Genomic DNA, 115,343 nt, shown 5'->3' on the forward strand with positions numbered 1-115,343 from the left:
ACCACGGTCGCATTGGGATTATTCGGCCCGTGGTCCGAAAATTCCTCCTGGGAATGGGTATGGTAAATGAGGATCTGTGGTTTGTCGTTTCCACCCTCCAGGGTAAAATCCTTAGAAAGGAACTCATCCGCCTTCATTAAATCCCTGCCGGCCGTTGTGGAGGTATGGATACTGTAAAAATGCTGGATGAGGAAGTCATAGTCAGCCAGTTGTTCCTTGCGGTATACGGCCCCTGCGATCGGCCATAAAGTGCTGGACGCACAGGTCATGGCAGGGTCCTTATCCGCAGTAAGTGTACTTTCTTTATCAGCTTTTGCCGCCTGATCAGTCTCTGCTGTTTGATTTTGTTCCGGTACCTGATTGGCTGTCGTATCCCCACCAGCCGGCGGCTGCTCTGCCGGCTGTGTCTTATGGGTTCCGGCATTGATGCTTCCGTCTTCTCCGCTTTCCTCTCCGCCGTCATATAAAAGGAAACTATGTTCCTCATAAAACTTTCCACTTTCTAAATATCCTTCATAGGCCGGGTCCATTTCTCCATGATTCGTTTCCGTTTTGCCACTGCCGCCATACCGGTAAAGCGGTGACTGACTGAAAAGAATATCACAGAGAACATTTATCATGGATTTTTCATGGGTTCCGGACAGAATACTGTTTTGATCACTCTCATCCCATGTTGCGGCCGGATACTGCAGCCTCCAGATATAGGAAATCCCAAAGCCGGCCCCTTCTTTCGCCCAATTTTCCACTTTATGTGGATCCGCCTTTTTTCTCACTTCTGAAACTTCTTTTATGCTGAGAAGAACGGCCAGAACCAGGCTTATGATGATCATCATTTTTCTTATATACCAGTTAATACCCTTGTTTCTTCGCCTCATAACCGCCTTCCTGCATAGATTATTCATAATATCCTATGCAGAATGCCTGCCATTTACTACGAATCTTCCTGTCCCAAAAATGCCAGATGAATTCCTTCCGAGATGGTAAAGCTAAGTTCCTTTACCGTTTCATCAATATCCGGAGGTGTTACATACATTGGTCCGAATTCCGGTTCCAGCAATTCCCGGATAAGATCATACTGCTCATCCGAGTTCAGTTTACCGATGAAATCTCCCATTCCCTTTGTTTCCATGCTTTCTGAAAGAGCGCCAATCATGGCGGAAACCGTATCATGGACAATAGCCGCCGCCCCTACAACGGTGGGCACTCCAATGGCCATGACCGGCACGCCAAGGCTTTCCAACGTAAGGCTGTGTCTGTGATTGCCCACTCCAGAACCTGGGTGGATTCCCGTATTCGTAAGCTGAATGGTAGTTCCAAGCCGCTTTACGCTTCTGGCTGCCAGCGCATCAATGGCAATGATGAGATCCGGCTCAGTTTCTTTAATAATTCCTTTTAAAATCTCGGCACTTTCCATTCCTGTCTGAGCCATGACTCCCGGAACGATACCGCTGATAATTGGCATGGTTCTTCCCTTCCAGAAATCATCTCCGTACTGGATCTTCAGATGCCTTGTTACCTGGAGATTATTTAAAACTCTGGGGCCAAGGGAGTCCGGCGTTACGGATGAATTGCCAAGCCCTGCCACCAAAACATGAAAATTGGGTTTCCGGTAATCCTTTCCTGCAAGGAGGCGTTCGATCTGGTTTGCCAGCTCCTCCGATACTTCTCTGTGATAATCTTCGTCTTTCATGGAAAGCTCATCGGCCTCCAGGGTAATATAGGTCCCAATGGGTTTTCCCATGGCCTTTGAGCCTTTTTCGTCAAGAATTTTTACCTCAGTCATCTTTATGTGACTGTCTGATCGATGCCACTCACGCAGAGACACACCTGATATCTCACCGCCATCACCCGGGAAACTCTCTCTTTCTTCTACTGCAAGGTCTGTACGCACTGTAAATGTGTTTTCCATTTTTACCACCTTTCCTCTTTATTACTCATGCTTTTTGGGCATAAAGGCATGCCTGTATGGCTTTCCAGCATTTCTAAGGTATTTTCTGCAAAAATACGGGAATTATGTATTGACATCTGCGTCGAAATTCGTTAGAATACAAAGGTATGTTTACATTGAACTGTCCGTGTCCAGGCTTTGATGCAAAACAAAGAATAATCATATATCATATTATTGGAGGTGTACCGATTGGCTAACATTAAATCTGCAAAAAAGAGAATTTTAGTAAACGAAACAAAGGCTGCAAGAAATAAAGCGATCAGATCCAAAGTGAAAACATCTATCAAGAAGGTAGAGGCTGCTATCGTTGCCGGTGACAAGGCTGCTGCACAGGCAATTTTAGTAAACGCTATCTCAGAGATCGATAAGGCTACTACTAAGGGCGTATATCATAAGAATACCGCTTCCAGAAAAGTATCCAGAATCTCAAAAGCTGTAAACACAATGGCTTAATTCATAGAACAGACTTTTATCCCATTCGGAATAACCCACTGAATGGGATTTTTTGTGCAGTTTTAAGGCTTTTGCAGAATAGTCTCACGCAGAACTATTTTGCAAAAGCCTTTTTATTTATAGTCAATTGGATATTCGCGATCTGCAACCCTACTTGATGAGGTTAAACTATTGATAAATCACAAACCCTTCATAAGGTTTCAGTTCTCCGCTTATTCTCTCCGTTGTATCATAATTGCTGATCAAAACGGTTCCTGATTCAAATTCCTCTGGAATGCTGTAATTTAGCGTCCGTCCGCTGAAGCTGCATACGACCAGCAGCTTCCTGTCTCCCAAGGTCCTCACGTAGGCATAGATATCCGGATCATCGGGAAGCAGCAGCTCGTAACTGCCATAAACGATGATCTCATATTCATGGCGCAGAGCGATCAATTGTTTATAATAATGAAATACAGAAGTCTTTCGTTCCACCTGTTCTTTGGCATTGATGCTTTCATAATTGGGATTTACCATGATCCACGGGGTGGCTTCTGAAAATCCGGCATTCACACTTGTATCCCACTGCATAGGGGTCCTCGCATTGTCCCGGCTCTTATACCTTAAAAACTTCATCATTTCCTCTTGGGTGAAAATTCCTTTTTCTGTCAGCTCATAGAAGGCATTTATGCTATCCAGATCCCGAAAATCATGGATGGTTTCAAAGGGGACATTGGTCATTCCCAGTTCCTCTCCCTGATACACATAAGGAGTTCCCTGCATCATATGGAGGCAGGTGGCAAGCATCTTCGCTGAGCGTTCCCGGTATTCCTCACAGTCGCTTCCAAAACGGGAAACAACTCTTGGCTGGTCATGATTATCCCAGAACAGGCTGTTCCAGGCAATTCCCTCAAGCCCTTTCTGCCATTTTGTCATAATGGCTTTAAGATCCGGAAGATGCAGCTTCTTATCCGTCCATTTGTTGTCAGGATCCCCATCCACATCCATATGCTCAAACTGGAATACCATGTTAAGTTCACTTCCATCAGAGGATGCGTACCCGGCCGCTTCCTCAAGAGTCACGCCGGAGCACTCTCCTACTGTCATGATATCGTAGCCGGATAAAACCTCCCGGTTCATTTCCTTTAAATATTCGTGAACATTTGGTCCGTTGGCAGAAACATTAAAGCTGGCATATCCATTGATCATGGCCGGACCGTCGGGAAGCCCCTCCCGCTTGGAAATCAGGCTGATCACATCCATGCGGAATCCGTCAATGCCCTTATCCAGCCACCATTTCATCATATCGTAAACCTCTGTCCGGACTTTCCCGTTATCCCAGTTTAAGTCAGGTTGTTTTTCGGAAAAAAGATGAAGGAAGTACTGGTCAGTTTCCTTATCATATTTCCATGCAGGTCCGGAAAAGCAGGATCCCCAGTTATTGGGTTCTTTTCCGTCTTTTCCATCTCTCCATATGTAATAATCCCGGTAAGGATTATCCTTTGATTTTCTGCTTTCTAAAAACCATGGATGCTCATCTGAGGTGTGGTTTACCACAAGATCCATAACCAGTTTGATTCCCCGTTTATGCATCTCTTCTAAAAGTCTGTCAAAGTCCTCCATGGTACCAAATTCCTTCATGATGTCACGGTAATCACGGATATCATAGCCATTGTCATCGTTTGGCGAATCGTACACGGGAGACAGCCAGACCACATCGATTCCCAGTTCCTTTAAATAGTCCAGCTTGCTTATGATCCCCCCTATATCGCCGATCCCATCCCCATTGCTGTCGCAAAAGCTTCTGGGGTAAATTTGATATACTACAGATTCCTTCCACCAAATTCTCATAGTCTTCTCCTTTCTAATCCAATACATAATCACGCAGCAGAATAAGAAACACACTGGCTGTCCAGGTAAAGCCATGATCCCTCAGGCCCCGCCCGTCCAGTGCACTGTAATTTTCATAAAATCCTTTATCAGCACAAAGTCTGCAGAAACGTTCTGCATAAAAACGTGCCTCTTTCTGTCTGCCGCACTGTTTTAAGGCATCCACCATAATCATGACAGCGGCTGGCCAGACCGCTCCCCGCCAGTATCCGTCTTCTTCAAACAGCATACTATCCAAAGGCTCTGATGCAAACCCCCAGGGACCGGCCAGATGGCCTTTCTCTAAAAGTCCTGAAATCAGATTATCCCGAAGCTTCTCCGGAAGGCGTTCCCCAAGAATCAGGGGAAGATATAAAAGCAGGGAATCGGAAGTGACCACTTCCATCTCAGGGATCTTTACCGCTTCAAACCGGCCCTCTCTCACAAAATAGGCCAACAGCTTAGAGAGAAGATTCCCCCCCTTTACCTTCCACGCTTCAGCCTCTTGCTGCCAACCAAGCTGCCTTGCCGTATGCTCCAGAAACTCCATCTGCAATACAAGCCAGGCCGATAAATCCGGCGACTGGACCGGCAAGCCCAGACGGAAAACGGTGGCATTGTCCCAGCCGGAATCATTGCCATGCTGGTAGGTGGGGATGCCGTTTTCCTCCACCCGGTAGGTCATCCACCAATCGGTAAAGGAGGCTACGGAATGGTACAGCCTCTCCTTTACTTCCCTGCCCGGATCATGGATCTGAAACATATTCTTTAGAATAAATCCCTGGACCGGCGGCTTTACAAAGGAGCGGATAATCGTCCTTGCCTGGTAAGCATCAGGGTATGTGCCATACTCATCCTGTTGGTCCGCCATGGCTAAAAACTGGCCGTATGCCAGCTCCGGCTGGGACGAGACCAGGGCAAGGCCGTTAAAGGCATAATCCCAGCTCCATACCAGATTCATCCAGTTTTTTGTCATGACCATTACCGGTCTTTTGATATAACCGGAAGGCTGGAGTACGGAATGCCACAAAACATAAGCTGCTTCCCTTCCGGCTTTTTCAAAAGCAGGATCTGTCCCCTTTAAACCGTTCATGATCCCTTTCTCAAACTCCAGATATTCCTCTTTTACCGTCTGACGGCACAGCGCATAACTCCCGTACTCTTTTTTCTGCGGACTTAATCCGGTAAGGGTGATCACGGCCAACAGCTCTCCCTCCTCCGGGCTTAGAAGAAGCTCCGTCCTGCTGCTTCCAAAGCCATTGTCCGGACATGCTAATTGATCCTTTGCCTTTCCTTTTCGCAGGGTCACGTGGAGGGCCATATCATCTCCTGCTATTTCAAAGCTTCCATCCATGTGTCCCATCACTCTGTCATAGGAACCCGCTTTAGTCTTTGTAATCAGGACCGAGCTGTTTGATTTCAAGAGAAACCCTTCCTCATCCCCAAAGCATATGGAGTATTCCCCTGTTTCAGACGTTACATCCAGTTCCCAGGGCGACATGGAAACTGCTATCGTCTCTTCCTGTTTCCCATCATCATTAACCGAAATGATGGGATAAGTCTCCTGTTGGGAAAACGCGCCGTAAAGTACCCGCACCGCAATGTGGCCGTCAAATTCCTTCGTGCCATCCTGGGGATAGGAAAATGCCAAATAAGAGCCGTATCTGCTAAAAGGTACGGAGCGGATATCCAGTTGTCTCCTGTGTTCCTCCATCTGAATTCCTCCTTATCCGACGATCTCCAGCAGCTGACTGAAGGCTGAAAGCTTATAATCTGCTAATAAAGATTTTACCGCATCTCCCACTGCTCCGCAATCCATTCCGCCAGATTTTGCTGCTATAAGTCCTGCCTCGGCATCTTCTACTACAAGGCAGTTTTCCACCTTGCAGTTTAGCATGGTTGCTGCCTTTTGAAATACTTCCGGATGGGGCTTTGAATGGGTGATTGAATTTCCGTCAGAGACGGCATCAAAAAAATGTTCCAATCCCAACTGCTTTAAGATCAGTCCTGCGTTCTTACTGGAGGAACCAATTGCCAGCTTAACCCCCCGTTTTCTAAGCTCCATCAATGTATCTTTTGTTTCCTCCGGCAAATCGGAAGGGGTCATGCCTTCCAACAGCTTTTTATAACCTTCATTTTTCTTTGCTAGATATCTTTCCTTATCTTCTTCCCTCATGACCTTATCATAACGTTCCAGTATGATATCAAAGCTCTCCTTCCGGCTGACACCCCGCAGCCGGTTATTGATGATCTCATCAAAATAAATTCCCAACTCATCTGCCACCTCTTTCCATGCAAGATAGTGATAATGATCGGTATGACAGATCACGCCGTCCAAATCAAAAATAACCGCCTCATAGGTTTTCTTTTCTACATAAACAGATGCTTCCGGTTCCACCCTGCTGTTTCTTCCGAATACCATAAGAGACACCGGGCTGTTTCCGTTGTTTGCAATTGTAGCGCCTTTCTTATCCACTGTAACCGTCAGCTTCTGGCCCTTCCATACCAGTGGAAATCGAAGCTCTTCCCAGGCCTTAGGAAGTTTTGGATTAAGTTCAAGACCGCCACGGCGGATCCTCAGCCCCCCAAAGCCCATGACACAGCTTAACCAGATCCCTCCGATGGAGGCACTGTGAATTCCCTCCTCCGATGATTTCATATTGGGTCCCAGATCGATGGAGCATGCTGCCTGATGCATTTGGTAGGCCATGTCCTCCATTCCGTAATCATTGGCTAAAACTGCATGAACGCAGCGGCTTAAGGATGAATCATGAAGGGTCTTATCTTCATAAAATACAAAGTTCTTTCTTTTCGTTTCCAAGGAAAATAGATCAGGCATCACAAAATCCAGCATGACGGTATCAGCCTGTTTGGAAACCATGAGTTTGCCCATCTGCTCCATATTATAATCCTGGTGGATACCAAGGACCTTTCCGGAGGCCTTATAAGGTGCCAGATCAATGGGCTCCAAGCTCATATACTGGTCGGTCTGAGGAACAATGCCGTTTTCCCCGGGCACCGGTAAGTAGAGCTTTGCCCTCTTTTCCTTTAGCCTCTGTTTTAACCGGTCAAAATGGAACTTCTCATCAAGCCAGTCTGAAACATCCTTATTTTCCTTTGGCAAAGTTTCCATAATACGTTCCGCCAGCCCCATATTATAATCCGCCATATAATTGGTATAGGCATTATTATCCACATGCTCCTTATACTCATCCGGCCCGATCACATCAAGGATTTCGTAACAGCCCTTTTTCTCATTCCATTCTAATCGGCTGGACCAGAAAAGAGCCGTATCCAATATGATTTCATATCCGTACCGGTCCATATAGTCCTGATCTCCGGAGGCCTGGTAATACTGCCATACCGCATAAGCCACATCCGCGCTGATATGATGCTCGATTAATCCTGTCAGGCACTTTTGCACCTTGCCCGTTACCACGTCGGTACCAAGATATAAGGGAGTTACCTCGCCGTCATCGATCCAGGCACACTCCCATGGATACATGGCCCCTTCCCAGCCATTTTCAGCAGCCTTTTTTCGGGCGCCATAGAGATTTCTGTAACGGTATTCCAGAAGGGTTCTGGCAATTTGGGGTTCCGTAAAAGTAAAATAAGGCAGGATAAACATTTCCGTATCCCAAAAGGAATGGCCCTTATAGCCTTCCCCAGTCAAAGCCTTTGCAGCGATCCCTACCCGGTTGTCATCCTTTTTCACCATAATATTCAGATGATACTGGGCAAACCGGAGGGCAAGCTGATCAAAATCATCATTTCCCCGTATGGTCACCTCATGGTCTTTCCAGAATTCTTTCCACACTGCCTCTGACTCCGCCAGCAGTCTGTCATATCCCTTTTCAAATTCGGTCTGTAAACACTCCATGCCGTCTGCTTTTAGCCGATTAAGAATATCGGGTTGCTCTTCCTTTTCGTAAGCCAGATCCCTGGAAGAATGAAAGCAGGATATCTTTTCCAGGCGGATGGTTTCACCGGCCTCTGCTTTTACGGACCAGCGCAGATCCATATTTCTTCTGCCCATAACCGGAAGAGGCTTTTCCTCCCGGCTTATCCTGCAGGCGCTGTGGACCGCCGCCAGCACCCGGGACTCGGTGGTTTCTGCCAGGAACTGCATGGTGATACCGTCATAGATCCTGCGCCTTAAATTCTCAAAATGCATGGCTCCATGGTTTGTCACATCCCCATGAATTCCCGTTTCAATCACCAGCTGCGCGCTGCCGTCACAGGACAGCTCCAGATATTCCGCCGCAGCATGTTCATTTTTTAAGGATACAAACCGTTTAAAAACAGCCGTTACCAGAGTCTTCGATGGACATTCCCACACAACCTTTCTGGTAGTTTCTCCGTTCTTTAAGTTCATGATCCTGGAATACTCCATGACCTTACCTGACTGCAGGTTCAGACGGTATCCGTCAACATAGATATCCATAGCCGTTACATCCGGAAGATTAGGAAGTTCCGTCACCTCTTCATCTCCCGCTTTATTAAAGGTTCCGGTGATGAACGTGTTCCTCACCTCTTCCACATACCGCTCTTCCAGAGCGTTCCGCATCCCTATGTATCCGTTTCCCTGGGCAAAAACCGCCTCGTATTTTCCCAGGTTCCGGGCATCAAATTCCGTTTCCTCCATCAGCCAGTTTTTTAAATCTCCCTGACCCTTCAAAAAATTCATTGTGTTAATCATTATGCTCTCCTATATTGTCAGCCTTTTACTCCTGATGCCGCAACGCTGGCCTGTACCTGCTCCTGAGCCAGCGCATATAAAATGATGCCCGGAAGCACGACAAGGGTCAAAGCGGCAAACAGCTTTGTGTAGTCATATGAAAATGATTCGGTAAAAAATTGCAGCGCCACCGGCAGAGTCCTGTTCTTATTGGAAGAGGTCAGCAGGGAAGCATAAAAAAATTCATTCCAGTTATTCAAAAACATAAGAATCCCGGCCGTAGCCAATCCGCCTTTTGCCAGAGGAAGGTTAATCTGGAAGAATACCCGGAGAAAACCAGCCCCTTCCAGCCTGGCCGCCTCATCCAAAGATGATGGAATGGACATAAAGGTGGATTTTAAGATAAACACGGACATTGCAAGCCCCATAGATAAGTAAACCACCGCCAGCCCCCAGATATTGTCATACAGATTTATCTTCATGATCAGGGAAAAGATAGGCTGTGCCTTGGAATGGGAAGGGACCAGCAGGGTAATGGTAAACAGGGCAAAGATCAGTGATTTTCCTGGAAAGCGGTACTTTCCGATCACATAAGCGCCCATGGCAAAGAACAGCAGCGACAGGAGCGTTGAAGTAATGCAGACCAGAAAGGAATTGACCGCATACCGCAGAAAATCATATTTCTCGAATAAGTATATATATGGTTCAAAACTTATGGAAGTCGGCAGTGTAAATGGATTTCCAAGAATCTGGGCATTTGTTTTAAAGGATGACATGATCACCCAGAGAATCGGAAAGACCGATATGATCACAGTAAAGATCATAAGAAAATACATACAAAATACAGTTATTTTTTTCTTCATTTGCCCCTCCTCCTAATAGATGCTGTCATTCATACGGAATGTAATATGGACAGCTGCCAGAATGATCAGGCCCAAAGCAAACATGACCATACCGTTGGCATTGGCGTATCCGTATTTCATATCAGATATAGAATTGACCAGGATTAGCGGTATATTCATGGTATCGTCCCCAGGGCCGCCTGCGGTCGTCAGCCTGATCTGTTCATACATGGCGATCCTGGAAGTAATGGAACAGATCACTCCGGTTCCAATGGCATTTCTGCAGAGGGGAAGCATGATATGACGGGTCAGCTGCCATGGGGATGCCCCGTCTACCCTGGCGGCTTCCACCACTTCCTCCGGGACTGCCATCAAATCATTTAATACCACAAGGGTTACAATCACCGCATAAAAGATCCAGGTGCATGTAACCGCCCAGAATGCATATGGGGACTGGAAGAACCATTGGACATGAAAGTCCGGTGAAAACTTTCGGATCAGGTTATTTAAAATACCCATATCGTCATTGAAGATGAATTTATATATCATGGCCCAGGCAGCCGCTGAGATCACGTTAGGCACCATAAAAATCACTCTGGTGAATTTCCATCCTTTTGGCTTTGCATACAGTACAAATGCCATCAGCACGCCGAATCCCACATGGAAAGTTGCGGCAATCACGGACCAGGCTAGAAGGTTTTTCAAAGATATGAGAAAGGTTTTGGAATGAAAAAGATCGATGTAATTTTTAAGCCCTATGAAAACCGGTTTATTGAAGCCATCCCACTTGGTAAAGGAGGTGGCGATTACTGTAAGGATTGGTGATAAGTAAAACAGCAAAAATATCAGGAGGGAGGGCAGCAAAAATAAGTAGCACCACTTATAATTCCTTCTCTCCAAAACAGTGGAATTTGATTTTCCTGCTTTCATTTTCTTCCCCTCTTTCTAAAAATACTGCTGCAATACACCTGTTTTCACAGGCTTTTGCAACAGTATTTAATTCCCATGTACGATGTTTAGTTTTTAGCTTCTTCTGCTTTCTGAGTCAATTGGCTGCAGAATTCCTCCGGCGTAAGAGTTCCGTCTGCAAGCTTAGGAAGCAGCTTACCAAATTCCGTATCAGCAACGGAAGCCGGCATCACATCGAAAATAGATGCTGTGTATCTGGTATTTTCATCCATGCTTTCGGCAAGCTGGGATAAGATGCGGTTTTCTGCCTGTTTCTTTAAGAATTCGGAGCTGTAATCAAGCTTCGGAGCCACTCCGCCTTCGGTCAGTACCAGCTGCTCGATTTCTTCCTTGGAATCGCGGAAAGCAAAGAAGGCTTTTGCCAGCTCTTTTTCCTCATCAGAAGCGGTATTTGCGATCCAGAATTCACCGAATACTCTCGGATTGGCAATAGCAAAATTTCCTGGATAAATATCTGAAGTCACTTCCTCACCAGTAAATCCATTTGACCACTTGTCTGCTGATTCTTCATCAAAATCAGAGGCCATCCAGGAACCGTTGCATATAATGGCAGCACTCTTGCTCATAAATGCATTGGCTGCATCTGCGTAAGCTGCACCAATGGTATTGGCTGATGCATTACTCTGAAGGAGTTTCTGCAAAATGGATATAGCGGAAACGATCTTTGCATCGGTGTAATCATAAAGTTTGTCATCCACATACTGAGCCAGATACGTCTCTCCCCCCTCCTGATTGGCAATAAGGGCAGTAAGGAGAAGTCCTGATGTCCAGGCATTTTCCGCGGTCTGGAATGCAAACTTGTTATCTCCGATGCTTTCCATGAACTCGTCAAGTTTCATATCCTTAACGGCTTTTTCCGGCTTATACATGGTATTGTTATAATACAGACCCACAGGCTTTAACACGGATAGGGGCTTGCAGATGAGTTTTCCGTCCACGGTGCAGTAATCCATGGAGTCATCAATCCAGTTATTTTTTACCTCCGGGTTAGCATTTGCAAATTCGCTTAAGTCATATGCCATGCCATTGGCAAGAACTACGCTCTTAAACCACTGAAGATCGATACCTCCGGAGCCAGGTGCATGGACAATGGCAGGAAGTTTATTCTGCTGGGCCAACTGCTTGATTTTTTCCGCATACTGGGCCTGAGGAACCTCCTCGATCACGATCTTATACTTGCCTGCGTACTTCTGATTAAACCGTTCAACTTCGGGCAGAAAGAAAACAGCTCCAACATTTTCACCTGCCAGATAGGTTGGAAAAGTCATCTGTATTTCCTTCCCCGATGCATTTTCAGAATTGCCTGCCCCTGGTGCCGTTGTTTTACTGTTCCCACCGGAACAGCCGCTGATCAACGTTGCCGCAGCCATAACAGCTGCCATAATCCCCGCCAATTTTCTTTTCATAAATATCCTCCTTAATATTTTTTTACAATTGCTTCACACTCTTGCCTTCCTCAAGAAAATATTTTGTCATATGAACCCTGGAATACTTTTCGTCATTCACCATTTTCATGAGAAGCTTTGCCGCATCGTAACCTTTTTGCCACATATTCTGGTTGACGCGGGTGATAAAAGGATCAATGTATTTCATAAAGTAGTTGCCGTCATAACCGGTAATGGAAAAATCTTTTGGGCTCTGATATCCCAGCTCCTGAACTGCTCTTAAAACGCCTATGGCCGTTAAGTCGCTCATGCAGACAAACGCGGTCCCAGCCTCCTCTTTATATTCCTTCAGCAGTTTCTTAGTTCCTTCATACGCTTTCTGTTCCATAAAGTCCGTATAGATCACTTTGCAGCTTTTGGGATCAATGCCGTTCTTTTCAAGGGCATCTAAGTAACCCTGTTGACGTCTGATGGAAACATCGGACTTCTTCCGCCCATAAACAAGAATCAGTTTCCGGTGCCCACGATCGATCACGTACTGAGTAACCTGCTCAAATGCCTTCCTGTCATCTGTCATGACTGCTGATGTGTATGCTCCGTCCAGCTGGATATCAATGGACACACAGGGCAGGGCGGAGTGAGGCAGGCTTTTTACCAGAGGATCCGTTATCCTGAGACCCATAATTACGGCCCCTGATAATGAATATTCTCTGCAAAATGTGTCAAAATCCTTTTTTTCCTGTTCTTCCTTCCCAATGGAATACATGGCCAGATTGATCTCATGCTTCATCATGTAAGTATAAGCCCCCTGGATAACATTCATCATGAACTCGTTAGACTGGGCCTCTTCCAAAAGTCCGCAGATGAGCAAAGCCACATTCTTTTTGTTCTTTGAAGACAGATTTTTGGCACTGGTATTAGGAACGTACCCAAGTCTTTCCGCCGCCTCCACCACGCGCGCCCTGGTTTTGGCCGATACATCGCTGTATCCGTTTAATGCTCTTGATACCGTACTTACTGATAATCCCGTTTCCTGTGCCACGTCATAAATTGATTTTGCCATTCTACACCTCGTTTTTTCCAAAAACGTTTTTGGTCTTTGGTTTTTTTAAACACCTCTTTTTAGAAGTGTTGCATGAAATACCTACTTACGAAAACGTTTTTGATGATTACAAAATAACATTTTCTTAGGCCTGTGTCAATATATTTTATATTGTTTGTTATAAATGCCGAATTATCGTCGTTATTTTTATGCACATTTTCATCCGGACGTTTGTTTAAGAAGATTGTTCTTATCTCTTCCACACGGATGGGAGCTATTTCTTTTACGAGAGATATAAAAGAAAAGTACTATGAGAAATGAAAGGGTTTGTGCAATGGTAATGCGGACAGTCAGCAGTTCATCCACACCGGAAGCCGAAACCACATGCAGCAGATTGGCCGTGGTGTTATTCACAAAATGAGCTGCCATTCCTGCCCACAGGGATCCTGTGAGCTTGTAAAGCATGCAGTACTGAATTCCAAGCAGAGTGCTGGTAACCACCAGAATCAGGCCAGCCATAAATGCACCTGCCATGGACTGATTGCCGTCTATTACATTTCTTAAGGGCTGCATGATATGCCAGACTCCAAAGAGAACAGAAGACAGGATACATGCGGCAGGAAACGAATGCTTTTCTTCAGCCAGCCGGACAAACAATCCCCGGAAAACTCCCTCTTCCATTATCACATTGATCATGTTTCCTGCTATACAGATCATGATAAACAGAATGCCGCTTTGCATCCCCCGGTTGCCTAAAACGGAATAGCTGGTTACGTAAAACTTAAGTCCTGAAAAATTGCCTGTTGATAATTGAATCAGTATTTCAATACCATAGCCTGCAGTAAAAACAACGGCGCCAAGCAATGCTCCTAATAACATAGTTCGGAGAGCCTTTTCAGGAGAAAAACCTACTTCTGTCCATGAGTACCGGAAAAATGGGCTGGAGAACACCAACAGTAGAATACCGGCCACTTTATGTATAAATGCTTCGCCGATCAACGACTGGTCGGTACGGAATATGAAATATTCTATTGTCCGGAATGCAAAGCAAATGGCATAGAGCATAAGAATGATTGGAATTGGTTTTCGTTTATAGTCCAGCATAGGGTTACCTCTCTGACTGTTGTTTATGAAGTTGGAAAAGTTCCGCAGCCTCTGATTCATTGGATCTTCTTCTGATAAACTCCATGGGATACACAATAATCTGCTATACAGGCAATTTTAGCATAGTGTATGAATATTTTCCAGCATCTTTCGATGGCTTCCATAATTTTAGACGGGGCCGGATTGCCGGGCTCCCGTCTTTTTTCAGACAATATGCAGGGCACCTTTTTCATCAGTGCTCAGATTCATTTTTCCTTCAAACATGCTTCCGTCTTCCGTAACCCGGTACAGCTCTTCTTTCCAGATGATCCACTGGTTTTTTGCCATTGAACCGTTGTTATTTAAATAATACCATTTGCCATCTGACCCGGTTTTCCATGTATCTTTTACCATAAATCCGGCACCATCGAACCAGTACCAGTTTTCTCCGTCCTTATACCAATCGTTCGTAACATAATTTCCGGTATTCCCTAAGTAGAATCTCCATCCACCCTCTTCTTCAATCCAACCTGATTTATGCTGCGCTTCTGCAAGTGCTGCTTTAAAGCTATCCCAGGTATGTTCAGTATGATTGTATACATAAGGGTTGGGACAGATTTTTCCCGTTACATCATAATGGCGGATTACATGATCCGCCGGGACATTGTACTGCTTCATCAGTTCTTTTGTTAATAGGGCGGCAGCCTCTACTGTTGCATCTTCAAAATACCAGTCTCTGCTTGTTTCTGATTGACTTCCATTGTTCCTGACACAGAGCTCTATTCCCAGGCTGTTGCTGTTGCGGCATTCCGGATGGGTATATGTTTTTGCTCCGCAATGCCATGCAATATCTTTGTCCTCAACGGATTGCCATATTTCTCCGCTGAATCCGACAAAATAATGGGCGCTGGCCCCAATGTATTGGGAAGCGTAATATTTACAGTTTGCTTCTGCTCCTCCAAGAGCTCCTACGTAGTGTATTACAATATATTTTATTCGGTCGATCTGACCGTTACTGTAGTTGTATGGTGTCAATAATTTTTGAACTTCCATATCAAATTCCTTCCCTTAGGCCCACAAAGCCCATCTCGTCTGCATCAAAGGATTCCCGGAAACGTTCAATCTCCGTGTAATCGGAATTCTTTAGATTTTCCTGTATTCCCAAAAGCTCTATGTTTGGCATTGTTTCTGTTGCTTCGCTTTTAACCATTAAATCACCTTGTCCTTTCTGTTATTATTATATGATTTATTGGGAGGGAATGTACCGGGATTAAAGATGGGCTTTTGATGGGCTTTTCGTAGTTATTGTGATGTTTGTGATTTTTTGTTTAAAATATCTATGGCTTTAAAAAGAGCCGCTGGGAGAGGCAGCCCCATAAGGCCTGCATTCTCTACTATAGATATGAGTTCGTTTGCCATAAAACCTATGATGACTGTATCGCGTATGTAAGGGGTTCCTAGGGAGAGGTCCAGGCGGTGGGCCACCAGTACAAATAGGAGCGTCATACACTTCCTGCATAAGCCTTTAAATCCTGCTTTCGATTCAAGTGTTCCGGATTCTGTCTTTATACTTTTATGGAATACTCCGGCTACTGCCAGGCCTGAAAGAAAATCAATGGCCATGAAAAGTATTAAAGTTCCGATACCGGTATCCCATCCCCCAAATAAAGATGCTATAAAGCTACCTACCACTCCCAAAACTGTACATAATGTGTTTTTCATTCATATTTTCTCACGTTTCTTTATATTCTTTTCCGGTAATCTCCCAGAATTCATCGGCTGTGATCCAGCGGTCTACGGCATTATATACCATTCCCTCAGACCATAATCCTGCATCAAAATATCCTTTTACCTTTTCAAACTTACTCATATTATACTCCTTCTACATCGATGTCGGACATCATGGCTAAGTAGGATCCCCGGGCATACAACGCTGGCACCTGCTGCTCTGCAGTAGGTACATAATTGATCACCCCTTTGCTCCCATCGTCGTTTACACGGTAAAAAGCTCCGTCATGATATCTATCACCTATCCCGCATGGATACTGTGAACAGTCAACCGCATATGCTTCATTTCCATAAGCTGCCCTTGTCAATCTATTTGCTGTTTCATAATTATCACATACAATAATATTCTTTATTTCTTTTTTACTTATCTGTGCAAATACTTGATGTACAATCATTTTATTTTCCCTTTCTAATTTTTATTATTACCATCTTATAATGCAAATACCAGAACCGCCAGCATATCCTCCACCTGGAGTGCTATAGGTATATCCACCACCACCACCACTTCCAGTTCCTGCTGCCCCATTAGATCCAGCAGCCCCCATTGCATTAGCACCATTTCCGCCGCCGCCAGCTCCGCCAAATGCTCTATCTGTATCGGCATATTGTAGACTTCCACCGCCACCACCGCCACCGGCATATAGTGTATTCCAAGATTCTCCGAATGCTCTTGTCGTTGTACCTTGACCAGAGGCGCTAGTACTGCCGCCATCGGAAGCTCCATTTTGTGCATTGGTTCCTCCTTTTTTTACTGCATAAGCTCCTTTTCCTCCTGCACTTCCACCAGAGCCACCATAACCGCCCATAGCTCCTCCTTCGCCTCCATCCGCGAAGACTAAAGTTGTGGATCCGTTCATTACTTTAGTTTCACCACCTTTACTACCACTAGAAAAGCCCTCTACAGCGGCACCTCCGGCTCCTATCACTACAGAAAACTGTTGTCCTGGTACAACACCTACGCTTTTGATTGTAGAGGTTTTTCCGCTACCTCCGCCTCCGCCTGAATTATCATTAAGTCTCCGGCCACCGCCGCCGCTACCACCGCCACCTACACAAAATAAATCAATGCTTCGAACTCCGTCAGGTACAGTAAATGTGCCAGAAGAAGTAAATACTTGCTGACCTCTTGATGTAGTGGAAGCAGCAGCATTTAATGTATTTCCCCACATATCCGAAGGGGAACCAGACATATAAGCTGTAGCACTAAAATAATAAGTAGTACCAATTGAGGGCATCGTAACAATAACTTGTGACCAGCCACCAGATGTTGCATTATTACCATATCCTGTATATATTCTGGTTCCACCAGTTCCCGGATATCCATCGGTAGAATAGTTAATAAATACTCCGCTAAAAGGTTTCCCTCCGGCCGCATACGGATTCTGCCATTGTAATAAAATTTGGTTTGTACTGTATGCGGCCGCACTAAAATTTAATATACTGTTTACTGAAAGAATCCCTGTAAGTTTACTTCCATTCACCCAAGCCGTTTGCCCATTTAAAATCTGTGCTGCAGTAGCTGTAGCAGAAGTCTGGCTTGCAAGGCTATTTGCAGTAACCTTACCTCCCCCATTGTGAAAACCGGCAGGCACTGTATAGGATGCACCAGCATTCAAACTCAGGGACACAGCACCATGGTTTACCATAGAACCCTTTCTCTTAATCTTGGGATTCGAGTTATAATATGATTTACCTTCCAGTACCTGACTATCTGATACGTCACCGGTAAGCTCTAATGTACCTTCTACCACCTCATCATAAGAGTCAGCTGTAATCACACTATATCCCTTTAAGACCTCCGCCTTTGTAGCCGTGCATTCATCTGAACCTACTCCTGATCCGCCGCCCCCGGCGATAATCACTTTACCCATTGTCACTCACCCCTCTCAAATAAACGCTGAAATCTCCGGTCGGTTTCTTTTCTCCGCAGTAAAACGTTACATATCCGTCTTCTGTTTCCCCATCAGTTATCATTCCAACCATTTTTCTTCTAAGTTTCACCTCTGCCGGAGATAATTCCTTTGGAGTACATGGGCTGATTACCGGGTTATCTGATGCTTTTATCCCAGTTACCGCAACTTTCTGGCTGTATGGAATCATATTGCTCCAGCCAGATGCAGAAATAATGACCTCTATGGGCCGCTCATGCTGCTCCTGAATCTTCTTATTATAGAAAGTATTATTGAAAAGCTGTTCTATTTCAAAAGCCATTTCCTGACCGTCTGCCAGAGTCTCTCTGTCCCATTTTCTGATTTCCGTGGTATATTCAGGCGGATTTTTTACATTGCAAAATATCATAATTAAACCTCCTTAAAAAATTTCATCCATATCATAAATCTGAGGAATGTCCGCATCTTTTCCTTTACGCATAAATGTCCGATAAGCAACTAGATCGCCGTCCGAATCGAACAACCCCATTTCCGATATTTCTCTTCCTGTTAGTTCGCCCTTATCCAGAGTAGCAGTAAAACGGCATGTCGATTCCGCATCATTTGTGTATGCATGCGCTTCTATTTCTTTCTTCATTAACTCATTGTAAAGCCCAATTTCATTGCCTGTTGTTGTCTTAGGCTGTCCGTTTTCATCCACGCCTCCGTCTCCCCATGCCATGTGCGTGATAGTCGGGAGTGTTATATCCCCGGCATGAGCCTTGCAGAACTTCTTCCTGCCTGTTGTTGTTATTACTCCATTTGATGTTTTTGTCATTTTTCTCTTCCTCTCTTATAAAATTGATAAGCCACCATTTAACTTACGCCTTCTATCTAATTTCCAAGTGTTATTCACTACATTTACGTTCATAACGCGGGTAGGACCTGCTGTTACCTGTTCCTCTGTTTCAGATGCAAAAGCCACTTTCTCTTTGCATTGTATATCTCCCCTTAAGTCAGTTCTAAATCTCAAAATATTATTACCTGTGGTAATTCGCTCCACAGTTACCGTAGGTACTTTTATTCGTTCTGTCGCTTGTACAAATTCAGGAACATTCACCCCAAATCTGGATCTTATTGGATAAAAATCGATAAATTCTCCACTGTTATACCCATTCAGCCTGCGGCTGCCATCTAATGACCATAGATTGTCCAAATATAAGTGAGGCAGATTATAGCGAGGATAAAAGCCTGTCCAGTAGCGGATTGAATTTTTACAAGAAGTCTGAATATTATAATTTTCCTGATATTTGCTTAAAAAAAACGTCTCCAAATTGGCTGGTATCATTTCCCGAATCATTCCTTGAATACTTTTCAAGACAGTTATCGGCCTCTCCTTCACCACAAGCTTTAATTTATAAATATGATGAAAAATATATAATTCATAGTCTTCACCTAGCAATGCTGTTAGCTGTTCTCCTAATTTACTCTTCGAGTAAGGGAGTTGGTAATTCCAATTTGCCAGAACTGCTGACCTTCTCTCATCAAGAGTGAATTGAGGCTCTGGTTTTAAACCCAAAAACAGCTCCCACTTCTTTATTCCCTGATAGTCTGCCGTCAAAATGAATCCAGCGTCCCAAAGATCCTGGCAACCATCACAAAGAACTTTGAGTTCTTTGGCTTCTAGTTTGGCGATACTGTCAAACTCAACAAATTCCTTAACGTAGTCCGGGAAATAAGATTTCAAATCATTTTCTCTCCGATCATACATGAATTTCACCCCTCACAGCTATCCTGTCCGATGGAATTACATAATTTCCTCTTTTTCCATTGATGTTTGTATCAAACACATCAAGTATTCCTTCCACATCGAGCAGTTTGCTTTCAATTCTGGAAATCCTCACTACGTTTTCACTAACCTCCTGCCAGGATTTGTTTAGTTCTGCCAGATAGTCATCTATTGCATTACTGATATCACCAAAGCACCGACTAGCATCATACCCTGTTTGATATGTAATATTAGTTACAACAGATATTTTCTCCTCCTCTGCTCCAACTACTGTTACTTCATGGCCAATAGGTGCTAGTCCATAACCTTTCCCTTGATTCGGCTCTGGGTCAATTTCATCCTGTACTGCTTGAATCAAATCAGCAGTAGGAATACTATAAGATGAATCAATAATAACCAGCTTCACAGTTCCACCACCGGCCCATGTAGGAAAGACCTTTACCCCTCCCACTCCGGAAATTGCAGATACCTTTTCTTTATAATCTGCTATATTTCCGCCATACGCCTGTGATTTTAAACTATTAAAATAGCGCTTACGAAACCGCTCTGTTTCTTCCTCATCTTCTCCAGGTATTAATAATTCCGTCAATTCTGCCTTTGTCAGCCCTTTTATATATTCAATAGGGATTAGCCTGCCGAAGTTGCTGTTTCCAGCTGCTCCTATTGTCTCGCATCGCATTCTATATTCACCAGTACCTAATCGCTCTACAACTGTGTAATTAAAAACATTTAATGAAAAACGGCTGCCTATAGGTATTTCTATATTGAATTCTCCTTTTAATTCTGCATATGTAGCGGCTTTTGGTATTACTCCACGCTCTGCTGCCCTTCGAATTAAAAACTCTCGGCTTGCTGAATCAGCAAACATTTCCTTTAAAACATGGTCCAATTCAATATACGTAATTGCAATTTCTGCTGCTGCCGGAGCCAAAGCCGTGTAAATGACGGATCCTTCTCTCCTATCCAGATCTTTTGGAACTCTATCCAACATCCGCCTCAAAATAACTTCATACGTCATATCCTCATGCATTAAATACTCACCTCCTTTTCCATCATAATTTCACCATAAGTGGTATGAACCATAAACCTTACATGAAGGATTTTCCCATTACCTTCAAAGGAAAATGTATCAACACTCTGAATCCTGTCATCCTGCTGCAACGCTTCTTTGATTCTTTTTTTGATCTTTGCTTTTATCAGCCCTGTTGACTTCCCGAATAAGCCGTTAAGCTCCACGCCATAATTCCAGCTATAAATGAGCCAGTCGAACCGTTCTGTATTAAGAATGCAGAAAACCGCTTGCTTTACCGCCTCCAAACCATCTACCGTTCCGATTACCCGCTTTCTTTCCGTATCCAGCCGAAAGGTCTTTGACGGCATCTGTACCATTTTAAAATCCTGTTCCAAAATATTACCTGTCACCGGAAGCATAGCAACACCTCCTTTCCTACCATGTGCCTATTGCCACGTACTGTTGTCCTCCCCTTTTCTGAAGCAAAAGAACCTTTTGACCTTCTTTTAATCCATTTTTCACGGTTACAGTCACCTCTCCGACCCCAGGAATATTCATCACTTCCCCATGCTCTGTAAACTGCTTCGGCAAAATAACCTGGGATTTGGATAGAATCGTTTTCTGGTCGATTTGTATTTCAACGGGATTTTCCTTTATTACAGTCCCCGGAATCACGTCACATGGATCTCCTGCTTCAACCGCCTGAATAACGATCCGCTTTATATTTTCAATCCATTCTAAATCAGCCACTGATTTTCGCCCCCCTCAATGTCAAATCCATAGTATGTATTCCTTCGTCAATTTTATGGGCTGCAGACTCGATTACCAGATAATTTTCTATTCCCTCATCCTTTATATCAAGGAATACCGGAATCAGGCAGCCTGCCCGTACCCGGATATCTCCAAAGGCATCCTTGATGGTCAGGGTCCTGGATGGACGGTTATACAAAGTCAGATATGTTTCCGCTATGGCCTGGCCGTCTGCCCCTTTATCAATAGACTCATCTTTCTGGAGAATCCCCCATTTATTGATATTTTCTGTGTGCTTTGTCATATAGATTTCTCTTTGCTTTGTATCACTGTTGTCACAATACAGTTTGATCTGGTTGTAAGTATCGTTGTCAATGCTGACCTTATAGTCATAATCCTGCGCTGTCTTGTTATCTATCATGATGTCAAGCTTCATGTTCTCCATATTTTTCAGGGTGAGTTTTCCTGCATCATCATAAAATGTAAACAGGTTTTTCGTATGTATCATTGCAAGATCCAGATTGTTCAAAATAATATCAAATAGCGTTTTATCCTTTTCCTTTCTGGAAATCCTGTCTTTCGTATCCTCTAATTCCCCCGTTTTCAAATGATAATCCCTGGCTATCATCTGGATAACCTCTCCGGCAGTTAAATCCGTGTAATTATAAGTCTCCTTATTTTTTAAATATCTAAGCTGATCGTAAGCGGTGACCTTCATTTCTCCATCGCTGCTCCAGCTTCGTTCAAAAATAAATCCAAAGAAAACAGGTTTCCCATCCACATCCAGACGGAGGGCATTGCCCTCCTCGATCTGGAGTCGTTTGTCCGGGATCAGGGTAAAAGAACACTTTCCTGGCTGCCCTCTGCGCTGTGTTTCCCAGGTAATAGCTCCTTTCACTACCGGTTCGTATACGGTCTGGCCGTTCTGGATATATAAATGTGCTTCCATTTTCTACCTCCTATGGCATAATGAGAACCTGTCCTGGATAAATAACGTTTGGATTTGTTATTTTGTCCCGGTTCAGATTATGGATTTCCTGCCACCGGCCCCCGTTGCCAAGCTGTTTTTTCGCTATGGACCATAGACAGTCTCCCTTTGCAACTGTATAGTTCTTTTCTGGCGGCGGCTCCCCCTGGCGTTCCTCTTCCTGCTGCCCAGACTCTATTTCCTGCTTCTCCTCAACAATGGTAAAATTCATTATTTTAGTCCCATAACTTTTATATTCCTTCATTGTAAGCGAGACAATAAGATCAAGTCCCTCACTTACATCATCTGTAACCTTATAATCTTCTAGAGTTACATCCATGCTGGTATCAAATAGACTGTTGCCTCCCATCCCTTGCCGGATAACGGTAAATTCAAAGGGGCTTTGACCCTCCTTTAAATCCTGAAGTCTTTCAAGAAAATCCTCCGCACTGTCAATACTTCCATCCCAGACCGCACTGGGGTAATCCATTTGTGGAATGATTACATCAATGCTTATTTCGGCGAGTCCAAAGGATTTGACCAAATTTATCTCTTCTCCGTTTATCAGATTTACCGTCTTGTTCTGCCCGCTATACTTGACAGGGATCTTTTCCGGAGGCAGAGGGAGAAATATATCGTCAATATAAACTTCATATGCCATTAAAAATTCACTCCTTCCGCAGCCGAAGCAAGAATTTCGCTGGTAGCATCACCAAGCCTTCGATTCAGTTCATCATAATCAGTCATATTCTTTATGGTGTTGTTGTTATTTACATCTACCTTCAGTTCCGCCAGTGTAAAGCGGTTAATGATTTCCTGCTCTGCGGCATCCCGCATATATTTCAGCTCCTCATCCAAAATATCCATTAAGTCTGCCATGGCTGCCGTATTTATGGCAGTATCACCGGTACTCTGGGCAATGCTGTCGGCCGCATCCGACGGATTAAAACCTGAATTTTGATTATGCCTGGCAAATGTTTCTTTAATGTCTTCAAATCTTTTCTTTGCAGTATCTTCTGCTCTGTCCCCACCTGCATACGCTTTTTGGGCAGAATCTTTTAACCCAAACCGATTCAGGTCAATCCCGAAATCAGCAAGCGTCTTATCCATATCCAATTTGTCAGCCTTGACTTCATACGTTCCATTTCCATACTTCTCAGCAAGCTCATCGGCAATGTCTGACAAACCATCCCGCCAACCTTTTATAGTGTCTTCCATATGAGAACCAGAAATAAAATCCAAGGCTTTTGCTATTTTTTGTATAATATTAAGTACTCCATCTGCCAGATCTGCAAATAAATATATGATTGATGATACCGGATCGTTAAACAGGTTCCCAAAAAAGTTTGCAAAAGCAACCCAGCCGTTGTAAAAATACTCAATGATCCCAAAACCAATTTCTAATACTCCCATTAAGTTATTAGCAATATATGCTCCTGCAACTGCAAACGCTGCGCATATCAACCCAGTAGCACTGTAAGATGTTCCGGCAAATTTATTAACAGCTGCTACACCTGCATAGAAGAGTGCTACTAAAATAATGATCAACATGATAATCCAGGTAAGAGGACATTCCGCAAATGCTGTATTCAGACCTTTTTGTGCTATTGTCATTGCCGTAGTTGCTACTGCACCAGCAAAATCACAAATTGTTTTCAATGTTGTAGTAGAATTATAAACAAGCAAAGCGGCTATAATCCCCCATAAAATAGGTTCAACAATAGACCAATTATCTGTGATGGTACTTCCTACAGCTCCGGCTACAACGCCGATAGAACCAAAAATCCCGTTGGCTTCTCCTATATTACCCTGTAATCCTGCAGTAAAATCATTTAATTTTTCTGTTATACTTTCTACGAGACCGGACATGGGACCAGCAAGCCCCATATTGACGGTCTTAGCCAAAGAACTCAGCGCGCTGGCTGCATCGTTGTATTTCACATTATTTAATTCTTCCAGGTGTTCCGTTGACAGCGTTACAGATCCTTCCAAGCTGGACAATGCCATAATTCCTTCACTGCCAAGCTCTCCCCAGGCGCTGCCAAACAGCTTCATTCCTGCTATATTTCTTCTGACAGGATCTTCCATACTGCTTAAAGCGGCAATGGTCTGCTGGAATGCCTGTTTGGCTGTGTCACCGCCGCTTCCAAATGCTTCTGTCATATTAACCGCGTCAAGTCCCAAAGCAGAAAAGCCTTCCTGAGCATCCTTTCCTCCGCCAACAGCCCTTGATGAAAATTCCTTTACAGCCTCACCTAAAGTGCTGACTGATACTTCTCCATTCTGCGCTCCATTAATCAGCATGTTAAACATTTCCGCCCCTTCAAAGCCTAAGTTTTTAAACTGTGAAGAATATTCATTGATCGTATCAAGCAGTTCCCCGTTTTTATCAAGTCCAGCCTGGGTTGCCTGTACGATTAAGTCTAATGACTGAGCACCGGTAGCTCCAAACCTCTCCTGCAGCACTCCTGCAGTGCGGATACTGTCTGCCAGGCCGTAACCAAAGGTGTCTTCAAGGAGCAATCCTGCTCTTGTAAGCTGCTCCAGGCTATCACCTGTCTGACCAGTCATCTGATGAACCGAAGATAAACTCTTTGCTGCATCTTCAGGACTGCCGCTTATGTTATCCACATATAGATTTTTAGCACTTTGCTTTGCCATATCCAGATCCTGCCCCTGCATTCCGGTCCTGGACTGTATGAGATTTCCGGCTGCTTTTATATCATTTGCCTGGTTGAATATATCCATAGGACTGGTGTTGATTCCCATCTTACCTAAACCAGATAATGCTTTATCCCAGAGTTTCTTCATTTCCTGGAGTTTGCCCTTGCCATCATCAATGGTTTTATTTAACTCTTCCTGCTTTTCCTTGGCCTGTACGATTACTTCAGTGACCTGTTCAAACTGAATTCCCATACTCTGAATATCTGTTATGGAAGCCGACATCCCTGGCAGACCCATAAAACCACCTGCCGCCATCTGGAATTTTCGAAAAGACTGGCTTGTAATATTGATTGACTGATTGATTTTCATTAACACGGAGGAGGCTCCATCCTGAAGCTGTATTGAATTTTGTATTGTTGCCAAACGCTTTCCCTCCTTTCTTTTTTTGGAAGAACACCCTAAAAGATGCTCTTCCATTCTTCTATCTTTTTCTGGCACTCTTCGTCTTTTGTGCCTCTTTCTTGTCATTTTCCAGCTTAAGCTGTACCGCTGCCATAACAAACGCCCGTTCATACCTGTCCAGGCTTAGAAACTCATGAGGCCATTTGTGGAGCTTGTGGAGGCAATAGTAAGCAATATTTGCTTCCATATCACCTCCTTCTATCAGTTTTTTGCCTCTTCAACCTGCTCTTCCAGTGTAATATCAAAACCATTCACCTGCTGAATTCGTTCCAGATAACCTGCGTATTCGCCTGCAGTCAGCATGGCCTTTAAAAGCCCGTCTGCCCCCATAACATGATAGGAATCCTGTAATTCCTTATCATTTAAGTTAGGATAAACCGTACATTCAGCTGCCAGCTTCCCAAGATAAAGGTTATAATCCGTCTCCTGGGTATACTGTCCCTTTTTTCCTGTTACCTGAACCCTTTTCGTGCTCTCTTTTCTTAAGGATTCATCTTCTTTAGAGGTAATGGCTTTAATCTCCCATTCCACCGGTTTTTTCCCCGGACCTAAAAAACGTTTGGAAACAACAAACTTTTCATGCTCCGCCTTAACTGCATTCTGGCTTAAAAAACAACTTAAATCTCCCATATACTTTTATTCCTTTCTTTTTTTACTGCATTCCCGCAAGATTGCTGAATCTTTCAGGCATCTCCCAGCTTTCAAATGTGAATTCAAACTCATCTTCTAAGTACTCTCCTGTTGCATCAAATTTGGTGATAATTCCTCCATTTAAGTTGCAATCCTTTAAAATCACAGTCTGACGGCCTACCCTGGAAGCAGGGTCCTCATTGGTCACCTGGATATCAAAATAGATATCATTTCCGGTCTGCTGGAACTTATATAAAATATCCCGGAAAATGCTTGTATTGTAATGGAAAGTAGCTGATCCGCTTCCTTTCATTCCCACGGTCTTATTCCCCTTCATGGCTCGTCCCAAAATCGGGATCTCTGATTTTACCTTTTCAATCTTAGCCTCCAGGTTCAATGCCTGCATAAAATTATATCGTTCATTTCCGATTGTGATATAGCACTCTGCTTTTGTGGCGCTGATAGCGTCCCATGCGTCCATTGTAATATTATTCATGTTAATTACCCCTTTCTTATGATACAATTACTGTCATGTATAAAATGCTCATGGAATTAATCGGTTTCACCGGGAAATTCACCACAACGGACCGCTTTCCCTGTCCCTTTTCCACAGTAACCTCTTCCGAATTTACAGCTTCAATCGCCCTTAACACCGCCAGCTGTTTTCCATATGTAACAATGTCATTCCAAAGACTTACCCGTCCTGCATCGTCATTAGAAATCTTACCCAGGTAACGTGTATGGAAAAGAGAAGCTACGTCATTTCCAATCTGGTCCAGAACGCGGACCGTCTGGTTGTTAGAGAAATCTTCCCCTTTTTCCTCTGTGTAAGTAACCAAAGTATTACTGTCAGTCAGAATCCTGATTTCACTTCCTACACTGTGAAGCATAAGTTTGCCTGCCCTTATAGCATCAGCAAGCTGAGCCTGGGTATAGGAAGCCTTAACGGTATACTCCCCGTCATAAACTTTATTTTCAATGGTCTTGTTGACAAGGCATGCGGCTTCTGCACCTGCAACCCAATAAACAAGGCCTGTAGCTGATTCTTCCGCTTCATTCTCAACGGAAATGACACCCTCATAATCAGCCTTGGAATACTGATGTAATACAGTCTGGAACTTCACACCAGCTTCATCCCTCATACGTTTTGTAAATGCTGTAAACAAAGCTTTTACCTTACCGTCAGCAGAAGGACAGCAAAGAATCTGGAAGGAAGCACTCTCCATCTTATCGAGGAATTCTGCATAATCTTCACCTGTCACATCAGCGCCATTGGCACCTCCTGTAAAAGGAAGTCCTGCCGTCTCTGCCAATTCGGCATCCTTTTTGAATATGACGTAGCAGTTATCTATCAGCTCTTTTGCCTCTGCGACTGTCTGGCAATCAACTTCTCTTCCTGCAAACAGGGTCTTCACATCAAATTTTGAATCATTATCAACATTTTTCGCAATAATGGTCATCAAATTATTTCCTCTGTTACCAGAGTATTTTGCCGTGCCATATTCGTTTGCCCCATGTGTACCTGTATTCAAGCGGTAAAAAATTCCCTTCGTCATATTTCGGAAAAGCTCTCTGACCGGAAGCATAGCCGCATCGTCCATTGCATAGCCAAAAATTTCTTTACACCCTTTCTGGAAATCCTCTGCTGTAACCTCAAATATCTCTTTCTCCGGTCCCCATTCAAGAACCATAGGGATTGCTGCCACCCCCCTGTTTCCCATGGATGCACCTGCCGAAGCAGTACTCACAAAATTGATATATGCACCAGGAAATACTTTGTTTTGAATTGTAAAATTTCCTCCACCTAACATACTTTCACCTTTCCTTTCATAAATTGATTCATGATTTCTTCTGCTTCTGTTACAGAATATACTTTCCTATCATCAAACAAAGCACTTATTAAGTCCCTCTGATTACGATACTTTTCTGAACTGATCAGCTGATCCTTTGTATAACGTATTACGCTGGTCCCGTCCGTTTCTTTTACGTTCTTTTTTGCCACGATAACACCTCTTTCATTTTAATTTAATATCTTCCATGAATTCTTCCGACTCCCCGTTTTTTAAAATGTAGACCTGATAATCCACCAGGAAGTTTAAGGCCTCCCCTTCGCTTTTTCCCTTTCTGCTGCTGCCTCTTATCAAAGAGCCGTTTTCCAGAGTAATGTATTCCAGTTTGTCCATAAGAACATCCAGAACAAGATTTCTGTCCCTTGAGGGCTGTACTGAATTCTGGCAGTTATACGTTACATACATGCTTATGCTGCGGAAATAACGCTGCCCGTTCACTGGCTTTTCAAACGTCTCTAAAAGTCCGACTTCAAAATAAGGTTCAGAAATCCCTTCCCCAAAAGGGCTTGTATCGATCCTGGCTTCCGGAAAAAACTCTTCCAACCGTTTGATAACTCCATCCATGATTTCGTTATACATGTAATCCCCCCTTTCCTATGCCTCCAGCCTTTCCTTCCGGCACCTGCCTTTCCCTATACCAGATTCGTTCCTTTTTTGTCGGACTTCTTACCTTCCCTTGTTCTTTCACTTCCATAGGATTCTCCTTTTTTCACCGTCCATTGTAGTCATTTAGTCTACGTGATTAGTAAAAAAAATACTATTTTTACGCAATTATGTAATCCTCAATAACCTGTACAGCTTTTTAATCGTTTGAAAGATTCATTTTGCTGCAATTGCCCCTTTTCCAGTTCGGACTATTTAATTTCATCAATAAGCCGAACTGTATCTTTCATACTTTCTTCCTTTTCTTTTGTAGTCATATTGTCTACATTTGTTATCATACTCCCATGTACTATATTTGTCAACAACATTTTGCAATTTTGTTGAATATCTTTCTACACCGTGATATAATACCGCTATGGAGGTGATCCTGTGGAAATAGGACAGATTATTAAAAGGAGACGGGAAGAGCTTGGAATCTCACAGGAAGAACTGGCGCTGAAAGCTGGCTATAAATCTCGTTCTTCCATTAATAAAATCGAGGTAGACGGAAGAGGGCTTCCCCAGTCTAAGATTATAGCAATTGCCAATGCTTTGAGGACAACCCCAGCCTATCTCATGGGTTGGGAAAGCGATACTGCTTCCGCTTTTGACTATATCAGCGGACGTTTCGGGGAATATGCCGGAGAAATGATTGAGAATTTTCACCGTTTAAATGAGAAAGGTCAGAAAGAAGCCCTAAAACGTGTCAGAGAAATGGTTCATATCCCCGAATACGTAAAAAGCCAAAGCCCAGTTAATATTTTTAATACTGACAGCAGAACCTACCTGAAACCGGTAGCAGCCCATGAACGGACCGACATTGAGGTGACAGAAGAAATGAAGAAGCACGATGATGCCTTTTTTGATGAATAAAAGATAACTCATTGAGGTGATTTATTTGAACTATGAATCTTTATTAGAAGAAGCGGATTCCCATGGAATCATCATAAAGGAACGGCCGCTGATAGCCAATGACGGTAGGATTAAAGGCACCCAGATATTGATCCGCCAGGATATGACAGATTGTCAGAAGGCCTGCGTTCTGGCGGAAGAGCTGGGACACTACCATACCACCACCGGCGATATTCTGGACCAATCCGATGTGTCCAACCAGAAGCAGGAACGTACCGCAAGGCTTTGGGCCTACAATAAAATGATAACCCTTGATAAGCTGGTGGCGGCAAAAGAAGCCGGATGCCGGAATGGGTACGAAATTGCGGAACATTTGGATGTAACGGAAGAGTTTTTGCTTGATGCCATTCACTGCTATCAGGCAATATACGGAAAAGGACTGCAAAAAGACAATTATCTGATACTGTTTGAACCTTTTAACATCTATAAGATAGTGTAAGAATTTTTCTGTCTTGCCGCCCCTCTGCCACATATACTATTCAGAGGTGATATATTTATGCAACCCTGCGAACTTGTAATTCTTATATCTACCATGGCCTGCCGTATCGCCGAGGGACGGTCTGCTGATGAAATCGCTTTGATAAGTTCCATATTTTCACAGCTTGGTGATACACTGAGTACCATTTCAGCCTATCAGGATCTCTGTTGTGATAACGATGAAGAAAAAGACACCAGCTGATGAAAATTGCTGAGATAAAAGGGGGATTCCGTAATACCCGGTCCATAAAGAAAGGAGTGCTGCTTCCATAGACGAACAATCATCTATGGAAGCAGCACTCCTTTCTTATGCCATAAACAGAAAAGCAGGTTCCAAAGAACCTGCTCGCTTAGGTAAATCTACTCCCTATGGCCGGAAGAGACATCATCCGGGAAAGGGTCTACATTGACTGGGACCGGCTCTGCATGAGCTTCCCGAACCTTTATCTCCCTTGCCGCAATGACATCCCCGGCAATAATCTTTAATATATGAACGACGGGTACTGCCAAAACCATTCCCCATATCCCGGCAATTGCACCACCCACAGTGATTCCTATAACAATCAAAGCCGGGCTTAAGGAAAATGAGTTTCCCATAAGCTTTGGCTGTATCACATTTCCATCAATCTGCTGAGTAACAAGTAAAACCAGGCCGGCAATCGCCCCTGTATTGATTCCGCTCGTACACGCAATGATAATCACAACGCCAATGGAGCCAAAAATTGAGCCAAAGTAAGGGATAATATTGCAGATACCCAGCATGACCCCAAGTGCCAACGAATACCTGGAACCAAGTATGGTAAATTCAATGGTGGTAATCGTACATAAAATCAGGGAATCTAAAAGCTGGCAGACAATAAACTTTTTAAAACTATCATTGATAATGGTTCCGTACCTTAAAGCTGCATTTCTGGTTTTTTCTTGAAGAAACAAATCCATGAGCCGCTTCATCTGAAATTTAACATTATGAGTTTCCAGAAGGAAATACACAGAAGATACAATTGTAATAAATCCGCTAAAAATATGGGAAGTAACTCCCAAGACAGCATTTAGTGAGCCCATTACTTCTTTCAGGCCAATTCTCTCCAACACATTTTTCCAGGCAGTCTGGGGCGGTAAAATCTCTCCCAGCTTATCGGATAAGCCAAACTTTTCCAGCGGCAGTTGTTCAATAGCCATTATGGCATTATTATAATAGGTATTAAAATTTGTTATAAAATCCAATATGCTTTTCTGAAGCAGGGGAATTCCCTTGTTAATAACCAGAACAACAACAGAGATAAATAAAGCATAAATAATAAAAACACTGATCCCCCTGGACCTCTTTTGAAACGGACTGTATTTAAGCCTGTTTAAGCGTCGTTCTAGCGCAGAACATGGGATATTCAGCAGATATGCTATGACAAATCCATAAAAGAAGGGAATAAGTACCTTTGTAGATGATTTAAGCCAAACCATCACATCTGAGACATTCATAACAATTTTATAAAATATAATAACCAGCATAGCAAGCAGCAGTCTTGATAAAAATACCCTTATCTGCTTTTTTTTCAACAATTCCTCCATCCTGACCTCCTTTCCAAATAAAATAACCAAGTTTTACCGGTTTAATCGTTAAACCCTAATATTTTTGTGTCAGCAGCAATTCCACCGCCATTCGGTCATTTAACCTCCCGGTCTTAACTGCTTCTTCTGTTTCCACGCACAAGTTTACATAAGATAGAATCTGGTCTTTAGAAAAAGTCCTTGCCTGAGGCATGATCTTACCTGCTGCAAAAGGAGGGATCTTAAGCTTTGAAGCAATGCCGCCTTTATCCATTCCCTTCCCCATCAGCTCCTTTGCCTGCAGAATCTGATTAAACTGTCTGGCAATCAGAAACAGGATCCTCATGGGAGGTTCTTTTAAAGTGAGCAGGTCCTCATAAAGGTCCATGGCCTTTTTTGTTTCCCTGTTCACAATCGCCGCCACCATTTCAAAAATTTTATTGGTTGTCCGGACTGTACAGATGATTTCCACATCCTCATCCGTTATAACCTCTCTTCCCAGAGTATAGCTTATGAGCTTCTCCAGTTCCATACGGATATTTTCCATATCATCTCCGGCCATGTGAAGAAACATTTCCATGGTACGTCCCGTGATCTTCTTTCCTTCCCTGGAAAGCAGAGTCCCCGCCCATCTGGCAAGCTGGGCCGTATCCTGACGTTCCATTTCAGCCGCATATCCCAGTTCCTTTACTTTTTTAAACAGTTTGCTTCGCTTATCTATCTCTGATTCCACAAAGATCAGGCAGGTGGTATCCGGCATCTGGGACAGATAAGATACGATTTCATCCGAAGCCGATTTAAAAAACCCGCTGTTCTCTACCAGGATCAGACGTTTTTCTGCGAAAAAAGGCATGGTATCCGCAAGGCTGATGACTTCCCGCACATCAATCCCTTTTCCCTCAAACTGATTAAAGTTCATGGTATCGCCTGCCGTAATGGCTGCCTTCATTTGATTTTTATAGCTGTTCCTCAAAAAGGCTTCTTCTCCATATAGAAGATAGACCGGCTTGAAGCTGTGATTTTTTATATCCTGAGTCAGCGTCTGCATGGTTTCCTCCCTCTTTGGCATGACTTTTTTATCCTCTCTAATTATAACGGGAGAACTACTCTCCGTCAACGAAACTTTCAAAACGGATCTTCTCCCCATCGGTCCACATCATTATGGCTCCTCCTTCTCCTGTTTTGAAAACCTCAGTTCCTCTCTCTTTTAAGCGGTCCAAAACCTCCTGATGAGGATGTCCATAAGAATTACCCACCCCATAAGACACCACAGCCCACCGAGGCTTTATCGCGTCAAGGAACGCCTCCCCGGAAGAATATTTCGAACCATGATGAGCCACCTTTAACACATTCACTTCTGCCAGCATCTGCCTTTCCCCAGGCCTTTCAAGAAGCTCTTCTTCTCCTCTTTCCTCCATGTCTCCTGTAAACAGCATGCGGCAGCTTCCATAGTCCATTTTTAATACTTCTGACTCCTCATTGGTGGTTTCCGGCCTGTCTTCTTTTCCGGGATACAGGCAGGTAATGCAAAGGTCCCCTATCTGAACCCCATCTCCTCCTGCCACATACATCACGTTGGTCCCCCGCCGCATTGCAAGTTCTTCCAGCTTCTTTATTGCCTCATCTTCTCTTCCATGATAGGGAAGCATGAGGTTTTCAATTCTTATATCTTCACTGTTTTCCAAAAGATAGGCGACACCGCTTAAATGATCCTGATCCCCATGGCTGTTAAATGCATAATGAATCACAGGTATTCCCATACTTTTTAAACAAGGCTCCAGGGAATATTTGCCCAGAGATTTTTTAGAAGAGCTTCCTCCATCCACTAAAACCGCAGACCTTCCTGCCCGCAGCAGGATGCCATCCCCTTGCCCCACATCAAGAAACACTGCTTGAAGACCATTTACAGGACCAGGCTTAAAAAACAGAATGCAAAAACAATACATCCCTGCAAGGAAAAGAACTTTTAATCCATAGAAACACCCTTTCAATTTCTCTTCCTTTTTCTTTTCCTTTTTCTCTTCTTTTTTCTCACCGGTTCTTTTAGCCTCATACTCCTCCCAGACTTTCAGGCAGTAAAGCCCTGCGACCAGAATAAGTCCGTAAGCCGCCAGCCGTCCAGCCTCCGGTCTGCCAAAGGTCAGGCTGTACCCAGGAAGTCCTTTCATGCTCCCGCAGATCCATTCATAAAAGGCAAGAATATAATGTCCTGTTCCCGCCGCACCGATCCCAAGAAGGGGACTGAAGTTTCCAAGAAAGATAATGCTGATTCCGGAACAAACCACCCAATCCATTAATGGAATAAGCAGAAGATTTAAAAACAGTCCATAGAAAGGAATCTGATAAAAATGATATAAGGTAATTGGCATGGTGACCATTTGTACCGCCACTCCTGTGGAAATTGCACTTGACAGGAACCTTTTCCTTCCAAGCCATTTTTCAATGATAGGGCTTGTCCCTCCGATGGCATAAACCGCTCCAAAGGACAGCTGAACACCTCCATTCGTAAGGAGGAGAGGTGACTTAAGACCCAGAAGCAACAGCGCAAGGGAAGCGGAGGATAAAAGGTCATAAGTCCTTCCAAGATAGGAGGCCAGAAATGCGACAGACATCATAATCACTGCCCTCATCACCGAAGGACCGCTGCCTGTTAAAATCCCGTACAAAACAACCAGGACAGCTCCTGCCAGACCTGCACTTCCAAGGCCCAGACCGGTTTTCCTTAAAATCCGGTAAAAAGAAAGACCAAGGAAAGACATGTGCATGCCGCTTATTGCAAGAAGATGGGAGATTCCGTTCTTCTGATATAGAGATTTAATATCTTCCGGAAGCCCGCCCGTATCCCCTAAAACGGCTGCTGTTAATACACCGGCATCTTCTTTGGAGGTATACTTATAAAGGAGAGCGCGTCCCCATTCCCTGATCCGGCGTATTCCATCTAAGAGAGGATCTTCTCCTGGATCCAGAATCTCCAGTTCCTTCCCAAGAAACCTTCCATCAATCCCCAGACCCTCATAATATTCCTTGCTGTCAAACTCCCCCGGATTCCTTGGTGACTGAAAAGGCTGTACCTCTCCCTTTACTTTGATAAGCTGTCCCAGCCGCAGACTTACATCTTTATTATCGCCAGTTCTTTGAGGAAATAACGGCGCATCTGTGCCCGGCTCTCCAAAAAGCTTCACAGACACCATCAGACTTGGAACAGAATAGCAGGTTTCCTGCTTCCATACCTTAATTTTCTTTAAAACAATCTGAAGAGATCCATTCTTTTCTTCAAAAGAATAAACCATTCCCTCTGCTTCCACATAACCACCGGTAAGCTCCTCAATGGTTCTTTCCCTTTCCTCCCACCTTATGCAATCGTATTCGGCCCAGGCCGCACCCAGGTATAAAAAAAGAAGAGGCAAAAGAACCCAAAGCCGGTTTCTGCCTCTCCAATAACCATAAAGAACAATTCCGGCAGCTAATAAAGCCGGAATAAAAAGCCAGGATGTCAAAACCAGCAAAGCGGCAGTCTCTCCAAGTACAAATCCCCCTGCGATCAGACATAATGGGCGTTTTATTTTTCTGTTCCTCCTATATCACTAGATATTTCTTCATTTTCCGCATTGTAATCCAGATTGCGTTCAAAAAGCTGGTTTAAGGAAATGGAATCCCGAAACATGACTTCCTGAGAACCGTTTACCGTAATCTGCACCTTATTGATGGAGGAGGCCGCAGCCAGGGAATTCACGATAGAATAAATCGGGATATATTCCTTTACCTCCAGGTTGCTATTCAGAAATGCGGAATCGAAATTAATATAACAGATGTTTTCATTGACCGATACATTAAGAAGCTTTGTATCCTTTGGAAGAGTCGGATTCATCCCCGGCCTTCCCGGACCGGCAATCAGCTGTTCAATGACCAGCTTTTCTAAGGAAGTGTTTACGTTATGCACCACTTCTCTTGTCTCTTTCACCAGCTTCTCACCGGTATCATCAGAGAAATACAAGGGCAGTTCTGTCTTCTCATAGGAGTTGACGTTGCTGATGTTGTCAATAAAATCAGTATTAGCCATAGGTCCTACCGGACTTCCGGAGCTGTCCATTAAGGGCTGTTCCGCAGTATACACGGCAACATAATCCACCCCTTTTACCTGAGTCAGTGTTCTTACCAGGGAAGCTCTGCATAGAATCTCCCTTGTTCCATTCATCATGGCATAATTGTTATCGAAATACAGATAAAGGACCGTGTCCTCCAGCTTGTAACGCTCAAAGCCTACCTTATCCGGAACCGCTGCCTGCCGGTCTAAATCTTTAGGTACAGTGCGAAGCTGTACCATCAGATTTCTGATCCTCCAGTCCGTCGCATCTTCTAAGTCCCCTTCCGGTTTCTGAGCCATTTGATAATCCTGAGGCTCCAACTTTGTCATGGCAGAGTTTAAATAATAGATCTTATATACATCTCCAATGGTTTCCGCTCCCTTTCCTTCTCTTTTTCCACAGCCGGTCAGACATAGAAAGCACACCAGGAAAAGGAGCCCCCTCCTTAGCAGTTTCAGTTTCATCTAATAGCCTCCTGTTTCTAAGAAATATACGTGAGGGGAATCCGTACGGTAAATGTGGCTCCGTCGCCCTCTTTGCTCTGAAGCTTCAAGGCTCCCTGGTGCATCAGCACGATTTTTTTTGTAATGGAAAGACCAAGGCCTGTCCCCCCTGTTTCTCTGGATCTGGCCTTATCCACCCGGTAGAACCGCTCGAACACATGCTCCTGGAACTCTTCCGAGATCCCGATTCCGGAATCAGCCACCTTTACGTAAAAAAACTTATGATCCGCGTCAAGGGTCACCCGTACCCAGCCGCCTTCCACGTTGTATTTGATGGCATTCTCCACCAGATTGCTTAAAGCCAGGGACAGCTTCATCTCATCCACATCGGCAGTGACTTCCCGGATGCTTTCAAAGGTAAGCTCCACATTGCGTTTCCCGGCAATGGGGCGAAGCCTTTTTAAGATCAGCTCCATGAGTCCGTTAATATTCACCTGGGCTATGTTTAAATTTCGTCCTGCAGTCTTGTCCATGCGTACCAAAGAAAGCAGGTCATCAATGATCTTGTTTTCCCGCTCGATTTCATCGGATATATCACTCAAAAATTCCCGGTAAAGATCTGTCGGAACATCTTCCATTCCCATCAGGGAATCGGCCAGCACCCGGATGGACGTGATCGGGGTCTTTAGTTCATGGGAAACATTCGACACGAATTCTTCCCTGGACTGGTCCACTGCCTTTAGCTTCTTTAACGTCAGGTTAATGGTTTCCGTGATCTGTATGGTTTCCTTATAAGCATAGGGGCTGATGTTCTCGTCCATATCCCCTTCTGCCGCTCTGTTTAACGTCCGCTGCAGCTCCCGGAAGGGCTTCATCAAAAGCTTTGCAAGAAAAACCACAACAATGGCAAGGACGGAAAAGATCATAAGCTGAAGAAACGCTCCCTTATCCGATACCATGGAGACCCGGTTCAGCAAATCCTCCGTGGATGCCGTCACAATCATAACCCCGGCAATTTCCTTTTCCTGGCTATTGGAATAAATAGGAATCGTTAACGCCGAATAATGTTTATCCGTATTATATTTGCTGCTGTTTTCTCCGTCAAAGCAACGGAGGACCTCCTCAGATATATTGAGCTTTCCCACAGAAAGGGAAAAAGTATCGCTGATGATCCTGAAATTCCGGTTTACCACCACGATACGCCCATTGAACATATCTGCCTTTACGGACATTTCATTATCCAAAAGAGGGTCCCTTGGCTCCATGGTCAAGTACCCGATCCTTGTCATTTTATTGCTTAAAATCCAACACTGGTTTTGGATGTCCTGCATTCTGGACTCAATGAGGTTCTGCCGGTAAGTACCCAGCATGACTGAATTCTGAATAAATACCGGTATGATTCCAACCACCAGAAGGGCAATGATTAAGGTGACCCGCAGGCTTATGGCATGTTTCTGATTAAAAAACTTTACCTGGAACATGTCCCTGCACCTCCAACCTTATTTCTGTCATACATCCAGCCTTTTCGTACATGCAATGGCCAGTGCTCCAGGCCCAATGTGGCAGGATACGCTTAAAGAAAGATTGTCCACGTAGATTTCTCCTGTCTTTGGAAAAATCTCCTCCAGCTCCTTCTTAAATTCCATGGCAGCCACTTCATTATTGGTATGGGCAATGGCAATAGCGGTACGGATTCCTTCCGGATCACCAAACCGCTCCTCCATATCCTTTTTCGCGGCTGTAATCATCATGGTTTTGGCCTGCTTCATGGTTCTTGCCTTGGCAAAGGCGTCCAACTTCTCTCCCTGAATGGTAAGAACCGGTTTAATCCTTAAAAATGTCCCCAAAAGAGCTGCTGCCGGAGTGATCCTTCCACCCTTTTTTAAATATTCCAGCGTATCCAGTGTGATATAAATGGTAGATTCCATTTTCGTCTCATCCAGCTTTTCCTTAATGGCAGCTGCAGTCATTCCATCATCTGCCATTCTCTTAGCTTCCATAACCGACTGCCTTTGAGTGACAGAGATCCTCTGGTTATTGATGACAAACACCTTTCCCTCGTAATCATCAGCAAGCATTAGAGCAGTCTGACAGGCACTGCTCAATCCGCTTGACATGGGAATGTGTACAACTTCCTCATATTCTTCTAACAGTCTGTTCCACAGATCCAGAAGATCGGCCGGAGATGGCTGAGAGGTGGAAATGTCCACCCCTTCCTCCAGCTTTTCATAGAAATCATTCTGTGTCAGGCTGATATCCTCATAGAACGTTTCCCCTGCCATCATAAACGGCATGGGTACTACGTAAACCCCAGCTTCCGCTCCCTGTCTTTGGGTAATTCCGCTGTTGCTGTCTGTTACTATAGCTACTTTCATTTCTGTTCTCCTTCATCTCCGTAAGCAATGAGCCAGGCGCAGGATTGCCTGCATTGATGCATCTGGCGAATGCTGTGAGGATCAAATCCCCCGTAGCCTGCTGCACGGTATATGACTACCTTGTCAGGGCAGCCTGTTCTTCTTCGCCCGCAGACGTATAAAGCTGATAATACATTCCCCGCTTTAAAAGCAGCTCCTCATGATTTCCCTCTTCCACAATATTGCTGTCGGAAAGCACCAGTATCCGGTCTGCATTCTGGATCGTGGTAAGGCGGTGGGCAATGGTCAGTGTAGTGCGGCCTACTGCCAGACGATCCAGAGACTGGGATACCAGGTGCTCGCTCTCGTTATCAAGAGCAGAGGTGGCTTCATCAAGAATCAGCACCTGAGGATTTTTAAGAAATACTCTGGCAATGCTGATACGCTGCTTTTGTCCTCCTGAAAGCTTTACACCCCGCTCTCCCACATAAGTACTGTAGCCGTCTTTTAATCCTGTTATGAATTCGTGAGCTCCGGCCAGCTTTGCAGCCTGGATCACGTCTTCCTTGGAAGCTCCGGGGTGTCCGTATTCAATATTTTCAAAAACCGTTCCCGAAAACAGATACACATCCTGCTGTACCACACCTACGGTGCTTCTTAAGCTCTCTAAGGTCACATTCCTGATATCCTGGCCGTCAATGAGGATCTCACCCTCCGTCGGATCATAGAAGCGGGGGATCAGATTGCACAACGTTGTCTTACCGCCTCCGGATGGGCCGACAAGAGCCACCTTTTCTCCCTTTTTGATATCAAGGTTTATGCTGCTCAGCACCGGATTATGGTCATCCGGATATTCAAAGGATACCTGATGAAAGGTAATATTTCCTTTTACATCATGAAGAGGCACTGCTCCTTCTTCATCAAAGATGTCTACATCGGCATCCATTAACTCCATAAAACGTTCGACTCCGGTTATTCCTCTCTGGAACTGTTCCGCAAATTCGATGATCCTGCGGATTGTGGCAAGGAGCGTGGTCACATACAGGGTATAAGCCACCAGATCTCCGGGCTCGATCAGTCCCTTAATCATGAATATGCCGCCTGCAACGATGACCACCACATACATCAGACCGTCAAACATCCGGATGGTATTCTGGAAAGCAGCCATGTACTTATAGGTTTTCCGTTTAATCTCCAGGAATTCCAGATTATCCCGGTTAAATTTTTCAATCTCGATTTTTTCGTTGGCAAATGCCCGGACTACCCGGTTTCCAAGAAGGCTGTCCTCAATCCTGGCATTCAGCTCCCCGATGTGGTTTCGTTGATGTTTAAACGCCTTTCTCACCTGTAAGTTAAAGTAGGTACAGGATACCGCCATAACCGGAATCAGGAGGAAAATGATAAGCGTCAGGGGGAGATTGATCCCCGCAAGAATAATAAAGGATACCACCGTCTTTAAGAAGGCAATGAAAAATTCCTCCGGACAGTGGTGGGCAAACTCCGTCACGTCAAATAAGTCGCTGGTGATCCGGGACATGATCTGTCCAACTTTTGTATTGTTAAAGTAATTATCCGACAGCTTCTGCAAATGTGCAAATGCATCCTGTCTCATGTCGGTCTCAATCGCTGCTCCCATGACATGGCCCGTGTAAGCCATATAGAAGCTGGCCATTCCGTCTATAATTCTAAGGCCAAAATAAAGGGCGCCGATCCAGATGATCGTACGAATCGTAAGGGAGGTCATATCTCTTAATCCCTGATTGGTAATATAACGTAAGATCAAAGGCAATACCATTTCACAGATGGTGGTAAGCGATGCACAGAATAAATCCATGATCATAACTTTGGTATATTTTTTATAGTAGGGCACAAAGCGTTTTAACAATGTGCCCGTTTTCATCTCATTTTGTTTCATATAATCCTCTACTCTGTAATCTTAATATTTTTAATAAGTCCCAAAGCCCAATCCCTTTCCCCCGGCTTTCGGCTTATAATATTAATGTTCATACGCTGCTCCTTATAAAGTACCTGTGCGGACATCCCATATAGGATTTCCCCTTCCTTCTCCTCCGGTTCATAAAAAGCAACCCTTGCTTTGGCCTTTTCTACGTCAAAATCCACGATTTCCGGCCCTTTCCCCTGCTCAAACCACTGCTTCTTAAACTCGGCCTTACGCCCTTCAAAAACTGCTGCGTAGATGTAATAATCATGGCCTCCATATCCGTTTCCGTCATAGTAATGGTCCATGCTGCCGCTATTTGACTCATCATAAAGAAAATTCCCCGGAATCCCAAAGCTCATATTGCCGATCTTTCGGTAAACCAGGTGCTTTCTGCATCCGATGGAAACCTCCTCCGGCAAAGCGGTCACGCCTTCTAAATCTACAGGAATATGGCCGTCAAGGCTGCATACCTCCAAATACTCCTTCTTGGGGAAAGGAAGCCTGCGGTCCATGGAAAGCGACGTTTCAAGGAACTCAATAATTTGCTGGTTTACCTGCTCATCCTGCCTGCTGCGGGCCGACGGCATGAAATAACAGAACTGGTGAAGAAGGACCATGGCGCTGTTTCTGTAATAATAAGCATCCATTTCCAATTCATTCCATACAAAAAAATCCCTGGCAAATGCAACGCCTATACCAGAATTCATCATTCCTTTTATCTCTTTAAAAGAAAATGACCGAATATGGGTGACCAGTTTCCCCTCCTGACGATCCGGTATATAATAGACCGCAGGCCAGCAAAACATGTATTCCCCATCCCCGCTCCATCCGGATACCAGCTTCATAAGATCAGAAAACCACTGGTAAAAGTATTTCTGTCTCATGGCAAGAAAGTCCCTCTTTATATAATATCCGGTCCTGTCCTCGAGCCTGAGCTTAAGCTTTTCTTTATCTGCCAGCCGCTCCAAAAAATCGATGGCTGCCGCATGAAAGCCAGGGCCGGCAATGTTCGTCTGACTCTCTCCCTGAAGCTTGCTTTTGCTCCATTTAAGCCAGACATAGCCTTCCTGGCATAGCTGTACAATCAAAAATCCTTCGATCCGAAAACAGCGGTACCCCATTTCCTTTGCCAGCTCTTTTGCCATACCTTCCGCTGACTGGCCATTCCAGACTATTCCTGAAAATATTTTTTTCTTTGGCTCCAAAGAAAATCTGATTCGAATACTCATCTGAAACCCTTCCTAAGATATCTTTCTCTATTCTATCTTATTTTCATTAGAAATGGAAGCATAAAAAAAATATGGACAAATTTAATTTACAGTTTACATAAAGTAAGCCTGCTGCCACCGGATAGGAAAGCTTAATTCGTATACAAAAATGAGGGCTGCCCAGCACAATCACTGGAAAGCCCTTATTTTTGGCATAATTAAACTCATTTCACGAGTAATGATTTTCCTGTCATCTCTTTTGGCTGTTTTAATCCCATCAGTTCAATCAGAGTAGGAGCGATATCTGCCAGGCAGCCGCCTTCTCTTAACTTATAAGCCAGGTCAGCATTTACCAGGACAAACGGAACCGGATTGGTGGTGTGGGCGGTAAATGGCTCTCCTGTCTCATAATCCAAAAGCTGTTCTGCATTTCCATGATCAGCGCAGATGAACAGAATTCCATCTGTTTCCTTGATCGCCTCTACAGTTCTTCCTACACAAGTGTCCACAATTTCAATCGCCTTAATGGCTGCGTCTTCAATTCCCGTATGTCCAACCATATCAGGGTTTGCAAAGTTTATGATGATCACATCATATTTTCCTGATTTGATCGCCTCTACCAGCTTATCGCATACAATGGGAGCGCTCATTTCAGGCTGCAGATCATAGGTGGCAACCTTTGGAGAAGGAACCAGGATCCTGTCCTCTCCCTTATTCGGCTCTTCCACTCCGCCGTTAAAGAAAAAGGTTACATGCGCATACTTTTCAGTTTCAGCAATTCTGGCCTGTGTCATGTTGTTCTGAGCCAAAAATTCGCCAAAGGTATTTGTAATGGATTCTTTCTTGAATGCAACCAACTTGTTTTTAATGGTTTCATCGTAATCCGTAAAGCATACATAGGTCAGGTTCAGGCGCTTTTCTCTTGGAAATCCCTTAAACTCATCATCACAGAATGCCCTCGTTATTTCTCTTGCCCGGTCAGGACGGAAGTTAAAGAAGATCACGGAATCGCCGTCTTTCACTGTAGCTAACGGTTTTCCATCCTCTGTCACAACAAATGGCTCCACAAACTCATCGTTAACCCCTTTGTCATAGGAAGCCTGGATTCCGGCAGCTGCCGATTCCGCATGGATTCCTTCTCCCTTTGCCAGGGCATTGTATGCCCGTTCCACACGGTCCCAGCGGTTATCTCTGTCCATTGCATAGTAGCGGCCCATGACCGATGCCACTTTACCTATACCGATCTCCTTCATCTTTGCTTCTAATGCTTCCACAAAGCTCTTTCCGGAAGCCGGAGGCGTGTCACGTCCATCTAAGAAGCAATGAACATAAACCTTATCAAGGCCGTTTCTCTTTGCCAGTTCTAATAGACCGTAAATATGGGTGTTGTGGCTGTGAACTCCGCCGTCGGATACCAGGCCCCACATATGAAGGGCTGAACCGGATTTCTTACAGTTTTCCACTGCCTGTAAAAATTCTGCCACCTCAAAAAAGTCACCGTCTTTTATGGACTTTGTAATCCTGGTAAGCTCCTGATATACTATACGGCCTGCGCCCATATTTAAATGCCCTACTTCTGAGTTTCCCATCTGTCCGTCAGGAAGGCCAACTGCCAGTCCGCTGGCATTTCCTTTAACAAATGGGTACTGGCTCATAAGCTGATCCATGATCGGGGTCTTGCCTTCACAAACAGCGTTATGGTCGCAGTTATCATTTAATCCATAACCATCAAGTATCATTAATACAATCGGTTTTCTGCTCATAACTAGTTCTCCTTTTTCTCTTCTTCGTTCTATTGTAATAGAAGCATCTTACATCTATATCGTTATGCCTCATAAGCGTGGGAAATCTTAAAGAAATCATTGTCTCACAGTATATATTTTACATGATTTGCCCATTTCTTGCAACCGGTGAATGATGAAATAATAACCAGACTCCGGTACCCACCTTTACTATGAGGAAAAAGCTGCCTTCCCCACCATTTAAGGAAGGGGCAGCAGCTTTTACCCACTTATTTGTTGTAATTTACGATCTTTCCAAACTCTGGTTTTAAGGAAGCACCGCCAACCAGGCCGCCGTCAATATCAGGCTGTGCAAATAATTCCGGTGCACTTGCTGCAGATACGGAACCGCCATACTGGATGCGGATCGCTTCTGCTGTTGCTTCGTCATAGATTTCAGCGATGCATTCACGAATCGCGCCGCAAACCTCCTGCGCCTGCTCGGTTGTTGCAACTTTTCCGGTACCGATTGCCCAGATCGGCTCATAAGCGATTACCGCATTGGCTGCATTCTCTGCCGGTACATTTAAGAAAGCGATCTTAATCTGCTGGCGGATCCAGTCAAGAGTGATTCCCTGTTCTCTCTGGGTCAGTGTTTCTCCGCAGCAAACAATAGGAGTGATGCCGTATTCAAAGGCTTTTAAAACCTTTTTGTTTACGGTTTCATCTGATTCCGCGAAGTATTCCCTTCTTTCGGAATGGCCGATTACCACGTATTTCACGCCTGCATCTTTTAACATAGCGGGAGAAATCTCTCCGGTGTAAGCTCCTTTATCCTCATAGTACATATTTTCAGCACCAATGTGGATATTGGATCCTTTTGCAGCTTCAATTGCCGGTATAATGTCAATAGCCGGAACGCAGAAAATAACGTCTACCTCATCATTTGCCACCAGAGGCTTTAATGTATTCACCAGTTCAACCGCTTCGGTTGGAGTCATATTCATCTTCCAGTTACCTGCAATAATTTTCTTTCTGGACATAGTATCAACCTTCCTTTATGTTTGTCATTCAGAAGACCGGGATCTCCTGTTTGCAAGGCCCGGACAGTCATTCTTTGTCCGGGCCGGTATCGTAAGTCGAATTTCTTATTTATTATCTGCTGCAGCAACGCCTGGCAGTTCCTTGCCTTCTAAGAATTCCAGAGAAGCACCACCGCCTGTAGAGATATGGGTCATCTTGTCAGCAAAACCAAGTCTCTTAACCGCATTTACGGAGTCACCGCCTCCGATAACTGTAGTTGCATCGGAAAGTTCTGCAACTGCACGGCATACCTCTAAAGTACCTTCTGCAAAATTAGAGAATTCAAATACGCCCATCGGTCCGTTCCAAACAACAGTCTTAGCGCCCTTTAAAGCATCCTTGAAAAGTTCAATGGATTTTGGTCCGATATCAAATCCTGACCAGCCTGGATCAATCTCGCTTACTACCTTTCTTTCTGTATCATTAGAAAACTCCTTGCCTTCTAAGTTATCTACAGGAAGAAGCAGTTTTACGCCCTTATCCTCTGCCTTTTTAATCATCTCTAAAGCATAGTCAAGCTTATCTTCTTCACATAAAGAATTTCCGATCTCCTTGCCCTGAGCCTTTGCAAAGGTATAAGCCATGCCGCCGCCGATGATCAGTGTATCAACCTTATCAAGCAGGTTATTGATTACGTTGATCTTATCGGAAACCTTTGCTCCACCCAGAATTGCCACGAAAGGACGTACTGGATTCTCAACTGCCTGGCCCAGGAATTTGATTTCCTTTTCCATCAGATAACCAACTACATTGGTTGTTGTGTATTTGGTAACGCCTACATTGGAGCAGTGAGCCCTGTGAGCGGTACCGAATGCGTCGTTTACGAAAATGCCGTCGCAAAGGGAAGCCAGCTCTTTTGCATACTCATCTGCGCTCTCATCCTTGCCGTACTTAGTCTCTTCCACTCTGTAACGGGTGTTCTGAAGCAGCAGAACTTCTCCATCCTTTAATTCTTCAGCAATCTTTCTGGTCTCAGGACCTGTTACCTTTGGATCGTTTACAAATTTAACATCTACCCCAAGTCTTTCACTTAAAGCAGGAGCAACCGGTTCCAGAGACAACTCAGGAAGAGGCTCGCCCTTCGGCTTTCCTAAATGGGAACAAAGAATCACTTTTGCGCCCTGGTCCAATAATTTCTTAATCGTAGGAACGGCTCCGTCAATACGGTTGAAGTTCTGAATCACTCCATCCTTTAACGGCACGTTAAAATCACATCTCACTAAAACTTTCTTTCCCTGTAATCCGGTCAAATCATCAACTGTTTTCTTATTAAGCATATTTCAATGCTCCTTTCCTATTTATTGCCCATTCTTTTTGGGCATAAAGGGATACCTGTAAGGTGTTTCCTTTATTCTTCAAGATTTATAAAAATAAAAGGCCCGGTCCATAACGACCGGACCCTTTGTGGATCATTAGCCTAATTCAGCAAAGTACTTAATTGTACGAACCATCTGGCTTGTATAGGAGTTCTCGTTGTCATACCATGAAACAACCTGAACCTGATATAAATCATCGCCAATCTTGGAAACCATGGTCTGAGTAGAATCGAATAAAGAACCAAATCTCATACCAACAACATCAGAGGAAACGATTTCATCTGTATTGTATCCGAAGGAATCGCTTGCTGCTGCCTTCATAGCTGCGTTAATGCCTTCCTTGGTTACGTCTGCGCCCTTAACAACTGCTGTTAAGATGGTAGTGGAGCCTGTTGGAACCGGAACACGCTGTGCGGAACCGATTAACTTGCCGTTTAATTCCGGAATAACCAGACCGATTGCCTTTGCAGCACCGGTGGAGTTTGGAACGATGTTGGCAGCGCCTGCTCTTGCTCTTCTTAAATCACCTTTTCTGTGGGGTCCGTCAAGGATCATCTGATCGCCTGTGTAAGCATGAATTGTGCTCATGATACCGGACTGGATCGGTGCTAAATCGTTAAGAGTCTTAGCCATAGGAGCCAGGCAGTTTGTTGTACAGGAAGCAGCGGAGATGATCTTGTCATCTGCTGTTAATACATTCTCATTTACGCTGTAAACAACGGTTGGAAGATCGTTTCCAGCCGGAGCGGAGATAACAACCTTCTTAGCACCTGCATCAATGTGAGCCTGAGCTTTGTCCTTAGAGCAGTAGAATCCTGTACACTCAAGAACTACATCAACGCCGATCTCTCCCCATGGAAGTTCAGCAGCTTTTGCCTGAGCATAAATTCTAATAGTCTTACCATCTACAGTAATAGAGTCCTCGGAAGCTTCTACCGTGTGAATACCCTCACCATAGTATCCAGCGTATCCGCCCTGAGCAGTGTCATATTTTAATAAATGTGCTAACATCTTTGGATCTGTTAAATCGTTAATAGCTACTACTTCATAGCCCTCTGCGCCAAACATCTGTCTGAATGCAAGACGGCCAATACGGCCGAAACCATTAATCGCCACTTTTACTGCCATAATTCAATTCCTCCTAAGAATAAAATTAAATTTGATTGTTAAATATTAATCAACTACCCTTTATTTTACCTAATATTCCACTAAATAGCAAGTCCTTTTTTTAATTTTGGTTTTGCTCTCCTTAAACCTCACTCTTTACATAGCTGGCCAGATTATAGGAATGGTCGGAAATACGTTCCAGATTGCTGATAAGCTCCAGGAACACAACACCTGCCGAGGGATTGCATCCGCCTGAGGAAAGACGTTCAATATGCTTTTCCCTAAGCTCCTCCTCAAGAAGATCCACTTCATCCTCCCACTTGCTCACCTTACGGATATCTTCCATGTCACCTTTTCTTCTGGCTTCGATGGAATGAAAAAAGGAGTTATAAGCCGCCTGACAGATGACCTCCAGATCAGAGGCACCGGTACCGGAGAAACTGATTTCATGCTGAATCATATATTCCGCCTGCTCCGCCAGGTTTTCTGCGTGGTCGCCTACTCGTTCTATATCATTGATGCTGTAAAATAAGTTGTTGACTACCAATTTTTGCTCCTCTGTCAGGGACAGATTGTCGATTTTGACCAGATATTCCATCAACATCTTTTCCATATTATTGATCGTCTTTTCTGTTTTATACACTTCTTTTACTTTATCCGCATTTTTCGTGAGGACCGCGTCCATGGCAAGCTTCACATTTTCCAAAGTGATCTGTCCCATATGTACCACCTCCATGGAGGCTGTTTCTACCGCAAAAGCGGGAGACTCAAAGATTCTCTCATCCAGGTGCTTCATGGTTACAGCTTCTTCTCCCGCCGTCTCTCCATCATCGGTTTCTCTCTCCGGAACAACAAATCCGGATAGGTCCACCAGCTGTTTCGCAAAGGGGAACAGGATGAGTGTATTTGTCAGGTTAAAGAACGTATGGAATATGGAAATCTGTACTGCAGTGATGTTATGGGCCGCCAAAGCCGGGGTGACCATAAAAAGGACAAAAGAACCGATGCCAAAAATAAGAGCTCCCAGCACATTAAAGGACAAATGGATCACTGCTGCACGCTTTGCAGTCCTGGATCCGCCAATACTGGAAATGAGGGCAGTCACGCAGGAACCGATGTTCTGGCCGAGAGTGATAAATATAGCTGCATTGGTAGTAACTACACCGTTCATGGCAAGGGTCTGAAGGATTCCTACCGATGCGGAAGAGCTTTGAAGGAGAGCCGTTACCAAGGCGCCGATCAGCATGCCCAGCAAAGGATTTCTTCCTAAAAGCCGGAATGCCTCTGAAAAAATAGGGGCATCGGTATAGGGAGAAATTGCTCCTGACATAAAATCCAGGCCAACAAACAGCATGCCAAGGCCCACCAGGATCTCTCCTATGGTTTTCATCCTCTGTTTATTGCCAAACAGCAGAAGAACCGCTCCGATTCCAATAAAAAGAGGGGCCCAAAAGGAGGGCTGTAATATGGAAAACGCATCCCCCAGCTGATTCATGGATACGATCCAGGCCGTAATGGTGGTACCAATGTTAGCCCCCATGATAACGCCGACCGCCTGGGTCAAATTAAGCACCCCGGCGCTTACAAAGCCGACCACCATGACCGTGGTCGCTCCGCTGCTCTGGATTATTGCCGTGATAAGTGCGCCCAGAAGCACCGCCAGGAAACGGTTGTTTGTAAGCATTCCCAAAAAACGGCTCATCCTGCTTCCTGCGCTCTTCTGCATGCCGTCTGCCATGGTATTCATGCCATACAGGAACATTCCCAGTCCCCCCATAAAGCCAAACAGACTCGATATGTCATTTACAGACATGTAGTACCTCCTTATAAACACTGATTATGTTTTTATTCCAGCACGCCTCCCTCTTTCCGGAAGACGCACAATTTAAAATATAACATAGGGGGAATTGCTTTTTCAATGTTTTTTAAAAATTATGTAAAATTATGGTGAAATTTAGGTAAAACGATATCCGTTCAAACCAAAAAACCGCCCTGCTGATCGAAAATCAGCGGGCGGCTCTTGCCATAGAGAAATTTACAATATTTTTTCATATAACTTAAACCAGTGCAATCCATAGTTTCCAAGCCCCAGATCCACGGTATCCACATACGTAAATCCACATTTTTCATACAGCTTAACAGCAGGTAAGTTCTTTTCATAAACATCAAGGCGGATCGCTTTTGCATGTTCATTCATCCCATGTTGAACTGCAAAATCCATCAGCGCCATGCCAACTCCATTTTTGAGGTATTCAGGATGAACAGCAAACGTATATATCACAAATATATCGGAATAGTCAGCATTTATCCCCCATTGCACCTTATGATATGCAGACTCCGGCTCATGACTTAGTATCAATGAACCTACGATCTTTCCTGCAGCCTTTGCAACATAAAGATTGCCATTTGCAACACCGTTAACTGCATCTTCACGGGCCGGATATATACCTTTCCTCCAACCGGGATAGTTAATGCCAGTCTCCAGAAAATCATTCAGATCGTCATAGAGCTGCTCAAGCTGATCAATGTCGTATTTTGTTCCCTTCTCAATAATAATGTTCATACGTACCTTTCACCTTTCAGAATATTACAACTGGCAGGAATGCAGGAGCTAATCTTCATTCATAGCTTCATAGCATCAGTCCCAATAAACCTCTTCCTCTTTTATCAAGCATAATTTTATCATCCTTTCACCGCACCTGCAACCAGGCTATCCTGAATCTGATTGCTCAGTATAAAATAAATAACAATGGTGGGCAGAGTGGCAATGACCATGCCCGCTCCGATCAACCCCCAATCAGTGGAATATTGACCTGCAAAGGACATGATGCCCACGGGCAAGGTCCGGTAACGGTCGCTGTCCACAAAGGTATTGGCTAACATTAACTCATTCCAGGTCCCTAAAAATGTAAAAATAGAGGCTGTGGCAATCGCCGGCTTGACGATGGGAAGTATGATGGTTGCAAAGCACCGGAAAATCCCGCAGCCATCAATGCAGGCTGCCTCTTCTATTTCTATGGGGATGCTTTTGTAAAATCCGATTAATATCATGATGCTCATGGGAAGAGCCCCCGCGATATAAGGAATCAGAAGTCCTAAGTATCCGCCCTTTAACCCAGTTTTATCAAGGACCTGAAACAGTGGAAGCAGGGCGGCCTGGGCCGGAATCATAATTCCCAATGCAAAAATTCCAAATACCAGGGATTTAAGCTTCCATTTCATTCTGGCTATGGCATAAGCAGCCATGGCAGATAAAATTCCAGCAACGGCCACGGTTGCCATGGAGTAGAATACGGAGTTTAAAAAGTACCGGATTAAGTTTGTCTGGGTAAATGCATTTCCGTAATTTTCCCATCTCCAGATCTGTGGAAGCCCGATGGGGTTTTCTCCAAATATCTCTCCATTGCTTTTTAAGGAAAAGGTAAAAAGCCAATATAAGGGAAAAAGCTGAGTCAGTGCAATGAGGCACAGCAGCAAAAACTTTATCTTTTTTTTCATCTTCATAGGACCGCCTCCTCATTTATATGGCTGATGCATTTTCTTCCGCTTTTTTAAACAGCCTGCTTACAATAAAGGTAAACAGCAGGCATTCCACTACGATGAAAAATGCCTGTGCGCTTCCATACCCATATAGGCCTCTGCGGAATAAATTGTTGTACATCAGGGTTGCAGGCACTTCACTGGCATGGTTTGGGCCGCCCCCGGTCATGACATAGATTAAGTCAAAGGCCCTTAGGGAACCTGTAATGGAGAATATGACGCAGGTCTTAATCACCGGCGCTAAGAGAGGCAGGGTAATCTTTGTATTCACCTGCCACTTACTGGCACCGTCGATTTGAGCCGCCTCATAATAATCCTGGGAAATGGATTTGATCCCTGCATAAAAAATCAGCATGTGGTAGCCGATGTACTGCCACACCGCAGGAATCAAAGTGGAGAGAAATGCAGTTTTGGGATTGGAAAGCCAGGAATAGCTGAAATCAGAGGCTCCCAGAGCACGGATTAAATGGTTTAAAAGCCCATATTCGCTGTTAAACATCTTCATCCAAAGCTGACCGATCACCATACTGGAAATGACCACCGGCAAAAAGTAGACGGTACGAAAGAACTTTTCTCCTTTTACTCCCCTTGCCAGAACCATAGCCAGAAAAAGAGAGATGGGCAGCTGAATGAGTAAGGATGCGCCCACTAAAAGAAAGGAATTTATAACGGCCTTCACAAAGTGGCGGTCCTCTGCAAACAGCCTTATGTAATTCCCAAGTCCGATAAACTTCATTTTCCCCATGCCATCGTACTGGAACAGACTGTAGGCTCCGGAAATAAAAAGGGGGATCATACTAAAGCTGATAAACAGGATGAGCGCAGGCAGCACAAAGCAGGCCACAAAGCTCTTTCTTCCCAACATGTTATTCATGGTCAATCTCCTTTGGACAAAAAATGGGTATCGCCTGTTTCTGTAAGCGATACCCCCTTTGCTCTTACTTACTTGTTAATAGCTGCTTCATGTTCCTTTATAAACTCACCCGTATCGGCACCTGGAGCGAACAGGGTCTGCACCTGTTCATTGTGAATGGTGGCAGGTTCCGCATCAAGAGAGGTATCCCATGCAAGGACTGAGGTCTTTCCTTGGGAAAGGAGATCCTTGATCTGTACAAAAAGAGGATTTAAGCCCTTTTCATCCACCTCTGTTTTCCAACCGCTGAAACCTGAGCCTGACTCATAAGCAGCTTCCCCCATCTTTTCGTTTATGTAGATTGTGAATTTAGCTGCCTCATCCGGATTCTTCGTGCTCTTATTTACCCAGAAGGATTCTACGAATCCGCCGCAATAATCGGTTTCATTGCCTTTGCCGGTAATCATGGGGATTTCCATTGCAACCACATCCTCCGGATTGATGGTAACGGCTTTATCTGTATAAATTCCATTTGCAAACCAGCTTCCCATAAGCCTCATGGCGGCTCTTCCGGTTCCAAAGGCTGCATTGGCATCATCATTGCCCTGCTCCAGAGGATTGGCTCCAAATGCTCCCATCTTGTATAATTCCTGGACCTTATCCGCCGCTTCCGCGTAGCCCTCTCCTTCAAAGGGAGCCTGGCCAGAAAGCATCTTGTTGATTTCCTCTGCCCCTACAGTTCGCAGTGCCAGTGCCTGATAGATGAATGCCGCATTCCAGCCATCCTTTGCGCCGGAAGCCAGAGGGGTCACCCCATCAAGAGCCTTCAGCTTTTCAACTGCGGTTACCAGTTTGTCGTATGTATCTGGAAGCTCTGCTCCTGCCTGATCAAATAAGGCCTTATTGCAGTATAAGGTCATGTACCAGGAAAAGGAAGGAAGAGAATAAGTTTTTCCATTGTATTCAAAAGCTGCCGTAGAGCCCTCCAGAAGTTTTCCCTTAATATCATCTGTGATATAGGAATCCAGAGGAAGGAGTTTATCCGCATTGATCATCTTTCTTGCGGTTCCTGCTCCCCAGTAATAGAACACATCAATTCCTTTTGCATCTCCTGCAAACTCTGCGGATATCTTCGTCTTATAAGCTTCCGTATCCAGGGTCTGGGTGTTGATTTCTACATTGGGATTTTCCGCCAAATAAGCGGCAACCGCCTCGTCATATTTTTTCTTTAGTTCATTGGTATCATTGGACCACTGGTGCCAGACATTTAAAACGGTTTTTTCCGTCTTTCCCTCCCCTGAACTGCCGGCGTTTGTCGGAGCCGCACTGCCTTTGCTTCCACAGCCTGTCATACCTGCTGCCAGAGCTACCGTAAGTGCAACGGCCGAAACTCTTTTTAATAAACTTTTTTTCATCTCAATCTCCTCCTGGGTTTCTTTGTTTCCTTCTGATATCAGTATATCGGAACTCTTTTTTTAACTCAATTAAATATTTTGACCCAAAAGGTTACAAATTTTACTACCTTTGCTTATACTCCTTAACGGTTACTCCCACATGCTTTTTAAAGCAGATGCCAAAGTAATGGGAATCCCGGAATCCCACCTTTTCTGCTATTTCGTATACTTTGTAATCCGTTGTATTAAGAAGGCGGATGCTCTCTTCAATCCTTTTTTTCAGGACATATTCAATCAGGCTCTGTCCGGCCTCTTTTTTAAATACTCTGCTTAAGTAGCTTTCATTGGAAAAAACAGCCGATGCTACGGATTTAAGAGTAAGAGCAGGATCGCAAAAGTTTTTATCGATATATTCCAGGGCCTCGTTTACCACCTTATTTCCCTGCTTTGATTTCTTGCTGTTATGATAGTTCAAAATCATATGGATGGATTCATCCAGAAACGGCCGGCACTCTTCCACCGTCTGTATGGATTGTATGGATTCAAACAGACGGTCTTCTCCTATGAGCTGTTCCAAACTGACCCCATACTTATTAAGGGTACTTCCAGCCTTGGACATTAAATCCATAACCGTAAGCCTTAAATATTCCACTTCCGTTACCCTTGAATTCCTGACTCCTTCCACATAATCCTCGATTGCAGCAGATACCCTGTCGGAAATTCCATTGGTAAGAGAAAAAAGGAAGTCCTCCCAGTCAAAGGACAGTTTATCCGGATTTTTTTCCATAATATGCATATATTCTTCGTACGTGATAATCCGGTTATTCCCTAAAAGCACCGATGCGCTGAGGGCATGTTCGGATTCGGCAAATGCTTCTGCAATTCCCTCATAGCCCTCATGGCTGCGGCTTATGCCAATGGTGGAATCAATGTTGTTTTCCCTCAGCCTTAGATGGATTTGCCGAGCGATTTCCCCGCTGTCCTTTAATCGCCTGACCGTACAAAACAAGATAATATTTTTCATATAGTGAAGAAAAGATATGGTCCCGTCAATGGGATCCCTGCCAAGGAGTTCTATGGCCCTTTTATGGAGGCTGCCGTCTGCTTCCCCTGACCGTTCCTCTTTTAAGTGGAGGTTTAAGCAGCAGCACCCTTTTAACAGCGCTTCACAGCCATAGGCAAGAAGCTTTTTCTCCGCTTCCTCCTCACTGGTCCGCTTTTCCACCAGCCGCTGAAAGAAGCTTTCCATTAAAATGTCCTGGTCGGCGGAAACACTCTGTTTTAACATCTCCACCTCCTTACGGTGGTCCTTTTCCTTTATGATTTTTCCCCTGATCTTAAGAGCGATTTCCTTCAGCTCATTCATATCAATGGGCTTTAACAGAAAATCCTCTACCCCCAGCTTTACCGCCCGCCTTGCGTATTCAAATTCCCGGTATCCTGTGATCATGATTACATGGATGTTCTCATCCAAAGCTGAAATATGTTCCGCAAGCTCCAGACCCTCCATATGGGGCATATTGATATCGGTTAAAACCAACTCCGGCTTTCTGTATTTTATGAATTCCAATGCTTCCGTACCGGAGGAAGCCTCTCCAATGACTGAAAATCCATGATCTTCCCAGGGAAATCCCCGTTTGATCAGCACCCGTTCCAGTTTTTCATCATCCACAATCAGTACCTTGATCTCCATGTTCCAACCCCTTTGCTTCCATTCGCTTTACTCTTACTGCTATTTCCGTTCCATTTCCGATCTCACTATGGATAAGAACCGGCTGCCTGATCCCATGATATAGGGTAATCCGCTGCATCAGGTTATAAAGGCCGAATCCTGACTTACCGGTCACTGTCCTGCCTTCCATGATTTCTTCGATCTTTTCCTCGCTCATGCCGACCCCGTCATCAGACACCAGAAAAATAATTTCATCCTCATCGGAAAAGGCCTTGATGGAAACGGTTCCTTTTCCTTCCCTTGGCTTGATTCCATGATGGACCGCGTTCTCCACCAAAGGCTGTAAAAGCAGCTTTAATATCCTGCAGTCCTTCACCTCTTCTTCTACATCCACTTCTACCTTTATTTCATTGTCATAGCGGATATTTAAGATGGTTAAGTAGCTTTGTATGCAACTTATTTCATCCTTTACCGTAATAAAATCCAATCCGCTGTTTAGGCTATTCCTGTAAAAGCTTCCCAGAGCCTGAGTCATTTTAAAGCAATTATCATAATCCCGCATGAGAGCAAGAGCGGATACCGCATCAAGGGTATTGTATAGAAAATGAGGGTTAATCTGGGCCTGAAGCAGATCCAGTTCCACCTTTGCAATGATCTGCTCTTCTTCCTTCACCTTTTGGATCAGGTTTTTAATGGATCTTGCCATATGATTAAATACCCGCTTCAGATTATTGATTTCATCTTTCTGCCGGTCCACCTCCATTTCATCAAACTGGCCTTTTTCCACAAGCATCATATGCTTTTCCACCTTTAACAGGGGATGGAAGATAAAACGGGTGAGCATGACCGAGCATACAAAGACAAAAGCAACGTTCATACACATGATCAGCAGGATAACGGTGGAATAATAGGGCGCCATGGCTGTCATATTATCCAGTTGAAAGGATCCGGCCAGCTTCCAGTTTTCTATGCCGATGTCCTGGGTGATCACCAGCCGGTTTTCGCCGGTCCGCTGTCCGGGATTCCCAGGGGCCACAATGTATTCATCCTCATCGCCCAGGATATAAAAATCACTGTCACTGGAATTACTGACCCCATTAAAGTAATTGCGTATTGTTTCCTCATTGACCGTAACCAGCAAAATGGCCAAAGGCTTATATGTATTTTCATCCCGGATTTCCCGGATATAGGTAATATAAGGGGTATCTCCATAGAATTCAATGACCCCCTCGCTGCCTTTCATAAAAAAACCGTTTCCCCTGTGCTCACCTAAATGCCGGTACCACTCAGACTCCAGGATCTTTTCTCCGTAAATCCCCTTGGGTGTCTTTTTATAGGAGCTGTACACATTATGATAGGAATCCATAATCAGAACGCTGGAAATATACTCCCCTGACAGGATCATATTAACCAGACTTTGCTTGATGGTTCTCTGGATAGACGGATCAATGGCTCTGTTATCCACATTTCTTAAAGCCTCCTGAACATTTCTATCAAAATAGATTAGGTTTGAAAACTGGGTCACATTATCAAAGATCAGGGACAAATTCCCCTTAAGGGCGCTGACCGTCTGAGTGCCTGCTCCCAGAATTTCTCGTTTCGTGTAGGAGCTGTTAATAACAGATATGACCGAAAAGGTGATTACAAAGGATAATAATACGACCGTTAAATACATAATCAGGATCTTTGTCTTAATCCTCATATTTTTCCATGCATCCATCAGACCAGCCATAGCAGCCTCCCCATTCATATGATTTTTTACCCTTATTCTAGCGAGTTTGGCAGGGGTTGTCAAAAAAAAGTTTGGATTGTCTTTTCAGCTCATTATCCCAGCCTTTCATACCGGTAGTTTTCTTAAAGTATATCCCAGGTAAATGAATTACTAAATTTAATTATTTTGCTGAAAAGGTGATTTTTTTTACTTTGTCAGATTCCTTTCGATAAAAACTCCGCTTCCCTGCGTTGCTTTTCTCCCTTAGATTGATTATAATGAATTTAATTTGTGAAAGGAGAACCCCATGCTGCCAGATTATCATTTTCATACAAATTTTTCAGGAGACTCCAAAACTCCCATGCGGACCCAAATGGAACGGGCCATAAGCCTTGGAATGACTTCCCTCTGTATTACGGACCATCACGATTATGACGTAGACTCTGTCATCGATTTTACCCTTCAGACGGACCAGTATTTTGAAGCAATGTCTGCCTTAAGGGAAGAATACAAAGACCGCATCGACCTTCGCATAGGGATCGAACTGGGACTTCAGACCCATTTAAAAGAATATTACAGGGAATTGTTATCAAGTTATCCCTTTGATTTTATCATCGGCTCCACCCACTTTATTAACAGAAAAGATCCTGCTTATCCGGAGTTTTTTAAAGGAAGAGAGGAGCAAAAAGCATATCTTCAGTATTTCCAGGCCACACTGGATAATGTGAAAAATATTGACAACTATGACGTAGCAGGCCATATCGACTACATCGTCCGTTATGGCCCGAATAAAGCTCGTTACTACAGCTACGAAGCATACAAGGATATTTTAGATGACATTTTAAGAGCGATTATCGAGCGGGGCAAAGGAATAGAATGCAATACAGCCGGTTTCCGGAAAGGAATCGGACAGCCAAACCCATGTGCCGGTATTATTAAGCGCTATAAGGAATTAGGCGGGGAGATCATAACCATCGGTTCCGACGCCCATATACCGGAAGATTTAGGAGCAGACTTTCAGACAGCGGGTGAACTTCTTAAGCAATGCGGATTTTCCTATTATACGGAGTTCCGCCGACGAAAACCGGAATTCAAACCCCTGTAAACAAATGAGAGAAACAATACTTGGAATTGGAGAATTGCCATGAATGTATTTGATATTATCGGGCCTGTTATGATCGGGCCTTCCAGCTCCCATACGGCCGGCGCTGCCCGCATCGGTAAAACGGCTGCCCTGCTTTTAGGTGCTTCTGTTGCAAAAGCAGATATCCTGTTTCACGGCTCCTTTGCAAAAACTTACAAAGGGCACGGCACAGACAAAGCCATTGTAGGCGGAATTTTAAAACTGGACCCCTGGGACCCGGGAATCCGGACAAGCCTTGAAACAGCCAAGGAACAAGGGATATCCGTCACGATCCACACCGGAACCATTGAAAATGCCCATCCAAACACGGCGTTAGTCACCCTTACCTCAGATCAGGGCAGTACCATCTCCGTCCAGGGAGCGTCAGTGGGAGGCGGCAACATCGTCATAAACAAGGTAAATGACATGGAGGTTTATTTTACCGGGCAGAATACCACCCTGATCGTTATGCATCAGGATGTTCCCGGAATCATCGCCCATGTGACGAACCTGGTGGCCGTGGGCAATGCCAACATCTGCAATTTCCGCTTAAACAGGCAGGAAAAACGCGGACTTGCCATCATGTCCATTGAAATGGATTCTGACTTTGACCAGTCCCTGGTCTCCCAGATCCAAACCATCCCTTATGTATACAACACGATTTTGTTAAAATTAAACTGACCAGGAGGAACCTATGCAATTAAAATATAATTCCGTGGAAGAGCTTGTAGCCGCCGCTTCATCTTCCAATAAAAAAATATCGGAAATTGTGCTAGAGCAGCAGGCCGAGGATATGGAGACCAGTCCGGAAGATGTCTACTCCACCATGGAAAGCAGTTTTGAGGTTATGAGGCAGTCTGTGTTAAACGGCATGGATGAATCCCTCCGTTCTTCCAGCGGTCTTTCCGGGGGAGCTGCCGCCAAATTAAAAAAGGCAGTAGAGGAAGGAAAAAACCATTACGGCCATCTCCTTGGCAATGCCATTAGTATGGCTCTTGCCGTGACGGAATACAATTCCTGCATGGGGCAGATCGTGGCGGCTCCTACAGCCGGCTCCTGCGGTGTCATTCCGGCAGCTCTCATTTCCGTTATGGACGAATTTGATTTACCAAAGCATGATATCATCATGTCCCTGTTCACTGCATCGGCCATTGGCATGGTCATTGCCAAATGCGCCAGCATCGCCGGAGCGGAGGGCGGGTGCCAGGCCGAGGTGGGATCCGCGTCCGCCATGGCTGCTGCAGCTCTTACGGAAATCTTTGGCGGAACGCCCCAGATGGTTTCCGACAGCTGCGCTATAGCCCTGAAAAATACCATGGGCCTGGTATGTGACCCGGTGGCAGGTCTGGTAGAGGTTCCCTGTATCAAGCGCAATGCCATGGGAGTAGCCAATGCATTTACTGCTTCGGAGCTTGCCTGTGCCGGAATCACAAGCGCCATTCCTGCAGATGAGGTGATCTTTGCCATGAAGCAGGTGGGCAATCTCATGTCTACCTCCTTAAAGGAAACTTCAGAGGGCGGCCTGGCCGCAACCCCTACCGGCTGCCGCTTACGTAAGCAGATCTTCGGATAAGTAATGAATACCATAAAAAACCGGAAAACAGCGGTCGACTCTTCCGCTATTTTCCGGTTTTTTTATGATTCTATTTTTCAAGCTTCTTCTTATAAATTTCAATGACTCTTTTCATTGCCTCCTGGCCAGGAGCACCAATGGTCATTCTTTTTTCCACACAGGTTTTTAAGCTGATGGCATCATAAATATCTTCTTCGAACACCGGACTGATGGCCTTATATTCTTCCAGGCTCATATCATCCAGGGCAATGCCCTTTTCTATGCAGAAAAGTACAAGCTGTCCAACGATTCCATGGGCATCCCGGAAGGCCACTCCATGATTTACCAGATAATCGGCCGCATCAGTTGCATTGGTAAAACCGTTTTTGGCGCTGGCTTCCATCACATCCTTTCGGAAGGTCATGGTGGAAATCATTCCTGTAAACAGGGCAAGGCAGCCTTTTACCGTGTCAATGGCGTCAAAGGCCAGCTCCTTATCCTCCTGCATGTCCTTGTTGTAGGCAAGAGGAATTCCCTTCATGGTGGTTAACAGAGACACCAGGGCGCCGTAAACCCTGCCGGTCTTTCCCCTGATCAGTTCCGCAATGTCCGGGTTCTTTTTCTGAGGCATGATGCTGCTTCCGGTGCTGTAGGAATCATCAATTTCCACAAACCGGTATTCATTAGTATTCCAGATAATGATCTCTTCACAGAATCTGCTTAAATGCATGGAAATGATGGATAACGCACTTAAAAGCTCGATTAAGTAATCCCGGTCGGCCACAGAATCCATACTGTTAAGAGTCGGCCCTGCAAATCCCAGAAGCTCTGCCGTATATTCCCGGTCCAGGGGATAAGTGGTTCCAGCCAAAGCGCCAGAGCCAAGGGGACAATAGTTCATCCTTTTTTTAATGTCATGAAGGCGGGAATGATCCCTGTCAAACATTTCAAAATAAGCCCCCAGGTGGTGAGCCAGGGTGATTGGCTGCGCTTTTTGCAGATGGGTAAATCCAGGCATGTAAGTGTCAAGATTTTCTTCCATAAGCTTTAAAAGCACTGAGAGAAGTCCTTCCACCAAAAGGGTAAGCTCATCGATCTCATCTCTGGTATACAGCTTCATGTCAAGAGCCACCTGATCATTGCGGCTCCGTCCGGTATGAAGGCGCTTTCCGGCCTCCCCGATCCGTTCCGTTAATACTGCTTCAACGAAAGAATGAATGTCTTCATGTTCCCCCGTTATTACCAGGGCTCCGCTTTCTAAATCCTCCCGGATCTCCATAAGGCCTTTTACGATCTTATCTTTATCTTCCTCCGTAAGAAGTCCTTGTTTTGCCAGCATCTTCACATGAGCAATGCTGCCCTCAATATCCTGATGATAGAATTTTTGATCAAATGATATAGATGCATTAAAGTTGTGAACCAGCTGATTGGTTTCTTTTGTGAAGCGTCCGCCCCATAGTTTCATAATTGAGAATTCTCCTTTCCTTTGTATTGCTGTGACTACTTAATTGGTAGAATGAACCCGCATGGGTCTGCGCTTTTTCCCTATTCCTGAGGATACACCTGCAAGTATCAGCAGAAAGACCACGCTTCCAGCCGTTATGATACCGCCTGTTTTAAGTCCCTCGGGCATATATTCCAGAGAAATATCATGGGTCCCGGCAGTCATATGCACGCTTAAAAACGTATCAAATAATTTATAAGGCTCAACAACTTTTCCGTCAACCCTGATCGTCCAGCCCTTGTCATAGGGAATGCTTAAAAACAGCAGGCCGGCCTTATCAGCAGTGACATTTCCCTGTATCTGCGTATCAGTCCACTTTGTAAGCTTCATGGAATTCTTGTCTAAAATGTTGTACACAGACTCAAGGCCCTCAGGAAGAAAACGGTAAGCGACCGCCACCAGATCCTGATCATTGTCATCGTTTCGCAGAGTAATCTTTTCCCCTGCTTTTATATAGCCCAGTTCCAGCAGATAGCCGCGGCTCACATTATCAAAGTTTTTGGTCTTTTCTCCAAGCAGAGCATTTACCTTTTCCACCTTTTTATTGCTGACAAATACATAATAGTCTCCATCCGCTTCCGGTGTAAACGTAAAGCTGGTTCCGGTGATTTCGCTTGGAACCTCAGACAGTACCGGATTGGCTCCTAATACCACGGAAAAATCATTTTGGACCTCTGCCGGATTTGTTAAATCCAGCTGCCAGTTATCTTCAAAGTCATATGGTAACATAAATCCCAAAGACAAGGCAAAGCTGTTTTCCCGGAGATACATCTCATCATTTGAAGCAATCGGTACGGATATGCCGTCATCCTCGGTTTCTTCCGAGTACAGCCCGTATTTGACCGCAAAAAGTGCATCTATCAGAGGCGTACTTCCCGTAATGCTGTAAGCATTGGTAGAGCTTTCGCAGCCCAGTTTTTTAAAGAATGCCGTAAGATCTGCATTGGCTGTGGAGGAAAAGAGGGAGACCGTAGGAAAGTTCAGCCAGGCTCCGTCATTTTTGGTTTTTCTTGTGACCTTTTCGATCCGGTAAAAAGAGGTACCAGGCATCAGGCTTTCTGCCAGCTCCGAAGATGCCTTATTATCCTTCATATAGCTGGTCCTGCTGGTGGTCGTCACGCTGGTGACCGTGGTATTAACCGCGGCTTCTAAGGAGACCACGCCAAGGGCCAGAAGTACCAGCACATTTCGGCTCACTCCTCTTTGGTAAAGGCTGATAAGGCCGGCATAAATGGAAAGGAACAAAATAGCCACATAAAATACGGAAAAATGATAAGCCTCATCCGTTATAAGCTTTTGCGCCATCAAAACAAAGATCACCGAAGCAAAAAAAGCTATTACAATATGCTTCCATGGAATCTCATGCAAGTGAATGTAAGCCTGATAGCACGTAAACAGCATGAGAAAAATATAAATAAAAGACTGTCTGCATGGCAGGCTGTTGGGATAATGAAATCCATGCCAGATAAAATTCAGTGTATTAACGGAAAAGCTGGCAAAGAAAAACAGCAGCAGGGAGCACATAACAATCTTTTCCCTCTGCCTGATCTGTTTACAGCCCAGGTAAAGAAGGAAAAACATGAGAACTGCCACACCGCAGTAGATATTAGGCCAGTGGTCCAACCCGATTTCCGGTTCCACCGCCGGAAGATGTCTGGCGATCATGTCAAATATGGAAAAATAGGAGCTGATGGTCTGGGGAAAATTAAAATCTCCCGAAGCAGTTGACTGCAGCGCATAAATTTCAGGAAGCAGAACTACAGCAGAAAGGCCTCCTGCTAATAAGGAAAACAGAGCAAACAGTCCTCCACGGATAAAGATTTCCTTCCAGGATCTCAAGCCTTCTAATATAAGAAGAGCAATAAAGTAGAATACCATAAAAATACATATCATAATGGATATGTAATAATTTGATAAAATTGATAGTCCCAGTGTAATACAGTATAGAAAACACTTCTTTTCTTTCACCAGCTTCTCAAGGCCCAGCATAATGAGCGGGAATAGAAGAATGCAATCCAGCCACATGATATTCCAGCTGTAAGCCGCCATATATCCGGACAGAGCATAGAAGATGCCAAAAAAAGCGACTCCAAAGTCCATGGTCTTGTTATGCCTGCGCAGATACCAGGAAAAGGATAGTCCGCTTAATCCGATCTTAAATACGATCAGATAGGTCATAAATTCAATGACATAATTCTTCGGGCAAAGTACCAGCAGCCAGTTTAAAGGACTTGCCAGATAATAAGCATAAAGAGCTGCAAAATTCACGCCCATGCCGATATCCCAGCTGTACAGAAGGCTTCCTCCATGGGTCAGCTTATAACGGAACTCAGAAAAAAACGGAGCATACTGATGATACATATCAGTCCTTAAAAAGCTTTCCTCACCAAAAGGAAAAATCCCCCGCTGGGCAAATATGATAACCATGATCACCATTGGCACAAAAAAAGCTGCAAGGAGTCCGTCGGAGGGCCTTACCAGGGTGCCTGTCCCCTCTTTTTTAGCAAATATTCTTTCTTTATAGCTATCTAACTGCCCAATTTCCAACTCTTCCTCAGCTTCATCGTCTTCCGGTTCCTCAAGAATGTCCATGAAATCCGTAACAGGAACAGCCTCTTTCTCCTGCTCCAAGTCTTCTCCGTAATTCAAATCTTCATAATCAAGATCCCCATCATACAGCTCTTCCATCCCGTCAACCGGAATATCAAGGCGTATCCTGGGTGCAGAAGCCAGTTCTAATTCCTGTTCTGCCATTTCCCCTTTGGGATCGTAAGTAACCTTCTCCTCTTCATTTCCTTGCTTCAAGTCATTTTCCCCTGTTGTAATTTCTTTTTCACCTGATGTCATTTGCAGCATATCCTCTAGTTCTTTCGATATCTTTTCAATCTCGTCATCGTGTTCCATTTCATTTACCTCTCTTTACAGGGGTTCTTCCTCTCTCTTCCGGAATATGAAAACCTTGCTGAATCCATAGTTTGCAATTACAACAACCACGGATACCAGTATTTTACTTACATATTCATCCATTTTGAGCCAGGAAACCATTATCACCATAAGAATCATTTCCATGACGCCTGACGCTGCTCTGCATGCGGTAAACGATAGAATCTCCTTCATGACAAAGCCCAGATGCAGGTCATAGCTTTGAAAAACAAAGATTTTATTTACAACAAAGGCAAAGAGGACGGAAACAACCCATGCTGCCGCAGTTGCGGCACGGTAGTCAATGCCCGCCTTCACCATGAACCAATAGACAACCCAGTTAACCAGGGTCGTCAACACTCCAAATATCAAATAGGAAATGACTTCCCGGTTCATGACCTTGTCCCAGATTTTTCTAATCATCTTTTCTCTCCTAAAAAACTACATTTCCTCTTTCCTGCCCATGCACTTTGGGCATACAGGTATACCCGCAGGGTATTTCCTCTATTGTATTATAGGGAAAGAAAATTGTAAAGGGATTCTAAGGCTTCCCAACCAGAAACTCCCTGGCTCCCTGGGAATAGTAAACCTCCCCATCCTCTGTAATAAATACGCCATATACGCCGTCCGTGGAGTCCAGAAGCTCCATTCCCTTTTTAAGCCCAAGGGAAAAACAGGTGGTGGAAAGGGCGTCCCCGTCTGCGGACAGCTCTGATAAAATGGTGACGGACACAAGCCCGTTCTCATATGGATAACCATACCCCGGGTTCAAAAGATGGTGGTAGTTCACACCATCTTTAACAAAATGCCGTTCATACACTCCGGATGATACCACGGACATGTCATTGATATTCATAATTTCTATGGTTTCATTCCTGTCTGCATAAGGTTTTTGAAGGCCGATTTTAAACGGTGTACCGTCAGGCTTCTGCCCCACGCAAAGGACATTTCCTCCCAGATTGATCACGGCACTCTTTACTCCCTGTTCTAATAGAAAATCCTTCATCCGGTCCGCAATATATCCCTTGGCGATTGCCCCAAAATCAAGGGACGTATCCGGAGATAAAAATGTAAGGGTATTTCCCTCAAGCTTTAAATTCCGGTAATCTACTTTTTTCCTGGCCTCCTGTATCTTTGCATCAGGCGGTACAACCGGATTCAGGGATGTAAAATCCCATAGAGAAGACAAAGGCTCCACGGTAACATCAAAACCCCCGTCTGATATTTGAGAATAATAAAGGCTCTTGGAAATAAGAGCCTCCACATCCGGGGATACTGTCACGGTCTCTTCACTGGCAGGCCTGTGATTTAACTTGTAAACCTCACTGCCTTCAATGGTTTTGCTGAAAATATTTTCATAGGACCGGCATAAATCCAGACAGTCAGATAAAATTTTAGGATCGTCCTTATCGTAAAGAGTCACAGTTACAAAGGTGTTCAGCATAAAATCGGATTTACTGAGCGGATCCACCCTTCTTTCACAGCCCATAAGCAAAAGAGCTGTTATACCTGCGATCAAAACAACTGCTCTCCTTTTTTTCATCCTATATCCTCCAGATTCTTACATGCTTCTCTGGTATGATCCAGGAGCATCCGGCGGACTCCCTCCAGTTCTCCCATACCCTTTAACCGGCAGACCACCTGATAGCCGTCAGACTCCAGCTGGCTTTTCCAGGATTCTTCTCCTTCTCCTGCCATATCATTATGGGCATGGTCTCCGGATACGATCATAAGCGGCTGCAGCACCATACGGTTAGAACCGGTTTTCTCCACCTCTTCTTTTATGGATTCAAAAGTTGGCTCCGCCTCCACGGTTCCTATATGATACCTGCTGTATCCATTCTGCCTGAACACCTCCGCTAAACGCGGATAGCACTCATTGGCCTCATGCTCCGTACCATGTCCCATGAATAGGATTTCCGTTCCTTCCCTGTTATATTCCTTCGTGTCCTCTGTCAGCACACTGCAAAGCCTTTTATAGTCCTCTTCCTCCGAAAGCAGCGGCTTTCCCCACAGGATCCGGCGGAACCGGTTCTCATACTGTTTCACGGCAGCTACCATGCCGTCATTCTCTTCCCCTCCCATAACCAGGGTGGGCTGAACGATCACATGCTGAAATCCCTCCTGTGCCAGCTTTTCTAAGGCTTCCGCCACACTGTCTATGTAAATGTTGTCTCTTTTTTTCAATATTCCAATAATGATCCGGCTTGTAAATGCCCGGCGCACCTCATACTCCGTAAACTCTTCCTTTATGGACTGCTCAATGGCTTCTATGGTTTTCATTCTGCTTTCATGATAAGTAGTTCCAAAACTTACTACTAAAATCGCCTTTTTCATTCTGATATCCCATGCTTTCTGTTATGGATCGTTATGCTTAAACTTCAATTATTTTCCCGATTACCATATCATAGATGAACTTTACTGTCAAACCTCTTTTCACGCACAACAGGCGCAAAACCAAAGGGTTCTGCGCCTGCTGCACACATTGCATTCATATACTGGAGATTATTTAAAAATCTACCTCTTTATCATAGTAACAACAGGATAACAGTTTCTCCATCTCAGCGGACGTGATCGGTCTTGGGTTGGAGCCGGTGCATGCATCACCTACTGCCAGCTCTGCTACTGTCCCTAATTTATCATTGAACTCTGCTTCGTCAATGATTCCGCCTTCATATTCCTTAATACAAGCAGGAATATTAAGCTTTTCGTTCATGGAACGGATCTCTGCGATCAATGCATGAACCAGTTCCTCATCATTATTCCCCTTCAAATCAATGAAGCGGGCAATATCTGCATAACGCTTTGCAGCCTCCGGAACCTTTGAATTAAATTTAATTACCTTTGGCAGGTACATGGCGTTTGCGCAGCCATGGACAATATGTCCCCCTGAATAAGCAGCGCCTGTCTTATGGGCCATGGAATGAACAATGCCTAAAAGGGCATTGGAGAATGCCATTCCTGCCAGACACTGGGCATTATGCATACGGGCACGGGCTTCCTTGTCCCCGTTATAAGAATCAATTAAGTCATTATGTATCATCTTAATAGCATGAAGAGCCAGAGGATCGGTGTAGTCACAATGGAGGGTTGATACGTAAGCTTCCACCGCATGAGTCAGGGCATCCATACCAGTATGGGCGGTCAGCTTCTGAGGCATGGTCTCAGCCAGGTCCGGATCAACGATTGCAATATCCGGTGTGATGTTGAAATCTGCCAGCGGATATTTCACTCCTTTTTTATAATCCGTAATAACACTGAATGCCGTTACCTCGGTTGCCGTACCGGAAGTAGACGGAATGGCGCAGAATCTTGCCTTTGTTCTCAGAGTCGGGAAATTAAAGGGAATGCATAAGTCCTCGAATGTGGTTTCAGGATATTCATAAAATGCCCACATTGCCTTTGCCGCATCAATAGGAGATCCGCCGCCGATTGCAACGATCCAATCCGGCTCAAATTCACGCATCATTTCTGCACCCTTCATCACCGTATCCACGCTGGGATCCGGCTCTACTCCTTCAAACAGCTTTACTTCCATTCCGGCTTCTTTCAGGCATGCCACCACCCTGTCAAGAAATCCAAAACGTTTCATGGAACCGCCGCCGACAACCACGATCGCCTTTTTTCCTTTTATATTCTTAAGCTCTTCCAGGGCGCCCTTCCCGTGATATAGGTCTCTCGGTAATGTAAATCTAGCCATCGTATAATCCTCCTTGTGAGTATCCAGTTCTTTGCTATAGCTGTATTGTAGCTCAAACAGACAGGAAATACAAAGGTAAAAAAATATATATCAGTATATAAATACTGATATATATTTAACATTCTTATTCTAAAAAAATACTCTTCACTGTTTCAAGCTGGTTTAGAAACCCTTTATCCCAGTCCGTAAACGAATACCCCTTCCTGTAGATCAGCGCATCCTGGTATGTCCCAGTCTTTTTTTTGCACTGCCGCTCCACCAGGCCGTACCTTGTAAGGAGCTCTTCCGGCATGGGAGAGACCCACATATACGTGTGAGGATCTTCCTCCAAAAGGTCGAACTGGCTTCCCCGTTCAAATACGTAAACATGTTTTGGAGATTCCGGAACCTTTCCTTTCTTTTCAAAATTCTCCCGGCGGCCAGATGGTCCGTCACCATGGGCAATCTCAATATAAGGCAGCAAGTCTTCTCCCATGATTTCCTTTTTCCCTGCAAGGGGATGATGTTCGGACATGAGAAGCCTTAGGGAGTATTCCAAAACCGGATCTAGTAAAAGGCCCTTTGCCGCTGCTGCCTGGGCATAGTATCCTTCTGAAGACGACTGATACCGAATAATACCCAGATTATATTCTCCGGTTTCCACATCCTTTAAGGTATCTGCAGAATTTGTCTCCCGCAGCCATACATTCATTCCCTCTTCCTTCTCCAGGCTTCGGATAAACCGGGAAAATGCAAGGCTTAAATAACTTGCCCTTGGCATAGAAAGGGAAAATTCCACCCCTCCCACCTGATCTGGTTTATATAAATGTTCCATCTTTTCAATCTGGTCCAGGACATTTCTGGCATGCTCCAGAAAAATCCTTCCCCTTGCCGTAGGAATCACGCCCTTGGACGTCCGTCTGAAAATCGGAGCGCCAAGGCTTTCTTCTAAGGTTTTGATCGCCTTGCTTAAATTAGGCTGGTCCATGTAGAGGTTGGCAGCCGCCTTGGTTATGGAACCTGTTTTTTCCACCTCCACGGCATATTGTAACAATACAGTATTCAATTATCTTCCTCCTCCGTCCACTGCCCGCCTTCCTTGTCCACCTCATATAGATATTTGGACAGAGCCGCCAGCGACACAGCCATGTTCTCATTCTGCACCAGAACATGGTCAGGCACGGTTAAGTGGGTGGGAGCAAAGTTCCATATGGCCCTTACACCGCCGCCTACCAGACGGTTACATACCTCCTGGGCATATTCCGCCGGGACCGTGATGATGCCGATGTGAATGTTCATTCTCCTGCAGAGATTTTCCAGCTTGTCCATGGGAAATACCGGTTTGCCTCCAGTTTTTGTATTCACCCTTCTTCCATCGGAATCAAAGGCCAGGACAATCTCCACTCCGTACTGCTCAAACCCTTTATAAGACAGCAAGGCTTTTCCCAGGGATCCGACTCCTACCAGAGCCGCCTGGTTCGTATTATGGAACCCTAAAAACTCTTCCATGTCTCTGATTAAATCCTTCACCACATATCCCAATTTGGGCTTTCCAGCTGTTTTTGCTACCATTGCCAGATCCTTGCGCACCTGGACTTCATTAAGCTGAAGATCCAGGGCAATGGCAGGCGCTGATATAGTCTCTGTCCCTTCCCTGTATTTCCGTTCCAGATAATGATGATACATTGGAAGACGCTCCAGTGTCTTCCTGGATATGCCTCCTACCAAGTTTTTTTTCTCTTCCATAAGCATACACCTTCTCCATTCTCCCTTAACATCAGTACTCTTGCATTCCAGTCCTTAAGATTCCCCTCCGTAACGAAGGTCCGTAAGAAGCATAGCGTCGCCAAAACTAAAGAAACGGTAACGCTCTTTAATGGCTTCCTCATAGGCATGAAGCACATGATCCCTCCCTGCAAGAGCGGATACCAACATTACCAGCGTAGATTCTGGCAAGTGAAAATTCGTAATCAGACAATCCAGAATCTTAAAACGGTATCCGGGATAAATGAAGATTTCCGTCCATCCGCTTCCTGCCTTTAATATCCCCTCGTCTGTGGAAGCAGACTCCACCGTACGGCAGCTGGTCGTTCCCACACAGACAATGCGGCCCCCATTTTGCTTTGCCTCATTGACCTTCTTTGCCTCTTCTTCTTCTATAATATAGAATTCAGAATGCATATGATGCGCTTCAATCTCATCTACCTTCACCGGACGAAAGGTTCCAAGCCCAACGTGAAGAGTTACATGGGCGATGGATACCCCCATATCCTCGATTTCCTCTAACAGCTCTTTTGTAAAGTGCAGCCCTGCGGTAGGCGCCGCTGCTGAACCCTCATGCTTTGCATAAACCGTCTGATAACGGTTTTTATCCTTTAACTGGTGGGTAATATAAGGCGGCAGAGGCATCTGCCCCAAACGGTCCAGTATCTCTTCAAAAATCCCCTCATAGGAGAACTGGATCAACCGGTTTCCTTCTTCTACCACATCGATCACGGTTCCCTTTAACAGGCCCTCTCCAAAGGTGATCACGGTTCCCACCTTTGCCTTTTTTCCCGGCTTTACAAGGGTTTCCCAAATGTCATTCTCTCTTCTCTTTAATAAGAGGATTTCGATCTTAGCCTCTGTTCCCTCTTTCACTCCAAACAATCTGGCCGGAATGACCTTGGTATCATTAATGACCAGACAATCCCCTTTCCGCAAAAAGGAAAGGATATCCCTAAAATGCCTGTGTTGAATCTCTCCCGTATGTTTATCTAAGACCAGAAGCCTGGATGCAGAACGGTCCTCAAGGGGGTCCTGGGCAATCAACTCCTGCGGCAGATCAAAATAAAAGTCCCTAACGTTCATAAACTTGCTTTCTCCTTTACCAAAAATGCTCCTCTGCAGGGTGCCACGCAGAGAAGCATCTGTTTTACGTATTGTTTGGTTGGCTGCCTGAATCAGTTGTATCCTCCGGCTCTTCCTTCTCATCCATCAGAATGTGATAGACAGCCAGAAGATTTTCGTCAGACTTCAAAGCATTCTCAAGACCGCCGTTTACCTCTTTTGCCTGCTTTTGCACTGCCTCAGACTGGTTTGCTCTCTCCATAAATTCAGATTGTTCTGTGCTGGTATCTGCAACCAGATAATAGCTTCCATCTGCTGCTGTTTTAACATAACATACAACCATGCTGGGCGCTAAAGTTTCCGCCTGACGGAATTTGATATCAAATCTGGCATATACCACGTAATCGCCCTCGTCCAATCCAGTCGCCGTATAGCATACCAGGTTTTCAAAACTCTGGTAGAATTTCACTTCCTCTTCCATTCTGGCTCCCTGTTCTCTCATAGCCTCTTCAGAATAGGTGTTGCCAAATACCTTTGAAAGAGCCTCTATATCACAGGTCTTCCTGGCTTTAAAGTAAGCTTCCATCAAATCATGAATCGCCGGTATGGCCTCTTCCTGCAGCGTGATTTCCTTTGCTGACTCTGATGGCGTACCCTCAGCCTCTCCTGCCGATGGATCCACTGCTTCTGTGGATACATTAGCCGATTCATTTCCTGTCTGTTCGGGCTTATCCAAAACAATAACGGCAAAAATCAGTATAACTGCTGCCAAGGGAAAAAACAAAAATTTCAGCAGCCGTCTGATTTCTTCCTTGGAAACCTTCTTCCATTTTTCAATTAAGTCCTTCATATGGGCTTGACCTCCTGGAGAATCAATCTCCTTTTTATTCTAACAAAAAAACAGACAAAAATCAACAAATACTATTGCGCTTTAAAAGAATCTATAGTAGAATATAAAAGATGCATCTGTAGCTCAGTGGATAGAGCAGTGGCCTCCGGAGCCGCGTGCGTAGGTTCGATTCCTATCAGATGCATTCTTTTTTTACCTATTTTTAAGCCTCTCAAAAGCCTTATTTTATAAGGATTTTCTCGTATTTATCAGCTTTTCGCCAATTACCCAAATTACTGACTTTTACTGGTTTCTACTGATTTTTACTGGTTTTTACTGAAAGATAATGGGTCAATAATGGGGCGCATAATGGGGCGAAAGATCAACCTCTAAATCTTAGAGATACCGGACATTACATCTGTCATCTGATCATTCAAAACGTGGATATATGTGCTGTATGTAGTATTGATATCGGCGTGTCCTAAGAGTTTACTGACAACACTTATCTCTGTTCCTGCTTTTAACAGTCTTGAAGCAAACGTATGTCTGAGCGCATGAATAGTATAATCTTCTGCTCCCACTACTCCAAGAACACTTTTAAACGTTCTCAGAATATTTCTTTCAGAAACATACCCACCTTCAGCAGTACTTGCAACATAATCCGTTTTAATCTTCATTCTTCTATTATAATCCTTTATCTGCATCAGAAGAGATACCGCCATGTCATTCAAGGGTATCAGCCGATTTCCCGATTCCGTTTTCGTTATATCACTAAAGGTCTTCTTCTGCTTCCCCACAACAGAACCGCTTTTGTCTCGTTCTTTCGCTTTGGTCAAGGTCTTATTTACCTTTAGAGTATTCTTATCAAAATCAATATCTTTCCATTCCAAAGCCAAAGCTTCACCAATTCTCATTCCAGTGTTTAAAATCAGCAGCAGGACAGGCATATGCTTAAAGAACTGATTATTGCTCTTACGTAATGTATTATTAAACTCATACATTTTGTCAGTTATGTTTTCTGGAAGAATTTCAGTCTTTTTGGTTTTTACTTTCATGTTGCGCTCAATTGGCAATTGAACGGCGGGGCATGGATCAAAGGCTATCTTCTGAGAGTTATAGGCATACTGAAAAACCCCTTTTACAAATTCATAATGCTTCTTTACCGTAGAATATGCCTTTGTGGCTGATAAATCATTTATCATGGCCTGTATATCCTCTGTGGTCACATTACCTAACTGAATCCAACCTATGTAATTACAGACTGTATTATACGTCTGTTCAAGTCGATCATATGACACCGGCTTTAATATGGGATATTTCACTGTTTTCATCCAAAATTCGGCATAGTCCCGGAAAAATGTGGATTCCACTTTTACAGTATATTTTGTCCTATCCTCATTATATTCCTTAATTTTACGATTTAATTCTCTTTCGGTTTTTGCAGAAAAAGACTTGTATAGTGCTTTACCATCCGGTCTTTTACCAGCTACATAACGATACTCATATCTGCCGTCCTTTCTTAATCTTTTAGAGCCTTCACCTTTATCTCTTCTTTTTGTTGTCATCTCCATAACTCTGAATCCTTTCCAAAATCAAAGAGCATAGACAATCAATTTGACCATGCTCCTATTTTATCAAATGTGGTTATATATTAATAGCTTTTCCAGCATTTTTCTTAAACCATGCATCAAGCTCTTCTTTCGAAATTAAATAATCCTTATTTACTCGTACAGTTGGTAAAATTCCCTTTTCCAGAAACTTCTTCATCTTATCCCGTCCAAAGCCAAATATTTCCTGCAAATCAGCTTTGTTGTAATACGTCTTTTCTATAGTGTATCTCCTGCCTTTCTAGAATTTTTTTATTCAAAAAGAGCGAAGTATCACCCTCGCCCTTAATCATTCACTAATTTGTAATTTTCCTTCCATTCAAATATATTCCATCTGCCCGAAAGTCATAATTATTCAATGAACCAATCTTCTTTCCTACCGTATCGCAACTTTGTACAAACAACGAATCCCAATTTCCACTTGGGACGCACACCCATACTAAATCACCCACAACTAAATCATAGTACGACTTCACTCTGTATTCCACATTTTTATGTGATACCTTATATATATCATTATTCACTTTTTTAGTTACAGTAGCGCGAAATGATTTATCATATCGAATATGTTTCATTTTCTCTGTTATCATCTTTTCAATATCCTTATACATCTGATCACAGGCATCTATTGCTCTCATTATTTACCTCCCAATCGAAAAGGAAGGCTCCGAAGAGCCTCCTCTGTATTATCTTTTTCCTAGACCTTGAATAACTGCTCGTGTCAGTCCACCGTTTAGTATTTCTTTAGCAAGGGTATCAGTGTTATTACATTCCTGAATATTAATTCCTCCATTAAAATTAATCTCTTGCTTTGGAGTAGATTCTCTTACTGTCATTTGATTTAGAATACGGCTATAATCAGGTACATTTATATTAGGCCGAAAAATATTCATTTCCGCAAACTTAGCCATCTTATCCATAAACGCCTTCTGCTGTCCTTCCTGAAATATAGCCTCTCCCTCATGAGCAAGTATTGGAACTTCTTCTGACTCAAATTTATTCAAACCATGCTTATTCAATATTTTTTCAATATCATAACTAGAAGATGTATCAACATTATCCGACAATTGTTCCTGCTGATCTGAATTCAATACTACTTCACCTTCATGGGCAATAATTGGGGTTTCACCATCCTTTAGATCGTTGGTAGACAAATACATAATCATATTGACTCTGTCATTATCAGAGGCTGTTCCAATAGCGCCCCTTTTGATTCCGTCTGCACGTTTCTCTACACCAGGCCCATTGCTTGCATCACCGGTTCCCCAACCTTTACCTCTAGATTTGTCATATGGTTCATCATCGTCGCCTGAATCATAATCATCTAAAGCATTTCTTAGGTTATCACGAACCTGCTTCAACACATCAAGCATAGATGATACATTGTTAGTAAGCTGTTCCCAGCTAGAAGTATGCTCCGATATCATTCCAGCATTTTTATTGTACTGTTCAAGAGATTTGACTAGTTCATCGGCAGTTACAGATAAACCGTCTTTTATTCCATTAAGAATACTATCCGCATCCGCACCAACACCATTTACTGTCCCTAAATAGTCATATAAATTTTGCAAATTATCCATAGCAGACATTGAGTCATTCATCTGGGAAAGAAGACCGTTGATTTTGGTCATGGCTTGCTCGTAAGTAATAGTACCGTTTTTGTATGAATCGATGTAGTTTTCTATAAGAGATTGAATATTTGCTGTAGAATCTGCCTGTTTTTGATATTCGTCAAGCTGTTTTGCATTAGTCTGGTATAAGGATGTAAGAGTAGCATATATCTCTGCATCATTACCGGATAATACCTTTTCAATAAAGCCTTCACCGAATAGAGAAGTTGCTAAATTTACCTCTGATATTTTTTCGGCATCTGAACGTATTTCAGAGTACTTCTTGCTAATTTCTTCAAGCGCATTTATCTGATCCTGGTAACTGTCATTCAAATTATCAAGGGCTGTCTTTGCGTCCTCTATCTGCTGTTCAAGATTATACTTATCGATATTAAATTGGGCATCGATTTTATCTTCTTTCGCCTTCCTTACTGCATCATAATCCTCAACATATACATCTTTTCCATTTCGGATTTCTTTATTTACTTTTTGAGACAGAGACCTTGCAAGGTTATATTCAGCTTGTTCCAATGACATCTGTAACTTCAATTTTTCATTGGTTTTCTCTAGTAAATCAGCCTTTTCCTGCAAAGCATCGATTTCCGCCTGATGCACATCAGCAGCAATCTTTTGTTCCTCTTCCAATAAATTAATCTTGTCAGAAATTGCCGTGGTAATAGCCGAACTTGCAGAATCAAGTTCTGATTTCACTCCGTTTAATCCAGCAATAACTTTCTGTAAACTATCAGAATATGTATTGATGCTGTCTAATGGCATCTTCAACAATTCTTCGTTCCACTTTTGTAAATTGGTCAACATGGAAGCTGTGGCAGAGTCGATATTTTGCAATTGGTCATAAAGTTCTTGCCAGACTGTAGACCCCTACAGTAGTAGGTTGGTGCACCCCGGGGTAATTTACATTTCTAAGCTAATGCATCATCGTGGTAAAGTACCTATCTGTTCTTCCCACACAATACGTTAAAATTTAGACCTTTCCGAACTTAATTAATATTTCATATACTTATTACAAAATATCCAAATGAAAAGCAAATGATAAACGAGATTGGTTAATTCAAAAAGGAACTAATTGCTTGTATTCTTTGCTATGTTTTGGAAATGTGGCTATAAATCGTAAAGCCAAGTTATCAAATTCCTTATTTCCTTCTATGATATATATAGATTCCTCATCATTAAATGTGCCCGGTATTCCTATTAGCACAATCAAATAATATACTTTATTGCCGATTTCCAATATAGAAGAAACACCTGGAGATAAATTAGTTGGCATTTGGTTAAATCTTTTATGAGCACACAAAAATTTTACTACTAAAGTCGTTTCTTTTTCTTTCTCTTTTGATAAAAAATCAATTATATTTTTAAAGTTGGGAATTATAACATCATTTACTGTACTAATATCATTACTACAATTAAAATTCATATTATGAGCATCATTTTTGTCCTCTAGTACAAATGTTTTATGTTTTTGTATGTATTCAATATTAATATTATATCCACATTGTTTGATAATTTCATATGTAACTCTGGCACTTCGATTATCACTTCCTGATAAACAGCAACCATTAAAAGTTATAATATCGTCAGTATTTAACTCAATTATCATTTTATCGTCGAGCATTTTTATTAATCGAACATTGCCAAACATAGATTTATACTTATAAAAGAATTCTAATGCTTTTTCTGGGTACGCTAACCCATGTCTAAAAGGTCTACTTATAGATATCATATCATTATTAATATTTTCATCAATACCATCAGTAATTTGTATTGAAGCTGGAATTTTTTCTTTACCTAATAAAACATGAGCAAAATAACGATGCTTACCATTTTCAATATAATATCCATCTTTAAATTTTATTAAGGATATAGGCTCACATTCATCATTTAAAATATATTGAATAGAATTAATTACTCTTGGAAAATTATTATCTAAAATTGCATCAGAATTAGCACTTGTTATCTCATTTATATTTATCTCGTCATAATAGGGAGATTGAATTTTAAGTTTACCGTAAGCGAAATTTTTAATTCTAAATTCTTCAAGATAAGTAAATGGATTGCCATTTTTTCTCATAAATTCAATATATGAATTATCATTTCTTTTAATATATCTTAACAAATCATCTTTGTATATCTCAAATTTATCTTTATCTTTATATTTAATCAAATTATTATCCCCCCTATTATATCCTGTTATGCTACATAATCATACCACACCAATAAAATAAAAAAAATAGGCACACCAGATATTTCTATCCAATATGCCTATATATTTGATTACCAATACGTCTGAGTCCCAATTGTTATTGAATGCCAGTCAAATATGAAGTAACAGAATAAATTGATGAATACTTCGGCCAGCCATTTACATAATCATATAAAATATCAAATCTAGAATCATTTTCAATATTTAGACCATAAATAATAAAAATAGAGCTTTCCGAATATCAGTCTTCTAATTAGATCACTACATGTTGTCAATTTAACCTTCATTTTTCACCACTCGGTGAGAATATATTTTTTTTACAGAATATAGTACCAAAGGAATTATATAAAACAAAGGATAGGAATAATTCAGTACTATATGATACAATATGTTGATATTGGCTGTATAAAAGGAGTTATTGAAGCAGTTTAGCATTTTATCAAAATATGTTATTCCTAAATATTGTACAATAATAAAAGTTCCACCCAATGCAAGATATTTTTGATAGGTAATCTTCTCTCTAAATAAAGCAATTCCGCCAACACAAATGGTTCCATACATCAGAATTGAAAAAAGAAGGTCTATATAGGTGTTTCTCAGCATTAAATGATCCATAATCTTTTCAGCTATATCCGCCTTTTCGGAATATCGCATATCTTCCGTGAAAAAGGCCTGTGTTATTATGGTTAGCCCTTGGCTCCTCGCCCCCTCAAGAACTTCTCTTAATATATAAAGATTTATACTTCGTAAAAAAGTAGGCAATAATAACAGGAATAAAACCATTATATCAACCTTGGATAAGCCATTTTTTGTTTTGCTATTCTTACTCTTTATTACGTAATATGTTAAAAAAATTACATATAGGGCAGAGAACATATGGCTTGCCATAATATCATGAAACACTACGTTATTTAAAACTATGTTATAATATTTCAATAATAACTCAAATTGATATACGCATACAAATTGAAGCAATATAAAAATTCCAGTAAATAGCCACATTTTTTCCAGCGTATAATCTTTTTTTATCAATTTGTAAATTCCATAGATGGCTGCAGCAATGAGCATAATACAAAAAAGCCACTCCAGCCCTATAACTGCTTTATTTAATGAGTCTGACTTTGTAATATTATTTAAGGATACCAGTTTACCTGATAATAACGATATAGCAAAAAAGGGAACAAAGAATAGCCATTCTTTTTTCCTTATCATACTTTTTTCATAATTCATAAGCGACCTCTCTATTAACATATGATAGTGTAAAGCTTTTAGCTATTCAGATTAGCGTTAGTTTGGAATTTTATTTTCGATAAACCTTACCCTACTTGATGACCAGTTATTTTGCATCCTTCTCTGTCAGCCCGGATTATTTCAAAGACAATGGTATCTCAAAAATAATTCTCCAAACTAATAGTACTTCTTTTGAGATACCATTGTAAATTATATTTGCTACTTAACTCCTGATGCATCTCCACGTACGGTAGCCGTTATGGCTCCCATGTTTTCATTCCAAATAATACCACCATATTCATATTTACCAGTAATCGTCATCGTTGCAGAGAATATCGCATAAAATTTATCTGGAGAAATAGAAGCCCTTGTAGTTAAGTTTTTATATGACATTTTCCACTCTCTAAAATCTTCAAATTCGACTCTTTTAACAACAGGATTATATGCACTAGCAATCATACCAGAGTTTGGATCATAGACATAAGTTCCTCCTATTGTTGTTTTTACATAACCACTTGCATGAGCTGATCCATTTGAATAATTAATATATGAGGCTTCATAGGATTCAATATATCTCGTCTCATTAAACCCTCTGGTAGAAACGAATCTTTCTTTAGAAGCCTTGAAGAGTCCGACTTTTGCATATGAATATTTCTTAATTGAATCAAAATCACCCGCCAGATAATATGGTGTGTTTTTTGCAAAGAACTCTTGTGTTATGTTATTACCTGCGTGGTCAAATACTTGCGTATTATTATATTCTTAAAAATAAGGTATAATAAACTGTTCAAACGTTACTTGACTCACTTCAACTTCGTTATTTGCAAATGCGTTTGAGCACAGTAAAAGTGCCATGAAAATGCTACAAAAGAATAAATTAATCTTCTTCATAGACTGTCCCTCCTATTCAGCATATGCATATAACGTATCTGTAACTGGAATCGATATTGTTTTGCTTGTTGCAATTGCACCACCTTCAAGATAAGTAGCCTTGAGAGTAAAGCTAATAGTGTATTTTGCTCTTGCTCCTTTATCTATCACACTTGCCGTTAATCTTGTATCCAAAGCTTCAAAAGACCAAAAGTCCGGATTAGGCGCCCCGTTGCTTGCTGGCGGGGGATTAAAAGTAAACTCATCTAACCGCGCTCCATAAGCACTCAGGATTTCTCCAGAATTAAGATCATACGTGTAATTACCACTAAATTTGTAATCCACAGAAGCAGTGCCATATGAAGTTGATTTTGATTTTGTACCTGTTTGATATACGTGTTTTGATGCAGCTGCCTTTAGTTCTGCTCCCGTTTCCATGTTTGTGTTTAAACTAATTTCAGTATTAGCCATAGAAATTATACTACTACATATTGTGATAGATGCAATGGCTCCAAGAGTTATAATAAAATTTGTTATTTTTTTCATACAATCCCCTTTCGTTAAATAAACTTATTTGCATGTAATCAAATTAATTTTTCTGCACGAATAAAATGCAAATTTTATTTACACCATTGGAATCACCTTCTTTCAACATTTGTATCGCTCATATAAAAGAGCCAGTCTATATCAAACCAGACCATTCAAGTATATTATGTCAATTGCATCATACCACATTACCACTTCGAGTAAATGTTTTTGCAATTTTGGTCGCATTTTTCTTCCTAAGCGTTAATTATTTTCATTTAATTAAATACCGACTCTAATACAACAATTCCCGAAAATACTATACCTAATCTATTAATATGGTTTAACTTCTACCTTCAGCAACGCATCATAAATATGCTTTGGAATCTTATTCTTATATCTAGCAGCCATCAATAACACGTCAGCCTGTTTAAATTTTTTATATTCCTCAAACGCTTTTTCTGGTGTATCCCAATAAGACAATTTGATCAAATCTTTAGTGCCACATAATGTAACATCATAGTATTTATTCATACTTACATTATGATAATAATCCAGTAAAAGAAAAGGCCAGGAGCGTTAAACTCCTAGCCTTTTCTTATAGTATCTTATGATGTATTTCTATTGTCTTGCAAAGCGTTCCATTTACGGCTCGGAAAGAGCAATAAGCCCTTTTAGGGCATCAATCTTATCTTCGCTAAACTTTATATTACGTTAACAATTTCACGCCAGTAGAGTTTCTATATTTCAAAAATAATCCCTCCTGCGAAACCAATTTCTGTAATAGCTGAACAACTTCATCAGTTGGCCCATAAAAATTAACTGAAAATCCACCATTAATACTCATAAGAAACTGAGGCTCTGAAAAAAGAATCTGTACCGAAGAAAAATCTAATGATACAATCTTCTTTATTATATATGCTAATTTATCCGGAGAACTGTGCCGGATATTTACATCAAAAAAAATCTCATACTCCATCTCAACAGGTCTTGAAGATTCAGTCAAATAAATCTCACTGTGAAAGAAATAAATCAACTTTAAAGCAATACGGGATATTTTTTCTGCATATAAAGGAAGATAAGTGGTTTCGAAATATTCCTCTAATTCCAAAAAATGCACGTCAGATGTTTCATATGGGATAAAATCAATATAGTATAACTCATCTAATTCTTGAAGTGATTCTATTATTTCATACATAAAATATTATACCTCATCAATCCGCAAGTACCTCCCCATTTTCTCCTAATGAAGCAACTCTTTTATCTTTTTTGTCTTTTAGCTTCCATTTTCTATCTCCATGACCGGCAGTATCTTTCTCAATCGTCCAGCCGCCTTTTTCTTTATAAGCAACTTTACCTTTTCCATTAACCTTTTGGTCAAATTTTCCCAAGTCCACATCCCCATTGTCATCTCTTACCCTTGCAGGAATTTTACCTTTTATTTTGGCGATTTTGCGAGCGTCAGAATCATTAAGCCAATCAGTAATAGTGTTATATAACCATGAGCCTACTGCTATCGTTACGCCAGCTACGACTATAGCCCCTGTAGCAGCAATTGCAATCTCTCCAATTCCAGGAATAAAATATACTCCTGCCGCAATAGCCATTCGTGGTTGTATATCATTATTCGAACCACTTATTTCAATGGCCTGATTAAGTAAATTTGTAAATTCACCTTTTGTATAATATACGCCATTAATTATAACTCCATCTTTAGTTATAATAACGCTTCCGGAGGTCTTAGATTCACTCTGAAAACCAGAACTTGCAGTATAATTTTGAGCAAAAGCTGTAATACCTGAATTTATAGTCATTAAGCTTGCAAGTAAAAGGGCTATGTATTTTTTGTGGTTTCTTTTTTTCATATCATTACCTCCAAATTTTAGTTCTTTTTAGATGAAATTGCAATATTATTTCAATTCATAAGTTAAATTTTTTCTAATTTATTGTGCCTTAATTTCCCTCCTTTTTGATAGACTTTTTGTAAAAATGATTTTTAAAAAATCATGCTTGATTTTTTAATTCATTGGAATCACCTCTTTCTACAAAAATAATAATATATAATTGCCTTATCTCCTTGAACAGAATTGTATTCAAAAAGACAATTATACTCACCTATAGTATTGGAAAATTAGTGTTGTCTAACACACAATGATGAATTATGCCACAATTCTCTTCCAAAAAAATATTTTTGCAATTTCCGTGGTGCTTTTCTTCCTAGGCGTTAATTGTTTTTAAATTCAGATTCTAATACTACAATTTCTGTCATTTACTATACTCACCAATTAACATGGTTTCACTTCCACTTTCAGCAGAGCATCATAAACATACTTTGGAACCTTATTCCTATATTTAGCAGCCATAATCAAAATATCAGCCTGTTTAATCTTCTTATATTCCTCAAATGCTTCATCTGGTGTATCCCAATAAGACAATCTTATAACCTCATCATGCCCATACGGAGTAATTTCCCCATAATACATTTTCATACTTGTGCTATACCTAACACCAAGAGGCAAGTCACTTGATTTTTTCCATTTAGGCATATTATGTTTCTTACAATTAGACAGCATAGTATTAATCGTCTGCGGTAAAATACAGCATTTATTTGGAGCATATTCTGTGTTGCCAGGATACAATAAATCCTTATCAACTGCCATGGATTCCCCTTCACACTCATAGTAATTTGCATTGTACCATTCAACAAACGTTTCCTTGTCATTTAACCACTGGTCACACATTGTAGCCTTTTCATAATATGCACCAGAATTGCTTTCAGTTGTCCGATAGCAGCGATTATATATACCGTTCAAGCAGAAAGGGTATAATGTGCATTACCGCCTTTGTGCATATGGAAATATCCTCTAAGGTTATTTGTAAGTCTGCCATGATTTGAAATCCAGTAATTATATGTTTTGTTTACAAGTACAAATACTTCACCATCTGCAATCAGTTCTATACCGGATTTTTTTGTATCAAGAACCCTTTTATCCGCAATCGTGATATACTCTCTATATGATTTTCTTTCTTGTAATTTTTGTTTTTTGGTCATTGCTTAAATCTCCTTACTTTTAGCATAATAAATGAGACAATACGAAAAACTCATACTGTCTCGTCACTCATTTCAATATTAATTTACAAAGGGTCGTCTATACCCCACTGTGAATTTTTAACCTTTGCTTCATCTGGAAACACTGATAAATCCAATAATTCACCTTGCTTCCACTCACCATCATATGTACCAATTATAGGCTTAAACTCTAATGATTTATTATATTTTAAGCACTCGTTATATAAGTCATAGACCCCAACAAGATTATCCTTATATTTCTTTGCACCAGTACAGAATGCATTATACCTAAGTTTTATCGATCTTCTGTCCAATTTCTCGCAAATATCTTCACTCTCAACCGAATTCGCATATCCTTGTGCTTCTGCAATAATATAATCTCTATCCACATATCTACCATAAGAATTATTTATTTTATGATATGTACCGTCTGCCCTACGCTTTCTGTGCCTATATACATATATAAGTTGCATATTTTCCAATTGTCCCAGATAATCATTTATAGTACGCTTACTGGCTCCCTAAGAAGCGGCCATATCATCTTGTGACATATGCCATTCTTTTGTTTGATTATTAATCGTTCCCATCAGGTATACAAAGAACACAAATACATTAAAAGGCTTATTGGATTCTGTAAATATCTTTTGCATTTCCCAAGATTTCACAATTACAAAATGTTCCTTTTCTGTATCAACTTCTAGTCCTTTGTTTGAAATTATGTAATTATCATTATTCTGATCTATGATTTCAATTAATTTTCTATCAGCAAGCGATTGAATACCTATCTTTATGTTATTATATAAACGCCTATTCTTGTTACGAATATCAACCCATTTTCCAGTCATCTCATATGCTATTAGAATTATTGATGTAGATACATAATCATGTTAGCTGCAATGCAATCCATTCAGAACTGATAATACTGCCAACTCTTTTTCATCAAGTTCCACTGCCTTACTTATAAATAATTTCAACATAATAATTTCGTCCTTCCTTTGTCCTAGTTCATCTTCTTCCATTACAGATGAATCATTTTACCCTTTTTATAAATCAAAGATTCAAGAAAATTGCTATGGCATCTAAACCGACTGTATCGGTTTTAATCACTCAAGCAAAAATTCGCTTCAACGCATAGCAAATAGGACGTTCCCAATTCTGGGAGCCTCCTTATAAGTCGTTCATATTCTATTTTTACTTATTTTCATTCTTCATCAATGGGAATAAGTGTGCTGAATTGATTTAGGTTCCAATAGAACCTGACAAGCACATAGAATCTCATTGTGCAAAATTGCACCGTGAGTTAGAATTGACCAGCTTAGAATTAAGCCCGTCAAAATAGATTTATTCTCGAACTCTGATACTGGTTTTCTTTTACTTCCCACCAGTTAGGAATTACAAATACTGATTATTACATATTATCCTTAAAATATTCAAACCTCATATATCCATTTCCACAATCTGTAGAGAAAAAGGGGGTATATGCTTTAGCTTCTATTTCCTTGTTTAATCTATCGTGATATGGCACGACAAGGTTCTTATCCGCTAAATCTTTCCTAGATACCATTTTAGCTTCATATACAACTTTCAACATAGCGCCATAATTTACTCTGTCTTTTAACTCCAATATGTATACCTCCTATTAATTCCTATTTTTAGCGTTTTCAGTTGAATCAATCACAATAACGTCTTTTGCATTATAATCGCTTCTATCATTAGAAAAGGGGTTGAAAAATACCAAATATCCCGGTTGAATATGCTCACCGCTTAATTTTGATGCATGGATAAAATATGTTTTGTTATCCTCTCCACGAATAAAACCATATCTCTTTTCTTCAAAATATCTGGTCACTCTTCCAATCATTACTCTTCCCCTTTCAATCCATCAATTCCCCTTTTTAAGTTTTCGCTTAATCTTTCTTTTAATTGTTCCTTTAATATATCGCTAGTGCAAATGTTCAGTCTTGCGACTGTATATGAACTATCTTCTCCGCTCTCTTCTCTACTCTTCATTACCGGAAGTCCACAATGCACAGAATGTATGATATTGGGACGGATCGTGCCTACACCCTTAATACTAATCTTTCCACCATTTATTAATGTTTCCATACATTCCTCTGCATACATTTTCAATACTTTTTCGATAGTCTTCCTGTTATATGTATTGTCCTCTCTTTTGTAGATTTGCTCTGTAGCTTTCTTAACAGTAAAGCCATGATCATGTGTTTTCTTATTCATTTTTAATTACCTCCTGTGATTTAATCTTTTCTTAATTTCATGCCATGTCTGCATTTATATTCTTCTAACCTCGTACAGAAAATCCTTCACTTTTCAAATATGCGGCTGCCAATCTCAAAAGTTCTCCATTGTCAACGGTATTTTCAATTGTGTCGTCCCATACATGAGGAGTGTTATTCCCCACATCTAAACCGCCATGTAAACCTTGATTTGCCCATGTAGCAACCTGATAACCAGTAGCAGCAACATAACTATCCATTGAGTCATAATCGATATATACAGATGCTACTACCTTGTTTCCAACTCTCTTAGGCTCAATTTTTACCGCCGAATAAAGAAAGTTATATGCTCTTCTGTAATACTCTGGATCATAGCTGTTGTAATATTCTTGCAAGAAGTAATTCAAGGTTTGATAGACTCTTTCTTCCATCTCATTAACCATTCCTAGCATAGCCGGTTGTAAAGCAGCAGCCAATTCATTCATATTACTTACCCTTTTTGCCATATCTGTTATTTCTCCCGTTCCTCTCTGTGGCTTCAATCACTGAAATATTCATAGCTTTGTTATCTGCTCTATCGTCGGAATACACATCGAAATATACCAAATAACCACGTTCAACTTGCTCACCGTTTAACTTTGAGTTATGAATAAAATACGTCTGATTATTCTCACCACGAATGAAACCATACCCCTTGTCTTCAAAATACTTTGTTACTCTTCCAAACATTGCCTGTCCTCCATATTTTTATTTTGTGTCACTATAAAATTACTGTTTGCTAGTATCATATGTTAGTGCCGTTATAAATGCCCCTCTGACGCACCAGAATGTCCATATAAGCATCTGAAGCTATGGGAGGGGGATATTGCATTTGCAATTTAAGGCACTAAAATAAGCCCACATACTCATATTTTACATACAAGCATATAGACTTATTTAGATGTCCAAATTGATAATGGGGCAATAATGGGTCAAATCGATCATTGCCTATGTCTAATCGTTGATTATACGTTGTTTTTTTGATAATTAACCGTAGGTTCGATTCCTATCAGGTGCATTTTTTATTTGTCAATTTTTATTCCTTTAAAAGCCTTATTTTATAAGGACTTTCTCGTATTTTTCAGCTTTTCGCTAATCCTTAATTTCCCGGATTTAACTGGTTTCTACTGATTTTTACTGAAAGATAAGTGGTCAGTTTTGTGGTCAGATAAGTGGTCAAGAAACCATCTCTAAACCTTAGTGATACCAGACATTACATCTGTCATCTGATCATTCAAAAAGTGGATATATGTGCTGTATGTAGTATTGATAGCGGCGTGTCCTAAGAGTTTACTGACAACACTTATCTCTGTTCCGGCTTTTAACAGCCTAAAAGCAAATGTATGCCTGAGTGCATGAATCGTATAATCCTCCGCCCCGCTGCCTCAAGAACACTTTTAAACGTTCTCAAAATATTTCGTTCAGAAACATAACCACCATCAGCAGTACCTGCTACATAATCCGTTTTAATCTTCTTTCTTCTATTATAATCCTGTATCTGCATTAGAAGAGATACCGCCATGTCATTCAAAGGTATCAGCCGATTTCCCTATTCCGTTTTCGTAATATCACTGAAGGTCTTCTTTTGCTTTCCCACAACAGAACCGCTTTTGTCTCGTTCTTTCGCTTTAGTCAAGGTTTCATTTACCCTTAAAGTCCTCTTATCAAAATCAATATCTTGCCATTCCAAAGTCAAAGCTTCACCAATTCTCATTCCAGTGTTTAAAATCAGCAGCAGGACAGGCATATGCTTAAAGAACTGATTATTACTCTCCCGTAATGTATTATTAAACTCATACATTTTGTCAGTAATAACTTCTGGAAGAATTTCTGTCTTTTTTGTTTTTACTTTCATGTTTCGTTCAATTGGCAATTGTACAGCATGGCAAGGATAAAAGGCTATCTTCTGAAAGCTATAAGCATACTGGAATACTCCTTTTACAAATTCATAATGCTTCTTAACAGTAGAATACGCCTTTGTAGCTGATAAATCATTTTTCATGACCTGAATATCCTCTGTGGACACACTTCCAAGTTGAATACGGCCTATGTAATTACAAACAATATTGTATGTCTGCTCAAGACGGTCATATGATACCTGCTTTAATATAGGATATTTTACTGTTCTCATCCAAAATTCTGCATAGTCGCGAAAGGATGTGGCTTCTGCTTTTACAGTATATTTTGTCCTGTCCTCATTATATTCCTTAATTTTACGTTTAAGTTCTCTTTCAGTTTTAGCAGTAAATGACTTGTATAGTGCCTTTCCGTCTGTTCTTTTTCCTGCTACATAGCGGTATTCTTATCGTCCATCCTTCCTTAATCTTGTTGAACCTTCACCTTTATCTCTTCTTTTTGTTTGCATATCGCTCATTATATCGAATCCTTTCCAAAATAATAGAGCATAGACAATCAATTTGACTATGCTCATATTTTATCAAAATAAGTCAGATTTTAATAGTTTTTCCAGAATTTATCTTGAACCAATCATCAAGAGCCTCTTTTGTAATCATATACTCCTTGTTTACTTGTACCGTTGGCAAAATTCCTTTATCTAAAAACTTTTTCATCTTATTCCTTCCAAAGCTAAAAATTTCCTGTAGATCAGCTTTGTTGTAATACATTTTTTTTATAACTTATCTCCTACCTTTCAATTTATATTTCAAAATGCAAAAATAGCGAAGTATCAACATCGCCCTACTATAACTCGCCTACTTTGTAATTTTTGCACCTTCCAAATATATTCCGTCTGCCCGAAACTCATGATTTTTCAATGAATTAATAGTATTTCCTATCGTATCACAACTTTTTACAAACAACGAATCCCAATTTCCACTTGGGACGCACACCCATACTAAATCACCCACAACTAAATCATAGTACGACTTCACTCTGTATTCCACATTTTTATATGATACCTTATATATATCATTATTCACTTTTTTAGTTACAGTTGCGCGAAATGATTTATCATATCGAATATGTTTCATTTTTTCTGTTATCATTTTCTCAATATCCTTATATATCTGATAACAGGCTTCTATTGTATTCATCATTTCCTCCCCCCCCAATCAGTAAAGGAGACCACAATGGATAAGGTATAATTAATTTCGCAAATTCAATTTCATAATAAATAGACATGGTCTATAGCCGTTTGGTAGAATTAAGTTACCACACAAAACCCATCAAAGGAGGCTATAGAACATGTCTGATAACATTATACAATTAAATCAGGAACTTATCCATAATGAATTGAAAGATTTAGTACGCAACAGCGTTGAGGAAACCCTCAATGCTTTGCTCGATCATGAAGCAGATGAACTCGTCAATGCTGAAAAATATGAGCGCTCGGGTGATCGCAAAGGGTATCGTTCCGGCCATTACAACCGAAACTTTCAAACCACATCTGGCGAGGTCAACCTAAAGATGCCCAAGCTAAAGGGGGTTCAGTTTGAAACCGCCATCATCGAACGCTATCGTCGCAGAGAATGCTCTGTAGAAGAAGCACTCATTGAAATGTATCTTGCGGGTGTTTCTGTTCGCCGCGTTGAGGACATCACCGAGGCATTATGGGGAACCAAAGTTTCTCCTGGAACAATAAGTAACCTAAATAAGAAAGCTTATGAGCACATTGAAACATGGCGAAGCCGCAAACTTACCAGTTCTTATCCATATGTCTATGTTGATGGCGTCTACCTAAAGCGAAGTTGGGGAGGTGAGATCCAGAACGTCTCAATCCTGGTCGCCATCGGCGTCAATGAAGATGGTTGTCGCGAAATCATAGGTGCTGCTGAAGGAATGAAAGAAGATCGAGAAAGCTGGAAGACATTCTTTATATGGCTAAAAGAACGTGGGCTTTCAGGAGTCCGCCTCATTGTCGGCGACAAGTGCCTTGGAATGCTGGAATCCATTCCAGAAGTATTTCCAGAAGCTATGTATCAACGGTGTACCGTTCACTTCTACCGTAATATTTTTTCCGTAACACCCCGGAACAAAATGAAGGAAGTATCTATGATGCTAAAAGCCATTCATTCCCAGGAATGTAAATCATCTGCTCGCGAAAAAGCTGCACAGGTAGCAGAAAAACTACGTGAAATGAAGCTAACATCAGCTGCCAAAAAAGTTGAAGATGGTATTGAAAAAACCCTGTCTTATATGGATTTCCCATTTCAGCACTGGACAAGAATCAGAACTAATAACACGATCGAACGTCTCAATCGTGAGATCAAACGAAGGACAAGAGCGATCGGGGCTTTTCCCGATGGTCAGAGTGCCTTAATGCTAGTATGTGCCAGGCTCCGTCACGTAGCGGGAACCCAGTGGGGAATCAAACGCTATATGAATATGAACCATCTCCGAGAAATGGATATCCAGAAAAAGTCTGATATCATAGCCGGTTAACTACCGGCTACCTAACGGCAAAAAAAGAATTTGCGAAAAATATTTGACACTACCCCACAATGAGTCTCCTCTTAATTATCTTTTCCCTAAACCCTGGATAACTGCACGAGTCAATCCACCGTTTAGTATTATCAAAATAAAAAAATAGGCATATCAGATATTTATATCCAATATGTCTATAAATTTAATCATTAATTTCAATTTACCACTCTGTCATAGCCCGATAAACCTATGTTGTCTTTTATGGAACTTTGCATTGTAACTCTTAATCATATCATTCCCCACATTACAAGGGATTTTCAATACCAAACCTGCTTATACTTTTTTTGTAACAAGAATGTAAATAAACTAAACACTTTTGATCTTTTGTATCATTATACGAACCAACTTGAATATAATGTACAAAATCAATAAATCTAACAGAAAATACAATACATTAAAAGATATCCGGCTCTGAATTAATTGCATACTATTATATACTTTTAAAAAAACGAGTGGAAATCCAACTAAAAACAGCCTCTTACTCATTAATGATATAAAAAGTCTAAGCAAACTTATAACTATAAAGAAGATTAAAAATTTCATTCTGGAACTAATGTTAATTTTACGGTCCATGTGCCTTTCCTCGTAGCTCCTACATTATAGTCAGCAATTGCGATACCTAATGTATAAGTACCCTTTACTGTTGTTTTCACAGAATCATTTGCATGAGTATCTGTATAAAAATTACGCGAATATGATGTCTGACTCCAAGTTGTTGTGTGAATACCTGTCAAATATGATGTGACAGAATCAATTGATGAATACTTCGGCCAGCCATTTACATAATCATATGAATATGTCATATCAACATTACTCCAGCACAATAATGTAATACCATCAAAGCCAGCAAATGGATTATACCAACTGAAAGTATGGGTGTCCTGATAAGCTCCTGCCCTTGCAATTCCACGTGGTACGTTTACTGCACGCGGTACTTTTACTACTTCTTTATATTCGCTATTTTCAGCACCTTGCAACGCCTGCAGATAAGCTTCAAGTTCGTAAACCGAAGAAAATGTTTTTGTCTCTTGTCCCGGCGTAACAGATGACATTTCATATCCATATTTATTAAGGACTTCTTTAATTTGGTTACTTGTAATGCCATCATTGCTTGTGCATTATACTTATTTTATCATATTGTCACTCTAATAAATGTTTTTGCAATTTTCGCCGCGTTTTTCTGCTTAAGCGTTAATTATTTCATTTAATTAAAAACTGACTCTAATACAACAATTTCCGTCATAGAGCGAGATCTATGCTCCTATCCCCTATATACGTATACTTCCTATTCATTATATCACATAGTCAATCGTCAATTTTAATTCCACTCCATCATAGCATGATATACTTTATCCGGTATCATGCCCTTATACTTTTCAGCCATATCATTAATGGCATTTTCTTTATATTTCTTATATACGGCAAAAGCAGCAGCAGGATGATCAAATTTCCTGTAAATAGGCTTTATTACATTTTTTCTATAACCTATTTCCTACCTTTCCATTTTATATTCTAACTGCAAAAAGAGCGAAGTATCACCCGCCCTTAATCATTCACTAATTTGTAATTTTCCTTCTATTCAAATATATCCCATCTGCCCGAGACTCATAATTTCTTATTGAATTAGTGTTTTGTACATAAAGCGAATCCCAACTATTACATGGAGCGCATACCCACACAAGACCACCGACATTCAGATTAATATCGGATTTTGTCATGTATTCTTTATTTTTAAAAAGTATTTTATATTTACCATTTGATTCCTGGCCGATTACTTTTGCACAGTTTTAGTTTTCTCTTTTATCATCTTTTCAATGTCTTTATACATCTGATAACAAGCAACTATTGCATTCATCATTTACCCCAAATCGAAAAAGAAGGCTCATATTCACACAAGCTTAATCTCGCGCTTCCTCACTTGCTTCATTAATAATAGTTGGCACACGGCTTATTTGTTTGAATAAGTAGCTTTCTCCATCTATCGTAATTGTAAATGTCCGCTTTTTCCCATCATATAGTATCTTAGTATTATGAAATTTGGAACTAACGATAAAATGTTCATTATCCGAGCCTTTTGAATAAGTGCCTTTATCTGTTTCATCATAATTATAATAATAAAACGTATAGTTATCATCCAGATCAAATACCATTGATGCAAAGGGAAGCTCATCACATGTGTAAGTTCCTTGTATAACTGGAAATCCCTTCATTAATTTTTTGTTATCAAGAAAAATACCAACTGCACATATAAATAAAAAAACAAAAAGTCCTGCTAATATTTTTTTATACGTTTTCATCTTTATTTTACTTTCACCACCTCTAAATATTCGCGCGTAGGCACTTTTAGGTATTCATCGCCAACATATTCCTATTTATCATTCCCCGCTATAGGTTTTCTATATTTAGCATACTTAGTAACTGTTATACCTCTAAAAATCAATAACTTAACAGCAGTATTTATATACGGCGGCTCAGTATATCTACCTGAACCACCCATTTTCCCTGGACTAAGACTCACACTAAAAATACCATACCCTATACTGAATGAAACACTAGTCTCATTTCCTCCATCAGCATTTTTATCCAATATGCCTATATATCTAATCATCAATTTCTATTTGCCACTCCATCATAGCACGATAAACCTATGTTGTGTCTTTTGCCATTCGACAATCACAGAAAACCCTTTAAAACGACAAACTAATAACTTTCTATTTTACTAACTTTACCCACAAAACACAACTCCATAATCTCACTCTGAATCATTTCTTTCGTAGTCGTAAGGCTCATCATCAAGTCTTTCTAATTCAATCTCTATAATTCCATTGTCGCGACAGGTAAAGGTATCCTTTGATCCTACCGGTTGCTTTCTCAAATTGTTACATTTAGGAAAAATATCAGCCAAAGTAGCATAACAGTACTTTTCCAATTTGTTGAAACTTACGTCAAAGCAGTGTTTCTTTATTACTATTTCATCACCTTCTTCAAAGATAGGGCAATAATTATTCTTTTTTACTACTGTCATTTTAATGACCGTCTGAGGACGAATCTCCATTTCAATACCTCCTAAAATTATATTTTATGATCTACTGAATAATAAAGTCACTTTATATTTTATCGTTTATTACATGAAATCAATCTTTTATTAAGGTTACTTATCTGCATACAATCTTCGAACAGGAAAAAATATATAATTTTTACCTGTTTCAGGACAATTAAAATCATTCACAGCACCTGCAAGAGAAATATTGTTTTCTTCTAAATATTTAATAACGCCAGTAAAAGTATCATCACTTTTATTTTCAACATAAATATATTCGTATCCAGGAATCACCCATTTAGTCCAGCCGTGTGGTGCTTCAGCATCATTCAAGCACTCAACACCATCAAGATATAATCCTTGCGAAAAGTTATACCAAGGATTATATGAGCGAGAAAAATCAGACATTGCACCCCCAAATTCCTAAAAGATTCCCTTTGTCATCTTTTTTCGCTAAATGTGCTATTTCATTAAAATGAGAATTGGCATCATCCCAAAGCTTTTGGATAAATCCGTTTCCGTCATTCGTAGTACCTTCTTTTCCAATAACAACGAACGATTCTTTTGTACACTTTTCAATCTTCATCTAATCCCCTCCTCTTTCTAACTCAAAATAAGCCATAACATATCACCATTCTACCATATTACTTATCGTACATAAACCACATTCTACGTTTTCCAGCCTCAATATTTTTATTTCCAAACAGGCAAATCTTTCTGTGATTCCTAGTACTATGACTAGCTGACTTGATACTTCCTAGCTATTCAGATGATAACAGAAACTAGGAATTGCCGGAAAGAAAAACCCCCGTATCTTTTTGTATAAAAACTAGCTTATCATAAATATGAAAAGCTAGTTTTACCTTATTATTTCATCGATTTATCTTGACAAATTACTTAAAAAGCTTGCATAATCCATATACCAGTCTTTAACGTTGCCAAATGTGCCTACTATGTCCATATGATCTGTATTTATGATTCTAGGCATTGCATTCCATTGTCCTATTTTTATTCCACCATTGTATTGTTCAATAACATCATTAGAACCTAACTTAGGTCCATCTTGGCTAATACAATTTACAACCCCATCATTTGGGAACCATTTTTTATCTATGATAGGAAGATCTTTTTGTTTACGTGTATATTTTCCCATTAAGTTTGCTGTTGGATAAAATACAGGATTCATTGGGCCAATTTGTGCTATAGAATGACCTGTAAGTATCGATTCTGTAGTTGCCTGCGTTGTCCAGGAAAAATAATATACATCTGGCTGGGCTTTTACCCATGCATTAAGCTCTTGTGCACCTTCTGTGGATAAGTCATAAGTTGCTATATCCTTTGTACTATTCCAGATATTGCTTTCTAAAACCTTTTTTATATAATCACGTTGAGATTCTCCTGCCTGCTTTTTTAATCCCCATTGATCTAATTTCAAATCATATGTTGAGCTAAATAAGTTGTTTTTACCAGTTATTGTTCCTAATACACCAAATGTATAACTTATTAAATCTTTTGAAGGCATTAGATCTGATAAAGTTGTACCATCATTCGGTGTCGATATGGTACTAACACTATGGATCCAATGCTTTCCACCTCCAAACAATGGTGAAACATTTTCTTGTCCGCAATTTATTTCCTCTTCGTTTCCTTCACTTAACAACTGTGTAAGTGTGCGTATGGTTTGTCCGCCCATACTATGACCTATTAAATGTATTTTATTTTCATTGCTTATATTTTTATATAAGCCTGAAAATGTCCTTCCATATCTATTATGTTTAAATTCTTTTGCATGAGCTTCTCCATAATCTACTGTTCCACCTACTATATAAGCGTAAAGTTCACAAGCTCTATCCCAGTTACTGGATACAGGACCTACTGTTGCGGTATAGGTCTCGTGCCCTGAGGCATTTAACTTTTCTTGGAGATCAACTACTCCACCCCAATATTTATATCCTAATAATTCTTCCCTTCCAAAGCCCATAAAGCCATGAACCAAAACAATTGGATAACTATTACCCCCTATAATACTCCTGGTGCTAACTTCTGGAAATTCTACCGGAAACTTTAATGGAGGCATTTTATTTATATCTTCTTCACTTTTAACTTCTTCTGCTGAATCTATTAAATAGTCTATATCTTCTAATGTAGGTATTCTTATTGTCTCCTCTGCATCTTTTCCTTCTGTTTCATGTGCCATTGGTTCAACTGCTCTCACAATCATTGAAAAATTTGTTAGTGTCATAGAAAATACTAATAACATAATAGTTGCTTTTTTTAAATTCTTTTTCATTTCACATGTCCCCCCTGAATCAATTTTTAGGTAATTAAAAACATTAAAACCATTGTAAAACTAGATACTAATAATGTAGCTTTTTCATATAAATTCTCTCCTTATAAAACTGAATTTTATAGTTGCGCGCTTAATATATCAGACTTTTTTAATCAAATCAATATAGAATCTGGATTTTACTAAAAGAACAATAAAAAATTAAGAATTAAACAATAATCTGTAATGTATTCGTAATGTATATATTATACGAAGATGTAAAAGCTGCAAAAAACTGCATAAGCAAATGAGTTTCTATAAAATGTATTGAAGAAATTGAATTTAGATGAATTGCATAGCTCTCTGCTATATAAAAAATATGCTTTGTTATACGCTACCTTTTCTGCTGGTGTGAGAGGTAAGTGACCAATTAAACAGGTTATTCTTCTTTTCCAAATCTTTCATATATGGATTGTTCGGGTATTTCCAATCAAGAAACTCTTGTGTTCTATAACGAGGTGTCCATTTAGGCTTGTTCACTTTATATCAAACAACGAAGATAAGTGCGAACCCAATAAAAAAATCAAAAACTACCATTATGCTACCTCCATATTAATTACAATAGCCACCGGATTATTTAATTCCGATGGCTTTTAGCAAAATATTTTATTTATATTATATGTAATGTCCGCTCTTTATTCTTTTGGTCATTTCTTTCTTAGAATATTTACTGGAATCCCTCATAATTCCATCTAGATCTCTTGTATTCTCCGATGGTGTATTTGGTGTCGTACTTTCTTTTGCCCATAAAAATAATTCCGCAAACAATCTGACAAATGCTAAAGCTCCCATAATATAATCTCCTTCTTATTTTGATAATTACTTCTCTATTCTTCTTTCGTTTCAAGTTCTCGCCACACTACCCCTCAAACGCCTTCTAGTTGCCATTTCACACCATCGAAATAGTTCTTTCATCTGTAAAATATACTATTCGATATATGTCCTCTTTTCACAAATTTTTCACAGTTTTATCAAACTTTTATCATAATTTTCAGTTATATTAAAAACGTATATAGGCTAGTAGCCTTTTACATAAATCTACTTCATTAAGCCGGCAAGACCTCTCACTCTTGTCGCCTCTCAACTTTTTTTAACTTAATTTCAGTAAACATCTCATGTTCGTACTTCGGCCGATGAAATCTTCCCCAGGTTTTGTCGGTTGCTCTCTATCTAGAGCCTAATCCGGATAATCTCAGTTCTCTTGAGTATAAAAAAACTACTAACCTAATATTTCATAGTTAGTAGTCCATAATATAATTTTTATTAAACTAAACATCTATCTTTCACTTGCCAATAAAGAATAGTAACAAGCATCACAAATACCTTGATTATTCCAATCAGCCTTTCTTAACGTCCCCTCATACTTCATACCACACTTTCTCATAACAGCACCCGAATTTGAATTTTTAGGATCATGTCTTGATTCAACACGTTGTATTCCAACCTTGTCAAACAGAAAATCCATTACACATTGCAATGCTTCAGATGTAATTCCTTTTTGCCACCATTGTTGTCCAATACAGTATCCTATATGAGCCAGTTTTACAGCATCATCATGATGATTAACGCCAATACACCCAATTGGATCAAATCCATTTTCTTTAAGAACAATTGCCCATTGATAGTAATCTTTTTTATAATAGTATGCCGTCCATTCCTCCAGAATTGTTTGACTTATAGATACTTTGTTATGAGCTGGCCACGATAAATACTTGGTCACCTCTTCACTAGATGCCCAGTTATTGTACATAGCTTCAGCATCTTCTATTGTAAATCTACGCAATATTAATCTTGAAGTTTCTATATATTCTGTGCCTAAGTGCTCCATAAATGCTCCTCTACATATTCTATCCTTTTAAGACAAGAATACACCAATTTCTACTAACTATCAATATTAAGTTCTCAATGTAATCAAATAAGTTAAATAGTAATTTAGCATTGAAAGCAAATAGCAGTGATTTTATCTATATAAATCCATTTCCTCGTCATACTTTCTTTGACTATATGTTCTGCTATAATACCTGTTTAATCTTTCGTTACGTCCAACTCATCGTGATCGTAAGAATAGTCGTATCTACGTTCAAAACGCTTGGAAACTACATTGGGTAGTGCCTGTGAATCATAATCTTATCCTTAGCATAAAAAGATTTTCTTTTGGCAAAACGAAAATTGTAAAGTTAAAAGACTGGTGATTAACAGCGCCAGCCTTTTATTGTATGGCGAAAAATTTCAACCATCATAATTAAGTTTTAAGTTAAAAATTTATCTGCATATCCGAATAATCTGATCTGCAAGCTGTTCAACCTTTATTGGTCTTAAGTCTTTCTTAAAGGCTCCCATTAATTTTACAAAGAAAACCATCGCCCCTACACCGGAGCGGTCTCCGTACACCAAGCTGGGCCGAACAATCCCGATCTCTTTTTTACTGGCCTTTGCAACCGCTTCACCTTTGCGCTTTGAATCGATGAACAGCTTACCGGTTCCCGGCATTCCCATCATCCCGGAAATGTAGCATCCCTTTGGTATGGACAGCCTTTCCATAAGTTCAACCATAACTTTTACGGGCTCAACGTTAAGCTTTTCAAATTCCTCTTGTGTCTTAGCGGTGGCTGTGCCCACCAAATCCACAATAGCGTCGGCTTTCTCCGGTAATTGACCAATGTATGAATCCACATTGAAGATATCTGCTGACATCCATTTTACTTTTGCGTTTTTTACGATACGCTCCGGCAGCTTTTCAGGCTTCCCGCTGCGGGAGATACTAATAAACTCGACCTTGGAATCTTTTTGCAACCATTGTTCCATCAAATGTGTTCCGATGTAGCCGCTTCCTCCGATTAAAATAACCTTTTTCATTTAATCCACTCCTTATACTTGTTTTCTTAAGATACGACAATTCCGTAGATAAGGCATCGAAACCCTTGATGGATTTTTTCCGACAGCTCTTTCCCCTTTAATCCTGATTTCACGAAGAACAGAATAATCGCCTGGAGGAGTTCAAACGCCAGCTCTGGCTGAATATCCTTGCGCAAATACCCCTCCGTCACACCGCGCCGGATAAACTCTGTAATGCTTTCGGTCAGTTCGTCACGGTGGTTGCGGACCACCTTTTCCAGATTCGGGTATTCCAGAAAAACTTCTAGTAAAAAATCAGCATATAAGCTGTTCATATGCTTGGGAAATTCAGCTGCAACGATTTCAAGCGTTTCCATATAGTCATTTCCATGGTCAATAATGTCGGTCATCCGCGAATGTCCCCGGTTACAATATTCCAGAACCACACGTTCAATCAACTTTTCCTTGGAGCCGATGATTCTATACAGCGTATTTTTTGCTAAGCCTGATTCCGCCGCAAGTTCATCCATATTCCAGCCGCGAATACCCCGGCGGGATAAGAATTCAGCCGTTTTTTCTAAAACTCGCTGTTCATTCTGCTTATCATTAAATTTCATATGCATCACCTCTACTTATACTATTATAGTTCAATTAGTATAAGTTTGTCAAGAGCATGACTTACTCCGCTGTGATATCAATCCCTACTTGTTTTTTCATTGACAACTTATATAACTGCCGGTAGGATCGTTTAACTATTTGCATATTATCCGACAATATTATCTAATTCCAGTATGATTAATATAAAACGACTATCGGCATCTTAATGTCGACAACCTGAGCAACCAAATTACTCACAAAATCTTGTTTTTATGGTAATAAAATACCACCGGAAATCCAGTGGCAATCTATTAATTCTTTAACTTGTTAAATAGTTCCCAAAAGTCTGATCTGTTGCAGTTTACTTTGGTTTTTAGTGAATAATATCCATGTAAGCTATTCCCCTTTATGTCATATGCCATATCAGATATATAGATAGTTGTATCGCCATATTCTTTTACCACCTTTCGATATAACCCAAGCTGCCGAGCAGGGAAATTCGTAAGTAAATCCTCTTCTATAAATACAGTCATTCATACCCTCCATTTTTTATACCTGGTTTTATGCAACAAATCAGCCGGTAGCATTTGACAGCTACCGGCCTATTCATATTATTATACAATTTTATATGTAAATATGTTTTACCAATATTTACCATAAACTTTCAACACCTCTAAAATATCTCTTTTATACAAAAAGTACCTTTAATTTTGATACTAAGACGGATCGCGCCTACACCTCTAACATGAACCTTTCCACCATTCAATAATGTTTCCATACATTCTACCGCATACATCTTCTAGACATTTTCAATTGTCTTCTTGTTATATGTATTGTCCTCTCTTTTGTAGATTTGCTCTGTAGCTCTCTTAATAGTAAAGCCACGATCATAGGTTTTCTTTTGGCATAGAATCTGTATCAATTTACACAGAAGCTATTACTTTATTACCTTTTACATTTGGCTCAACCTTTACTGCTGAAAGCAAAAAATCATATTGCCTTCGATAGTATTTTGGATTATAATCATTGTAATACTCTTGTAGAAAATATTCAAATTCTGATAGACTCTTCCTGTCATCTCATCAACCATACCTAACATAGTAGGTTTTTGAGCTGCGGCCAATTCATATTACATTCTCTCTTTGCCATAATTCTTTATTCCTTCCTTTTCTGTTTTTCACATCAAATGAAACCTATATTCCAAGTTACACCTTTACATTGCCTCTGTGACGCATCAGTATAGCCGTATAGCCATCTGGAGCTAAAGGAGGGGATAAGTGTTCCCATTTTCAGTTTCAGGCACTAAAATAAGCCCATATACTCATATTTCTACAAGCATATGGACTCACTTAGATGTCAAACTATGTTAATGGAGCAATAATGGGTCAAATATGATATTATGAATTTCACTTTTAAAATGTATTTCGTGTTGTCCTCATTATTTTCCTTAATTTTACATTTCGTTTTCTTTTCACTCTTAACAGAGAATCATTTATCGATTGTTTTGCCTCTGTCCCATTGTCTGATAAGCCCTTCTTACGATTGTCGGTGAATTTAACATTCACCACTTGATTAAATCCTTAAGTCTCTTCATTTCTATGTGTTCAAATCCCAGTTCATTTAGCGCTTTAAAAATACCTTCTGCATATCCCCAATGCCTGTCTGATTTTCGCTGATTCCTTTCACAGCCATACATATCATCATTTTTAAAACACTGCTTTACAATTTCAAACTCTTCTCTTGACTGTTCTGCTATTCTGATTGCTTCATATAGCAAATCCTCACATCTTAAAGTTTCACGTTTTGTCATAGTGCAATCCTCCTGTTCTAAACTATAATATACTTTCAATCATTAAGTTATTGGAAAATATTCCCAGTAGTTGCACATGACATGCGTTTTTCTAATTCTGTTCTTGTTGTAACTCTGCGCCAAGCAGTTTACATAAATAAACCTAAGGAGGTATCCATATGGTATACGAAACATTTATGGAAACGATCAAACATTCCCTGAAAGAAAGGCTGGGGCCGGAATTTACCCTGACGCTCCAGCCTATCACCAAGAACAACGGGCTTATCCTGCATGGGCTTTGCATTGGAAAAGCCGACGAACGGGCAGCCCCCACCATCTATTTAAACCATTTCTATGAATCCTACCAAAAGGGCAGGCCTTTTCATGCCATCCTTGATGACATCATGGCTCTTTACCAAAACAGCCCCCTGCCGGGTGAACTTCCCATTGAAGAATTCCTGTCGCAGGAACAGATCATGGAAAAAATCATCTTCCGGCTTATCAACGAACCAGCCAACCGGGAACTGTTAAAAGAAGTCCCCCATATTTCCTATCCGGAACTGGATCTTTCTATTACATTCTACCTTTCCCTTCAAAGAGACGAAGACAGTCATCTTACCGCTCTCATCCACAACCGCCATCAAAGAGCCTGGAACCGATCAACGGAAGAATTGTATTTAGCAGCCAAGTCTAATACGCCCCGCCTTTTTCCAGCCCGTATCCGTTCTCTTCCCGAAGCCATTAAGGACATAGTAAAAAAAACGTCCGAACGTGGAATGAACGAAGAATCCCTGGAAGAATTCTTTGATACCGCGCCCCTGTCTCCACCTATGTACGTACTGTCCAATTCCTCTGGATTAAATGGAGCCGGATGCCTGCTTTATGAAGGCATATTAAAAGACTTCGCATCATGCATCGGCAGCGATTTAATCATACTGCCTTCAAGCATTCACGAAGTCCTCATTATTCCATATAGTAAAGATATTTCTTTTGATGAATTAGCAGAAACCGTTTTCTCCATTAACCAGGAAGAAGTACCAGAAGAAGACCGTCTTTCCAATCACATCTATTTCTATTCCGGAAGCAGCGATAAGCTGTCTATCGCCCTCACCTCTTCTGCCCCAATCGGAACAAAGAATCCATAATAAAAATAGCCATTGCTATGGCACCTGAAACCTGCAGTGTTTCCACCAGATAATGACTGGAAAGCTCCGGGTTGTTTGCGATCACATAGGATACGCTCCGGTAAATGGATGTTCCCGGAACCGACGGCAGGATGCCTGCAACCAGGAACACCGTGACCGGAGCTTTAAACATCCGCGCAAAGATGTGGCTGGTTAAAGCCACCAGCAGACTGGATAAAAAAGCCGCAGCTATAACAGAACCGGATGAGGCTTGCACCAAAAGATAGACAAGCCAGCTGGCTGCGCCGATTCCTCCTGCAAGAACCACATGCTTTTTGGGAAGCTCCAATATTAATGAAAAGCTGATTACCGCCAGAAAGGCCCCTATCGTCTGTACTACCATGACAGCCCTCCTGTCATCCACTGAAATAAGCCCATGCCTGCTCCCACGCCTGCAGCCACTGCAAGTGCAATCACTACCGCCTCCATGATCCTTGCCGTTCCTGAAGCATAGTCACCATTTAAGGTATCCCGGATCGCCGTAGTAAATATAACACCGGGAACCAGAGGCATGATTGCTCCTATAATGATGATGTCACTTTTGATTCCCGGCATAAGCCACTGTCCCATAAAAAGGGTGGTAATTGCAATTAAGAATGCGCAAAACCCGTTGGCACAGAAATCATTGAGCCTGATTCTTGCGGAAACCTCCATGGCTGCTGCTAAGGATATTCCGGTCACAGCTGCTGCCAGGCAGTCTCTTGCCCCTCCGCCTAATAGCAGAGTAAAAAATACTGCCACGCCCATGACTCCAATATCCTTTAGCCTCCTGCCGTACTGAACCGAATCCTGTATCTCCTTCAGTCTGCTATAGGCTTCTTCCACCGTCATACGGTCCTCACACAGCATTCTGGAAACATCATTGACCAGGTAAACTCTGTTTAAGTTGGTGGATCTTACCGTAACCCTTCTCGCTACCGTTATTGCCTCAATGGCGGGGTCATTAAGGGACGCAAAAATCCCTGTTGAAAAAACTATGGCTTCCGCAGTATTCCTGCCAGCCTTTCGTAAAATGTGGTCAATGGTATTCTCCACCCGGTAAATTTCCGCACCGCTTACCAGCATGATCTCACCTGCCAGAACCGCGGTTTCCACAAGCAGCTTATCATTCATAGGCTTATTCCTCTATAAGTTTAAAAAATAAGACTTCCAATCTGAAATATCAGTACAGAAGCGGCCCATGCCACCGCTAACTGGAAAAACACCATGCCAAGGGTCCATCTCATAGAACCCGTTTCCTTTTTAATCGTTGCCACAGCTGCAATACAAGGAGAATACAGGAGGCAGAAAATCATCAGGGCATAAGCATTCACACCGCCAAAACCAAAGCCCCCAAGAATTCCTGACAGTTCCCCCATTCCTGCAGCGGAATTTATATTGTTGATTCCAAAAAGGACCGAAAAGCTGGAAACCACAACTTCTTTCGCAGAAAGCCCAGAAATAAGGGCTACTGCTATCCTCCAGTCTCCAAGGCCTGCAGGGCGGAGAAAAGGAACTAACACTCGTCCGATGGCAGCTGCAAAGCTCTCTGAAACATCTGTCACAAATCCTGTCGTACTGCTGTTTAATACAAACCAAAGCACAATGGTCGCAAGGAAAATGGTAGTTCCCGCCTTACCTAAATAATCCCTAACTTTGTCCCATACATAAATCGCTACCGTTCTGCCGTTTGGTGTCTTATACTCGGGAAGCTCAATTAGCAGGGTATCCTCTTCCTCAGCCTTCGTCATCCGGTGAGTCACATAAGCGATCGTAATGGCTACCATGAGTCCGATAAGATACAGGGAATACGCTACGATCAAAGCATGTTTCGGGAAAAACATCTGGGAAAACAGTACGTAAATAGGGAGCCTGGCAGAGCAGGACATAAAGGGCGTAATTAAAATAGTTCTTTTCCTGTCCTTTTCACTGGGAAGGGATCTGGCCGCCATAACTGCCGGAACGGTACAGCCAAACCCCAGAAGCATGGGAAGGAAGGCCTTTCCGGAAAGTCCTACCCGCCCCATGATCTCATTCATGACATAGGCAACCCTGGCCATATATCCGCTGTCTTCCAGAAAAGCCAGCGCAAGGAACAGAATAAAGATATTGGGCAGGAACGTCAGAATTCCTCCTACTCCGGCAATAATTCCATCTACTACCAGAGAAGTGATCCAGGCAGAGGCATAAATGCTTTCCATAAACTGCTGCATATAGGTGGAAAGCAAGCCTAATGCGATTTCAAAATACCCCTTTAAAAAATCTCCCACAGTAAAAGTCAAAAAGAACACCAGTGCCATAATTCCCAGGAAAATCGGCAGCCCTAAAAAGGGATGGGTCAAATATTCGTCGATTTTATCCGTAAACGCAGCTTTTTGTTCCTTGTTCACCAGGCATTCGTGGATGATGCTTTCTATATAATCGTATTTCTGGTTGATGATTTCCTTCTCATAATTATGGTCAATGATATTGCTTAAATCCAAGGGATGATCATTCCAGACTTCCTCATCATATTCCAGGAACTTAATGGCATGCCATCTTAGATTATCCATCTTCCCATAATTAGCCTTTAACACAGTTTCTATCTTGGAAATTTTATTCTCAATTTTAGGCGTATAATTTACGACCACGCCTTGAGGACCTTCTTCATAATGATGAACCACCGCATGAAGCAATACATCAAGCCCGGTTCGTTTTCTTGCTGATACCGGTACCACTGGAATGGATCCCAGCATCTCAGGAAGACGATGCAAATCAATTTCCATTCCCCTGTCCTCAACGATGTCCATCATGTTAAGGGCTAAAATAACCGGCTTTTTAAGTTCCAGAAGCTGAAGGGTCAAATACAGATTTCGTTCCAGAGATGAGGCGTCAACCACGTTGATGATCACGTCAACTTCTCCGCTTTCCAAACATTTCCTTGTTACTATTTCTTCCAGGGTATAGCAGGTGAGGCTGTAGATCCCAGGAGTGTCTATGACCCGGATGGGACGTCCCTTGTAGCTAGTCTCTCCTTCCACTCTCTCCACAGTGACACCCGGCCAGTTGGCCACCTTGAGCTTTGCTCCAGTAAATGCATTGAATAAGGTTGTTTTCCCACAATTGGGGTTTCCCACAAACCCCACTCGAATCGTTCTGTTTTCCTTATTCATTATTTGCAGCCTCCCTGATTTCAATTCCTTCCGATATCCTTTTTCCAAGAGCAAGGCGGGTACCCCTGACCTTGATAATCACAGTACCGCTTCCTTTCTTATTCATCAGGGTAACTGGCGTCAGCTCATTAACTCCCAGAGCCTCCAGTCGCCTGGTGATGGCATCCTTTACCATCACACTGTAGACGATGTAGGTTTTTCCGATTTCTCCTTCATGCAGCTTCATAATAATCTCCTCTGGATGCAGCCATTTTAAAGCCGAGGCGTTCTAAGACTCCTGCCTTAGATGCATCCATTGAGATTTTACTCTTATTGAGAATCATTGTCAATACCAATCAGCTGTTCCAGCAACATTTTTATTTCCTTATTCTTCCATCTCCTGAAGCATCTTTTTAACCTGGACCATTCGGTCACGCAGTTTTGCCGCTTCCTCAAAGTTAAGCTCTGCCGCTGCCTGGTGCATCTTCTTTGTAAGCTCCTTGGAAAGCTTTTCCAGTTCCTTGACATCCATGGATTCCGGATCCTTCTTAAAGTCCTTCTCATCCTCAATGGCTGCCTTTGAGATGGCAATGAGGTCACGAACCGACTTTTTGATGGTAGTAGGAGTAATTCCATGTTCTTCATTATAGCGCTGCTGAATGGCTCTTCTTCGGTTAGTCTCCTCAATCGCCACACGCATGGAATCCGTTACCTTATCTGCGTACATGATTACATGGCCTTCGGAGTTTCTGGCCGCCCTTCCAACGGTCTGGATCAGGGATGTCTCTGAGCGGAGAAACCCTTCCTTATCCGCATCCAGAATGGCCACCAGGGTGATCTCCGGAATATCAAGACCCTCACGCAGCAGGTTGATTCCCACCAGCACATCAAACACATCCAGACGCATGTCCCGGATAATTTCGGAACGCTCCAGGGTATCAATATCGGAGTGAAGATATTTTATCCGGATTCCCACTTCCCTCATATAATCGGTCAGATCCTCGGCCATACGCTTGGTCAGAGTCGTAATAAGCACTTTGTTTTTCTTTGCCACTTCCTTATTTACCTCGGAAACCAGATCATCAATCTGTCCTTCCACCGGCCTGACATCGATTTCAGGGTCAAGAAGTCCAGTCGGCCGGATGATCTGCTCCACTCTTAAAAGCTCATGCTCTGCCTCGTAAACGGAAGGTGTGGCGGAAACGAACATCATCTGATTGATTTTTGATTCAAATTCCGCAAAATTCAATGGCCTGTTATCAAGGGCTGACGGCAGGCGGAAGCCGAAATTCACAAGCGTTGTTTTTCTGGAACGGTCTCCCGCAAACATGCCCCGTACCTGAGGCAGGGTGATGTGGGATTCATCTACCATGATCAAAAAATCCTCCGAAAAATAATCGATCAGAGTACAGGGCGGCTCTCCCTGCTTGCTTCCGACCAAATGTCTGGAATAGTTTTCGATTCCGGAACAAAAGCCGGTTTCCTTCATCATCTCCACATCAAAATTCGTCCGTTCCGAGATCCTCTGTGCTTCTAACAGCTTGTCTTCGCTCTTAAAATAAGCTACCTGCTCCTTTAGTTCATCAAGGATGGTCTGAGCTGCCCGCTCCATTTTCTCTCTGGATACAACGTAATGGGAAGCCGGAAATATAGCCACATGCCCCAGATCTGCCCGGATCTCTCCTGTTAGGGTATCTATCTCTGTAATACGTTCCACTTCATCTCCAAAAAACTCGATCCTGTATGCCTCACTACCGGAATAGGCCGGGAATACCTCCACCACATCTCCTCTTACCCGGAAGGTACCACGCCGGAAATCCATATCGTTCCGGTCATACTGGATGTCGATCAGCTTATGGACCACTTCATCCCGGTCCTTTATCATGCCAGGCCTTAAGGAAATAACCATTTCCTTATAATCAATGGGGCTTCCCAGGCCGTAAATACAGGAAACCGAGGCTACGATGATTACATCGCTCCGCTCCGAAAGAGCAGCCGTGGCTGAGTGCCGCAGCTTATCAATCTCATCATTAATCGCCGAATCCTTCTCGATATAGGTATCCGTAGAAGGCACATAAGCCTCCGGCTGGTAATAATCGTAATAGGAAACAAAATACTCTACCGCATTCTCAGGAAAAAATTCCTTAAACTCGCCGTAAAGCTGGGCTGCTAGCGTCTTATTATGAGCAATGATGAGAGTGGGCCTTTGCAGCTGCTGGATTACATTTGCCATGGTAAACGTCTTACCAGAGCCGGTAACTCCCAATAAAGTCTGGAATTGATTACCCTCTTTAAATCCTTTCACAAGCTGGTCAATAGCCTCAGGCTGATCACCGGTAGGAGCATATTCTGAATGTAACATAAAGTCCATGATTATTTCACCTCCAACAATGTCTATCACTGCCAATTATAACATATGGCAGAAAAAAAGTATAGCGAAACAGGGAACGTCTGTTCTTTTGGTATTGTAATTCTTCTTCTTTTAGTATATCATACATCCTATACTATGAAACATCAGGAGGACTATTTATGTACAGTTTTAATAATGACTATAGCGAAGGTGCTCATCCGAAAATTTTAGAAGCTATGATCAAAGCCAACTTAATCCAAAAAACCGGATACGGACTGGATGACAACTGCAGCAGTGCCCGCGCCCTCATCAGACAGGAAATCGGCAGAGAAGATGCAGATGTTCATTTTATTGTAGGCGGCACCCAGACCAATCTGATCACCATCGGTACAGCCCTGCGCCCCTGGCAGGCAGTCATCTCCACGGATAAAGGTCATATAAACGTTCATGAGACTGGAGCCATCGAAGCCACCGGGCATAAGGTCATAGCCATGCCAAGCAAAGACGGTAAGCTGACTCCTGCCCATATCCAGAAAGCTCTGGACCTTCACACCGACGAACATATGGTGCAGCCGAAAATGGTCTATATCTCCAACTCAACGGAGATGGGTACCCAATACAGCAAAGCAGAGCTGGAAGCCCTTCACCATATCTGCCGCCAGAAGGGACTGTACCTGTTTCTAGACGGAGCACGCCTTGGGGCGGCACTCACAAGTTCTGTGAACGATTTAACATTGCAGGATATTGCAAGGCTTACCGATGTATTTTATATTGGCGGAACAAAAGGAGGCGCGTTGTTTGGAGAAGCCCTGGTAATCTGCCATCAGGATTTAAAGCCGGACTTCCGGTTTATGGTAAAGCAGCGGGGAGCCATGCTGGCAAAGGGCTGGCTCTTAGGGATCCAGTTTGAAGAGCTGTTTACCAACAACCTCTTCTATGATTTAGCCTCTCACTCAAATGAGATGGCAGCCATCCTGAGAAAAGGAATTGAAACATGCGGATATTCCTTTTACTCTGATTCCATGACAAACCAGCTTTTCCCCATCTTTCCTGACAAGGTAATTACAAAGCTGGAAAAAGACTTCCTCTTTTCTGTTCAGGAACGTATCGATGACAGCCATACCGCCATCCGGCTGGTTACCTCCTGGGCGACCAGCGAAGAAGCATGCCGCCGGTTTGTCAGTCTGCTGGAAACATGCTGATGAAAGAAACCAACGAAGTAAAGAAATCCATGAAATAAAGAAACCCATGAAATTAGAAACCCATGAAATTAGAAACCCATGAAATAGAAAAAGCCCTCTATGGCCAGCAGTTAAATTTGCCGGCCATAGAAGGCTTTTTCTTTTACAATCCAGTTAAAATCTAATGTTTTTCTTTCAATACTTTTATAGCTTCCGCAAGCTGATTGTCTTCGCTATGCTCTATTTTGATCTTTGTTTTTAACTCTTCTTTTAAATCAACCGCTACATCCGGCTCCAAGCCTTTTCCATGGAGGTCAAAGCCGCTTGGCGTATAGTAATGAGCCACAGTCATCTTAATAGCAGTACCATGGTCAAGAGGAAACAGTGTCTGGACGATTCCTTTTCCAAAGGTTTTTGTTCCCACCAGTTCCGCCCTTCCGTAAGCCTTAAGCGCTCCGGAAAATACTTCGGAAGCACTGGCGGACTGACCGTTAACTAAAACTGCAATGGGGATATCTACCTTATGGCCGTCAGAGGCGTAATACTGCTCTCCTTCTCCATTCTTATCTGCCATATAGACCAGAAGTGTTTTATTCTTCTTGGTTTTTACCAGATTGGGATTTTCGATTACCAGATCGTCCGGAAGAATGTAATCCAGCATGGAAACCACCGCATCCACAACTCCTCCAGGATTGTTTCTCAAATCCACGATCATCTTTTCCATACCCTGTTTTTCCAGATCATCAATGGCGTTCTTAAACTGACCTGCTGTAACCGTGTCAAACTGACTGACCGATATATATCCAATTTTGTCTGCCAGCATTTCATGCTCCACCGTAGGAACTGTGATCTGACGGCGCTCCATTGTCATATCAATGTAGGCTCCCGTATCCGGACGAAGAACTGTGACGATTACCGACGTTCCTTCCGCCCCTTTGATATGATCCTTTACCACCAGCTCCAGATCCATACCGGTCATTTCCTCATCGCCCACCTTATAGATCAAATCGCCGGGCAGCATTCCTGCCTCAGCTCCAGGTGTTCCTTCAAAGACCTTGGTCACAGTAATGATTCCAGTTGCAGCACTCTGGCTGACCATAACTCCAATTCCGCAATATTCTCCAGCCGTATCCTCTACTAACTTCTCATACTCGTCTGCGGTATAGTAAACCGTATAAGGATCCTCAAGTCCATACAGCATTCCCTTGTATATCCAGTCTTCCACATTTTTCGTATCTTCATTAAATAGATAATACTTATCAATCACGCTTTGAATCGTCTGAATTTTGGCTACGATCCGGTTCATATCCAGGTTGCCTTCCTGGTTTTCTGCCTGAGCGGATTCGGCTGTCTGACCTTTTCCGTCAATTGCAGCTCTGCCGATCAGAAAGATTCCCAAAGACATCCCCACAATAACAAGACCTGCCAATGTGGTCAGAAGCGCTCCTACTAGGGCGCCTTTCCAAAATTTATTCTTACTTTCCACTGTTATTCTCCTATCTAGCTCTTTATGGGCTTGCGCATTTCACCGGATTTACATGGAAGCTGTCTGCCTGATCTCAAAATAGAGATAAGGTCCTGTGGAATATCCAGTATGACCCACATTTGCAATTACCTGCCCCTACCATACTTCCCGCTTAACCAATAACCGTGAACGGTGCATATAAACGGCATAAACTTCTCCGCCAAAAGAGATTGTGATATATGCCGGCAGAATAACTGTATGTAGATATGGCCGCTTCCAGCGTTAATATCGGAAATGTTCCGGCTTAACGCGGGCAGAACCATATAAATTTAATATTCCCCATACCAACCGTATTATACGTTTTTCCGGCCTGCTCGCTACAGCAATGGCTCTTTTCGGCTCAGAAACGCTCTCTGGTGGGCCCCAATCTGTTTTCCGTAACTGGAAAGCTGAGAATTTTTTCCTTGGCCGGATATCACTCTCCGGCATTTTTCTATCATATGCAGCAATGCTGACAATATATTCCACGTTCAAAAGTTGGAATTTAGCCCTTAAACTTTTAAATGCTTCCGGATGGTAAAGAAGCTTACAAAAAAACCGATTCCAACGCCAAGTGCCAGCGCCGTTGCCGCCATATAAGGGAATATGGCTTCCACCGGAAGGAACTGAAACAGCCCTGATAAGATGCTGAACTTTGTGACCACGTATTCAACCGTGGACCGGTACAGGAAGTAAATCGATATCAGAGGAATGCAGGCTCCCACCAGTCCGATGATAATTCCTTCCACCACAAAGGGTGCCCGGATCATATAATTGGTGGCGCCAATTAATTTCATGATTTCATTTTCATTCTTCCGGAAAGCAGCTGCCACTGATATGGTATTGCTGATCAAGAATATGGCTACTGCCAGCAAAACGCCGATGATCAGCATGGAAAGAACTCCTATCACCTTGCTTAAGCTATTCATTCCCTCTGCTGCGGTTTTTGAATAATTAACCTTTCTGACACCTTCAATGTTCTTTAACCAGTCAACAACCTGGTCCTGATCCACCAGGTCTTTTAAAAATATGGTATAAGAAGCTGAATTGGCCAGCGGGTTGTCTTCCTCAAATCCTTCCGCAAGATCCTGCATATCACCGAAGTATTCCTGCTTCGCATCCGCCCATGCATCCTCTGCCGATGTGAATGTCACTTCCTTCACGTCATCTCTGGCTTTGATCTTATTGCCGATTTCCTTGATCTTATTCGAATCCAGCCCATCATCAAAAAACACCGTGATTCCCACCGTGCTTTCCGTATTCTTAATCACATATTGCACGTTAATAACAATAGAAAAAAACAGGCAAAACAAAAAGATGCAGGCAGAAACCGTTGCAATGGATGCCAGGGAAAACAAAATGTTCCTGCATATATTATTTACACCTTGTTTCAGGCAATACCAAAATGTACTAATTCTCATATGTATAACCGCCTTTTTTCTCGTCGCTTATGATGGTTCCACGATCCATCACAATCACCCGTTTTTTCATTCGGTCTACAATTTCCTGGCTATGGGTGACAACGATTACCGTTGTTCCCAGCTTATTAACCTCATTTAATAGCTTCATGATCTCCATGGAGTTGTGTCCATCCAGATTTCCGGTAGGCTCGTCTGCCAACAGGATTTCAGGACGGTTAATTAAAGCCCTGGCAATAGCGACACGCTGCTGCTCACCGCCGGATAACTGCTGAGGAAAAAATTTGTATTTTGAAGAAAGTCCCACCATCTTTAACATGGCGGGAACCGACTCTCTTATTTTTCTTGTTGATGCACCAATCACCCGCTGCGCAAAGGCTACATTTTCGTAGACATTCCGATCCTTTAACAGACGGAAATCCTGGAAAACCATGCCAAGCTTCCGCCGGTATTTGGGAATGAAACCTCTGGGCATCTTGCTTAGATTCATATCGTTCACAACTATTTTACCGGAGGTAGGTTCCACTTCTTTTAACAGCATTTTTAAAAGTGTGGATTTGCCTGAACCGCTGCGGCCAATGATAAAAACGAATTCCCCGTCCTCAATGGTCATGCTGACATTACGCAGCGCCTTATTTCCGGCCTCATATGTTTTGCTTACATTCCATAGTTCAATCATTTCAGTCCTCTAATTTTTGTGCTTTGATTACTTTTGCTTTTGGGCGGGTGGGGGAAAAATCGAAATTGGGACCCTCTACCCCGCAGTGAAACCTCGATTGCGCTTTGCTCCATCTCGGTTAACAGGCTTCGCCCTATGAAAAGAGGCAGCTATACACTGCTTTTGTGCAAGGCACAACGCAGCTGTATAGCTGCCTCTTTCGCACTGCTCATAGCCAGCGTTAATAGTCCTGATTCTCCATATATTTCATGTATTTAACTACCATCAGGGCAATCTTAAAGGTGATGGCGTCTTCAAACACACGCAGATCCAGGCCGGTACTCTTCTGAAGCTTGTCTAACCGGTAAACAAGGGTATTCCTGTGAATATACAGCTGTCTGGATGTCTCGGACACATTTAAGCTGTTCTCAAAGAATTTATTAATAGTTGTCAGTGTTTCATCATCAAAATCATCCGGTGACTTACCGTCAAAAATCTCTTTGATGAACATGCGGCATAAAGGCAGCGGAAGCTGATAAATCAGACGTCCGATTCCCAGTTTACTATAGGCAACCACATTTTTATTGCTGTAGAAAATCTTGCCAACATCCATGGCCATCTTGGCTTCCTTATAAGATCTGGAAACCTCTTTAATTTCGCTTACGATCGTACCAAATGCAATATGGACCTGAGTCATTGCCTCGGTATTGAGCATGTCCAGAACAGTGTTGGCAGTCTTTTCCAGATCCTCGTAAGTTTCGCCTTCTTTTACTTCTTTTACAAGAATGATATTCTTCTCATCAACGGCAGTAACAAAGTCTTTGGTTTTTGCAGCAAATAAGTTGCGAACTGTCTCCAGTGCGTTCACATCTTTTTCATGCTGGGTTTCAATAATGAATACAACTCTCTTGATGTTTGTTTCAATATGAAGCTTCTTTGCTCTGTTGTAGATATCCACCAAAAGCAGATTGTCAAGCAATAAGTTCTTAATAAAATTATCCTTGTCAAATCTTTCTTTATACGCAACAAGCAGGCTCTGAATCTGGAAAGCGGCCAGCTTGCCGACCATATAAACATCGTCACTTCCACCCTTTGCGAGAAGAATGTATTCTAACTGGTGCTCATCTAGCACTTTAAAAAACTGATATCCCTGGATTACCTGGCTGTCGGCCGGAGAATCCACGAACGCCAGGATTGAACTTTCATAATCTTCCGCATCAGGAAATGTGGTTGCCAGTACCTTTCCTTCTGTATCACAAATACACAGATCAATTCTCGTAATCCCTTTTAATCCTTCAATGGTTGTTTGAAGTATTTGATTCGAAATCATGGCATATTCTCCTTTTTCGTAAATTTACCTTATTATATATTAAAGCAAAAAGAAAAAAAAAGCAAGCGGGTAGAGTAACCGCTTGCTTAAATTTTCATAAATTTTAGTTTAAAACTACGATTTCTGTGTCTTTATCGAATACATGGATCTTTGTTAAGTCAAGAGCAAGCTTAATTGAATCCCCTGGTCTTGCAGTTGTACGAGGATTTACTCTTGCAGTAAAGTTTACATCTTCCACATCAAAGTATAAGTAAACTTCAGCACCTAACAATTCGTAAACTCTGATCGTAGCGTCAATGACACTTTCCTGAGATGATGTAAGGAAAGCTTCCTCATCATGTAAATCTTCCGGACGAATGCCTAGGGCTACAGTCTTTCCGATATAACCGGCATCCTCTAATTTTTTCGCTTTTCCTTCTGGAAGAGCGATTGTATTTCCGCCAAATGTTAAAGTAACGTCGCTTCCTCTCTTAGCTACAGTAGCATCGATTAAGTTCATCTGAGGAGCTCCGATAAATCCTGCAACGAATTTATTACCTGGCTTATCGTATAAGTTCTGAGGAGAGTCAACCTGCTGGATAACGCCGTCCTTCATTACTACGATTCTGGTACCAAGTGTCATAGCCTCTGTCTGGTCATGAGTTACGTAGATTATGGTTGCCTGAAGTCTCTGATGCAGCTTGGAAATCTCAATACGCATCTGGCCTCTCAGCTTCGCATCAAGGTTGGATAACGGCTCATCCATTAAGAAGACTTTTGGATTACGTACAATAGCACGTCCCATGGCAACACGCTGTCTCTGTCCACCAGATAAAGCCTTTGGTTTACGTTCTAATAAATGCTCAAGATCAAGGATTCTTGCAGCTTCATGAACCAGCTTATCAATTTCATCCTTTGGAGTTTTTCTCAATTTCAGGCCAAACGCCATGTTATCGAATACTGTCATATGAGGATACAGAGCGTAGTTCTGGAATACCATTGCGATATCTCTGTCTTTTGGCTCTACATCATTCATTAATTTTCCGTCAATGTAAAGTTCACCAGAAGAAATGTCTTCCAGGCCTGCAATCATACGAAGAGTTGTGGATTTACCGCATCCAGATGGTCCTACGAAAATTACGAACTCCTTATCAGCAATATCCAGATTAAAGTCCTTAACTGCTTCAAATCCGTTAGGATATTTCTTGACGATGTTTTTCAGTGATAAACTAGCCATCTTACTAATCCTCCTAAAATAAAGTGTTTATGCTCTGATCTGAACCTACAGCTCTCATTGCTGCGGCCCTTGTTCTGAAACAATCATACATGAATTATTTTTCTTTTACCATATTGTTATTTACCAAAATACAATTCTGGCTTTTGGCTAATTTGTATAACGGGTTTTAAAAATGATTGAAACGTCAAAATATCAAGAGAAACGCTCCAATATTTCTGTTTATATTCGATAGCCAGGGAGTATTTTCGCCCTATTTTAGTCAGAAATCACAAGACGGCGCCAATAATTTTGGCACCGTCTTGTAAATCTTATACGTTGTATTATGAAAACATAAGGATGTTTTCATAATCGGATGGACGGCAGTAAAAAGCACTGCCTTTTATCAGAAATCTAAAAAGCGATTTCTGATAAGTTGTACTATTGCTTTCTCACAAGAACGTTCAGCCATTTTACGTCAGAATGACCAGAACGTACATCCTCTGTTTCCCAAAGCTTTACGATCTCAAACCGTCCATTATCTCTTAAGAGTTCAGACATGGAATCCGCCGTCAAGTCGCAGAAATACCGTTTTCCTCTGAATCCCTCAAAGTCTCCCAGTTTAAAAGACATATAAAGGATTCCCTTATCATTTAAGGCCCTTGCTATCTTTGTAAGAATGTCAGAAAGTTCCTTCTTTGGAGTGTGAAGTAAGGATGCGCAGGCCCAGATTCCATCAAATACATTATCAAAATCTATTTGTTCAAATGTCATCTGAAGCACTTCCAGACCGGTATGGATTTCTGCCAGCTTACACATCTCTTCCGATGCATCAAGCGGTGTCACATCGTATCCCAGTTCATAGAAAGACAGGCTGTCCCTGCCTGATCCGCAGCCTAAGTCCAGAATCGTATCACCTTCTTTCAGAAGATCCAGAAATTCCTTCATAATTCCTGACATATCCTGGTTCACTGTTTCTTCAAATTCCTTTGCCGCATACTTATTATAATAGTCTATCGAGTCCAAAATAATCCTCCTGTTATCCTTTTACCCGTTATCTGATTCTCTCAATTTTACTTTCTGTTATCCTGACTTTTCCTTCTTTCAGGAGATGTCCGATTGCCCGTTTAAACGCATTCTTACTCATAGAAAATTCCCGCTTGATGATCTCCGGATCCGCCTTATCTGTAAACGGCAAACTTCCGTCAAACTGTGTTTCTATGATCTCAAGAACCTTGCCGGAATCCGTATCCATCTGGATATAAGCCTTCTGTCTGGGGCTTAGATCCAGCTTTCCGTCTTCTCTTACCTTCGTTACCCGTGCCGTCACTTCATCGCCTTCCCGATAATTTTCAAAAACTTCTTTCCGGGGAATCAGGCCATAATACTTATGATCTACTGCTACAAAGGCTCCCAGGTTTTCATTGATTTCATAAATAATTCCGGTCACCTGATCATCCTTCTTATAAGGGGACTGATTGTTCATATAGGTATATACCCTCATAGTAGCCGCCAGACGTTTGCTTTTATCAATGTAAAGGGCCACCAGCACCTTCTCTCCCTGCTTTACCTTATGGGTCTGTTCTTTAAAAGGAAGAAGCAGATCCTTTTCAAGCCCCATGTCGAGAAATGCACCGATTTTCCCAACTTCCTTCACTTGAAGCACAGCCGTCTCACCTTCCTGAAGCTTCGGTGATGCTGTAGTGGCTATCAGCCGGTCTTCCGAATCCTTATAGATAAATACTGGGATCCTGTCTCCAGGCCCGGCTCCCTCCGGCACCTGTTTTTTGGGCAGAAGTACGGAAACCTCACTTCTTTCTTCCTCACCCACATAAACGCCGAAATCCTTGACCCTCTGTACGACCAGGGTCTGCATCTTTCCTAATTCAATCATGTTACATCCTCTCTGTTGTTCCCCGCAGCCAGATGACTGCGTAAGCTGCTCCCCGTTCATCACACAGGGAAACCGTATACCCTTCCTCTGTCCGGCTTATGCGGGGATAAACTACATCTCCAAAGACTGCCGCTTTTTTATATTCCACTCTCAGTTCGGAAACCTCCATTTCATCTGGAAGCACCTCTCTGGCAATCTCCACATATTGAGCGTTATTGACATGATGGTTCGTGTCAATATGATGTTTTCCAATGGTAACCGGCTCTGTGTCTTCATATTCCTCCGGCAATTGGATCTTACGGGAAGCATAATCCATAGAAAGCCGCTCTTCATTGCCGTTTCCATATCCCCGGAGGTCTTCCGGTTCAATTTTAACTGGACGCCCCTTTTCCGTATCAAATAAGAACCATACGGAATTAGCCCTTACAAGGTACTCTCCGGCCTGATCACATATGGTGAAATTCCGGTATCCGTAAAATCCCTTAAAATCATAAGGCCAGGTACCTACCACAATCTCCTCTCCCAGAACGGGATAACGGTCCACCACGATCTGCCAGGAAGAAAGCCACCAGGCCTTATGACGGTCTGTTAAGTAAGAAATCCCAAGACCAATAT

117 protein-coding genes, 1 tRNA gene and 1 pseudogene (2 of these 119 running past the window's edge) are annotated in these 115,343 nt (G+C 42.0%); 11 read left to right on the forward strand and 108 right to left on the reverse strand.

Annotation, left to right across the window (positions count from 1 at the left end):
* Together BMW45_RS01710 and gpr are read right to left on the reverse strand one after the other, a co-directional pair.
* On the reverse strand, window positions 1-875 hold the 5' portion of the coding sequence (locus BMW45_RS01710) for a stage II sporulation protein P (protein ID WP_092240276.1). The gene continues 538 nt to the left of window position 1, outside the view; the window shows 875 of its 1,413 coding nt (coding positions 1-875); the start codon lies at window positions 873-875; its stop codon lies beyond the left edge, outside the window.
* 56 nt (window positions 876-931) lie between these two features.
* Window positions 932-1,909, reverse strand: coding sequence for a GPR endopeptidase (gene gpr, locus BMW45_RS01715; protein ID WP_025231538.1), 978 nt, complete (start codon window positions 1,907-1,909; stop codon window positions 932-934).
* Between the two features lie 228 nt (window positions 1,910-2,137).
* Between gpr and rpsT the strand changes: the two genes are divergently transcribed.
* A complete protein-coding gene (rpsT, locus tag BMW45_RS01720; protein WP_038280961.1) occupies window positions 2,138-2,401 on the forward strand; it encodes a 30S ribosomal protein S20 in 264 nt (87 codons plus the stop codon).
* A gap of 168 nt (window positions 2,402-2,569) precedes the next feature.
* Here rpsT and BMW45_RS01725 read toward each other — a convergent pair whose 3' ends face one another.
* The 30 genes from BMW45_RS01725 to BMW45_RS28690 all read right to left on the reverse strand — a co-directional run bounded on the left by BMW45_RS01725 (window position 2,570) and on the right by BMW45_RS28690 (window position 28,719).
* The gene (locus BMW45_RS01725) at window positions 2,570-4,228 is read right to left on the reverse strand and encodes a glycoside hydrolase family 13 protein (protein WP_092240277.1); all 1,659 of its coding nucleotides are present in this window, start codon (window positions 4,226-4,228) and stop codon (window positions 2,570-2,572) included.
* Window positions 4,229-4,241: 13 nt separating this feature from the next.
* Complete coding sequence (locus tag BMW45_RS01730; protein WP_092240278.1) at window positions 4,242-5,960, reverse strand: MGH1-like glycoside hydrolase domain-containing protein; 1,719 nt, start codon at window positions 5,958-5,960, stop codon at window positions 4,242-4,244.
* Between the two features lie 12 nt (window positions 5,961-5,972).
* A complete protein-coding gene (gene pgmB, locus BMW45_RS01735) occupies window positions 5,973-8,945 on the reverse strand; it encodes a beta-phosphoglucomutase (protein WP_092240279.1) in 2,973 nt (990 codons plus the stop codon).
* 17 nt (window positions 8,946-8,962) lie between these two features.
* Window positions 8,963-9,787, reverse strand: a complete 825-nt coding sequence (locus tag BMW45_RS01740; RefSeq protein ID WP_092240280.1) for a carbohydrate ABC transporter permease — start codon at window positions 9,785-9,787, stop codon at window positions 8,963-8,965.
* 12 nt (window positions 9,788-9,799) lie between these two features.
* Window positions 9,800-10,696: a carbohydrate ABC transporter permease gene (locus BMW45_RS01745; protein ID WP_092240281.1), complete on the reverse strand. Its 897-nt coding sequence runs from the start codon at window positions 10,694-10,696 to the stop codon at window positions 9,800-9,802.
* Window positions 10,697-10,782: 86 nt separating this feature from the next.
* Window positions 10,783-12,141 carry an ABC transporter substrate-binding protein gene (locus BMW45_RS01750; protein ID WP_092240282.1) on the reverse strand — a complete coding sequence of 453 codons (1,359 nt, stop codon included), beginning with the start codon at window positions 12,139-12,141 and terminating at the stop codon, window positions 10,783-10,785.
* A 22-nt stretch (window positions 12,142-12,163) separates the two neighbouring features.
* Complete coding sequence (locus BMW45_RS01755) at window positions 12,164-13,183, reverse strand: LacI family DNA-binding transcriptional regulator (RefSeq protein WP_092240283.1); 1,020 nt, start codon at window positions 13,181-13,183, stop codon at window positions 12,164-12,166.
* A 198-nt stretch (window positions 13,184-13,381) separates the two neighbouring features.
* On the reverse strand, window positions 13,382-14,326 hold the full coding sequence (locus BMW45_RS01760; RefSeq protein ID WP_242882857.1) for a CPBP family intramembrane glutamic endopeptidase: 945 nt from the start codon (window positions 14,324-14,326) through the stop codon (window positions 13,382-13,384).
* Window positions 14,327-14,470: 144 nt separating this feature from the next.
* Window positions 14,471-15,298: a peptidoglycan recognition protein family protein gene (locus tag BMW45_RS01765; protein ID WP_092240284.1), complete on the reverse strand. Its 828-nt coding sequence runs from the start codon at window positions 15,296-15,298 to the stop codon at window positions 14,471-14,473.
* Window position 15,299: 1 nt separating this feature from the next.
* The gene (locus BMW45_RS27675; RefSeq protein ID WP_157724375.1) at window positions 15,300-15,455 is read right to left on the reverse strand and encodes a hypothetical protein; all 156 of its coding nucleotides are present in this window, start codon (window positions 15,453-15,455) and stop codon (window positions 15,300-15,302) included.
* A 92-nt stretch (window positions 15,456-15,547) separates the two neighbouring features.
* Window positions 15,548-15,967, reverse strand: a complete 420-nt coding sequence (locus BMW45_RS01770) for a phage holin family protein (protein WP_092240285.1) — start codon at window positions 15,965-15,967, stop codon at window positions 15,548-15,550.
* A 10-nt stretch (window positions 15,968-15,977) separates the two neighbouring features.
* Entirely contained in the window at window positions 15,978-16,115 is a 138-nt protein-coding gene (locus BMW45_RS01775; RefSeq protein WP_092240286.1) for an XkdX family protein, read from the reverse strand.
* 1 nt (window position 16,116) lies between these two features.
* Window positions 16,117-16,428 carry a hypothetical protein gene (locus BMW45_RS01780; protein ID WP_092240287.1) on the reverse strand — a complete coding sequence of 104 codons (312 nt, stop codon included), beginning with the start codon at window positions 16,426-16,428 and terminating at the stop codon, window positions 16,117-16,119.
* A 27-nt stretch (window positions 16,429-16,455) separates the two neighbouring features.
* On the reverse strand, window positions 16,456-17,904 hold the full coding sequence (locus tag BMW45_RS01785; RefSeq protein WP_092240288.1) for a glycine-rich domain-containing protein: 1,449 nt from the start codon (window positions 17,902-17,904) through the stop codon (window positions 16,456-16,458).
* On the reverse strand, window positions 17,897-18,331 hold the full coding sequence (locus tag BMW45_RS01790) for a hypothetical protein (RefSeq protein WP_092240289.1): 435 nt from the start codon (window positions 18,329-18,331) through the stop codon (window positions 17,897-17,899). Before BMW45_RS01790 ends, BMW45_RS01785 begins: the two co-directional genes overlap by 8 nt.
* Window positions 18,332-18,343: 12 nt before the next feature.
* Window positions 18,344-18,739, reverse strand: a complete 396-nt coding sequence (locus BMW45_RS01795) for a phage tail-collar fiber domain-containing protein (protein WP_092240290.1) — start codon at window positions 18,737-18,739, stop codon at window positions 18,344-18,346.
* A 15-nt stretch (window positions 18,740-18,754) separates the two neighbouring features.
* A complete protein-coding gene (locus tag BMW45_RS01800; protein ID WP_092240291.1) occupies window positions 18,755-19,672 on the reverse strand; it encodes a putative phage tail protein in 918 nt (305 codons plus the stop codon).
* Entirely contained in the window at window positions 19,665-20,720 is a 1,056-nt protein-coding gene (locus tag BMW45_RS01805) for a baseplate J/gp47 family protein (RefSeq protein ID WP_092240292.1), read from the reverse strand. Before BMW45_RS01805 ends, BMW45_RS01800 begins: the two co-directional genes overlap by 8 nt.
* Entirely contained in the window at window positions 20,720-21,121 is a 402-nt protein-coding gene (locus tag BMW45_RS01810; protein ID WP_092240293.1) for a DUF2634 domain-containing protein, read from the reverse strand. The genes BMW45_RS01805 and BMW45_RS01810 overlap by 1 nt, the downstream gene beginning before the upstream one ends.
* Window positions 21,122-21,137: 16 nt before the next feature.
* Window positions 21,138-21,452, reverse strand: a complete 315-nt coding sequence (locus BMW45_RS01815) for a DUF2577 domain-containing protein (protein WP_092240294.1) — start codon at window positions 21,450-21,452, stop codon at window positions 21,138-21,140.
* The gene (locus tag BMW45_RS01820) at window positions 21,445-22,401 is read right to left on the reverse strand and encodes an XkdQ/YqbQ family protein (RefSeq protein WP_092240295.1); all 957 of its coding nucleotides are present in this window, start codon (window positions 22,399-22,401) and stop codon (window positions 21,445-21,447) included. The genes BMW45_RS01815 and BMW45_RS01820 overlap by 8 nt, the downstream gene beginning before the upstream one ends.
* Window positions 22,402-22,411: 10 nt before the next feature.
* Window positions 22,412-23,080: a LysM peptidoglycan-binding domain-containing protein gene (locus BMW45_RS01825; RefSeq protein ID WP_092240296.1), complete on the reverse strand. Its 669-nt coding sequence runs from the start codon at window positions 23,078-23,080 to the stop codon at window positions 22,412-22,414.
* Window positions 23,080-25,506: a phage tail tape measure protein gene (locus BMW45_RS01830; protein ID WP_092246091.1), complete on the reverse strand. Its 2,427-nt coding sequence runs from the start codon at window positions 25,504-25,506 to the stop codon at window positions 23,080-23,082. The genes BMW45_RS01825 and BMW45_RS01830 overlap by 1 nt, the downstream gene beginning before the upstream one ends.
* A 58-nt stretch (window positions 25,507-25,564) precedes the next feature.
* A complete protein-coding gene (locus tag BMW45_RS27680; protein ID WP_166433157.1) occupies window positions 25,565-25,732 on the reverse strand; it encodes a hypothetical protein in 168 nt (55 codons plus the stop codon).
* A gap of 14 nt (window positions 25,733-25,746) precedes the next feature.
* Window positions 25,747-26,175: a phage tail assembly chaperone gene (locus tag BMW45_RS01835; RefSeq protein WP_092240297.1), complete on the reverse strand. Its 429-nt coding sequence runs from the start codon at window positions 26,173-26,175 to the stop codon at window positions 25,747-25,749.
* A gap of 22 nt (window positions 26,176-26,197) precedes the next feature.
* The gene (locus BMW45_RS01840; RefSeq protein ID WP_054791516.1) at window positions 26,198-26,671 is read right to left on the reverse strand and encodes a phage tail tube protein; all 474 of its coding nucleotides are present in this window, start codon (window positions 26,669-26,671) and stop codon (window positions 26,198-26,200) included.
* A gap of 16 nt (window positions 26,672-26,687) precedes the next feature.
* Window positions 26,688-27,986, reverse strand: a complete 1,299-nt coding sequence (locus tag BMW45_RS01845; protein WP_092240298.1) for a phage tail sheath family protein — start codon at window positions 27,984-27,986, stop codon at window positions 26,688-26,690.
* Window positions 27,980-28,177: a hypothetical protein gene (locus BMW45_RS01850; RefSeq protein WP_092240299.1), complete on the reverse strand. Its 198-nt coding sequence runs from the start codon at window positions 28,175-28,177 to the stop codon at window positions 27,980-27,982. Before BMW45_RS01850 ends, BMW45_RS01845 begins: the two co-directional genes overlap by 7 nt.
* Before the next feature lie 13 nt (window positions 28,178-28,190).
* Window positions 28,191-28,604 (reverse strand): phage tail terminator family protein, encoded by a 414-nt coding sequence (locus BMW45_RS01855; protein WP_092240300.1) that lies wholly within the window; start codon window positions 28,602-28,604, stop codon window positions 28,191-28,193.
* Complete coding sequence (locus tag BMW45_RS28690) at window positions 28,597-28,719, reverse strand: hypothetical protein (RefSeq protein WP_278320764.1); 123 nt, start codon at window positions 28,717-28,719, stop codon at window positions 28,597-28,599. Before BMW45_RS28690 ends, BMW45_RS01855 begins: the two co-directional genes overlap by 8 nt.
* A gap of 338 nt (window positions 28,720-29,057) precedes the next feature.
* Between BMW45_RS28690 and BMW45_RS01860 the strand changes: the two genes are divergently transcribed.
* From BMW45_RS01860 to BMW45_RS01870, 3 genes are read left to right on the forward strand one after another with little or no spacing between them, the layout of a single operon-like run.
* A complete protein-coding gene (locus BMW45_RS01860) occupies window positions 29,058-29,540 on the forward strand; it encodes a helix-turn-helix domain-containing protein (RefSeq protein WP_092240301.1) in 483 nt (160 codons plus the stop codon).
* Between the two features lie 16 nt (window positions 29,541-29,556).
* Entirely contained in the window at window positions 29,557-30,018 is a 462-nt protein-coding gene (locus tag BMW45_RS01865) for an ImmA/IrrE family metallo-endopeptidase (RefSeq protein WP_334292924.1), read from the forward strand.
* A 57-nt stretch (window positions 30,019-30,075) separates the two neighbouring features.
* Entirely contained in the window at window positions 30,076-30,258 is a 183-nt protein-coding gene (locus BMW45_RS01870) for a DUF6774 domain-containing protein (protein WP_092240303.1), read from the forward strand.
* 158 nt (window positions 30,259-30,416) lie between these two features.
* Here BMW45_RS01870 and BMW45_RS01875 read toward each other — a convergent pair whose 3' ends face one another.
* The 19 genes from BMW45_RS01875 to BMW45_RS01965 form a co-directional block, all read right to left on the reverse strand.
* Window positions 30,417-31,622 carry an AI-2E family transporter gene (locus BMW45_RS01875; protein ID WP_092240304.1) on the reverse strand — a complete coding sequence of 402 codons (1,206 nt, stop codon included), beginning with the start codon at window positions 31,620-31,622 and terminating at the stop codon, window positions 30,417-30,419.
* Window positions 31,623-31,677: 55 nt separating this feature from the next.
* Complete coding sequence (gene holA, locus BMW45_RS01880; RefSeq protein WP_092240305.1) at window positions 31,678-32,649, reverse strand: DNA polymerase III subunit delta; 972 nt, start codon at window positions 32,647-32,649, stop codon at window positions 31,678-31,680.
* A gap of 55 nt (window positions 32,650-32,704) precedes the next feature.
* Window positions 32,705-35,107, reverse strand: a complete 2,403-nt coding sequence (locus BMW45_RS01885) for a DNA internalization-related competence protein ComEC/Rec2 (RefSeq protein WP_166433260.1) — start codon at window positions 35,105-35,107, stop codon at window positions 32,705-32,707.
* Window positions 35,108-35,160: 53 nt separating this feature from the next.
* Window positions 35,161-36,150 (reverse strand): GerMN domain-containing protein, encoded by a 990-nt coding sequence (locus BMW45_RS01890; protein WP_092240307.1) that lies wholly within the window; start codon window positions 36,148-36,150, stop codon window positions 35,161-35,163.
* 17 nt (window positions 36,151-36,167) lie between these two features.
* Window positions 36,168-37,610, reverse strand: a complete 1,443-nt coding sequence (locus tag BMW45_RS01895) for a sensor histidine kinase (protein ID WP_092240308.1) — start codon at window positions 37,608-37,610, stop codon at window positions 36,168-36,170.
* A 27-nt stretch (window positions 37,611-37,637) separates the two neighbouring features.
* A complete protein-coding gene (locus BMW45_RS01900; RefSeq protein WP_092240309.1) occupies window positions 37,638-38,504 on the reverse strand; it encodes a DegV family protein in 867 nt (288 codons plus the stop codon).
* Between the two features lie 115 nt (window positions 38,505-38,619).
* On the reverse strand, window positions 38,620-40,398 hold the full coding sequence (locus BMW45_RS01905) for an ABC transporter ATP-binding protein (protein ID WP_092240310.1): 1,779 nt from the start codon (window positions 40,396-40,398) through the stop codon (window positions 38,620-38,622).
* Window positions 40,399-40,406: 8 nt separating this feature from the next.
* Entirely contained in the window at window positions 40,407-41,654 is a 1,248-nt protein-coding gene (locus tag BMW45_RS01910) for a hypothetical protein (protein WP_092240311.1), read from the reverse strand.
* A 203-nt stretch (window positions 41,655-41,857) separates the two neighbouring features.
* Window positions 41,858-43,396 carry a 2,3-bisphosphoglycerate-independent phosphoglycerate mutase gene (gpmI, locus tag BMW45_RS01915; RefSeq protein WP_092240312.1) on the reverse strand — a complete coding sequence of 513 codons (1,539 nt, stop codon included), beginning with the start codon at window positions 43,394-43,396 and terminating at the stop codon, window positions 41,858-41,860.
* Window positions 43,397-43,644: 248 nt separating this feature from the next.
* Complete coding sequence (gene tpiA, locus BMW45_RS01920; RefSeq protein WP_092240313.1) at window positions 43,645-44,397, reverse strand: triose-phosphate isomerase; 753 nt, start codon at window positions 44,395-44,397, stop codon at window positions 43,645-43,647.
* Between the two features lie 105 nt (window positions 44,398-44,502).
* Entirely contained in the window at window positions 44,503-45,714 is a 1,212-nt protein-coding gene (locus tag BMW45_RS01925; RefSeq protein WP_092240314.1) for a phosphoglycerate kinase, read from the reverse strand.
* Window positions 45,715-45,849: 135 nt separating this feature from the next.
* The gene (gap, locus tag BMW45_RS01930) at window positions 45,850-46,881 is read right to left on the reverse strand and encodes a type I glyceraldehyde-3-phosphate dehydrogenase (RefSeq protein WP_092240315.1); all 1,032 of its coding nucleotides are present in this window, start codon (window positions 46,879-46,881) and stop codon (window positions 45,850-45,852) included.
* Window positions 46,882-47,002: 121 nt separating this feature from the next.
* On the reverse strand, window positions 47,003-48,673 hold the full coding sequence (locus BMW45_RS01935; protein ID WP_092240316.1) for a Na/Pi cotransporter family protein: 1,671 nt from the start codon (window positions 48,671-48,673) through the stop codon (window positions 47,003-47,005).
* A gap of 222 nt (window positions 48,674-48,895) precedes the next feature.
* Window positions 48,896-49,423, reverse strand: a complete 528-nt coding sequence (locus BMW45_RS01940; protein WP_092240317.1) for a GNAT family N-acetyltransferase — start codon at window positions 49,421-49,423, stop codon at window positions 48,896-48,898.
* A 119-nt stretch (window positions 49,424-49,542) separates the two neighbouring features.
* Window positions 49,543-50,364, reverse strand: a complete 822-nt coding sequence (locus tag BMW45_RS01945; protein ID WP_025231512.1) for a carbohydrate ABC transporter permease — start codon at window positions 50,362-50,364, stop codon at window positions 49,543-49,545.
* Between the two features lie 16 nt (window positions 50,365-50,380).
* Window positions 50,381-51,274: a carbohydrate ABC transporter permease gene (locus tag BMW45_RS01950; protein ID WP_092240318.1), complete on the reverse strand. Its 894-nt coding sequence runs from the start codon at window positions 51,272-51,274 to the stop codon at window positions 50,381-50,383.
* A gap of 68 nt (window positions 51,275-51,342) precedes the next feature.
* Window positions 51,343-52,668: an ABC transporter substrate-binding protein gene (locus BMW45_RS01955; protein WP_092240319.1), complete on the reverse strand. Its 1,326-nt coding sequence runs from the start codon at window positions 52,666-52,668 to the stop codon at window positions 51,343-51,345.
* 103 nt (window positions 52,669-52,771) lie between these two features.
* On the reverse strand, window positions 52,772-54,340 hold the full coding sequence (locus BMW45_RS01960) for a response regulator (RefSeq protein WP_092240320.1): 1,569 nt from the start codon (window positions 54,338-54,340) through the stop codon (window positions 52,772-52,774).
* Complete coding sequence (locus BMW45_RS01965; protein ID WP_166433261.1) at window positions 54,312-56,051, reverse strand: cache domain-containing sensor histidine kinase; 1,740 nt, start codon at window positions 56,049-56,051, stop codon at window positions 54,312-54,314. Before BMW45_RS01965 ends, BMW45_RS01960 begins: the two co-directional genes overlap by 29 nt.
* A 286-nt stretch (window positions 56,052-56,337) precedes the next feature.
* Here BMW45_RS01965 and BMW45_RS01970 point away from each other — a divergent pair, with 286 nt between their 5' ends.
* The 3 genes from BMW45_RS01970 to sdaAA are packed head-to-tail and all read left to right on the forward strand — an operon-like array spanning window position 56,338 to window position 58,726.
* Window positions 56,338-57,135 (forward strand): histidinol-phosphatase HisJ family protein, encoded by a 798-nt coding sequence (locus BMW45_RS01970; protein ID WP_092240322.1) that lies wholly within the window; start codon window positions 56,338-56,340, stop codon window positions 57,133-57,135.
* 39 nt (window positions 57,136-57,174) lie between these two features.
* A complete protein-coding gene (gene sdaAB, locus BMW45_RS01975) occupies window positions 57,175-57,834 on the forward strand; it encodes an L-serine ammonia-lyase, iron-sulfur-dependent subunit beta (RefSeq protein ID WP_092240323.1) in 660 nt (219 codons plus the stop codon).
* A gap of 13 nt (window positions 57,835-57,847) precedes the next feature.
* A complete protein-coding gene (gene sdaAA, locus BMW45_RS01980) occupies window positions 57,848-58,726 on the forward strand; it encodes an L-serine ammonia-lyase, iron-sulfur-dependent, subunit alpha (RefSeq protein WP_025231504.1) in 879 nt (292 codons plus the stop codon).
* Window positions 58,727-58,796: 70 nt separating this feature from the next.
* On the opposite strand, the gene argH is transcribed toward sdaAA, so the two are convergent.
* The 10 genes from argH to BMW45_RS02030 form a co-directional block, all read right to left on the reverse strand.
* Window positions 58,797-60,170 (reverse strand): argininosuccinate lyase, encoded by a 1,374-nt coding sequence (gene argH, locus BMW45_RS01985; RefSeq protein ID WP_092240324.1) that lies wholly within the window; start codon window positions 60,168-60,170, stop codon window positions 58,797-58,799.
* A gap of 39 nt (window positions 60,171-60,209) precedes the next feature.
* Complete coding sequence (locus BMW45_RS01990; RefSeq protein WP_092240325.1) at window positions 60,210-63,113, reverse strand: YfhO family protein; 2,904 nt, start codon at window positions 63,111-63,113, stop codon at window positions 60,210-60,212.
* A 15-nt stretch (window positions 63,114-63,128) separates the two neighbouring features.
* Entirely contained in the window at window positions 63,129-63,554 is a 426-nt protein-coding gene (locus BMW45_RS01995; RefSeq protein WP_054791538.1) for a GtrA family protein, read from the reverse strand.
* A gap of 118 nt (window positions 63,555-63,672) precedes the next feature.
* On the reverse strand, window positions 63,673-64,674 hold the full coding sequence (locus BMW45_RS02000) for an FAD:protein FMN transferase (protein ID WP_092240326.1): 1,002 nt from the start codon (window positions 64,672-64,674) through the stop codon (window positions 63,673-63,675).
* On the reverse strand, window positions 64,671-65,468 hold the full coding sequence (locus BMW45_RS02005; protein WP_092240327.1) for a sirohydrochlorin cobaltochelatase: 798 nt from the start codon (window positions 65,466-65,468) through the stop codon (window positions 64,671-64,673). The genes BMW45_RS02000 and BMW45_RS02005 overlap by 4 nt, the downstream gene beginning before the upstream one ends.
* Window positions 65,469-65,640: 172 nt before the next feature.
* A complete protein-coding gene (locus BMW45_RS02010) occupies window positions 65,641-66,831 on the reverse strand; it encodes an iron-containing alcohol dehydrogenase (protein WP_092240328.1) in 1,191 nt (396 codons plus the stop codon).
* A 124-nt stretch (window positions 66,832-66,955) separates the two neighbouring features.
* A complete protein-coding gene (locus BMW45_RS02015) occupies window positions 66,956-67,876 on the reverse strand; it encodes a LysR family transcriptional regulator (RefSeq protein WP_092240329.1) in 921 nt (306 codons plus the stop codon).
* Window positions 67,873-68,556 carry a redox-sensing transcriptional repressor Rex gene (locus tag BMW45_RS02020; protein WP_025231496.1) on the reverse strand — a complete coding sequence of 228 codons (684 nt, stop codon included), beginning with the start codon at window positions 68,554-68,556 and terminating at the stop codon, window positions 67,873-67,875. The genes BMW45_RS02015 and BMW45_RS02020 overlap by 4 nt, the downstream gene beginning before the upstream one ends.
* Before the next feature lie 54 nt (window positions 68,557-68,610).
* Window positions 68,611-69,660 carry a tRNA preQ1(34) S-adenosylmethionine ribosyltransferase-isomerase QueA gene (queA, locus tag BMW45_RS02025; protein ID WP_092240330.1) on the reverse strand — a complete coding sequence of 350 codons (1,050 nt, stop codon included), beginning with the start codon at window positions 69,658-69,660 and terminating at the stop codon, window positions 68,611-68,613.
* A gap of 64 nt (window positions 69,661-69,724) precedes the next feature.
* Entirely contained in the window at window positions 69,725-70,489 is a 765-nt protein-coding gene (locus tag BMW45_RS02030) for a hypothetical protein (protein ID WP_092240331.1), read from the reverse strand.
* Window positions 70,490-70,601: 112 nt separating this feature from the next.
* Between BMW45_RS02030 and BMW45_RS02035 the strand changes: the two genes are divergently transcribed.
* Window positions 70,602-70,673: transfer RNA gene (locus BMW45_RS02035), tRNA-Arg, on the forward strand.
* Between the two features lie 184 nt (window positions 70,674-70,857).
* On the opposite strand, the gene BMW45_RS02040 is transcribed toward BMW45_RS02035, so the two are convergent.
* The 23 genes from BMW45_RS02040 to BMW45_RS02140 all read right to left on the reverse strand — a co-directional run bounded on the left by BMW45_RS02040 (window position 70,858) and on the right by BMW45_RS02140 (window position 86,933).
* Window positions 70,858-72,039 (reverse strand): tyrosine-type recombinase/integrase, encoded by a 1,182-nt coding sequence (locus BMW45_RS02040; protein WP_242882859.1) that lies wholly within the window; start codon window positions 72,037-72,039, stop codon window positions 70,858-70,860.
* Between the two features lie 73 nt (window positions 72,040-72,112).
* Complete coding sequence (locus BMW45_RS02045) at window positions 72,113-72,298, reverse strand: helix-turn-helix domain-containing protein (protein WP_092240332.1); 186 nt, start codon at window positions 72,296-72,298, stop codon at window positions 72,113-72,115.
* Window positions 72,299-72,371: 73 nt separating this feature from the next.
* On the reverse strand, window positions 72,372-72,713 hold the full coding sequence (locus BMW45_RS02050) for a hypothetical protein (RefSeq protein WP_092240333.1): 342 nt from the start codon (window positions 72,711-72,713) through the stop codon (window positions 72,372-72,374).
* Between the two features lie 48 nt (window positions 72,714-72,761).
* A complete protein-coding gene (locus BMW45_RS02055) occupies window positions 72,762-74,462 on the reverse strand; it encodes a hypothetical protein (protein WP_143057001.1) in 1,701 nt (566 codons plus the stop codon).
* Window positions 74,463-74,757: 295 nt separating this feature from the next.
* Window positions 74,758-75,870 carry a ParB N-terminal domain-containing protein gene (locus BMW45_RS02060; RefSeq protein ID WP_092240335.1) on the reverse strand — a complete coding sequence of 371 codons (1,113 nt, stop codon included), beginning with the start codon at window positions 75,868-75,870 and terminating at the stop codon, window positions 74,758-74,760.
* A 315-nt stretch (window positions 75,871-76,185) separates the two neighbouring features.
* Window positions 76,186-77,139: a hypothetical protein gene (locus BMW45_RS02065; RefSeq protein WP_092240336.1), complete on the reverse strand. Its 954-nt coding sequence runs from the start codon at window positions 77,137-77,139 to the stop codon at window positions 76,186-76,188.
* Window positions 77,140-77,358: 219 nt separating this feature from the next.
* Window positions 77,359-77,598 carry a hypothetical protein gene (locus tag BMW45_RS02070; RefSeq protein ID WP_092240337.1) on the reverse strand — a complete coding sequence of 80 codons (240 nt, stop codon included), beginning with the start codon at window positions 77,596-77,598 and terminating at the stop codon, window positions 77,359-77,361.
* Between the two features lie 444 nt (window positions 77,599-78,042).
* A complete protein-coding gene (locus BMW45_RS02075) occupies window positions 78,043-78,555 on the reverse strand; it encodes a hypothetical protein (RefSeq protein ID WP_092240338.1) in 513 nt (170 codons plus the stop codon).
* 688 nt (window positions 78,556-79,243) lie between these two features.
* Window positions 79,244-79,732 (reverse strand): hypothetical protein, encoded by a 489-nt coding sequence (locus BMW45_RS02085; RefSeq protein WP_092240340.1) that lies wholly within the window; start codon window positions 79,730-79,732, stop codon window positions 79,244-79,246.
* A 16-nt stretch (window positions 79,733-79,748) separates the two neighbouring features.
* On the reverse strand, window positions 79,749-80,399 hold the full coding sequence (locus BMW45_RS02090) for a hypothetical protein (protein ID WP_092240341.1): 651 nt from the start codon (window positions 80,397-80,399) through the stop codon (window positions 79,749-79,751).
* A gap of 420 nt (window positions 80,400-80,819) precedes the next feature.
* Complete coding sequence (locus BMW45_RS28320; RefSeq protein WP_242882864.1) at window positions 80,820-81,194, reverse strand: hypothetical protein; 375 nt, start codon at window positions 81,192-81,194, stop codon at window positions 80,820-80,822.
* A 149-nt stretch (window positions 81,195-81,343) separates the two neighbouring features.
* Window positions 81,344-81,586, reverse strand: coding sequence for a hypothetical protein (locus tag BMW45_RS28325; protein WP_242882867.1), 243 nt, complete (start codon window positions 81,584-81,586; stop codon window positions 81,344-81,346).
* Between the two features lie 83 nt (window positions 81,587-81,669).
* Entirely contained in the window at window positions 81,670-82,077 is a 408-nt protein-coding gene (locus tag BMW45_RS02100; RefSeq protein WP_092240342.1) for a hypothetical protein, read from the reverse strand.
* Between the two features lie 48 nt (window positions 82,078-82,125).
* Window positions 82,126-82,449, reverse strand: coding sequence for a hypothetical protein (locus BMW45_RS02105; RefSeq protein WP_092240343.1), 324 nt, complete (start codon window positions 82,447-82,449; stop codon window positions 82,126-82,128).
* 563 nt (window positions 82,450-83,012) lie between these two features.
* Window positions 83,013-83,228, reverse strand: coding sequence for a hypothetical protein (locus BMW45_RS02110; RefSeq protein ID WP_092240344.1), 216 nt, complete (start codon window positions 83,226-83,228; stop codon window positions 83,013-83,015).
* 15 nt (window positions 83,229-83,243) lie between these two features.
* The gene (locus tag BMW45_RS02115) at window positions 83,244-83,465 is read right to left on the reverse strand and encodes a cold-shock protein (protein WP_092240345.1); all 222 of its coding nucleotides are present in this window, start codon (window positions 83,463-83,465) and stop codon (window positions 83,244-83,246) included.
* On the reverse strand, window positions 83,465-83,839 hold the full coding sequence (locus tag BMW45_RS02120) for a hypothetical protein (RefSeq protein WP_092240346.1): 375 nt from the start codon (window positions 83,837-83,839) through the stop codon (window positions 83,465-83,467). The genes BMW45_RS02115 and BMW45_RS02120 overlap by 1 nt, the downstream gene beginning before the upstream one ends.
* A gap of 64 nt (window positions 83,840-83,903) precedes the next feature.
* Window positions 83,904-84,344 (reverse strand): hypothetical protein, encoded by a 441-nt coding sequence (locus BMW45_RS02125; protein ID WP_092240347.1) that lies wholly within the window; start codon window positions 84,342-84,344, stop codon window positions 83,904-83,906.
* Complete coding sequence (locus BMW45_RS02130) at window positions 84,325-84,567, reverse strand: cold-shock protein (RefSeq protein WP_092240348.1); 243 nt, start codon at window positions 84,565-84,567, stop codon at window positions 84,325-84,327. The genes BMW45_RS02125 and BMW45_RS02130 overlap by 20 nt, the downstream gene beginning before the upstream one ends.
* Before the next feature lie 500 nt (window positions 84,568-85,067).
* Complete coding sequence (locus tag BMW45_RS28915; protein ID WP_334292940.1) at window positions 85,068-85,238, reverse strand: tyrosine-type recombinase/integrase; 171 nt, start codon at window positions 85,236-85,238, stop codon at window positions 85,068-85,070.
* Window positions 85,239-85,426: 188 nt separating this feature from the next.
* On the reverse strand, window positions 85,427-85,879 hold the full coding sequence (locus BMW45_RS28335; RefSeq protein WP_242882869.1) for a tyrosine-type recombinase/integrase: 453 nt from the start codon (window positions 85,877-85,879) through the stop codon (window positions 85,427-85,429).
* 445 nt (window positions 85,880-86,324) lie between these two features.
* On the reverse strand, window positions 86,325-86,447 hold the full coding sequence (locus BMW45_RS27385) for a hypothetical protein (RefSeq protein WP_242882872.1): 123 nt from the start codon (window positions 86,445-86,447) through the stop codon (window positions 86,325-86,327).
* A gap of 141 nt (window positions 86,448-86,588) precedes the next feature.
* Window positions 86,589-86,933 carry a hypothetical protein gene (locus BMW45_RS02140; protein ID WP_143057003.1) on the reverse strand — a complete coding sequence of 115 codons (345 nt, stop codon included), beginning with the start codon at window positions 86,931-86,933 and terminating at the stop codon, window positions 86,589-86,591.
* Between the two features lie 148 nt (window positions 86,934-87,081).
* Between BMW45_RS02140 and BMW45_RS02145 the strand changes: the two genes are divergently transcribed.
* The gene (locus BMW45_RS02145) at window positions 87,082-88,278 is read left to right on the forward strand and encodes an IS256 family transposase (protein WP_092240350.1); all 1,197 of its coding nucleotides are present in this window, start codon (window positions 87,082-87,084) and stop codon (window positions 88,276-88,278) included.
* Between the two features lie 581 nt (window positions 88,279-88,859).
* Here BMW45_RS02145 and BMW45_RS02155 read toward each other — a convergent pair.
* From BMW45_RS02155 to BMW45_RS02205, 11 genes and pseudogenes are all read right to left on the reverse strand, one after another.
* Window positions 88,860-89,372 (reverse strand): hypothetical protein, encoded by a 513-nt coding sequence (locus tag BMW45_RS02155; protein ID WP_092240352.1) that lies wholly within the window; start codon window positions 89,370-89,372, stop codon window positions 88,860-88,862.
* An 846-nt stretch (window positions 89,373-90,218) separates the two neighbouring features.
* Entirely contained in the window at window positions 90,219-90,617 is a 399-nt protein-coding gene (locus BMW45_RS02160) for a hypothetical protein (protein ID WP_092240353.1), read from the reverse strand.
* A 71-nt stretch (window positions 90,618-90,688) separates the two neighbouring features.
* Window positions 90,689-90,931 carry a hypothetical protein gene (locus BMW45_RS27685; RefSeq protein WP_166433262.1) on the reverse strand — a complete coding sequence of 81 codons (243 nt, stop codon included), beginning with the start codon at window positions 90,929-90,931 and terminating at the stop codon, window positions 90,689-90,691.
* 141 nt (window positions 90,932-91,072) lie between these two features.
* Window positions 91,073-91,375, reverse strand: coding sequence for a hypothetical protein (locus tag BMW45_RS02170; RefSeq protein WP_092240355.1), 303 nt, complete (start codon window positions 91,373-91,375; stop codon window positions 91,073-91,075).
* A gap of 96 nt (window positions 91,376-91,471) precedes the next feature.
* A pseudogene (locus BMW45_RS28920) lies at window positions 91,472-91,946 on the reverse strand (GyrI-like domain-containing protein).
* Window positions 91,947-92,240: 294 nt separating this feature from the next.
* Complete coding sequence (locus BMW45_RS02180; protein WP_092240356.1) at window positions 92,241-93,650, reverse strand: esterase/lipase family protein; 1,410 nt, start codon at window positions 93,648-93,650, stop codon at window positions 92,241-92,243.
* 651 nt (window positions 93,651-94,301) lie between these two features.
* The gene (locus BMW45_RS27690) at window positions 94,302-94,478 is read right to left on the reverse strand and encodes a hypothetical protein (RefSeq protein ID WP_166433263.1); all 177 of its coding nucleotides are present in this window, start codon (window positions 94,476-94,478) and stop codon (window positions 94,302-94,304) included.
* A gap of 484 nt (window positions 94,479-94,962) precedes the next feature.
* Entirely contained in the window at window positions 94,963-95,514 is a 552-nt protein-coding gene (locus tag BMW45_RS02185; RefSeq protein ID WP_092240357.1) for a GNAT family N-acetyltransferase, read from the reverse strand.
* Window positions 95,515-95,948: 434 nt separating this feature from the next.
* Window positions 95,949-96,542, reverse strand: a complete 594-nt coding sequence (locus tag BMW45_RS02190) for an NAD-dependent epimerase/dehydratase family protein (RefSeq protein ID WP_092240358.1) — start codon at window positions 96,540-96,542, stop codon at window positions 95,949-95,951.
* A 26-nt stretch (window positions 96,543-96,568) separates the two neighbouring features.
* The gene (locus tag BMW45_RS02195; protein WP_166433264.1) at window positions 96,569-97,138 is read right to left on the reverse strand and encodes a TetR/AcrR family transcriptional regulator; all 570 of its coding nucleotides are present in this window, start codon (window positions 97,136-97,138) and stop codon (window positions 96,569-96,571) included.
* 1,541 nt (window positions 97,139-98,679) lie between these two features.
* A complete protein-coding gene (locus BMW45_RS02205; RefSeq protein WP_092240361.1) occupies window positions 98,680-98,928 on the reverse strand; it encodes a hypothetical protein in 249 nt (82 codons plus the stop codon).
* A gap of 158 nt (window positions 98,929-99,086) precedes the next feature.
* Between BMW45_RS02205 and BMW45_RS02210 the strand changes: the two genes are divergently transcribed.
* Complete coding sequence (locus BMW45_RS02210) at window positions 99,087-100,052, forward strand: DUF5688 family protein (RefSeq protein ID WP_092240362.1); 966 nt, start codon at window positions 99,087-99,089, stop codon at window positions 100,050-100,052.
* Here BMW45_RS02210 and BMW45_RS02215 read toward each other — a convergent pair.
* The 5 genes from BMW45_RS02215 to uvrB form a co-directional block, all read right to left on the reverse strand.
* Window positions 100,015-100,434 (reverse strand): threonine/serine exporter family protein, encoded by a 420-nt coding sequence (locus BMW45_RS02215; RefSeq protein WP_025231473.1) that lies wholly within the window; start codon window positions 100,432-100,434, stop codon window positions 100,015-100,017. The genes BMW45_RS02210 and BMW45_RS02215 overlap by 38 nt on opposite strands.
* The gene (locus BMW45_RS02220) at window positions 100,428-101,204 is read right to left on the reverse strand and encodes a threonine/serine exporter family protein (RefSeq protein WP_092240363.1); all 777 of its coding nucleotides are present in this window, start codon (window positions 101,202-101,204) and stop codon (window positions 100,428-100,430) included. Before BMW45_RS02220 ends, BMW45_RS02215 begins: the two co-directional genes overlap by 7 nt.
* 20 nt (window positions 101,205-101,224) lie before the next feature.
* Complete coding sequence (feoB, locus tag BMW45_RS02225) at window positions 101,225-103,222, reverse strand: ferrous iron transport protein B (RefSeq protein WP_092240364.1); 1,998 nt, start codon at window positions 103,220-103,222, stop codon at window positions 101,225-101,227.
* Window positions 103,215-103,448 carry a FeoA family protein gene (locus tag BMW45_RS02230; protein WP_025231470.1) on the reverse strand — a complete coding sequence of 78 codons (234 nt, stop codon included), beginning with the start codon at window positions 103,446-103,448 and terminating at the stop codon, window positions 103,215-103,217. The genes feoB and BMW45_RS02230 overlap by 8 nt, the downstream gene beginning before the upstream one ends.
* Window positions 103,449-103,586: 138 nt before the next feature.
* On the reverse strand, window positions 103,587-105,572 hold the full coding sequence (gene uvrB, locus BMW45_RS02235) for an excinuclease ABC subunit UvrB (RefSeq protein ID WP_092240365.1): 1,986 nt from the start codon (window positions 105,570-105,572) through the stop codon (window positions 103,587-103,589).
* 158 nt (window positions 105,573-105,730) lie between these two features.
* Between uvrB and BMW45_RS02240 the strand changes: the two genes are divergently transcribed.
* A complete protein-coding gene (locus BMW45_RS02240) occupies window positions 105,731-106,753 on the forward strand; it encodes a threonine aldolase family protein (RefSeq protein WP_092240366.1) in 1,023 nt (340 codons plus the stop codon).
* 160 nt (window positions 106,754-106,913) lie between these two features.
* Here the strand turns inward: BMW45_RS02240 and BMW45_RS02245 are convergent, their stop codons facing one another.
* The 8 genes from BMW45_RS02245 to BMW45_RS02285 all read right to left on the reverse strand — a co-directional run.
* On the reverse strand, window positions 106,914-108,218 hold the full coding sequence (locus BMW45_RS02245; RefSeq protein ID WP_092240367.1) for a S41 family peptidase: 1,305 nt from the start codon (window positions 108,216-108,218) through the stop codon (window positions 106,914-106,916).
* 530 nt (window positions 108,219-108,748) lie between these two features.
* On the reverse strand, window positions 108,749-109,657 hold the full coding sequence (ftsX, locus tag BMW45_RS02255) for a permease-like cell division protein FtsX (protein ID WP_092240369.1): 909 nt from the start codon (window positions 109,655-109,657) through the stop codon (window positions 108,749-108,751).
* On the reverse strand, window positions 109,647-110,333 hold the full coding sequence (gene ftsE / locus BMW45_RS02260) for a cell division ATP-binding protein FtsE (RefSeq protein WP_092240370.1): 687 nt from the start codon (window positions 110,331-110,333) through the stop codon (window positions 109,647-109,649). The genes ftsX and ftsE overlap by 11 nt, the downstream gene beginning before the upstream one ends.
* A gap of 220 nt (window positions 110,334-110,553) precedes the next feature.
* The gene (locus tag BMW45_RS02265) at window positions 110,554-111,642 is read right to left on the reverse strand and encodes a PucR family transcriptional regulator (protein WP_025231463.1); all 1,089 of its coding nucleotides are present in this window, start codon (window positions 111,640-111,642) and stop codon (window positions 110,554-110,556) included.
* A 103-nt stretch (window positions 111,643-111,745) separates the two neighbouring features.
* Window positions 111,746-112,858: an ABC transporter ATP-binding protein gene (locus tag BMW45_RS02270; RefSeq protein ID WP_092240371.1), complete on the reverse strand. Its 1,113-nt coding sequence runs from the start codon at window positions 112,856-112,858 to the stop codon at window positions 111,746-111,748.
* Window positions 112,859-113,275: 417 nt separating this feature from the next.
* Window positions 113,276-113,860, reverse strand: coding sequence for a class I SAM-dependent methyltransferase (locus BMW45_RS02275; protein ID WP_025231461.1), 585 nt, complete (start codon window positions 113,858-113,860; stop codon window positions 113,276-113,278).
* A gap of 28 nt (window positions 113,861-113,888) precedes the next feature.
* On the reverse strand, window positions 113,889-114,728 hold the full coding sequence (locus BMW45_RS02280; protein ID WP_092240372.1) for a CvfB family protein: 840 nt from the start codon (window positions 114,726-114,728) through the stop codon (window positions 113,889-113,891).
* 1 nt (window position 114,729) lies between these two features.
* Window positions 114,730-115,343, reverse strand: the 3' portion of a protein-coding gene (locus BMW45_RS02285) for an acyl-[acyl-carrier-protein] thioesterase (protein WP_054791552.1). The gene runs 112 nt beyond the window's last position; the window shows 614 of its 726 coding nt (coding positions 113-726); its start codon lies off the right edge, out of view — the gene reads right to left on this strand; the stop codon is at window positions 114,730-114,732.

The sequence above is a fragment of the Lacrimispora sphenoides genome (assembly GCF_900105215.1).
Classification (GTDB): Bacteria; Bacillota; Clostridia; order Lachnospirales; family Lachnospiraceae; genus Lacrimispora; species Lacrimispora sphenoides_A.

What these genes read in the sequence shown, in the direction of transcription:
- feoB (WP_092240364.1), bottom strand. Translation starts at nt 103,222, where the DNA reads ATGAATAAGGAAAACAGAACGATTCGAGTGGGGTTTGTGGGAAACCCC.
- BMW45_RS01895 (WP_092240308.1), bottom strand. Translation starts at nt 37,610, where the DNA reads ATGTTCCAGGTAAAGTTTTTTAATCAGAAACATGCCATAAGCCTGCGG.
- gap (WP_092240315.1), bottom strand. Translation starts at nt 46,881, where the DNA reads ATGGCAGTAAAAGTGGCGATTAATGGTTTCGGCCGTATTGGCCGTCTT.
- BMW45_RS02265 (WP_025231463.1), bottom strand. Translation starts at nt 111,642, where the DNA reads ATGATTTCGAATCAAATACTTCAAACAACCATTGAAGGATTAAAAGGG.
- BMW45_RS02170 (WP_092240355.1), bottom strand. Translation starts at nt 91,375, where the DNA reads ATGGAGATTCGTCCTCAGACGGTCATTAAAATGACAGTAGTAAAAAAG.
- BMW45_RS02195 (WP_166433264.1), bottom strand. Translation starts at nt 97,138, where the DNA reads ATGAAATTTAATGATAAGCAGAATGAACAGCGAGTTTTAGAAAAAACG.
- BMW45_RS27690 (WP_166433263.1), bottom strand. Translation starts at nt 94,478, where the DNA reads ATGGGAGCTTTAGCATTTGTCAGATTGTTTGCGGAATTATTTTTATGG.
- BMW45_RS01935 (WP_092240316.1), bottom strand. Translation starts at nt 48,673, where the DNA reads ATGTCTGTAAATGACATATCGAGTCTGTTTGGCTTTATGGGGGGACTG.
- BMW45_RS02240 (WP_092240366.1), top strand. Translation starts at nt 105,731, where the DNA reads ATGTACAGTTTTAATAATGACTATAGCGAAGGTGCTCATCCGAAAATT.
- BMW45_RS02140 (WP_143057003.1), bottom strand. Translation starts at nt 86,933, where the DNA reads ATGATGAATACAATAGAAGCCTGTTATCAGATATATAAGGATATTGAG.
- BMW45_RS28320 (WP_242882864.1), bottom strand. Translation starts at nt 81,194, where the DNA reads ATGGCAGTTGATAAGGATTTATTGTATCCTGGCAACACAGAATATGCT.
- BMW45_RS01760 (WP_242882857.1), bottom strand. Translation starts at nt 14,326, where the DNA reads ATGAATCAGAGGCTGCGGAACTTTTCCAACTTCATAAACAACAGTCAG.
- BMW45_RS27680 (WP_166433157.1), bottom strand. Translation starts at nt 25,732, where the DNA reads ATGGAAGCAAATATTGCTTACTATTGCCTCCACAAGCTCCACAAATGG.
- gpmI (WP_092240312.1), bottom strand. Translation starts at nt 43,396, where the DNA reads ATGAGCAGAAAACCGATTGTATTAATGATACTTGATGGTTATGGATTA.
- BMW45_RS01855 (WP_092240300.1), bottom strand. Translation starts at nt 28,604, where the DNA reads ATGTATAACGAAATCATGGATGGAGTTATCAAACGGTTGGAAGAGTTT.
- BMW45_RS02120 (WP_092240346.1), bottom strand. Translation starts at nt 83,839, where the DNA reads ATGAATAAGAAAACACATGATCATGGCTTTACTGTTAAGAAAGCTACA.
- BMW45_RS02070 (WP_092240337.1), bottom strand. Translation starts at nt 77,598, where the DNA reads ATGATTGCTAGTGCATATAATCCTGTTGTTAAAAGAGTCGAATTTGAA.
- BMW45_RS01805 (WP_092240292.1), bottom strand. Translation starts at nt 20,720, where the DNA reads ATGCATGAGGATATGACGTATGAAGTTATTTTGAGGCGGATGTTGGAT.
- BMW45_RS01730 (WP_092240278.1), bottom strand. Translation starts at nt 5,960, where the DNA reads ATGGAGGAACACAGGAGACAACTGGATATCCGCTCCGTACCTTTTAGC.
- BMW45_RS01970 (WP_092240322.1), top strand. Translation starts at nt 56,338, where the DNA reads ATGCTGCCAGATTATCATTTTCATACAAATTTTTCAGGAGACTCCAAA.
- BMW45_RS01765 (WP_092240284.1), bottom strand. Translation starts at nt 15,298, where the DNA reads ATGGAAGTTCAAAAATTATTGACACCATACAACTACAGTAACGGTCAG.
- BMW45_RS02050 (WP_092240333.1), bottom strand. Translation starts at nt 72,713, where the DNA reads ATGAGAGCAATAGATGCCTGTGATCAGATGTATAAGGATATTGAAAAG.
- BMW45_RS28335 (WP_242882869.1), bottom strand. Translation starts at nt 85,879, where the DNA reads ATGAAAAATGATTTATCAGCTACAAAGGCGTATTCTACTGTTAAGAAG.
- BMW45_RS01845 (WP_092240298.1), bottom strand. Translation starts at nt 27,986, where the DNA reads ATGTTAGGTGGAGGAAATTTTACAATTCAAAACAAAGTATTTCCTGGT.
- BMW45_RS02020 (WP_025231496.1), bottom strand. Translation starts at nt 68,556, where the DNA reads ATGGAAGAGAAAAAAAACTTGGTAGGAGGCATATCCAGGAAGACACTG.
- BMW45_RS02180 (WP_092240356.1), bottom strand. Translation starts at nt 93,650, where the DNA reads ATGAAAAAGAATTTAAAAAAAGCAACTATTATGTTATTAGTATTTTCT.
- BMW45_RS01940 (WP_092240317.1), bottom strand. Translation starts at nt 49,423, where the DNA reads ATGAACATTATTATTGAGAAGGGAACAAAATACGACATTGATCAGCTT.
- BMW45_RS02065 (WP_092240336.1), bottom strand. Translation starts at nt 77,139, where the DNA reads ATGAATTATGAAAAAAGTATGATAAGGAAAAAAGAATGGCTATTCTTT.
- pgmB (WP_092240279.1), bottom strand. Translation starts at nt 8,945, where the DNA reads ATGATTAACACAATGAATTTTTTGAAGGGTCAGGGAGATTTAAAAAAC.
- BMW45_RS01820 (WP_092240295.1), bottom strand. Translation starts at nt 22,401, where the DNA reads ATGGAAGCACATTTATATATCCAGAACGGCCAGACCGTATACGAACCG.
- BMW45_RS01725 (WP_092240277.1), bottom strand. Translation starts at nt 4,228, where the DNA reads ATGAGAATTTGGTGGAAGGAATCTGTAGTATATCAAATTTACCCCAGA.
- BMW45_RS27675 (WP_157724375.1), bottom strand. Translation starts at nt 15,455, where the DNA reads ATGGTTAAAAGCGAAGCAACAGAAACAATGCCAAACATAGAGCTTTTG.
- BMW45_RS01800 (WP_092240291.1), bottom strand. Translation starts at nt 19,672, where the DNA reads ATGTATGATCGGAGAGAAAATGATTTGAAATCTTATTTCCCGGACTAC.
- BMW45_RS02125 (WP_092240347.1), bottom strand. Translation starts at nt 84,344, where the DNA reads ATGGCAAAAAGGGTAAGTAATATGAATGAATTGGCTGCTGCTTTACAA.
- BMW45_RS28325 (WP_242882867.1), bottom strand. Translation starts at nt 81,586, where the DNA reads ATGACCAAAAAACAAAAATTACAAGAAAGAAAATCATATAGAGAGTAT.
- BMW45_RS01810 (WP_092240293.1), bottom strand. Translation starts at nt 21,121, where the DNA reads ATGCTTCCGGTGACAGGTAATATTTTGGAACAGGATTTTAAAATGGTA.
- BMW45_RS01875 (WP_092240304.1), bottom strand. Translation starts at nt 31,622, where the DNA reads ATGGAGGAATTGTTGAAAAAAAAGCAGATAAGGGTATTTTTATCAAGA.
- BMW45_RS02220 (WP_092240363.1), bottom strand. Translation starts at nt 101,204, where the DNA reads ATGAATGATAAGCTGCTTGTGGAAACCGCGGTTCTGGCAGGTGAGATC.
- BMW45_RS01890 (WP_092240307.1), bottom strand. Translation starts at nt 36,150, where the DNA reads ATGAAACTGAAACTGCTAAGGAGGGGGCTCCTTTTCCTGGTGTGCTTT.
- gpr (WP_025231538.1), bottom strand. Translation starts at nt 1,909, where the DNA reads ATGGAAAACACATTTACAGTGCGTACAGACCTTGCAGTAGAAGAAAGA.
- tpiA (WP_092240313.1), bottom strand. Translation starts at nt 44,397, where the DNA reads ATGTCCAGAAAGAAAATTATTGCAGGTAACTGGAAGATGAATATGACT.
- BMW45_RS27385 (WP_242882872.1), bottom strand. Translation starts at nt 86,447, where the DNA reads ATGAAAAAGTTTTTAGATAAAGGAATTTTGCCAACGGTACAAGTAAAC.
- holA (WP_092240305.1), bottom strand. Translation starts at nt 32,649, where the DNA reads ATGCAGACGCTGACTCAGGATATAAAAAATCACAGCTTCAAGCCGGTC.
- BMW45_RS01955 (WP_092240319.1), bottom strand. Translation starts at nt 52,668, where the DNA reads ATGAAAAAAAGTTTATTAAAAAGAGTTTCGGCCGTTGCACTTACGGTA.
- BMW45_RS01900 (WP_092240309.1), bottom strand. Translation starts at nt 38,504, where the DNA reads ATGAAAGTAGCTATAGTAACAGACAGCAACAGCGGAATTACCCAAAGA.
- BMW45_RS02005 (WP_092240327.1), bottom strand. Translation starts at nt 65,468, where the DNA reads ATGAAAAAGGCGATTTTAGTAGTAAGTTTTGGAACTACTTATCATGAA.
- BMW45_RS02000 (WP_092240326.1), bottom strand. Translation starts at nt 64,674, where the DNA reads ATGAAAAAAAGGAGAGCAGTTGTTTTGATCGCAGGTATAACAGCTCTT.
- BMW45_RS01780 (WP_092240287.1), bottom strand. Translation starts at nt 16,428, where the DNA reads ATGATTGTACATCAAGTATTTGCACAGATAAGTAAAAAAGAAATAAAG.
- BMW45_RS02280 (WP_092240372.1), bottom strand. Translation starts at nt 114,728, where the DNA reads ATGATTGAATTAGGAAAGATGCAGACCCTGGTCGTACAGAGGGTCAAG.
- BMW45_RS02270 (WP_092240371.1), bottom strand. Translation starts at nt 112,858, where the DNA reads ATGGCTAGTTTATCACTGAAAAACATCGTCAAGAAATATCCTAACGGA.
- BMW45_RS01910 (WP_092240311.1), bottom strand. Translation starts at nt 41,654, where the DNA reads ATGAGTATTCGAATCAGATTTTCTTTGGAGCCAAAGAAAAAAATATTT.
- BMW45_RS02100 (WP_092240342.1), bottom strand. Translation starts at nt 82,077, where the DNA reads ATGCAACTTATATATGTATATAGGCACAGAAAGCGTAGGGCAGACGGT.
- BMW45_RS28690 (WP_278320764.1), bottom strand. Translation starts at nt 28,719, where the DNA reads ATGGAAGTGAAAGAACAAGGGAAGGTAAGAAGTCCGACAAAAAAGGAA.
- BMW45_RS01825 (WP_092240296.1), bottom strand. Translation starts at nt 23,080, where the DNA reads ATGGCATATGAAGTTTATATTGACGATATATTTCTCCCTCTGCCTCCG.
- sdaAA (WP_025231504.1), top strand. Translation starts at nt 57,848, where the DNA reads ATGCAATTAAAATATAATTCCGTGGAAGAGCTTGTAGCCGCCGCTTCA.
- BMW45_RS01755 (WP_092240283.1), bottom strand. Translation starts at nt 13,183, where the DNA reads ATGGCAAAATCAATTTATGACGTGGCACAGGAAACGGGATTATCAGTA.
- BMW45_RS01750 (WP_092240282.1), bottom strand. Translation starts at nt 12,141, where the DNA reads ATGAAAAGAAAATTGGCGGGGATTATGGCAGCTGTTATGGCTGCGGCA.
- BMW45_RS02160 (WP_092240353.1), bottom strand. Translation starts at nt 90,617, where the DNA reads ATGAAAACGTATAAAAAAATATTAGCAGGACTTTTTGTTTTTTTATTT.
- BMW45_RS02210 (WP_092240362.1), top strand. Translation starts at nt 99,087, where the DNA reads ATGGTATACGAAACATTTATGGAAACGATCAAACATTCCCTGAAAGAA.
- BMW45_RS01990 (WP_092240325.1), bottom strand. Translation starts at nt 63,113, where the DNA reads ATGGAACACGATGACGAGATTGAAAAGATATCGAAAGAACTAGAGGAT.
- BMW45_RS02055 (WP_143057001.1), bottom strand. Translation starts at nt 74,462, where the DNA reads ATGCCATTAGACAGCATCAATACATATTCTGATAGTTTACAGAAAGTT.
- BMW45_RS01770 (WP_092240285.1), bottom strand. Translation starts at nt 15,967, where the DNA reads ATGAAAAACACATTATGTACAGTTTTGGGAGTGGTAGGTAGCTTTATA.
- BMW45_RS01925 (WP_092240314.1), bottom strand. Translation starts at nt 45,714, where the DNA reads ATGCTTAATAAGAAAACAGTTGATGATTTGACCGGATTACAGGGAAAG.
- BMW45_RS02040 (WP_242882859.1), bottom strand. Translation starts at nt 72,039, where the DNA reads ATGGAGATGACAACAAAAAGAAGAGATAAAGGTGAAGGCTCTAAAAGA.
- BMW45_RS02205 (WP_092240361.1), bottom strand. Translation starts at nt 98,928, where the DNA reads ATGACAAAACGTGAAACTTTAAGATGTGAGGATTTGCTATATGAAGCA.
- BMW45_RS02145 (WP_092240350.1), top strand. Translation starts at nt 87,082, where the DNA reads ATGTCTGATAACATTATACAATTAAATCAGGAACTTATCCATAATGAA.
- BMW45_RS01945 (WP_025231512.1), bottom strand. Translation starts at nt 50,364, where the DNA reads ATGAAGATGAAAAAAAAGATAAAGTTTTTGCTGCTGTGCCTCATTGCA.
- sdaAB (WP_092240323.1), top strand. Translation starts at nt 57,175, where the DNA reads ATGAATGTATTTGATATTATCGGGCCTGTTATGATCGGGCCTTCCAGC.
- ftsX (WP_092240369.1), bottom strand. Translation starts at nt 109,657, where the DNA reads ATGAGAATTAGTACATTTTGGTATTGCCTGAAACAAGGTGTAAATAAT.
- BMW45_RS02190 (WP_092240358.1), bottom strand. Translation starts at nt 96,542, where the DNA reads ATGAAAAAGGTTATTTTAATCGGAGGAAGCGGCTACATCGGAACACAT.
- BMW45_RS01905 (WP_092240310.1), bottom strand. Translation starts at nt 40,398, where the DNA reads ATGAAACAAAATGAGATGAAAACGGGCACATTGTTAAAACGCTTTGTG.
- BMW45_RS01835 (WP_092240297.1), bottom strand. Translation starts at nt 26,175, where the DNA reads ATGGGAGATTTAAGTTGTTTTTTAAGCCAGAATGCAGTTAAGGCGGAG.
- uvrB (WP_092240365.1), bottom strand. Translation starts at nt 105,572, where the DNA reads ATGGACTTTATGTTACATTCAGAATATGCTCCTACCGGTGATCAGCCT.
- BMW45_RS01995 (WP_054791538.1), bottom strand. Translation starts at nt 63,554, where the DNA reads ATGATTAGAAAAATCTGGGACAAGGTCATGAACCGGGAAGTCATTTCC.
- BMW45_RS02010 (WP_092240328.1), bottom strand. Translation starts at nt 66,831, where the DNA reads ATGGCTAGATTTACATTACCGAGAGACCTATATCACGGGAAGGGCGCC.
- BMW45_RS02185 (WP_092240357.1), bottom strand. Translation starts at nt 95,514, where the DNA reads ATGGAGCACTTAGGCACAGAATATATAGAAACTTCAAGATTAATATTG.
- BMW45_RS01960 (WP_092240320.1), bottom strand. Translation starts at nt 54,340, where the DNA reads ATGGAGATCAAGGTACTGATTGTGGATGATGAAAAACTGGAACGGGTG.
- BMW45_RS01790 (WP_092240289.1), bottom strand. Translation starts at nt 18,331, where the DNA reads ATGATATTTTGCAATGTAAAAAATCCGCCTGAATATACCACGGAAATC.
- BMW45_RS02130 (WP_092240348.1), bottom strand. Translation starts at nt 84,567, where the DNA reads ATGTTTGGAAGAGTAACAAAGTATTTTGAAGACAAGGGGTATGGTTTC.
- BMW45_RS01745 (WP_092240281.1), bottom strand. Translation starts at nt 10,696, where the DNA reads ATGAAAGCAGGAAAATCAAATTCCACTGTTTTGGAGAGAAGGAATTAT.
- ftsE (WP_092240370.1), bottom strand. Translation starts at nt 110,333, where the DNA reads ATGATTGAACTATGGAATGTAAGCAAAACATATGAGGCCGGAAATAAG.
- BMW45_RS02155 (WP_092240352.1), bottom strand. Translation starts at nt 89,372, where the DNA reads ATGTCATCTGTTACGCCGGGACAAGAGACAAAAACATTTTCTTCGGTT.
- BMW45_RS02105 (WP_092240343.1), bottom strand. Translation starts at nt 82,449, where the DNA reads ATGACTGGAAAATGGGTTGATATTCGTAACAAGAATAGGCGTTTATAT.
- BMW45_RS01740 (WP_092240280.1), bottom strand. Translation starts at nt 9,787, where the DNA reads ATGAAGAAAAAAATAACTGTATTTTGTATGTATTTTCTTATGATCTTT.
- BMW45_RS01840 (WP_054791516.1), bottom strand. Translation starts at nt 26,671, where the DNA reads ATGAATAATATTACAATGGACGCATGGGACGCTATCAGCGCCACAAAA.
- BMW45_RS01950 (WP_092240318.1), bottom strand. Translation starts at nt 51,274, where the DNA reads ATGAATAACATGTTGGGAAGAAAGAGCTTTGTGGCCTGCTTTGTGCTG.
- BMW45_RS02075 (WP_092240338.1), bottom strand. Translation starts at nt 78,555, where the DNA reads ATGAAAAAAATAACAAATTTTATTATAACTCTTGGAGCCATTGCATCT.
- BMW45_RS01785 (WP_092240288.1), bottom strand. Translation starts at nt 17,904, where the DNA reads ATGGGTAAAGTGATTATCGCCGGGGGCGGCGGATCAGGAGTAGGTTCA.
- BMW45_RS01870 (WP_092240303.1), top strand. Translation starts at nt 30,076, where the DNA reads ATGCAACCCTGCGAACTTGTAATTCTTATATCTACCATGGCCTGCCGT.
- BMW45_RS01775 (WP_092240286.1), bottom strand. Translation starts at nt 16,115, where the DNA reads ATGAGTAAGTTTGAAAAGGTAAAAGGATATTTTGATGCAGGATTATGG.
- BMW45_RS01795 (WP_092240290.1), bottom strand. Translation starts at nt 18,739, where the DNA reads ATGACAAAAACATCAAATGGAGTAATAACAACAACAGGCAGGAAGAAG.
- BMW45_RS02085 (WP_092240340.1), bottom strand. Translation starts at nt 79,732, where the DNA reads ATGTATGAAATAATAGAATCACTTCAAGAATTAGATGAGTTATACTAT.
- BMW45_RS02115 (WP_092240345.1), bottom strand. Translation starts at nt 83,465, where the DNA reads ATGATTGGAAGAGTGACCAGATATTTTGAAGAAAAGAGATATGGTTTT.
- BMW45_RS02215 (WP_025231473.1), bottom strand. Translation starts at nt 100,434, where the DNA reads ATGGTAGTACAGACGATAGGGGCCTTTCTGGCGGTAATCAGCTTTTCA.
- BMW45_RS02090 (WP_092240341.1), bottom strand. Translation starts at nt 80,399, where the DNA reads ATGAAAAAAAGAAACCACAAAAAATACATAGCCCTTTTACTTGCAAGC.
- BMW45_RS02230 (WP_025231470.1), bottom strand. Translation starts at nt 103,448, where the DNA reads ATGAAGCTGCATGAAGGAGAAATCGGAAAAACCTACATCGTCTACAGT.
- BMW45_RS02030 (WP_092240331.1), bottom strand. Translation starts at nt 70,489, where the DNA reads ATGAAGGACTTAATTGAAAAATGGAAGAAGGTTTCCAAGGAAGAAATC.
- argH (WP_092240324.1), bottom strand. Translation starts at nt 60,170, where the DNA reads ATGAAACTATGGGGCGGACGCTTCACAAAAGAAACCAATCAGCTGGTT.
- queA (WP_092240330.1), bottom strand. Translation starts at nt 69,660, where the DNA reads ATGAACGTTAGGGACTTTTATTTTGATCTGCCGCAGGAGTTGATTGCC.
- BMW45_RS01965 (WP_166433261.1), bottom strand. Translation starts at nt 56,051, where the DNA reads ATGGCTGGTCTGATGGATGCATGGAAAAATATGAGGATTAAGACAAAG.